Source organism: uncultured Aquitalea sp., assembly GCF_945957525.1.
GTDB lineage: Bacteria > Pseudomonadota > Gammaproteobacteria > Burkholderiales > Chromobacteriaceae > Aquitalea.
The window spans coordinates 1-112008 of record NZ_CAMFLA010000002.1; the positions used below are offsets into that span (position 1 = coordinate 1).

Here is a 112008-nt window from a genome sequence, read left to right on the forward strand (position 1 = left end):
CCTCCTATGCTCAAATCATAAGGCAGGAATGCCTACCGGAGCCGGGTCAGTCCAGTAGGCATATGTTCCGAGAACAGAGACAGTCACGAGAGGGGGATCCGGGCTGGACCGCGTTGGCCATGCTGTTGTTTGTCGTATCCCTGTTTGTGCCAGGACGCTTTGTCAGCAAGTGGCTTCAGTTGATGGCAGCGGTCTTGCTCGCCATTACCTGCCCATTGCTTGGTGTTCCGCTGTTGCTTTACTTCATCCTGTCGCGTTAAGGGGAGAGTTGCATGCCAGTTCCAATCGGCCCGCTCAAATTTGTCTGCCCGCGCTGCCACTGGCAGCGGACCATCCATATGGCTTCTGACGTGCTGATTCAGCCGGCTTGGGCCAAGCAGTGTCCGCAGTGCGGTTTCGCCCCGCTAAAAGCAGAGGCGGGTAGACGACTGCCCAGCGTACTTGGTCATATCGTTGAGCGTGTATTGCGTAAAGTCGTGTAGTCCGGGATTTGCATGAGTACACCACTAAACACCGGTATGCCGGGCTGCCCTACATCATTCGAACATGCCAAGCTGGTAAGTGTATTTGCCAGCAAGCCACTTTCAGAAATCCCCTTGATTGACCTGCGGAATGCCCTGCGTATTTACAAAGTCAGCTTCGCCGACGGTATGAGCAAGGTTGATGATGAAATGCCTGCGCTGGCTCTCCTGGCATTGCGTGAAATGCGGCGGCGGCTTTCTTACAGTTAATCGTGGTTTGAATGAAATTATGAATTTAAATGCAGGTCGAGATATCGAGATGTTTGTGTCGGCTAGATAAATAGAGTTGATGAGGCATAGTAAGAAGATAACTTCCATGTAAGAATGCTTAATATGCAATATATAGGCGTTTTAAGGAAGGTTGGAGTGGTTGAATAAGAAATGTAATTTAGTTGTACTCAAGTATTTTGGCTTTGATGCATTATTTTTGCTTTCATTTTCTGTACGGGTTGGAGAGTTAGGTCTAGTTTACAATGCTTCATCCGATTTTGGTAAATTAAAACACCCTGCGTAACAGCAGGGTGTCATATTGGCGGCTTGATCGATGTGTGCGATTGTTTGTTTGGTTTGGAATGTCAACTTTTTTCTGCATTTGCGGAAATTTTAATTTTTTTAGTAAGTGAGAGCTGTTTTAGCAATATCTTGAATTCCATTCAGCAAGTGATATTCTCTCAACTACTTCGCACCACACATTAACACCGTCATCGATAAGCCTACCAGACACAAAGACTTCCTGTTCGTTAAATTGCTTAATTCTTTCCTTGCCCTCGGAGGTGTTTTCGGCTAAGCAGACAATCAAACCTAGCGGACTTCCCAAGCGTACTAAGTCCACATGATTTTTGCGCTCGGTCTTCCCCAAGCTATCCTCCCATAATTCGCTATAAATATGAACATTTCTTTTCTCAAATTCATGTTGGAAAACGCGTAAAACCACAGCGTTGTTTGCATTGATAGCTCCCCACGACCATCTTGCATTCAGGAGTGGTGATTTCAGTTTTTTTGAAAATAAATCAGATAAAGAAATATTATTCATTGTTTTCCCTTTTTGTCCTATGTTGGTCTAAATTGGGTCGGGTTGGTAGGCGTTTGGAAAGATGATTATACATCAATGTGTATGTGCAGTATGTGTTGTCTTTTTCTTAAGTTTCCGGTAAATTTCCAAGTAAGAATCAAGTTGTAGTGGAGTAAAGTTGGTTTGGCTGTTGTATTGAATTTCTTGAAGTATTATTTCAACTAAATCCATGGGGTGGTGTTGGTGAATGGTAATGTTATAGTGACTTTCGTAGTTGACATTGTCATGAGTGGAGTTGAATGTTGTATGGGAAATATGGTTTACAGCAGGGTGCGGCTCGAAAATGGTGCGCCAATGTTATTATTTCAATATAAATTATAATCTCATACGTTGAGGTGAGTTGCTGTGTATTGTGGGTGATACTGTTTGCTGTGAAGCAATGAAAAATTACCATGAGATCATTGAGAGTGAAGTGTGGAAGGACTATACATGTAGGTTGAATTATCCTGTATCTCGTAAGCAGAGTTTAGCAAGATTCAATATCGGTCGTCTTGAAATGGCCTTAATGCAGCGATTTGGTATGGAAAAAACTGACTGGAGTGAGCGGATTAGCTACTACGCAGCCAAAACTTTCTAGATATTCGCGGTCAACTCGTCCACGGCCTAACTATCAACAGAAAATTCGACATCACACTAGAGTGGGATTAGTAACTCCTGCCAGAGTATGAGCTATAGAATAGTTTCTATACCACTTACTCAGATCCAGCTGCTAGGCAAGAGGTCTGAGATATAGATTATGTCTAAGGCAATTGATGTGATGCAGCAATGAAGCGCTGCCTACACGTGATTTCGTACTTTTCGCCGCTGCTTGCACGTTACAGATAATCGGAGTAACAGCTATAGCTATCAATCAGTCCTATTGGGTATGTATTTTCCGAAAGCCAATGTCATAAATATACTAATACTATGAATACAGAACTTTACCTCGAGCACCTTCTGCAACCTTTTGGTATCAATATGGCTCAACGAATTCGTCTTGTACGACATCAAGAGACTGGCATTGATATGCGTGTTATGAAACGCGATGGCTGGTTTGAGTACTATCAATCATATCAAGAACGAGATGTTTTTGCAGACTGTGATGTTCTTGTGTCTTTCTTCGCCGGGGCCGGTTCCCATAGTGTGTTGGAGGGCGTATATGTCGTGAATGGCGTCGAAGGCCCCGTACAGATAGTCCCCCCTGAAGACTATCCGTATCCGGAGCATGCAAGTAGTTCAAAATATCTTTATTGCCTAGAGCGTGACTCTCGATATGACGCCTTGTGTGACCGAGTCGTGATCGATTGGGGTAAAGGTACTCGTTCATGGGTACAGCATTTTCGACCGCTGACCAAACCCGTAATCGAAGTACTTCCTAGCGGTTATGTGTCAGAGTTTCCAGGCTACTTGGAGTGTGTCGTGTCATACGATGAATTGAAGATCATCGTTGAAAACCCCACAGCTAACCGTGAATGGCATCGTATGCTGTCAGCGACTTATGGTATTTACCTGATCCTAGATAAGGAGACTGGGATGCAGTATGTCGGCTCTGCCTACGGTATCAGAGGAATTATCGGGCGCTGGACGACATATGCGGAAACAAGGCATGGGGGCAACAAACTACTGATTGACCTGCTCAATCAACGGCCGAATGCATACCGTAAATGGCAGTTCTCAATCTTACAAACTTTGCCTATGTCGATGACCAAAAATGAAGTCATTGCTTGCGAGCAGCTGCACAAGCACAAGCTTGGAACTAGGGTGCATGGGCTGAATGATAACTAGAAATAAGTGAAGAATCAGCTTGAGACCTTGATAGACGAATAGCTTGAAGGGTTTGGTAAGGCAAAATTTTATGCTCGATAGCATAACCATTGCTACGCAAGCTACAACTACCATAGCGAAGGTGTCAGGGCTTAAAGCCCTGATACAGTTGCGGAGATTTGCCATTGAGGCTATGCCAGCTTCTGAGAGCAGAACACTTTACACAGCCGTTATTCAAATTACCAACCCGGTACCACTGTACGTGCTGACCACGGCTCGATAGGTCACAACGTACTTTTTTTAACTTCGTTACTAAGATAGCTAGCTGTGTTTACATGATATAAAAATATCTACTACAATATAAAAGTCACTTCTACACAAAGGACATCCTTCCAATGTGTAGATGTACAAAAAGTGCCAAGAGAATAAGGGGATTTTTTGATGAAATTCGGAATCCCCCCCTCTCCGCCAGATACCTACATTAAAGCCCTGATTATTCAGGGCTTTTTTGTTGCCTGTTTTTTTTCCCGTGCTCTCTCAGATGCTGGTCCGCTGTGTGTGTGGATGACAGGGCATTTCTCACCTGCCGCAGTCGGGTCCTCGGCTTGCGGTACCTGCTTTTCTCCTCGGTTTCTATGTTCTCCAGTTCTGGTTTTCAGCAGGTTTGATGCGTAAGCGAGCCTTGCGCAACTGTGTTTCCCCGCAGCCGGAGCTGGCAGATCGCATTGCCCAAAATGGGCATGTGATGATGCCGATGGCGTTTTTGCCGAATTTCCTTGTGATAAATTGATGACGAATAATAACAATGTTATTTGGTGGGCTTGAGTGTGTACGTATGAAGAGGAATTGCGGGGGTGAAATTGAGCAAGCTGAAAGCGTTGGAAGAGGAATTGAATAGCTACTTGTACGGGGTGGTGTCGGCATGGCACCAAGGAGTCATGCCGACAGAGAGTGAGGTGTGGTCCCATGTCGAGAGTGTGTTTTCCCGCGTGGATTCAGACAGGGATCGGCAACAGCTCCAGATGAATACGGTGGATTTGCTTGGAGAGGCGCTGACTTATATTCGTCTGGATGGATGACGATATTAAAAATTGATCGCTATTGGTGATGTGCTCTCTCTTCCTGTTTTCAATTGTACGCAAAGTTGATGTTTGATTTGTGGGGGTTAAATGGAGTCTGACTACTTTCTTATTACTGTTTGCGCCATTCTGCTGTTTGTGATTGTTTCCGCAACTGTCTATCTTGGCGTGGTGGTATGGCGGGATGGCAGTGAGCGTGCGCAGCAAAGCAAGGCCCGAGTCGGCAATATGGCTGGCCGAGAAAAATAATTGGCTAATGTGATGCGGGTTGCGTGTGATTGCATCGTGCAGGCTTCTGGATTTTATATTGCATGTTCATTGTTTGTTGGCGTCAATGGTGTTTTTATATGAAGTGTGTAAATGATAGAAGAAAAAATTTGTTGTGATATGTCTGCGTGCGTCCGCAGCCTGTCCGTGCCGGCACAGTGTATTCAGAACCTCAAGTCGCTGCCTGTTGCGGACCGCTTTGAGAAAATCATGTCTTGCATCGCTTTATTGCTGAGTGAAGTGCATGGAATGACCTTGCGTAATTGCGCCAATGTTTTTGCCAATGATCTGATAAAAGCATTGATTGTGCTGGAGGTTGGCAATCAGCCGCAGGAAAAACATCTTGTTTATCGGCACAGGGGGCCGCTCCCCCGGTTTTGCAATATTCACTCGCTGTCGCAGGCGATTGGCGTGCCGCGTGAGACTGTCCGCCGGAAAGTGATGCAGCTGGAGAGGGAGGACTGGATAGTTCGGCTGGAGGACGGCGGATTGGTGCTGGCGCCGGCAAGAGCGGCAACTTTCAAGGTGGAAAGTCTGATGAGACAAGTCAGCTTTATCGACATGACGATGGAGAAAATCAGGACCTTGCGGAGTCTGTTGCCGGTTGTGAGCAGTTTGACGGCCGGCCAAGCCTGATCCAATCGCCAGGCTGGAGCCCAAGACGCAGCGAAGCGATAATGACAGGCTGCATCATCACGGAGCGTGCCATGAGCCTTCGCATTACCCATTTCTCTGCCGATGTCGCGCCGACGGAAGATCGGCCCAGGCCTGATCGTTTGCTAAGCGGCAACCCGCGCCGACTTGCCTGGACGCATTACGAAACCGCCGACGAGGCGCTTTCTTGCGGTGTCTGGGCCTGCGAAACCGGTGCCTGGCGCATCAGGTTTGCCGAAGACAAACACGAGTTCTTCTGCGTGCTGGAAGGCGAGGTGCGTTTGCATGAAGAGGATGGCGCAACGGTGACGGTGTTGCCCGGAGAGGCGGCGGTGATTCCGGCCGGCTTTGTCGGCGTGTTTGAGGTGGTGAGGGCGGTGCGCAAATACTTTGTGGTGGCCCAAACACCGCAAGCGTGAACCGGCGGCTATTCGCGCAAGCAAAAATGGGAGTGCGCCGCACTCCCATTTTTTGTTGTCGTCGTTCAGGTTTTCAGCGGGTCATCCGCGTCGTCCATGGGTTCTACCGGCGGTGGGGTGAAGCCGTTGATGTCGCGCGCGCTCTTTTCCAGCAACAATACGATGGCGGTGTTGAGCGCGCCAAAAGCCCAGCTCACCAGCATGAACACTGAGTAGGCGCTGAGCTTGTCGTTGAACAGGTGGCTGCCGTGCAGGGTCAGCTCGGCAGGGTCGAAAATACTGAAAAACACAATGGTGGCCATCGCGGCAATGATGAAGGATGGCCAGAACAGCAGGATGCCTTTTCTCACGTCTGTCTCCCTTTAAAAGCGTGGTTGAAGTCGTTAGCAAACTGGTTTGCAGGGGCGGGAAAAACCACAGTCCGAGCCCGGCGGGGCTTCGGCTCATGTCCGGGTTTTGTCGCATGCTTCCTATAAAGACTATACCTCTGCCGCGGTGGTTCAAGCTGGCGAGGCGATGCGATTCGCATTGGCAGGGCGGTTTTGCGCCGCAGCAGCAGGCCGGATGGTGGTAAACTTGTCGGCGGACAAAGTTTTCATCAATACAGCCGTTGCGCGGCAGCGGACGGCTGATCTGCAAAGCAAATGGAGTTCTGCATGACCTCTTCGATCTTCGCCGCGGTGGAATTGGCCCCGCGCGACCCGATTCTTGGCCTCAACGAAGCTTTCAACGCCGATACTCGCGCTACCAAAGTGAATCTGGGCGTTGGCGTGTACTGTGACGACAACGGCAAGATTCCGTTGTTGGGCGCGGTGAAAGCCGCCGAGAAAGCCCGTCTGGAAGCCATGCCGCCGCGCGGCTACCAGCCGATCGAAGGCCCGTCTTCCTACGATGTGGCTGTGCAGAACCTGCTGTTCGGCGCCGACAGCGAGCTGCTGTCCGCCGGCAAGGTAGTAACGGCCCAGGCGTTGGGCGGCACCGGTGCGTTGAAAATCGGCGCGGATTTTCTCAAGCGTCTGAACCCGGCCGCCAAGGTTTACATCAGCAACCCGTCCTGGGAAAACCACCGCGCGCTGTTTGAATCCGCCGGTTTCGAGGTGGAAAACTATCCGTACTACGACGCAGCCACGCGCGGCGTGGATTTCGCCGGCATGAAGTCCTTCCTGCAAGGTCTGGATGCGGGTTCCGTGATTGTGCTGCATGCGTGCTGCCACAACCCGACCGGGGCCGACATGAGCGACGCGCAATGGGCTGAAGTGGTGGAAGTGTGCCGTGCGCAGGGGCTGGTACCTTTCCTCGACATGGCCTACCAGGGCTTTGCCGACGGCATCGATGCCGACGCCGTTGCTGTGCGCCTGTTCTCCGCATCCGGCCTGCAGTTCTTCGTTTCCAGCTCCTTCTCCAAGAGCTTCTCGCTCTATGGCGAACGCGTGGGCGCGCTGTCCATCGTCACCGCCAGCAAGGAAGAGGCTGGTCGCGTCCTGTCCCAGCTCAAGCGCGTGATCCGTACCAACTACTCCAACCCGCCGATCCACGGCGCCGCCATCGTGGCCGCAGTGCTGTCCAGCCCTGAGCTGCGCCAGCAGTGGGAAGACGAGCTGGCCGGCATGCGCGAGCGCATCCGCGCCATGCGCACCGGTCTGGTTGAAGCCATCAAGGCGCAAGGCGTGGAGCAGGATTTCTCCTTCGTCGCTAAGCAGCGCGGCATGTTCTCCTACACCGGCCTGACCGCCGCACAAGTGGAAGTGCTGCGCAGCGAGTTCGGCATCTATGCGGTGTCTACCGGTCGCATCTGTCTGGCCGCGCTCAACAGCAAGAATCTGAACTATGTTGCCGAAGCCATCGCCAAGGTGGTGAAGGCCTAAACGGCGCGACGCGCAAGACCTGCCTTCGGCCAACCTTGGGCCGTGTCGAAAAAGCCCCGCAAATGCGGGGCTTTTTGTTTGCTTGCGCTCTGTGATCAGGCTTGGGCTGTGGCGCCGGACAGGTGTTGCGAGAGGAAGTCGATAAACGCCCGCACGCGGGCAGACGGCTGACGGAGGCGGGGATAGAGCGCCCAGATATCGGCTGGCGCTCCTTGCCAGTCGGGCAGGATGCGCACCAGCTGTCCGGTTTGCAGGTAGGGAGTGATGTCCCAGCACGAACGCAGCATCACTCCGTGTCCGGCCAGTCCCCAGTTGACGGCGGTTTCACCGTCGTTGGTGGAGAGCGCGCCGCTTACCTTGACCATGGTTTGACGTTGACCGGAATACAGCTGCCAGTTGCCGAACACGTCTTCGTTTTCGCGGATGACGATGCACTGGTGCCGGGTCAGATCGGCGGGTTGTTCGATGAGAGGGTGACGCGCCAGGTAGTCAGGTGCGGCGCACAGCAGACGGATATTGTTCAGCAGATGGCGCGAAACGAGGCGGGTGTCGGGTGGTTCGCCAACGCGGATGCTGACATCAAACGCGCCGCTGGTGAGTGCGGGCAACCGGTCTGTCAGTTGCAGTTGTACTTCGGTTTGCGGGAAAGCGTGAATGAAGCCGGATATCAGTGGCGCGATGTGCCGGCGGCCAAAACCCAGCGTCGCATTCACTCGCAGCAGCCCGCGCGGTGCCAGGCTGCCGCCGCTTACGTCATTCTCCAGTTCCGCCAGATCATCCAGAATGCGCTGGCCGCGACCCAGATAACGCTCGCCTTCTTCAGTGAGCGCCAGCGTACGGGTAGTGCGATGCAGCAAGCGCACGCCCAGCCTTTGTTCCAGCGCGGCAAGGCGTCGGCTGATGGCCGGGGGCGTAACGCCCAGTGTGCGGGCGGCGGCGCTCAGGCTGCCGCATTGCACCAGTCGGGCAAAAAATGCCAGATCGGAAAGATCGCTCATTTGTGCGTTCAAGTAAATAATGGATTGTTTTGTGCTGAATTATAGCTGTCATATTGCAAGATAAAATGTGGTTTTGCTTTTGTGGACAGGACTGAACATGACCTTGAGCAGTGCGGCGCTGGCGCTGCCTTTGGGTGGTGCGTTGGGCTATGTGGGCGGCTTGCTGGGCATAGGCGGCGGCATTATCGCCATCCCGGTGCTGGTATTGTTGTTCGGCATGGATCAGCAGCTGGCGCAAGGCACGGCGCTGGTGATGATGGTGCCCAATGTCTTGCTGGGATTCTGGCGCTATCGACAGCGCAACCCCTTTCCCTTGCGCACGGCGGCGACCATTGGTTTGGCTTCGGTTTTTTCCACGTATCCGGCCGCGCGTTTGGCGGTAGCACTGGATGCCGCCACTTTGAAAGCCGTGTTTGCAGTCTTTCTCATCGGTCTGGCGGGGTATTTCATCCATCTGTCGCGCCGGAGAGGTGGCGAGGGCGCGCCGGCTGCGGCATGGCCCGAGCGCTACTTGCCGGCGGTAGGCGTGGTGGGTGGCCTGTTTGCCGGCTTTTTCAGTGTGGGGGCTGGCATCGTCGCCGCGCCTATTTTGGTGCGGGGCTTCGGCAAACGTCAGGCCGTAGCCCAAGGCCTGGCGCTGGCGCTGGTGGTGCCCGGGGCACTGGTTGCACTGGCTACCTATGGCCGGGCGGGGCATGTGGATTGGTCGCTGGGGCTGGTGCTGGCCCTTGGTGGCGTCGTCACCATTTCACGCGGGGTGGCGCTGGCGCATCGCTTGCCCGAGCGCAAGCTCAAGGCCTTGTTTGCCGGCATGCTGTTGCTGACGGCCGGGCTGATGCTGCGTTAGGTCATGTCGGCAAGCATCGCCGCGCAACGTGCGTCTTCTGCCTTGGGGCTGGCGTTTTCACAGGCCTGCCTGATTTCACGCCAGATGACGAGATGTGATGTTTGCCGAAGAGCGGAGTCTGGTCGGTGGTTGCCGGCCACCTCGCACTGGCCCGATGGCGCTCAGGGCTGTTTCTGCAGGCTGCGGAAGTAGGCCCACTCTTCTACAACCTTGCCGTCCGGCAAGTGGCAGTATCCGGCCTCGCCGTTGCTTTCTTTGCGGATTTCCAGCTTGCCGCCTTGCTGGATGCAGAATACCGACGCCGGGTTGGCCATGCCCACCATGGGCTGGACAGCTTCGGCTGCCTTGGGTTGCGCGCAAGCGCCAAGCAGCAAGGGCAGGCAGAGGGCGAGCGGGGTGAGCAGGCGATAGCCGGGCATGATGTGATCCTTAGTATTGGCGGGTCGTCAGCCAGCGGGCTTTGCGGCTGAATGGCGGCAAAGCCTGCTGTGACAGCAGGGTGCTTGGGCAAGGCGAGCAGTGCGTCGGGGTGGGCCGCTCAATCCGCCCGCCAAGCGCTGTCAACAGGGTAGACACTGCATTCTAGCGGCTTAGCGCCGCGCCTGGCAGCTCGCGCAGCCAGGCGCTTTGCGCTATCACCCATGACCAAATACGTCTGGGCCAAACGCCTCATAGTGAATGGCGTCTGCGGGAACGCCATGTGCCAGCAACCATTGGCGTTGCTCATGCATGAAAGGCAGCGGACCGCACAGGTAGAAATCGCCATCCAGCGGCAATGCGGGAATCGCCTCAAGCGCCATGCGCCCGGATCTGGCGTCCACGCTTTGATCCGGCTCTTCCAGCCAAAGCGCGAAGCGCGCGTTCGGCAAACGTTGCAGTGCGGTTGTCACTTCGTCGAGATGGGCGATATGCCTGGCGGCGCGATTGGCGTGTGCGAACACCAGCTGACGGGGGCTGGATGCCGCCGCCTGTTGTCGCAGCATGGACAGCACAGGGGTGATGCCAATGCCGGCGCTGATCAGTACAAGGGGGGCGCTGCCGACTCCCAGTACAAAATCACCGGCTGGGGGGCCAATGCGCAGGGTGTCCCCAGGCTTTACTGCGTCATGCAGCAGTGCAGATACTCGACCGGCCGGGCCTTGTCCGGGCTGCTCGCGTTTGACGCTGATGCGCAGTTCGTCTTCTTCGGGAAGGCCAGTCAGGCTGTACTGCCGGCGCTGAGTCAGGCCCAGAGCTGGCACCTCCAGCGCCACGCTCAGGTATTGGCCGGGCATAAATGGAATGCGCCGACCATCTTGCGGCCGCAAGCTGAGGGAAATCACATCGGCGGCCACGGCTTCCTTGTTCACCACCTCCGCCGTCAGCCAATCCTGGCCGGCTTCCCATGTCACATCCTGATAAATGCGCGCTTCCCGGGCGACCAGGTCGGTGGCCATCAGCCAGTAAGCTTCGTCCCAGGCCTCCAGAATCGCCGGCGTGGCCGCTTCGCCCAATACTTCGGCAATAGCCGCCATCAAATGACGGCCGACAATGGTGTACTGGTTGGGGGCAATCCCCAGGCTGACATGCTTGTGGGCGATCCGATTCATGATGGGGTTGAGCACTTCCGGTTGGTCCAGGTTAGCGGCATAGCCGTAAATGGAGCCAGCTAGTGCCTGCGCTTGTTCACCTGAGGACTGATTACCCATATTGAACAGGTTTTTCAGCTCAGGATGATGAAGGAACATGCGCTGGTAGAAGTGGCGGGTGATCTGCTCGCCGTACTCTTTGACAACCGGCAGTGTGGCCTGAATGAGGGGCAGGGCTTCTTGTGACAACATGGTTTGCTTTCTTTGGGGTGGGTGAGGGGCTGGGTGATGTGGCGACAGCCTGGATGGGTGTCTTGAAGCCTGCTTCTGCGGGGCGGGCGGCTGGTTCTGGTGTCTTAAAGATGAATGTTAAATGAATCTTATTGGGCGCAAAAAAAAACGCCGCTTAACCTGCTTGCCAGTTGCCCATGGCATTGTGTGCAGCCAGCCGCACCACATAACCAAGCTTGAACACGCCAGCGGAGATCGGCAGCGCCAGATGGCCGGCCACTTGTGCCGGAATGCTGAAATGATCGGCGTAGACATAGGCGAGGGCTGCAGAAGCCAGCATGCCGGCAATGGCGATCGTCATCATGGCGCGGCCCATGAACAAGGCTTTGCGTGGGGTTAGGGGGCTGGAAGACATGTCATGCTCCTTGTTGCAAGTGGATGGTCATCCGTCGTCATGCTTTTCATGGCGGCAAGCAGGATTCGCGACCAAGCTATAAGATGAATATAAAATGCATCTTTAAAAGAGTCAAGACGGATTCATCTTTTGAGCGGTGCTCAGTATACTGTCCCGATTCTTCCCGTAAACGGATAACAGCGCGTGCATATTACCCAACACACCGACTACGCTTTGCGCGTGCTGATCTTTCTTGGCGCGAATGAACACCGGCTGGTCACTATTCAGGAAATCGCGGAAAGCTTTGATGTTTCACGCAGCCACATGATGAAAGTAGTCAACCAGCTGATACGTCTGGGCTATGTGGAAGGCTTGCGCGGCAAGGGCGGCGGCTTGAGGCTGGCGCGCGCCGCAGGGGACATTGTTGTCGGAGCGGTAGTGCGGGACATGGAAAGCGACATGGAGCTGGTGGAGTGCTTTGGCGGTGAAAGCCGCTGTCTGTTGACGCGGAGCTGCCGTTTGCGCGGGGCGTTGTCCGATGCGTTGAATGCGTTTCTTGCCAGTCTGGATCGGGTCAGCCTGGCTGATCTGCTGTCAGCTGAAGAGCGGCGGGTGCTATTTGTGCCTTTGGCTGAGGTGGGTCGCAACACCGGCTGATCGAGCGCGGCAAGGCCTCTTCAGGGAGCCACTGCGCGGGTTGAGCCGTAGCGCTTGATGATCTGTTCGATAGTACCGTCACGTTTCATGCCGGCGACGGCCTCCGCAATTGCCTTGACTGTGCTTGCGGGCATGGCGGGCCCGCCGGCAATCCAGTCGCTGTCTTCATATACGACTTTGCCCACGACAGGGGATGCGCCAAAACGGGACGCATACACGGGAGCGAAAATTTCCGGAAGCACCAGCACCGAAGCGATACGGCCATACTTGAGCATGGCAGCCAAGTCTTCCATGGTGCCGGTTTCCAGTTCCTCTTCCTCCACGCCATTGCGTTCCAGCCACTCCACCACGCTGGAGCCGCGGCGGATGCCGATGCGGCCTGCGGCCTGGGCCGTCTTCAGATCCGCGATCGGACTGGCCCCATCCCGTCTGATAAAGCTGAATCCTACCGAATTGGTTTCTACTATCCACTTGAACAGCGGGGCGCGACTGGGGGTGCGGGAGAACAGCACCAGAACCGCATCTGTCCTGCTGCGCACCTCCTGCATGGCCCGCTTCCAGGGGAGAATGCGGGCTTTGGGCGTGTATCCGGCGCGACGTACCGCCTCCATGCCGATCTCCATCACCATGCCGGGGTTTTCGCTTTCAGTACTGCACATGGGAGGTAAATTATCGCATTCGACATAAATGACCGGGCTGGCCTGCACAAGTTGTTGGCTGGTCATGATGAGCAATGCCGGCAGGTATTTAAGATAGATCATTGTGGGATTTCTGATCTTTAAGGTGGACATTACCAACTTATAGACAGATGCGGGTGGTAATCAATACGCATTAAGCCGTAGTTTTTTCAATATTATCTTCATTTTAATTCAATGAAATCATGCGATATGTGTTGGGATGCCACCGCTCGGCACGCCGTTTGTGAGCGTTGGTGTTTGCCGGAACGCGCGGCGATTGGGCTTGTACCGCGCCTATTCATGGCCACTTGGCGCGCGATTCTTCGCCGCACATCTTGTTAAAGCTTACGCAAAAGACATTTCCCGCTGGCAAGTAGGAAAATAGCTACGCTTACTGTCAGTAAGCTCTCATTGTTGAGAGTGGGTATAAAAATCACAATTCGGTTGTCAATAGCGGAGAGTGATAATGCTACTAGGTAATTTCTTAAAAAATCAGCAGCTTATGCCTAATGCGGAGTCCGGCATTGTCGGGCCGTTGCCGGATGTGGTGCTGAGCGGCGATATCGACCTGGGTTTTGTCCAACCTTGGTATCAACCCAAGCTGGACCTCATCCACGGCGGCATGGCTGGTGTGGAGAGCCTGGCCCGCTATGAGCCGCCGCATGGCCCGTTTTCTCGCAATGGCGGTTTTGTAGAGAAAATTCGCCAAAGCGGTCGTCTGCACAGCATGGTGAAGAAGCTGTTGCGGCTGAATGCTCGAGACATGCTTTGGTGGCGCAAACAGGGCCTGGAAATGCCGGTGTCGGTGAATGCCGAATGGGTCATGGTGGAAACCGGTTGGCTGTTGGATCAACTGAATGAAGTGAGCAAGCAGTTTGACATTCCTCTCAGCTCTTTTCGCGTGGAGGTCACCGAGCACGAGTCCGTAGAAAGCATCGCCCGCGCCACGCGCGCGCTGTCTGATCTGCAAAGTCGCGGAGTCAAGATCGTGCTGGATGATTTCGGCGTGGACAATTCCTCCTTGTCCGTATTGTCGGCATTTCATTTCGACTGCATCAAGATTGACCGGAGGTTCATCCAGGGCATTCATGCCGATATGCGCAATGCGGCCATCGTTGCCGGCATCGTCAATATTGCCGGCAATCTCGGGATGAAAGTGGTGGCGGAAGGGGTAGAGAACATCTGCGATCTGCATGCCTTGGGCCGGATCGGCTGTCATTACGTGCAGGGGTTTCTCTACGGCAAACCGATGAAAGCTGCCGATGTGCTGGGTTTCTACCGCGAAGAGTCTGATATCCGCCGCAGTGCCGAGTCGGCCGACTATCAGGTTGAGTGATCCGCTTGCCACTATCGGCGCAGGGAAGGGTGGTTAGACATGAAATTTTTCGATGGCTATAAAAACCCGACAAATGGCGATGGCAAACTGTACGGGGCGGGTTTGTTGACCGGTGGCGAATCATGTAATGATGACCGCATCAATCTGCCTGTCGCTCTGGCTCTTATGGTGTGCTTCGGGTTCTCTGGCTTGCACCGTGCCTATGTCGGCGCAATGGCGGGTGCCATTCGCATGATGCTGGCTTTTTCGGCCTTTTGCGCCGTTGGTTCCTTGCTGGCCCTGTGGTATTTCGTAGTTGGCAATCCGGTTTATCACCCGGTAGGTATGGTGCTGTCTCTTCAGTTCTGCCTGCTCTTGGCATGTCTGGCCGGCATGTGGCTGGCTGACTTGCGGCGCTTGCTGCGCAATCTCGGCATGATGCCGGCTGCGCAGGTAAAACTACACAATGGAATTACATGAAAACTCGAGTCCTGATCATTGACGACCATCCTTCGCTGCGTCTTGCCCTCAAGGCTATTTTTGGCCAGGATCCTTCCATTGAAGTGGTCGGCGAGGCAGCGACGGCTGACGAGGGGCTGAAATTCCTCGCCAAAGACGTACCGGATGTGGTGATTCTGGACCTGATGCTGCCTGATCTGTCCGGTCTGGATGTCATCGCCAAGATCAAGCACAAGGAGCTGGACTGCAAGATATTGGTGTTTTCCGCCCAGTCCACGGAAATCTATCTGGAAAAGATTGTTGCCGCCGGGGCTAATGGTTTCATCAGCAAAAACTGTACGCCAGACGAGATCTTTTCTACCTTCAAGGCCGTCGTGGCCGGTTTCAACTGTTTTCCCAGCTTTGGCATCCAGCCGATCACCAGTTCGGCCAACCAGCAGCGCCCGCTGGACTTGCTGTCTCAGCGAGAACTGACCGTGCTGATTGCGCTGGCGCAGGGTTTGTCCAACAAGGATGTAGCCAATAAGCTGCACCTCAGCGAAAAAACAGTCAGTACCTACAAGTTCCGGATTCAGACCAAGCTTGGCGTCAATGGGGTGGTGGCGATGGCCAATTACGCCAGAGAAAACGGTTTGCTCTGAGATCATGAGCGTTCATGCGCGCTACCACTTCTTCCCAAGCCAGGCGCTGGGGTTTTTCTGCCTGCTGTTCAGCCTGTGCGTCTCCCTGGGCGCCCATGCGGGCGCTGCACTTTTGTCTGCCGACGAGCGCGCCTGGCTGGGTGCGCATCCCGTGGTGACGGTGGGGGTGGTCGCCGACGATACCCCGCCGTATGTCATCGCCGATAGAGGTGGCGATCTGTCCGGCATCACTATCGACTATCTGCAGGAAATGGGCCGCCTGCTGGGAGTCAGGCTGCCTCCCCGGGTTTATCCGGATCGCGCAAGCCTGCGTGCCGCGCTGGCGCAAGGAGAGGTGCAGGCGGCGGACCTTCCGCCGGATACTGGCGATTTTCGTTTTACACAATCGTTTGACGATTCCCGTTATGTGCAACTGGGGCGGATGAAGGATCGAGGTGCTTTCAGCTTGCGCAAGACACTGGCCTTCTCTACGGGCAGCCTGGATCCGGGGCAAGCTGCAAAGCTGTACCCGGACTGGGTGCTCAAACCCTACGCCACGCCTTTGCAGGCTTTGCAGGCAGTATCCTTTGGCGATGCCGATGCTGCGGTAGAGTTGCTGGTGACGGCCAATTATCTGATCTCGCATTTTCAGCTGCGCAATCTGGAAGTGACGAGGTTTGCCGAACCCGGCGCGGCTGCACGCAAGCTGGCCGTGTTGCCGGCTAACGGCATATTGCTGGGGGTGCTGAACAAGGCGATTCTCAGCGCGCGAGATGACGGTTTTGGCGAGGTGGCCTATAGCTGGAAGGCCATTATCGGACCGCCGTTCAATTTTCCCGCTAAACTGGATCTGACCGAGGAAGAGGAGAACTGGATTCGTCAGCATCCGGTGGTGCGATACAGCGAGCTGTACGACTTGACGCCTTTCATCTTCAAGTCGCCCGAAGGCGGCCCGGCCGGGATACTTCCCGACCTGCTGGAGGAGCTTTCAGAGAAGACGGGGTTGCGTTTTGAAGGAGTGCTGCGGCATAGCCGACAAGAGGTGATCGACGATCTGAAAAAGCGCTCGGCGGTGCTGATTCCCTATATCTACAATGTTCCCGGCGAGGCGGATCGTCTGATGCTGACAACGCCGTTCGCCAATACTTTGTGGGTGATCGTTTCCGACAAGCGCATACCCTACCGCAATGTGGAGTCGCTGCGCGGCCGGCGAATTGCAATGACCGCTGCGCCCTTGCGTATGTGCCAGACCCTGCGCGGCAAGGACTTCGCCACGCTGGTGGAAGTCAGCTCAGTATCCAAGGCTTTTGAGCTGCTTGCCGCGGGCAAGGTGGATGCAGCGGTAGCGGACAATACCATTGCCAATTATGAAATCGGGCAGAACTATCCCGACCAGCTGACTATTACCGGCGCGGCCCTAAGCCGGCCTATTCAGCTGGTGATGGGGGTCAGTAAGAACGAACTCGTACTTGCCGGCATCATGGATAAAGCCATCGGCAGCATACGGGCTGATCATTATGATCTGGTGCAGCAAAAATGGTTGATGCGCAGCCATCCGGAGTACCGCTTTTTCCGCTATCAGACGGAAATCATCGTCAGTCTGACGGTGCTGGGCTTACTGATCATGGTGTCTTTTGGTTGGAGCGTGCTGCTCAAGCGCCAGGTGCGGCTGCGTGAAGCATCCGAGGCGCGCTTGCGCGACGAGCTGGCATTTCAAAGCGCCTTTCTCAACAGTTCGCCGACACCCAGTTTCGTCAGCGATGCCGTGGGCAGCCTGATTTCCTATAATCCAGCTTTTCGCGCGTTCTTCCAGCTGCGCGACGAGGCGTCTTCAGTGTCAATGGCGGGTATTGATGCTCGTTTTGCCCCGTTTTTTCGCGAGATTACTGAGACGGTGCGGACAGTGGCGTCCAGTCGGCAGCTTTCCTTCAGCGAAGTGGCGGTGCCACTGGCGGAGGGGGGCGAGGTCAGCGTCTACCTGTGGGTGGGGCCGTTTTACAGTGCCCGCGGCGAGCTGGCCGGCGTTCTTGGCGGCTGGGTGGACATCTCTTACAAAACGCTGCTGGAAAAGGAACTGCGGGAGGCGCGCGATGTGGCGGAACAGGCCAACCGGGCCAAGTCGTTCTTTGTGTCCACCATCAGCCACGAAATCCGCACTCCGATCAATGTCATCATCGGCATGTTGGAATTGCAGCGGCTTAATCGGCAGTTGCCGGTATCCACGGTGGAGGAGCTTGGAGTGGCCAACGATTCGGCCCAGCATCTGCTGGTGCTGATCGATGACATTCTGGACCTGTCCAAGATCGAAGCGGAAAAGATGGAACTGCACCCGGAGCCGGTCCGCCTTGCCGACAAGCTGGGCAAGCTGGACCGGATGTTCCGTGCGATGGCCAAGCAGCAGGGCATTGCCTTTGAGGTGACGCTTGATGGCGTTTTGCCTGATGTCTGGGTCAGTGTTGATCCGGTACGGTTGCTACAAGTGCTTTCCAACCTGTTGTCCAATGCCATCAAGTTTACCCGGCAGGGGCGGGTGGAGTTGCTTTGCCGACTTGAGAATTCCGACAGCGGTGGCTGCCATCTACGCATGGCGGTGGCGGATACCGGCATTGGCATGTCGGCTGAAGATGTTGGCCGCCTGTTCACGCCGTTTGTGCAGGTGGGCGGCGGAGGGCATCGTCCCAAAGGCACCGGGCTGGGTCTGGTGATCTGCAAGCGGCTGGTAGAGCTGATGGGCGGCGATATCCGCGTGCGCAGTCGCCTTGGAGTCGGCACGACTGTGGAGGTGGCGCTGACTTTGCCGCGCGCGCCGGCGGTGGATCAGCCGCGCGACTTCTGCGTGCCGGCCGATGCGGTGTTTGATCTGGACATCCTTATCGTGGACGATCATCCGGCCAATCTGATTTTGCTGGAATCCCAGCTGGAGCGGCTGGGTTGCAGGGTGGCGAAAGCCGGCAGTGCCTCCGAAGCCATGCTGCTGTATGAGCGGGGCGTGTTTGCAGTGGTGATTACCGATTACTCGATGCCGGAAATCAGCGGGCCGGAGCTTGCTCGGATGATCCGGCAGCATGAGGGGGATGCGGGCAAACCTGCGGCCTTTATTGTCGGCTTCACTGCTTTCAAGCATGGCGAAGTGGAAGCGGCTTGCCGGGAGGCGGGCATGGATGCCTGCCTGAGCAAGCCGGTGGGTATTCACGATTGGGCAGCCTTGCTGGGGCGAAGCTTCCCGGCGGGCCGGCAACAAGGTTTGCCGAAGGTTGCGTCGCCAGTGGATCTGGCTCGCAACCCCGCCTTTATCGCATCCCTGAAAGAAGAAGACGCCAAAGACTGGCAGACGGTCACGCAGGCCATGGCCTCTCGCGACTGGCCCGCCCTGAAAGCCGCTTTGCACAAGATGAAAGGACCGTTCCGTTTGCTGGATGCCAGCGAAGTGGACGACCTCTTTCTGGAAGCCGAGGATCTGTGCGAGGAGTCCGAAGAGGAGTTTCTGCGTGAGGCGCTGTCGCGTTTGCGCCAGACGCTGGATGCTTTCTACGCCGAGCATTAAACCCCTGTCCCGTCGCCAACAACAAAGCCCCGCATTGCGGGGCTTTGTTGTTGATTGTGTGCCGCATCCGGGCCGCCGGAGGTTTAAACCGGCAAGTGGCGCAGAAGATCCTGCGGCTGGTCGATGCAAATATCTGCGCCCCAGGCTTGCGGGTGGTCTTGCTCGGAGATGTAGCCCCAATTGGCCAGCACGGTTTTCATGCCCACCGCACGGCCGGCCTGGATATCGCGTTCCGCATCGCCCACGTACAGGCAGTGGGCCGGATTAATGCCAATCTGGGCGGCGGCGTGCAGCATGGGCGCCGGGTCCGGTTTGGGGACGCCCACGGTGTCGCCGCTGACGGTGACGGATGGCTGTGTAGCGAAGGGCAGGTCAGGCACCAGTCTATCGGTAAAGCGCATGGGCTTGTTGGTGATGATGCCCCAGGTCAGGCCGCGCTCGGCAAGCCCTTGGAGCATCTCGTTGACGCCTTCGAACAGGATGGTCTCGTCGGCAAAACTGTGTTCATAGTGATCCAGAAAACGCAGACGATACTCTTCAAAGCGGGGGTGCTCACGGCTAATGCCGAACCCAAGACTGACCAGCCCGCGCGCGCCATGGCTGGCAATGGGGCGGATGGCGGAGTAGGGCTGCGGCGGCAGGCCTTCTTCGGCCAACAGGCGGTTGAGGGCGGCGCCCAAGTCGCGGGCGGTATCGGCAAGCGTGCCGTCGAGGTCGAAGAGTACGGCTTTGATCATGATGCTGTTTCGTGGCTGCGGGCAGAGCCTCAAGTGTATCGGAAGCCGGGGAGTTGGCGTGAAAAAGGCCGCGCGTCTGCAACGCGCGGCCGTCGGTCAGGGTGTTCAGCGAATGGTTTTGCCGAGGAACAGCTTGTAGGCCGGATTATCGGTTTCCTCCACCCAAGGGTAGCCCAGATTGTCGAGGAAACTGCGGAAGGCGTCGTTGTCCTGGGTCGGTACCTGAATGCCCACCAGCACGCGGCCATAGTCCGCGCCATGATTGCGATAGTGGAACAGGCTGATGTTCCAGTCGGTGCGCATGGCATCAAGGAAGCGCATCAGCGCGCCCGGACGCTCCGGGAATTCGAAACGCAGCACGCGTTCGTCTTTCAGTTGCGGCGCGTGTCCGCCTACCAGATGACGAATATGCAGCTTGGCCAGTTCGTTGTCGGTGAGGTCGATGCCGTCCAGTTCGTTGGCCTTGAGCTCGGTCAGCATGCGCTCTACGTCTTCCTTGCCGCGAATCTGCACCCCGACAAAGACATGCGCCGTGCCGGGGTCGGCGAAGCGGTAGTTGAACTCGGTGATGTTGCGGTTGCCGATCACGGCGCAGAAGCGCTTGAAGCTGCCTGGCTTTTCCGGAATGGTGACTGCGACGATGGCTTCGCGGCGTTCGCCCAGTTCCGAGCGTTCCGACACGTGACGCAGGCGGTCGAAGTTCATGTTGGCGCCGCAGTTGATGGCAACCAGGGTTTGCCCCTGACAGCCTTCGCGTTCGACATAAGCCTTGACCGCCGCCACTGCCAGCGCGCCGGCCGGCTCGACGATGGAGCGGGTGTCTTCAAAGATGTCCTTGATGGCGGCGCAGATGGCGTCCGAATCCACCAGCATGATTTCGTCCAGCAGCTCGCGGCACAGGCGGAAGGTTTCCTCGCCCACCAGTTTCACCGCCACGCCATCGGCAAACAGGCCCACATCCTTCAGTTCGACGCGCTCGCCCTTCTCGATGGACTGCTTCATGGCGTCGGAATCCACCGGTTGCACGCCAATGATTTTCACTTCCGGCTTCAGGCGCTTGATGAAGCTGGCCACGCCAGCCGCCAGGCCGCCGCCGCCGATGGCGACGAATACCGCGTCGATGGGGCCGGGGTGCTGACGCAGGATTTCCATGCCAATGGTGCCCTGGCCGGCAATCACGTCCGGATCGTCAAACGGCGGGATGTAGGTCTTGCCGGTTTCCGCCACCAGTTGCATGGCGTGCTGGTAGGCGTCGCTGAACGACTCACCATGCAACACCACTTTGCCCCCGCGGCTGGTCACGCCGTCGATCTTCACTTGCGGCGTGGTGACCGGCATGACGATGATGGCTTCGCAGCCGATGCGCTTGGCGGACAAGGCCACGCCCTGGGCGTGGTTGCCGGCGCTGGCGGTGATCACGCCGCGCGCCAGTTGCTCCGGCGTCAGTCGCGCCATCTTGTTGTACGCGCCGCGCAGTTTGAACGAGAACACCGGCTGCAGGTCTTCGCGTTTGAGCAGGATGGTGTTGCCGGTGCGGCGGCTCAGGTTGGCGGCGACTTCCAGCGGGGTTTCCACCGCCACGTCGTACACCCTGGAGGTGAGGATGCGCTCCAGATAATCGTCGTGCTTGTCTTGCATGATGATGCGCTTGTCCTTGGCGAGTTCTGTTTTTTTGAACTGCCAGAGTAACAGGAACTCGAAGAACTCGGGAAGCCGTCTTGACCTATTCCGTTTGCGGTGCAGCATGATGTCCGGGTTTTTGCTTTTCCAGGCCCGGTTTTTGCCCCTTTCGGCCAACCGTGCCGCGCTCAGCGTGTATAATCGGCGGCTATTGTTTGCGATCCATTCTCGACGCCCTACGTTGCAAGTCCAATGAAAACTCTGACCCGTATTCTCGTTGCCGCCGCTCTGGCGATGCCCGCCGTTTCCTTCTCCGCCGCTGCTTTCGTTCCGCCCGCGCCGGACATTGCCGGCAAGGCCTATTACCTTGTTGATTTCAATTCCGGCCAGGTGCTGGCCGCGCGCGATCCGGATTCCCGCGTCGAGCCGGCGTCCCTCACCAAGCTGATGACGGCCTATCTCACCTTCAAGGCCATCAAGGAAAAACGCCTGTCGCTGGACCAAACCCTCACCGTGTCCCAGCGCGGCTGGAAGACCGAAGGTTCTCGCATGTTCCTGGACCCGAAGGTGCCGGCCAAGGTCAGCGATCTCATCCGCGGCATGATCGTGCAGTCCGGCAATGACGCCTGCGTCACGCTGGCCGAAGCCATTGCCGGCAGCGAAGACGTTTTTGCGCAGGTAATGACCCAGCAAGCACAGAAGCTGGGCATGAAGAACACCCAGTTCCGCAACGCTACTGGCCTGCCGCATGCCGATCACTACACCACCGTGCATGATCTGGCCATCCTGTCGGCCGCGCTGATCCGCGACTTCCCGGAGTTCTACCCGATCTACTCCATCAAGTCGTTCAGCTACAACAACATTACCCAGCCCAACCGCAACCTGCTGCTGTACCGGGATCCCAACGTGGACGGCATGAAGACCGGCTATACCGATACTGCGGGCTACAACATGATCACCTCCAGCCACCGCGACGGCCGTCGCGTGATTTCGGTGGTGGTGGGTACCGCTAGTCCCGAAGCGCGCGCGGTGGAAAGCTCCAAGTTGTTGAATTACGGCTTGCAGTTTTTCGATACGCCCAAACTTTACACTGGCGGCAAGCCGGTTTCCGACGTGCCGGTCTACAAGGGCGCGACCAAATCCGTGCCGGTGGGTTTTGCGCAGGACGTGTACGCCACCGTCGTCAAGGGGCAGGCTGGCCAGCTCAAGGCCGACATGACCACGACCCAACCGCTGATCGCGCCGATCAAGGCGGGTCAGGTGGTCGGCAAGCTGGTGGTGAGCCAGGATGGCAAGCCGGTGGAAGAGCGCCCGGTAGTGGCGCTGCAGGCAGTGGAAGAAGGCGGCTTCTTCAGCCGCCTGTGGGACAGCATCAAGCTGATGCTGGGCTGGAAGTAAGCCGGCCCACGACAGTATCAACCAGGCGGACGGCCTGCAGCGTGCTGCAGGCCTTTTGCCGTTTTCGCAGTAGTGGACGCTATGTCTGAAAAAATTGAAATCATGGAGTTTCCCTGCCGCTTTCCGCTCAAGATCATGGGCGAGCGGCATGATGAATTCGTCGTCACCATCACAGAGGTGGTGCGCGGCCATGCGCCGGATCTGGCTGATCACGATGTGGTGCTGCGCGAGAGCAGCGCCGGTCGTTTCTATGCCTTGACCGTTACCGTGACGGCCACCTCGCGCGAGCAGCTCGACAACATCTATCTGTCCCTGACTGGCCATCCCATGGTCAAGATGGTGCTGTAAGCCGGGAGCCAGACCGTGCAGCGACTGATCAAGCGGCTTGGCCGTGTCGATTACGAACCCACCTGGCGCGCCATGCAGGCGCTGACGGACGCGCGCGGCGCGGGCACGCCGGACGAACTGTGGGTGGTGGAGCACCCGCCGGTGTACACGCAGGGGCTGGCCGGCAAGCCGGAGCATCTGCTTTGCATGAGCGACATTCCGGTGGTGCAGACCGACCGCGGCGGCCAGGTTACCTATCACGGCCCGGGTCAGCTGGTGGTGTACATCCTGATCGACTTCAAACGGCTTAATATCGGCGTGCGCGAACTGGTGCGCCGCATCGAACAATCGGTCATCGACATGTTGGCCGAACAAGGCATCACCGCCAACGGCGACGTCAACGCGCCGGGCGTATACGTAGACGGGGCGAAAATAGCCTCGCTGGGCTTGCGCATCAAGAACGGGGCGGTGTATCACGGTCTGTCGCTGAATGTCGACATGGACCTGACGCCGTTCTCCTGGATCAATCCTTGCGGCTACGAGGGCCTCAGGGTGACGCAGATGAAGGATTTGGGGGTGGCGAAGACGGTGGATGAGGCGGCGGACCTGCTGTTGCCCCACCTGGAGCGCCATCTGTCCGTGGAGAAGGAGACAGCATGAAGTTGGACAACGAGGCAGGCGTCAAGCACAAAGGCGCCGCCAAGACCGCGCGCATTCCCATCAAGGTGGTGCCGCTGGATGAAAAGCTGAAGAAACCGGAATGGATTCGCGCCAAACTGCCTACCGGCCAGCGTTTCCATGAGATCAAGCAAATCTTGCGCGATCAGAAGCTGCATACCGTGTGTGAGGAAGCCACCTGCCCGAACATCGGCGAGTGCTTCAGCAAAGGTACGGCCACCTTCATGATCATGGGTGATATCTGCACCCGTCGCTGCCCCTTCTGCGACGTTGGTCACGGCCGCCCCAATCCGCTGGACGAGAACGAGCCCCGTCATCTGGCGGAAAGCGTGTCCGCCATGCGCCTCAAGTATGTGGTGGTGACTTCCGTGGATCGCGACGACCTGCGCGATGGCGGCGCCCAGCATTTTGCCGACTGCATTGCCGCCGTGCGCGACATGTCGCCCAGCACCCAGATCGAGACGCTGGTGCCGGACTTCCGCGGTCGCCTCGAGCTGGCGGTGGACATCCTTACCCAGACGCCGCCGGACGTGATGAACCACAATCTGGAAACCGTGCCGCGTCTGTACAAGCAGGCTCGCCCCGGCGCAGATTACGCGCACTCGCTCCAGCTCTTGAAAGACTACAAGGCCAAGAATCCGGATGTGCGCACCAAATCGGGTCTGATGGTGGGCTTGGGCGAAACCGATGAAGAGATCCTCGAAGTGATGCGGGATCTGCGCGCCCATAACGTGGATATGCTCACCATCGGTCAGTACCTGCAACCGTCCAACGGTCATCTGCCGGTGCTGCGCTATGTGCACCCGGACACTTTCAAGATGTTCGAAGAAAAGGCCTACGAGATGGGCTTTGCGCACGCCGCGGTGGGCGCAATGGTGCGTTCCAGCTACCACGCTGACGTACAGGCGCACGAAGCGGGTGTCTGAGACGCGCTTCGGCCAACATGGCAGGGGTGCGACACCTCACCAAAAGCCAGCCCGCGGGCTGGCTTTTTCTTTGGCTGGCGGCTGAGAGCCGGGTCAGCGCGGCGCGGCTGGCGGCAGTTGCCAGAACAAGGGCTGGACAAAGGGCGACCATACCGGCGTGCGCACACCGATGGCGGACAACATGCGCCGCGTCCATTCATTGCAAGTGCTGAGCGGGGAGTAACGGCCGATGCCGGCGTAGAAGGCGTCGTTGCCATAGTAGTGCGCGCCGGCAATCTGCAGCGCGCGGCCATCCGCGCCGGTGGGGGTGGCGGCGCGGATCAGGCCGATCAGCTGGCGGTACTGCTGAACGCTGAGGGGGATCTTGCGCACGTCGGCGCTTTCATGCGGCGCGGGAAGGTGTTCGACGTGCAGCACGCTATTGTCCAGCGCCAGCGCGGAGAGGGCCTTGCCGGGAGTCAGGTCGGCCCATTCCTGTATTTGCAGAAAGAAAACCCGGCTGCCCCAACTGACCGAAACATGGGTGGCGTTTTTTACCCGTTCCTGCCGGGTGGCCTGAGCGGGCGGAAACAGCTGCCGCCAGTCCATATCCGCTGTCGCTGCGGGCATGATGATGGCGGAATGCACGCCGTTGTTTTCCAGATAGATATCCACCCCGCCTGAGGCGGGCTGCCAGTCGCCGTGGCGCGGCAGCAGACCCAGGAGGAGGGCGCTCAGCAAGTAGGGCAAGATGGCGGCCAGCGGCAGCAGGCAGGCCCGCAGCACAAGGTGGAACAGCTTGATTTTGTTTATTGTCATTGCGGTCGTGGGCGATGAGGCCAGCACCATAGCGTCAGTGCGGCGGCGCTGTAGGCCAGGAGATCAAGCGGGTCGAAATGGGTGCCGATGAGGATGCGGGCAAAACGAGAGTGCTGCAGCCCGAGCAAGGCCACCAGATTGAAATACTGCCCGATCTCCACCGCGCAGCAAAACAGCCAGGATAGTGCGATGAGGCGCGTGCGCTCCACCGGCAGCCCGCTGCGCAAAAACTGGTAAACGACCATCAACACCAGATAGTCGCCGACAAAAGGCCTGATCACCCGATCGTGGACAAACAAGGCGATGCAAACCTCCACCAGCACCAGGGCGATGCAGATCAACAAGGGCCGCAGCCGGAATCGCCATATCGCCATCAGCCGCCTCGCGCCTTGCCTTTGGCGGGCGGTTTGAGGAAGGCGCCGCGCACTTCAAAGCGGACGCGTTCCACGCTTTTGTTTTTCTCGCGTACTTCCAGCGTGTGTTTGCCGGGCCAGGGAAACCAGGGCAGCGCGGCACCGGCGCCAATCCGGCGCCCGTCCAGCCACCATTCCGGCCGCGCTACGCCGCGAGCGCGCAATATCATGCGCTGATTGGCGGGCGGGATGTCCGGGTCGATAGCGTAGATGCTGCCGTCTATCGGAGCGACGATGCCGGGCGGTTGCAGTTTGCCGCCATCGTCCGCCACGATCAGCGCGCGTTGGGTGCCGGTTAGAAACCACTCCTGCCGCGCCGCTTCCACATTGTTCTGGTAATGCACATCCTGCCGTATCACGCCGGGCGGCGCGGGTGGCGGCGCAGCCTGTTTGCCGTCGGCCTGTGCGCGGTCCAGCACGGCTTGCCATACGGGGGCCGCGCCATGCATGCCGGACACATCCCACATCGGCTCGCCGCTGGCGTTGCCTACCCAGACGGCCACGGTGAAGCGGCGGGAGAATCCAACCGCCCAGTTGTCGCGCATGTCCTTGCTGGTGCCGGTTTTCACGGCGCTCCAGTAGCGGGTGGATAGCGCGCTTTCCATGCCGAAGGTGCGAGCGCGAGCGGTACGGTCGGAGAGGATGTCCGCAATGATGAAGCTACTGGCGGCGTCCAGCTGCCGTTGTGGTTTGGCCTGCGCGTCGCCCTGTGTCCAGCGCGGGGGCGAGGCCATGCCCTGATTGGCCAGCGTGCGATAGGCATTGGCCAGATCCAGCAGACGGATGTCGGCCGCGCCCAGCGCCAGACTGAAGCCGTAGTAGTCGCCGTCTTGCTCCAGACTGGTCATGCCAAGTTGGTAAAGGCGGTCGCGCAGCGCGGTCGGACTGACCATTTCGATGGTCCGCACGGCCGGAATGTTGAGCGAGGAGGCCAGCGCGGTGCGTACCGATACCAGTCCCTTGAAATCTTTGGCGTAGTTTTGCGGCGCGTACAGGCCGCTGCCGGTTTGCAAGTCCAGCGGGCTGTCATTCAGCAGCGAGGCGGCGGTCAGATAGTGTTTTTCCAACGCCATCTGATAGAGGAAGGGTTTGAGGGTGGAGCCGGCTTGTCGCAGCGAGGTGACGCCGTCCACCTCGGCAGCCGAGGACAATTGCCGGCCGCTGGAACCTACCCAGGCCAGAATGTCGCCGCTGGCGTTGTCCAGCACCACCAGCGCGCCGTCCTGCACATTGCGTTGGGAGAGGGCGGCCAGCTGGCGGCGCAGCACGGAAACGGCAAAACGCTGCAAGCCGGCGTCCAGGGTGCTGCGGATGACGCCGCCCTGTTTGCGCGGCTGGCGTTGCAACAGTTTTTGCGCAAAGTGCGGGGCGTCCTGTTCCGCCAAGGGGTTGGCCGAACGGCTGCGCGAGAGCGCCAGGCGGGTATGGGCGGAGACGGTTTCGCAGCGCGGCGCGCGGCCCATGTCCTTGAGCAGGCGGCAGGCGCGGTCGCCTACCTTGTCGGGACTGGCGCCGGGCGCGCGGATCAGCGCCACGGCAATGGCCGACTCCTCCATGTCCAGCCCGGATGGCAGTTTGCCGAACAGGGTGGACGATAGCGCGGACAGCCCCACCAGTTCGCCGCGAAAGCCCACCAGGTTGAGGTAGGCCTCGAGGATCTCCGCTTTGCTCCAGTGGGTTTCCAGCCAAGCGGCAGACCATCCCTGGCCCAGCTTCTGCCACAGGCTGCGGCCATTGCGCCCGGCCTTGAGGTCGTCGTTGAGCAGGCCCGCCAATTGCATGGTCAGCGTGGAGGCGCCGCGGGTGCGGGTATTCCACACATTGGCCCAGGCGGCGGCCGCCACACCGGACCAGTCGATGCCGCTGTGTTGGTAAAAGCGTTTGTCTTCAGAGAACACCAGCGCCTGACGGAAGGCCGGCGAGGTGTCCGCCAGCGTCACCCAGTCCTGGCGGCGCACGGTCTTGTCCACGCGCACGCGTTGCAGCGCCACGCCGCGATGGTCTTGCACGAGCAGGTCTGAGCTGGTCCAGCCTGATTTGATGTCCTTGAAGCCCGGCTGGGCCTCCGCCTGCGCCAAACAGAGCAGGAGGCCGCCGGCGATAAACAGTTGCTGCGTTTTATTCACCCGCGGCAACCTTGAACACCGGGTTGGGCAGCATGCCGAACACATCCGGCGCGTACAGCCCTTCCACGCGGGTGGGCGGCAGGCGGAAACTGCCCGGATTGTTCAGGCGCAGGTTGTATTCCACCTTGAAGCGCCCGCGCGGGATGTAGCTGAAATAAGCACGGTAACCGGATTGCTTGCGCTCCACATAGTCCGGCGTTTCGCTGTCGCGGCTGACTACGTCATTGATGGCGGAGTCGCGTCCCAGGCCGCTGCCCAGGATGGTGCCGCCGCCCGGGATGGGGTCGTTCACCACCACCCATGTCATATCGCTCTGGGCTTCGATCTCCAGCGTCACTTTCACCACATCGCCGGGCTGGTACTGGCCCGAGGTTTTCTGGCTGACCGGGGAAAGGGTTTTCTTGATGCTGTAACCGGCGTAGCGCGGCGCTTTCAATACGATGGCCGCTTCCGCCTGTACGGTGGCCCAGGGCGAGCCGCTGCCGTCATGGCGCAATTGCAAGGTGCCCTTGCCGCCGCCCGGCCAGCTGAGGGCCATGGACTGATGATTGGCTTGCGGCCAGCGAGCGCTGTTTTGCGCTGCGCCGAGCGAGGCGCTGGTGGCACCGCTCACTGGCGTGGACTCGAACTGGCGGGAGAAGGCGGCTACCGCCAGGCTGCCCCACAAGTTGGCGGTGGTGGTGCCCCAATGGCCTTTTTGTTGGCGCGCCAACAGACCGGTGAGCAAGCGCGGCATGTCCGCCTGCCAGTCAGGCAGCTGGCGTACGGTCAGCAGCAGGCGGGCGGCGTTGACATCGCCGTTGCTCATCAGCCACCAAGCGTTGTCCTGGGCCTCACTGCTGAAGCCCATGCGCGTGCCCTGATAGGTGAGGCGGGCGCGCAGCAGGTTGCCGGCTTCGGCCAACCTTGTCGCCCGTTGCGGGATATCCGGCGCCCGATTCAGCAAGGACAACCAGTCCACCAGCATGGCGGTGCCCATCTTTTGCGGGTTGAGGTCCATCACGTCCAGCATGGCGGGGCGGAAGCGGCCATAGCGCGACAAGGCTTCCATGGCCGCCAGCCTGCGCTGGTCGGCATCTTGCCGCGACAGCGGCAGCTTGCGCGCGAGGCGGCCTTCCACAAAGGCGGACAGGCCATCCAGCATGCGCTGGCGCTGTGCTTCCGGGATGGTTTCGCCGGCTTCGCTGGCCACCGACAGCACGTAGGCGGTGAGGTTGTCGCTGCCCCAGTCGCGCACGCCTTCCGGCAGCGGGAAGTAGGCGGCCAGGCCGTCCTGATCAAGATACAAGGGCAGATCATTCATGATTTGCTGCCAGCGGGCGTGGTCGCTCAGACCCAGCGCCACCGAACTGCGTTGCTCCAGGCAGCTGTAGGGGTAGTCAAGGAACCACTGGCGTACGCCGGGCAGGCTGTTGCCTAGCTTGTCTTGCAGCGTCACGCGGATGGCGCCCTTGCCGGGCAAGGCGCCTGGCGGCAACGCTACCGGCATTTGCAGGGAGGGGGCCAGTCTCAGCAGGGTGGCTTGCTCCACGGTGATGGGAACGGCGGTTTCCACTTGCTGGACAAAGGCCAGTTTGTCAGCGCCCTTGCCGCCGGTTTCGCGGCTGGAGAACGTCCATTTGAGTTCGCGGACGCCTTCGGGGATGACTACCGGCCAAGTCACCAGCCGGGCGTCGCCGGCGGGCAGCTCCAGTTGACGGGCGGCCAGCGGCGGCATGCCCGGAGCGGACCCTCCCACCGTCAGCTTCATCGGGTGGTCGCTGCCGTTGCGGACGGTTACGCCGGCTTCCAACTGATCGCCTTCGCGCACCAGCGGGGGCAGCCCGGAGCTCAGTTGCAAGTCCTGCACCACATTGATGGTGTTGTCGCCGGTGCCGAACAGGTCTTGCCCCGCATCGGCCACCGCCACCAGGCGGAAGCGGGTGAGGGCGTCGTTGGTTTGCAAGTGGATGCGGGCAGACCCGTTGGCGTCCAGTTTCACTGCCGGTTGCCAGGCGAGGAGGGTGTCCAGCAACTCGCGGGTGGGCGCCTTGCCCCCGCCGCCGCCCGGTGGCAGCGATTTGCGGCCGTAATGGCGCTTGCCCACCACTTCAAGCTGGGCGGTGGCCATTTCCACGCCGTAGCTGTGGCGCTGGTACATGGCTTGCATCAGGTCCCAGCTGGTGTTGGGTTGCAGTTCCAGCAGGGCTTCGTCAACGGCGGCGAAGGCGACTTCGCTGCCTGCGGGCGCGGGTTTGCCGTTGGGCAGGGTAACGCGCACGGTAACGTCCACGCCTTCGCGAATGCCATAGGTCTTGCGCGCCGGCGTTACGTCCACCTTGAGGCGGCGGCCGCTGTCGCCCACCTGGATTTCAGCGATGCCGTATTTGAAGGCGGGGCGGGACAGATCTACCAATGCCGTGGGCGGGGTGTAGTCGCGGCCTTCGTTCCAGTAGGCGTCCCACCACTCGCCGGGGGTTTTCCAGCCCCAAGTGAAGAAGGAATACCAGGGGACGTCGCGCACGCGGCCGCGCACGGCCAGTACCGAGACGTAGACATTGGGCGTCCAGTCCTCGCCGACCTTGAGGTCGAACCAGGGCTGCTTGCCTTCCAGTTCGATGACGCGGGTTTCCATGATGCCTTCGCGCTCGATGCCGATCCAGGCAGTGGCCTTGCGGAAGGGCATGCGCACCTGGAAGCGTGCGGTTTCGCCCGGGGCGTAGCCGGGTTTTTCCGGCAGGATGTCGATGCGGTCGTTATTATCCACGTCGAACCACAGCTCGTCATGCTGGCTGACCCAGACTTCCTGCGAGCTTTGCACCGTATTGCCCTTGCCGTCGTCCGCTTCCGCTATCAGCTCCATTTGGCCGGCGTCCTTAAAGCTGACGTCGCACAGGAAGAAACCACGGGCATCGGTTTCGCCTGAGCACACCTTGCCCTTGTCCTGCGTCTCTTCGCTGTGTTCCCAGGCATAGAAACCGCCCACCAGACGCTTGCGGCTTGAGAGGTAGACGTGCTCGCGCAGGCGCAGCGTCACCTTGCGGCCAGCCAGCGGCTTGCCCGAGGTGTCGAGGGCCACCGTTTTTACTTGTAGATTACGGCCGGTGCTGATCCAGTCTTCGGTGCTAACGCCCAGCTGGATGGCGGCGGGCCACAGCGCTAGACGGCGGGTGAGTGTTTGCACTTCGCCGTTGGGGTCGCGGTAGGCGGCTTCGGTGACCAGATCATAGCGGCGGTCCAGCTTGGGTAGCGGCGCGCTCACGGCCTTGCTGTTGCCGTTGTCGTCCAGTCGCAGGCTGGCCTTGTTGAGCACGACTTTGCCGTCCAGGCCGGATTCGCTTTCCTCCCGCTCGCCGCGCGGGGGGGAGAAGTTGAAGTTTTCATAACCACGCGGGCGGTCATAATTGCTGGCGAGCATGGCGCTCAGCTCTACCGGCCAGCTCTTGGCGGGGCCGCCGTTGAGCCAGGACAGCGATACCTTGAGCGGGATTTCTTTGGCGGCAATGCCGGCGTCCTTGACGCTGCTGATGCGGCCGCTCATCACCGGCAGGCGGAATTCTTCCACGCGGAAGCTGCCGCTGTGCAACTGATAGCCGTCCAGTTCCGGGCTGGAGGGCTGGTCGGCATCGCCCGGCGCGCGCTTGCCCTTGCGCTCGAGAAACACGGTGTATTCGCCCAGCTTGGCGTCCTTGGGCAGCGTGAAGCTGCTCAAGGCATAGCGGCCGCCGCGCCAGTCCAGCGGCAGCACGATCTCGTCATGGCTGCCGTCGTGGATCAGTCGCGCCTGTTGCGGCAGTTGGCCTGCCTTGAGCAAGGACAGGCCTTTCATGCCCTGAGCGCGGATGAAGTGCTTCATCGAGACGGTTTCGCCGGCGCGGAACAAGGCGCGATCCATCACGGTATGCGCCAGCAAGGAGGAGCCGCCGTCGGAGCTGGTGGGGAAGGGGAAGCGCCAGGATTCGATGCCGCGATTCCAACTGGAGCGGACAAAAGACACATCATCATTGCCGTCCTTGTCCTTGGCGCGCGCCACGACAAACAGGCCGGACTGCTCATCGCCGCCGCAACTGGCGTCGGTCAGGCTGCCCTGTACGTTGGCCACGCCGTTGCGATTGGTCTTGCCTTTCCATAGCGGCGCGCCTTTGCAGTCGTAAATGGCAATGGCGGCATCCGCCACCGGCTTGGCCTTGTCCAGCGTGGTGACCCACACCGCGGCATTGTCCGGCGCGCGCTTCAGGTGCACCGCCATATTGGTGACCAGCGCGGCGGTGCGCACATACATTGGCCGGTTGGCGGCCAGCAGCGACTTGCCGAGCAGGCGGGAAGAGACCTCCACCACATACAGGCCCGGCTTGGGCAGCGGAATGCCCACTACTTCAAACGGCCATTTGCCTTGCTTGTCCGGCTGGGTGGGCAGCGAGAGCGGTTTGGCGGTCTTTTCTTTTTCCAGCAATGAGAGACGGCGGCTTTCAATGGTTTTCTTGCCGACGGTGATGCCCGACTCGTGATAGCGCATCACCTTGCCCAGCCAGCTCAGCATTTGCTGATCGTCGGTGACTCGCATGGCTTGTCCGCCCAGCTGGACGGCCTTGATGTTGAGCCCGGCTTCCACGCCGCGCAGCGTGATGGGCAGAGCGGCGTCAGGGCCGGATTCGATGATGCCGAAGGGGGCAGCGGCAAATTTCGCCAGTGGCGGAAAATCCGCCAGCCCAACTTGCAGCGGGAAACGATCGGCGTTGGCGGCGCTTCGGCCAACCTCGTCGCTAAAATCGCGCGGCAGGCTCAGCATGAGTTTGCCCAGCGGGGGGAAGGGCGGCGCAAAGGTGATGCTGTCCAGCGGTTCGCCCTTGCTGCGGCTGGGCGCTTGCGGCGCGCGCTCGCCGTCTTCGCCTTTCAGGCGCACGGCCAGCGCCAGTTTTTCCGGCACTGGCGAACTGAAATTCAAGGTAATGGGCTTGAAGGGAATGCAGGCGCCCTTGGCATTTTCGCGCTCGCAACTGAGGGTGGCGGTAAAGGGTGGACGCACGGTGAAGTTGGCGCGATCAGGCGCGGCGTTGCCTCTCAAATGCACCAGCGTGAGCTTGCTGCCCGGCGCCAGCCGTTGACCGCAGCGTACGGTGGCGATGGAAGCGGCTTCCTTTTCCAGGTTGAGATGCTTGAGTAAGGCGTTGCGATCCGCTGCGCCAAGCGGCTGGACCGGCAGCCGTTCCGGCACGGCGGACGACTGACAGTAAAGTGTGGAAGCCGGCTCGGCCCGGCCGTTGAATTGCAATACAAAGGCCTGATCCTCTTCAATCTGGCCGTCGTCCGGCCATTGCCTGGTTACCACGGCCGGACCGGTGAAGAAGCGGTAGCCTGCGCCAGCCACCGCGTTGCCCTGCCGGTCCTTCAGGCCGGGCCGCAGGCTGAAGCGGCAATCAGTATTGGCCTGCGGGGTTTCGCTGACATCCAGCACCCAGGTTTTGTCGTCCACCCAGTGGCCCTTGGCCTTCAACTGGCAGCTCCAGTTGAAGGGCGCGGGCGCGGCGCTGTTGCCGAAGGCGATCATGCTGGCGTCGAAGCTGGCGCGAATCTGTGTCACCTCCTTGACTTCGCCCTGCGGCGAGAAAGTGGTGACGCCGGCATGGGCGGCGGTGACGGCGGTCAGTACGGCGGCAATCAGGAATCGGGCGGCAAAGCGGGGCATGATGGTGTCCGATTGAAGAGGTGTCGCCATGATAGTCTTTTGTCATTACGGATGACAGCTATCGCGGTTGCTGTCCATGTGGATTGCAAACGCAAGAAACGCCCCGTTGCGGGGCGTTTGGTGGGGGCCAAGGTTGGCCGAAGGCCAGTCAGAGGCTGGGAGCCAGTACGGACCGGCCACGAGCGGCGGGGTCAGGGCAGGCGCAGGTCGATGAGATGGCGCAGCACTTTCTTGCAGGCGGCCAGCTCCTCTGTCGTCACACCTTCCAGGGCCTTGCGCTGCTGGTCGGCGGCGATGCACCACAGGGTTTCCGCCTCTGCGACGCCCGCTGGCGTCAGACGGTAGCCTTGCTCGCCCAGACACACTAGCCCTTTGCCGCGCAGGATGTCTTCCGCCTGCTCTATTTCCCGCGCCGGCATGGCCACTTCGCGCAGCAGAGCGGGCATGTCCAGATCGGCGTCGCTCTCCAGCACCATCAGCATGCGAGCTTCGCTGGTGCGCAGTCCGGTGGCCAGTTGGCGAGGCTGATAGTTGGCCTGGTAGCTGCGCACGGCCTGAGTCAGCAGATAATAGACGTTGTCGCTCAGTCGGCCCTGAAAGCGGCTGGCGGGCGGCGTGACCTCGTTGTTTTTCTGCAGGCGCGCATGCGGCAATACCATGGAGTAGGCGCCCTGATGGTAAACCAGCGGCGAGCGGCCCAGATCATCAAAGGCCACCACGCGGCCTATCATCACCCAGTGGTCGCCGGCATCCAGTTGCTGCCACTTCTCACATTCGAAGCGGGCGGCGCAATTCGTCAGCAGGGGCGCATCGCCGGCCCCGGTCTGGTGCGGCACGCCGGCGAATTTGTCGACGCCGGGGCGGGCAAACTGGTTGGACAATTCGATCTGGTCCGCCGCCAGGATATTGACGGCAAAGTGAGAGGCGGCGTCGAACACTTCGCGGCTGGAAGAGCGTTTGTCCAGGCTCCACAGCACAAGCGGCGGGTCCAGCGAAACGGAGTTGAAGCTATTGGCGGTAACGCCCGCGACGGCACCAGAAGGCGCGCGAGCAGTGACGATGGTGACGCCGGTGGCGAAATTGCCCAGCGCGCGGCGCAGCGAGCGGGCTTCAAAAGGGGCGGTCTGGCGGGTGGTCATGGCCTCTCCTTTACACCATGCTCGGGTCGGGCTCGAGGCCAAGCAGTTCGCGGCCGAGGATCTGGGCGCAGACATCGTAGTCGGTGTAGGCGTGCGCCCCGGTCATGTGCGCATCGCGGAACAGCCGCTGGAGTTCATTGCCTTCCATCCAGCTGGTGGCACCGGCGGCGCTGAACAGCCTGTCCACCGCTTCGATGCACATCTTCACCGCGTAAGCCTGGTTGGTGCGCCAGAACGCCAGCGTTTCCCGCGTGGGGTAGCGGTGCTGACGGCCGTGCTCGGCATGGTCTTGCCAGGTTTTCTCCAGCAAGGCGCGCGCAGCGGCCACTTGATGGGTGGATTCGGCCAGGCGCATCAGCGCCGGCGTGGCCGCGCCAACGCTGGCGCCGGTGTAGGCGCGCACGCGGTTGCGGGTTTTTTCCACAAAGGCGGTCAGCATGCGCTCGGCCACGCCAAGGCTGATCGCGGCGAAGCCGCTGGCGAAATAAGGCCGGTAGGGCGTGTGGAAAATGTCGCTGTCGGGGTAGAGATTGAAGCCGCTGGAACGACCTTCCATCATGTCTTTGGCGGCTTCTATGCGGTGATTGGGGATAAAGGCGTTTTCAATCACCAGCGTCTTGGAGCCGCTGCCTTTCATGCCCATGGCGAACCAGTTGTCGCGAATCTGGTAATCTGCGCGCGGAATCACGCCAAAGCTGTACACCAGTTCGCCTTCCGCATTCTTGCGTCGCATGCCGACAATGGCCCACTCGGCGTGGTCGCAACCGCTGCTCCAGCCCATTTCGCCGCTCAGGTACACACCGCCTTCGCCTTCCTCGATCTTGCTGAAGGGCGCGATGCTGCTGCTGGCGGTGGCGTCCGGGTTGCCGGCCCAGATTTCATCCTGCAGCTTTTGCGAGAACATCGCCAACTGATGGCTGTGGGTGCACAGCAAGCTGAAGGCCCAGGCGGTGCCGCCGCAAGCGCCGGCCAGTGCGGCTACGCAGTCGGCAAATTCCGGCAGGGAAATCTCCAGTCCGCCATAGCGCTTGGGCTGGAAGGCGCGGTGCATGCCGATGCCCTTGAGCAGGCCGATGTTTTCGTCCGGCACTTTGCGCTCTTGTTCGGCGCGGTCGGCGTTGGCGGCGATAGCGGGCAGGATGGCCCGGAGTTTTTCCAGCAGCGGGTTGTTTGTTGTCATGTCTCTCCACTCCTCTTGATTGATTGCTTTGTATCCGGACGCGCCCTGTGCGGCAGGGCAGGTTGGTTCGGGTATTTAATGAATAAGTTAAATAATGATGACGGCTTGCTGCGACAGAAAGCACGACCCAAGGCCTGTCACCGGGCCGCCTGAGCGGCGACGTTGAGAGGCTTGTCTGGGATTATGGGTGGACCATCTGATGTTGAAAATGCAAGTTAGGCAGTGAAACTGGTACTTTTCATGGCTTTGCATGCGCTGGTCGCACTCTTTCTTCAAGCGGAAAAAGAAAAACCGCCAGCGAGGCGGTTGGGTTTAGAGCGGCTAATAAAAATCAGTTTCACGACTGAGGCAAGGTGCGCCGATGCGGGCAGTACTTGAGTATGACCAGTCGGCGCATCGCCGCATCAGGAATTTAGTTGACCGCTCTTATTGCACCGGCCTGGCGAGTGGGCAGTTCAGGCTTGCCTCACCTGACCTTGCCGGTTGCGCAAGCGGACGGGCGATACGGCCTGAGCGGCTTCGTGATCCGGCCCCAGCGGGATATTGCTGCGATCGCGCAGCAAGAGCGTGGCGATAAAACCTATTGTGGTCATGCCGCCCAGATACAAGGTGACCGAGACCGTGCTTCCGGTGGCGGCAATCAGTGATTTGGCGATCATGGGCGCGAAGGCACCGCCCAGAATGGCGCCGATGGCGTAGGAAATGGAGACGCCGGAGAAGCGGATCGAGGCTGGAAACAGCTCGGCGTAGAAAGCGGATTGCGCACCGTAGGTGAGGCCGGTGCCGACCGACAGCAGGCACAAGGCCAGCAGTACATTGCCCAAGCTGCCGGTGTCTACCAGCGGGAAAAGCGCAAGCACGCCCAGTAACTGCACGACGAAGCCGGTGAGGTAGGTGTTGCGGCGGCCGATGCGATCCGACCAGCATCCCGCCAGCCAGGTAAAGGCCAGCCAGACGGCGGAGGCCGTCGTTACCACCAGCAGCACCGGAGTGCGTGGCAGATGCAGCGGACCGGTGGGGTCGGTGGTGTAGTTCTGGATGAAGCCGCCGGTGGTCATGTAACCCACCGCGCTGTTGCCGGCAAACATCAGCGCCGCCAGCAGCACCAGCAGCGCGCGTCGACGGAACAAGTCCAGCACGGGCGTGCGGCTGCCGGCCTTGCGCGCCTTGATCTCTTCAAATACCGGGCTTTCCTCCACCGAGCGGCGCACCCAGTGGCCGACAAACAGCAGCACGATGCTCAAGAGGAAGGGCACGCGCCAGCCCCAGTCGAGAAAAGCCTGCCCGGGGGCGATGACGCCGCTCATCAGCGCAAATACGCCGGAGGCCAGCAGCAGCCCGAGCGGCACGCCGATCTGCGGGAAGGCCCCGTAACGGCCGCGCTGTCCGGCCGGCGCGTGTTCCACCGCCATCAGCACCGCGCCGCCCCATTCGCCGCCTGCCGACAAGCCTTGCACAATGCGCAGCAATACCAGCGCCACCGGCGCGAGCAAGCCGGCCGAGTCGTAGGTGGGCAGCAGGCCGATCAAGGCGGTGGAGGCGCCCATCATGATGAGGGTGATGGCCAGAATGGCGCGGCGGCCGATGCGGTCGCCGAAGTGGCCGGCCAGAAACGCGCCCAGCGGGCGGAACAGGAAGCTGACGCCCACCGAGGCAAAGGCGATCAGCGTAGCCAACTGTGCGCCGGCCGGCGCGAAAAACAGCTTGTTGAATACCAGGCCGGCGGCGCTGGCGTAAATGAAAAAGTCGTACCACTCCACCGTGGTGCCGATAATGGTGGCGAAGGCCACCTTGCGCCCGTCACCGGGCCGGGTAGTGCGTTGTTGCATGTCGTTCTCCTCTATATGTGGTAAGCGTTGCCGACGGCATCCGTTTGTGCGCCGGATGCGTCCGCTGCTTCAAACGCCGGACGAGCGCCGGCCGGCCGCGCGAATTGTTGTTGTTGCGCTGCCTGTTTTCCTCCTGGCGGGTGCGTGGTCGTCGCAGTCCGCCGGAAGGGTATCAACCGGGCAGAACCGGCCCGGCCAAGCCAGCGAGTGGTGTCGCTGGTCTGCGCCGGGTGGAACTTGCCGCGTCGGATCAGTAGGGGGAGTTGGCCGAAGCCGCTGGCGGCGCGTCCCGGAACCGTCGGGCCAGCGCTTCCGCGCTGCGCGCCAGAAGCGTGGTGTCCACGCCGACGGCGACGAAGCGCGCGCCCAGCGCCAGATAGCGGCGGGCCTGCTGTTCATCGGCCATGAGAATGCCGGCGGCCTTGCCGTGCGCCTGGATGCGGCCGATGGCGTCCTCGATGGCGGCTTGCACTTCGGGGTGGCCGGCTTGGCCGATGAAGCCCATGTCGGCGGACAGGTCGGCCGGCCCGATGAAGACACCGTCCACGCCGTCGGTGGCGGCAATGGCATCCAGATTGGCCAGCCCTTGTCGCGTTTCTATCTGCACCAGCACACAGATTTCCCGCTCCGCCGCCAGCAGGTAGTCGGGGATGCGGTTCCAGCGCGAGGCGCGCGCCAGCGCGCTGCCCACGCCGCGAATGCCGCGCGGCGGGTAGCGGGTGGCGGCCACGGCCTGCGCCGCTTCTTCTGCGGTTTGCACCATGGGCAGCAGCAGGGTTTGCGCGCCAATGTCGAGAATCTGCTTGATGCGCACCGGGTCGTTCCACACCGGGCGCACCACCGGGTGGCTGGGGTAGGGGGCGACGGCTTGCAGTTGCGCCAGCATGTCGCCCAATTGGTTGGGCGCGTGCTCGCCGTCTATCAGCAGCCAGTCAAAGCCGGCACCGGCCAGCAGCTCCGTGCTGTACGGGCTGGCCAGGCCAAGCCAGAGGCCGATTTGGGGCTGGCCGGCAGCCAGCGCCGCCTTGAAGGCGTTGTGGGGCAGGTTCATGGCGGTCTCCTCAGACAAAGCGGCAGCTGACGGCGCCGAGCGGGCCGTAATCCACATGGAAGGTATCGCCCGGGCGCGCAGCCACGGGCCGGGTGAAAGAGCCGCCCAGAATCACTTGCCCAGGCTGCAGGCTCACATCAAACGGGGCCAGCTTGTTGGCAAGCCAGGCCACGCCATTGGCCGGGTGGTTCAGCACGGCGGCGGCCACGCCGGACTCCTCGATGACGCCGTTGCGGTACATCAGTGCCGACACCCAGCGCAAATCCACTTCGGACGGGCGCACCGGGCGGCCGCCCATCACCACGCCGGCGTTGGCGGCGTTGTCGGAAATGGTGTCGAACACCTTGCGCGGCCGGCCGCTGGCCGGGTCGATGGACTGGCTGCGGGCATCGATGATCTCCAGCGCCGGAATGACGAATTCGGCGGCGTTGTAAACATCGAACAAGGTGATGCCGGGGCCCTTGAGTTCCTTGCCCAGAATGAAGGCCAGCTCCACTTCCACGCGCGGCACGATGAAGCGACCGGCCGGAATGTCGCCGCCGTCGCTGAAGAACATGTCGTCCAGCAGGGTGCCGTAGTCCGGCTCGTCGATTTGCGAGGACATTTGCATGGCGCGCGAGGTCAGGCCGATCTTGTGGCCTTTCACCACCCGGCCTTCGGCCAACTTCATGTCCACCCAGCAGCGCTGGATGGCGTAGGCGTCCTCGATGGTGATGTCGGGGTGATCGAGGGAAATCTGGCGGATCTGCACCCGCTCGCGTTCGGCCTTGTGCAGGCGGCGGGCGGTGGATTCGATGATGTCCTGGCTCAGCATGGGGTTCTCCCTTGGGGTAAGGCTCAGGCGTTGAGGCCGCCGAAGCAGAGGTATTTGATTTCCATGAAGTCCTCCAGCCCGTAACGCGAACCTTCGCGCCCTAGGCCGGATTGCTTGATGCCGCCGAAGGGGGCCGACTCAGTGGAGATCAGCCCTTCATTGATGCCCACCATGCCGGCCTCGATGGCCTCCGCTACCCGCCAGACACGGCCGATGTCGCGGCTGTAGAAATAAGCGGCCAGGCCGAATTCGGTGGCGTTGGCCAGCCGGATGGCGTCGGCCTCGTCATGGAAACGGAAGAGCGGGGCCACCGGGCCGAAGGTTTCCTCGCGGGCCACCAGCATGTGTTCGGTGACGCCGGTCAGCACCGTGGGCTGGAAGAAGTTGCCGCCCAGCGCGTGCGGCGCGCCGCCGGCGAGTACCTGCGCGCCCTGGCGCACGGCGTCGTCGATGTGTTCCGCAACCTTGGCTACGGCGCGCGCGTTGATCAGCGGGCCTTGCTGCATCGGGCCGCTGTCGGCCGGGCCGACGGCCAGCCCGCGCACCGCTTCGGCCAACCTGGCGGCGAAGGCGTCGTAGATGCCGTCCTGCACCAGCAGGCGGTTGGCGCAGACGCAGGTCTGCCCGGTGTTGCGAAACTTGGAAGCCAGCGCGCCGGCTACGGCGGCATCCAGATCGGCGTCGTCAAACACGATGAAGGGCGCATTGCCGCCCAGCTCCAGCCCGAGTTTTTTCACGGTGTCCGCGCACTGGGCCATCAGCAGTTTGCCGATGCGGGTGGAACCGGTGAAAGACAGTTTGCGCACCGCCGGGTGGCGGGTGAGCTCGCCGCCGATGTCGGCTGCGCGCTCGCCTGTCACGATATTGAAAACCCCGGCCGGCAAGCCGGCGCGTTCCGCCAGCGCTGCCAGCGCCAGTGCGGACAAGGGGGTTTCCGCCGCCGGTTTCACCACCACCGTACAGCCGGCGGCCAGCGCCGGCCCGGCCTTGCGGGTGATCATGGCGTTGGGGAAGTTCCACGGCGTGATGGCCGCCACCACACCAACCGGTTGCTTGATGGTGAGCAGGCGTTTGTCGTCGAAAGGGCTGGGGATGACGTCGCCGTAGGCGCGTTTGGCCTCTTCGGCAAACCATTCGATGAAGCTGGCCCCGTAGGCGATTTCCCCCCGGCTCTCGGCTAGCGGCTTGCCTTGCTCGGCGCTGAGCAGGGCGGCAAGGTCGTCCTGATGGCTCAGGATCAGCTCGAACCAGCGGCGCAGCAGTTGCGAGCGGTTTTTTGCCGGCAGGGCCCGCCAGGCCGGCAGCGCCGCTTCGGCCGCTTCAATGGCGCGGCGAGTGTCGTCGGCGCCCAGCGAGGCCACTTCGGCCAACAGCGCGCCGGATGCGGGATTGTGCACGGCGAACGCCGCGCCGTCGGCGGCTGCGGTCCAGCGGCCATCGATATAAGCCTGCTGTTTCAGCAGGGTGGGGTCGGAAAGATGCATGCTGGCTTGCTCACAAAGTGGCGGAGGCGTGCGGCGACGCCTTCCTGGGTGAAGGGGACAGGCTTAGCGCCAGCCGGCTGCCCACGCAGCACACGGCCACTGCCAGACACATGGCGCGCGGGGTGCCGTCCTGACGCAGGGCCACCAGCGCGCTGGCCGCCATGCCGAAGCCGAACTGGCCGCTCACCGCCAGCGCCATGGCCGCGCCGACGCGCGTTTCATGCAGTTGCAGCAGCCTGGCCATGCAATTGGGGCCGATGGAGCCGGTCAGGCCTACGGTGAGTAGTAGCGGCAGTACGACTGCAGGCAGCGAGCCGCCGCTGAATCCCCATAGCGCGAGGCCGGCCAGCGCCGCCGTGCCGGTTTGCCAGCGCAGCAGACGGTCTGCGCCCACCTCCTGGCATAGCCGCCTGTTGAGCAGGGTGAGCAGCATCACCGAGGCGATGTTGAGGCCGAACAGCCAGCCATAACGCTGCGGCGAGACGCCGAAGTAATCGATGTAAACAAAGGGCGAGCCGGTGATGAAGGCGAACATGCCGCCAAAAATCAGCCCATTGGCCAGCAGGTAGGCTAGCGAACGCCGGTCGCTCAGCAAGAGACCGTAAGCGCCAAAGGCCACCAGCGCGCCGGTCTTGTCGCGGCGCTCGGCCGGCAGGCTTTCCGGCAGCAGCCGCCAGACCAGCGCCAGATTGGCTGCGCCAAACAGGGCCAGCGCAAGAAACAAGGCGCGCCAGCCGGCAGCAGCCAGTAGCCAGCCGCCAATCAGCGGGGCCAGCAGGGGCGCCAGCATGGTGACCAGATGCAGCAGCGATAGCACCGGGGCCGCGCAATCCAGAGGGTAAAGATCGCGCACCATGGCGCGGGCCATCACGCTTCCGGCGCCGCCGCCCAGGGCCTGCAAGAAACGCAGCAGGATCAGCTGGCTTGCGCTGTCCGCCAAGGCGCAGCCCAGGTTGCAGGCGATGTACAGCGCCATGCCGCCCAGCAGCAGCGGACGTCGGCCGAAGCGGTCGGACAGTGGGCCGTAGACCAGCATGCCCAGGCAGAATCCCGCGAGAAAGCCGCCGATGGTCAGCTGCGCCAGCGCGGCGGACACCCCAAGCGAGGCGGCGATGCGCGGCAGCGCCGGCAGGTACATGTCGATCGACAAGGGGCCGAAGGCCACCAGCGAACCGAGTAGGCCGATCAGCCAGGGGGCGGGCGCGGAGCGGGACAGGGCAGTCATGACGGGGCCGGCTCAGTCTTTGCGAAAGCGCTGGTGGACGTTGTTGTGCTTGTAGCTCAACACTGGGTCCAGCTCGCTCAGCTCGAAAGTGAGGGCCAGGTAGCGGGTGTCGAACAAGGGTTGGAAGTGCGCCTTGATGATGGCGAACAGCCCTTGCGCCGTGCGCTCCCGTTCTTCAAAGCTGCGGCCGTGGCCAATCTTGAGCGACATGTGCACGAAGGCGTAATCCGCGCCGGCATCTGCCATGCGCCAGGTGTCCAGCCAGACGGCGCGGCTGCGGATGCCGGCCAGCGGGTAAAGGCCGGTGCCGACCAGAAATTCGTGCGCTTTGGCAAACAGGCCGGGCAGGTCGGCCTCGGCGCGGATGTTGTCCGTGCATTCGACGATGAAGTGCGGCATGGGCGGTCTCCTTGCGGCATGCGGCGCTTGCTGGGCAGGCACCGGGTGTAACGATGGAAGGCGTTGTCGCGGCGCGCGCGTTTCCCGCACGGCCGGCGGCCGGGCATAAAGCAAGCGGAAAAGAGGCGGGCGCGACGGGCAGCGGCAGGACCGCTGCCCGCGAGGATTTATACCGGCAGCACCACGTTGATCTGGCCGGTGCCGGAACTGCCGAAGTAGGGCGTGATCACTTCGGCCTGGCCCCGGTATTCATCCCAGCCCAGCGCGCCCAGCAGCATGGCGGTGTCGTGCATGAAGCCCTCGCCGTGGCACTTGTCGGCGTACTCCGGCAACATGGCGCAGAAGGTTTTCCAGTCGCCGCGACGCCACATGTCGATTACTTCGTGGTCCATGGTTTCCAGGAAGGGGCTCCACACCTTGTGCAGGTATTGCTCGGCCACGCCGTTCTGGGCGAAGCGATGCGACAGCGAGCCGCTGGCGAAGAAAGCCACCGTGCCGTCGTACTGCTCTTCCACTGCGCGGCGGAAGGCCGCGCCCAGGGTGGCGCTGTCTTGCAGGTTGTGCACGGTGCACAGGGCGGACACCGACACCACATTGAAATGGCGATCGGGGTTCATGTAACGCATCGGCACCAGCGTGCCGTACTCCAGCGCCAGGGTGGTGGTGGCGTGCGCGCGGGTGTGCACGCCCGCGGCGGTGGCCGCTTCGGCCAACAGGCTGCCCAGCGCCGGATTGCCGTCGTATTGGTAGGGCAGGTTCTTGATGAAGTGTGGCAGCTCGTTGCTGGTGTACACGCCCTCGAAATGCGGCGCGGAGTTGATGTGGTAGCCGGAATTCACCAGCCAGTGGGTGTCGAACACCACGATGGTGTCCACGCCCAGTTCGCGACAGCGGCGGCCGATTTCCTTGTGGCCGTCGATGGCGGCTTGCCGGCAACCCTGATGCTGGCCCGGCAACTCCGACAAATACATCGACGGTACGTGGGTGATCTTGGCCGCGAGGGCGAGTTTGCCCATTGTTGTCTCCTCTATCTTCTGTCAGGGCAGCGGACTGCCCCGGGTGGCGGCGGGTGGTTCTTTGCGGGAGGCCTTACAGGCCCCAGCGCGGTATGTGGTGACTGCCCATTGAGATGCAGACGTTCTTGATCTCGGTAAACACCTCAAAACTGTAAGCGCCGCCTTCCCGTCCGGTGCCGGAAGCCTTCACGCCGCCAAAGGGCTGGCGCAGGTCGCGCACGTTCTGACTGTTGATGAATACCATGCCGGCTTCGATGCCGCGCGCCAGACGGTGCGCCTTGCCGATGTCCTGGGTCCAGATATAGGAGGCCAGGCCGTATTCCACATCATTGGCCAGTCTGAGGGCTTCCGCCTCGTCCTTGAACTTGAGCAGGCATACCACCGGGCCGAAGATTTCTTCCTGTGCGATTCGCATGCGGTTGTCCACATCGGCAAACACGGTGGGGCGAATGAACTGGCCTTTTTGCAAGTGCGCGGGCAGGCCTTCCGGGCGTTCCAGGCCGCCGGCCAGCAGCCTCGCGCCTTCTTCCAGGCCGATGCGGATATAACCGGTCACCTTGTCGTAGTGCGCGCCGGTAATCATGGAGCCCACCTGGGTGGCCGGGTCTTGCGGATCACCCACGATGAGGCGCTGGGCGCGGCGGGCAAACTCGGCGACAAACTGGTCGTAGACCGATTCCTGCACAAAGATGCGGCTGCCGGCGGTGCAGCGTTCGCCGTTGAGGGAGAAGATGGTGAAGAGGGCGGCGTCTAGGGCGCGGTCCAGGTCGGCGTCGTCGAAAATCAGCACTGGCGATTTGCCGCCCAGCTCCATCGAGTACTTCTTGATGCCGGCGCTTTGCATGATCCTGCGGCCGGTGGCGGTGCCGCCGGTGAAGGACACCGCGCGCACGTCCGGGTGGCGCACCAGCGCGTCGCCGGCGGTGGCGCCATATCCCTGCACCACGTTGAACACGCCTTCGGGAATGCCGGCTTCCTGCGCCAGACGGCCCAGCTCATTGGCGGTCAGCGGCGACAGCTCGGACATCTTCAAGACGGCGGTGTTGCCCAGCGCAAGGCAGGGTGCGGTTTTCCAGGTGGCGGTCATGAAAGGCACGTTCCATGGCGACACCAGGCCGCACACGCCTACCGGCTGGTACAGCGTGTAGTTGAGCATGCTGTCGTCCACCGGATAGCTGTGGCCGTCCATGCGGGTACACACCTCGGCGAAGAAATCGAAGTTGTGCGAGGCGCGCGGAATCAGCACATTGCGCGTCTGGTGGATGGGCAGGCCGGTGTCCAGCGTTTCCAGCTCGGCCAGTCGCGGCACATTCTTGTCGATCAGTTCGCCCAGCCGGCGCATCAGGCGGGCCCGTTCCTTGGCCGGGGTGGCCGCCCACTTGGGAAAGGCGGCCTTGGCGGCGGCCACTGCGGCGTTGATTTCTTCCGCGCCGCCGCTGGCCACTTCGCCCAGCGCTTCGCCGGTGGCCGGGTTGTAATTGGTGAAGGTGTCGCGGCTTTCCACTTCTCGGCCGTTGATCCAGTGTTTGATCATGATGTTTTTCCTGTTGGTGGCCCGCGCGGACAAGGCGGGGCGGTGAGGTGTTGTCCGTTTCAGTTGCGGTGCGCGCAACGGGCTTCGTAATCGGCTTCGCTGACGATGTGGTTGACCAGTCGGCCCACGCCTTCCACTTCCACAACCACCTCGTCGCCCGGCACGACATCGGCCAGACCTTCCGGGGTGCCGGTAGCGATCATGTCGCCGGGAGACAGCGTCATGAAGCTGCTGAGGTACTCGATGAGGAAGGGGATGTCGAACACCATGTCGCGGGTGTTGCCCTCCTGCTTCAGCTCACCGTTGACCCAGGTGCGCAGCGCCAGGCGTGACGGATCGGGCACGTCGGCCTTGTCGACCCACCACGGGCCGATGGGGGTCAGCGTGTCGCGGTTTTTCACGCGCAGGTTGGGGCGGTAGTAGTTTTCCAGGTAGTCGCGCACGGCGTAGTCGTTGCAGACGCTGTAGCCGGCCACATGGTCCATGGCCTGTTCGCGCGACACCTTGCGCGCTGTCTTGCCGATGATGACCACCAGTTCGCACTCGTAGTGCATGTAGGCCACGTTGGCCGGCCTGACCGATACCTGGTGGTGCCCGGTGAGGGTGGACGGCGATTTCAGGAACACCAAGGGCTCGGTGGGCGCCTTGAAGGCCAGCTCGGCGGCGTGATCGGCGTAGTTGAGCCCCAGCGCAAACACCGTGCCTTGCGCCGGCGGCAGCCAGACAGCCTGCTGTTCGCTCAGAGTGACGCCGTCCGGCAGGCGTACCGCGTTGTTTTCCAGTACTTGCGCCTCGACGGCCTGGCCCTGATACAGGATGCGGGCGTGCTTCATTGCAGACTCCCTTCGGCAATGACGGGGTTTTCCAGGCGGCCGACACCGTCGATGACAACGCTGACCACGTCGCCGGGGGTGAGATCCACCGTGCGCAGCGGCGTGCCGGCAATCAGCATGTCGCCTGCTTCCAGCGTCATGAATTCGGAGACGTCGGCGATCAGTTGCGCCACGCCGCGCGCCAGATCGGCGCAGCGATTGGTTTCTTTCAGTTGGCCATTGACGTAGGTGCGCGCTTCCAGCGTTTGCGGATCGATGCCGTCGGCGGGCACGATCAGCGGGCCGGCCGGGCAGAAGCCGTCGCGGCATTTGGCTTTCACCGCAGGGCGGTAGAAGCTGGTTTCCGGCAGGCTGACTTCATTCACCACCGTGTAGCCCGCCACATGGGCCAGCGCATTTTCGGCCAATACCTTGCGGGCGCGCTTGCCGATCACCACGCCCAGCGCGCCGCCGGCCTGGATGCGCTCCGCATCGGCTGGGAAGGGAATAGGCTCAAGGTGGCCGATGCCGGTGTTGCTGGTTTTGATGAACAGTACCGGGGCTTGCGGCGGGGCCTTGTAGGGCGCGTCTTCAAAGGCGGCGGCCATGGCATCCAGCAAACTGCGGTGATTGAGCGCGACGCCGTAGACAGTGCCGGTTTGCGGCGGCAGCCAGCGGGCGTCGTCCGCCAGCGGCGCGTCGTCGTCCAGGCGCAGCGTGCCGTCGGCCTGACGGAGGACGGTGCGTACCTGTTGGTGCTGGATGATGCGGCCTCTGGCCATGTGTACTCCTCCTTGCGTTGCCTGACCCGCCGGTGGCGGCGATGTCGCAATCATTTAGTTAACATGTTAAATTTATACGGCGAGGCGGAATGGCTTGTCAACACCGATGCGGCCAAGAGTCGCCAACAAAACCTTGCCAAGTACTGAATCAAGCCGCGTCGACGCAGGCAGTGCACGCAGGACGGCAAGGCGGCGCAAGACAGGGGCGGGGTTTTGTCAGCATGTTCAATCGCAGGGTGCGGTTTTCACTATGCCGTGGGCGTGCATGTACTTTCATCAGGGAAGCCGGTACTTTTCATGGCTGCGCGGACGGCGCGGCAATAGAGGGAAAAAAGACAATGAGCAAATTGAGCCATGTGCGGCGCTCCATCCACAGCGAGGCCGCCGCGTTGGCGGTGGCGCAAGCCGTGGCGCACGGCAGGACGCTGGGCGTGGCGGTGTGCGCCGCCGTGGTGGACGCGTCCGGCGTGCTGACGGCGCTGTTGCGCGCCGAGGACAGCCCGCTGCATGCGGTGGGCATTGCGCAGGATAAAGCCTACACGGCGGTGAGTTTTGGCCTTGCCTCCGGCGACTGGCAGCAAAGGTTGGCCGAACGCGGAGAGATGCTGCGGCTGGGTTTGTCGGCGCAGCCGCGCTTTGCTGGTTTCGGTGGTGGGCTGCCGGTGCTGGAAGAGGGGGTCCGCATCGGCGCGATCGGCGTATCGGGCGGCAGCGAAGCGCAAGACATCTCCTGCGCCCAGGCGGCGCTGGATTGTCTGGCGGAGCGGAGTTAGCCCATGGCGCGCGACCGGCAGCCGATTCCCAATATCGACATCGGCAAGGTGTACGACAGCCGTTACGAGGCGCAGGAGGTGTCGTGGGAGCGCTTCGGCAAGCTGGCCGAATTCTTTGGCCGCAACATGCCGGTGCACCGCCATCACAGTTTTTTCCAGCTGCACTATCTATCCAGCGGACAGATACGCCTGTATCTGGAAGAGCAGCAATACATTGCCGACGCGCCCTTGTTTTTCCTGACGCCGCCCACCGTGCCGCATGCCTTCATCACCGAGGAGGACGCCGAAGGCCATGTGTTGACGGTGAGGCAGGAGCTGGTGCGCCGCTTGCTGCATGGGCAGGGCGCGGCCCGGTTGATGACGCCGTTTTGCGTTGAGCTTGGCTTGTTGCCCGCAGAGCGGCGCCGCGAGGCGGCGCGGCTGCCGCAACTGCTGGAACTGATGGCGGAGGAGTACGCGGGCGAGGGCGAGGGCCGCGCGGCGGCGCTGGAAGGCCTGACCCAGTTGTTGTTGGTGAGCGTATCGCGGCTGTCGGCGCATGCCGGCGGCAAGCAGCACTTCCGGCGGGAGGATCTGCACATCTACCACCGTTTCAACGCACTGGTGGAAGAGCATTACCCCAAGCACTGGCCGCTGTGGCGCTATGCGGAGCTGATCGGCGTGACCGAGTCGCGCCTGAACGATATCTGCCGCAGGCTGGCCGATCTGCCGTCAAAGCGGCTGATTCACGACCGTTTGTTGCAAGAGGCGAAGCGGCTGCTGATTTTCTCCGCCTCGTCCATCAATGAAATCGCCTACCACTTGGGTTTCAAGGACCCGGCGTATTTTTCCCGCTTTTTCCTGCGCCAGGTTGGGCAAACCCCCAGCGATTATCGCGTGGCCAACCGACTGGCGGATCCCCCATAGTGGGGATCGGCATCGACTGGCGGAAACGGCATTATCAACGGGTCGATGCTCGTCGACGCTTTGTCATCCTTGCGGCCCGCCTTGTGCGGGCCTTTTTCGTTTTGCCGAATCCGGATAGGGCAAAAACGCCACAAACGGGATACTGGCCCCGCCGGCGACGTCCCCGGCCCGCGCTGCGGGCGACGCCAGCGTCTTCTCCATGTGGGTGAGCGTTGTCGCGTGGGCTTCCGGTCCGGATTGCGCGTCCGGTGCGCGCGGTCCGCCACGCGGCCAGGTCTCTCCCGGCGCAGGCGACTGCGTCAGGCTATCTCCCTCGGGCGTCCTTGCGGCGCCCTTTTTTTGGGCCGTACCCGGTTGTTTGGCTGTATCCCTCATTTGCAGGATGGCGTTGTTGAAATTCCTGACACAGACTGCTGCAAGGCCGTAAAGAGCCATAACAAAAGAGGGCGCTCGACGCCCAAGGCACACATCAGAGGAGACAGGCCATGAAGGAAACCGCTGCGGCTTCACGGCTGGCTGCGCTAAGCGCGCTGTTGCTGGAAATTTACCGATTGGCCCGCGAGGAATCGCTGGAGCGCTTTCATCAGACCGCGCTGGAATGCCTGCGCCCGCTGCTCCCTTTCGACAAGGCTTGGTGGGGACGGGCCGCACAGGCCGAGGACGGCCCGCACGAGCACAGTTCCTTTTTGTTTGGCTTGCCGGACGACTATGTGGCCGACTGGTCGTCGATTCGCCATGAGGACCGCACCGTGCCGCTGGTGCACGCCGAGCCGGGCACGGCGGTGGTGGTGGACATGCAAGGCGGAGACGCTACCGCCGGCATGCGCTGGCTGGGCCAGCGTCACGATATCGGTGAGCTGCTTTGCGTGATCAACACCGACGGCGTGACCCAGCTCAGCGACCATCTCGCCCTGTACCGCCGTCCCGGCGCGCCGCCATTCACCGGCGATGAACGCCAGTGGTTGTCCTGTCTGATGCCGCATCTGGCGTCGGCGGTGTCGCTCAACCAGATCCGCACCCTGCAAGCGTTGCGGCTGACGCTGGAAGGCCCGGAGCAGCGTTTGGCGCTGGCGGTGTGCGACGGGGTGGGTGTGCTGCAAAGCACCGAACCGGCCTTTGTCGAGCTGTTGCTGGCCGAGTGGCCCGATTGGGCCGGGCCATCGCTGCCGGCCATGGTGAAACCCACTGGCTATGACGGCGACCGGCTGCGCATCGATGCGCGGCAGGTCAACGATCTCTTCCTGCTCACCGCGCGCTACCGCTGCGCGATGGAGCAGCTTACCGGCCGTGAAAACGCGGTGGCCAGGCTGTTTGGCCAGGGGCGCACCTACAAGGAAATCGCGCGGGAGCTGGGTATGTCGCCGCATACCGTGCGCCACCACCTGCGGGCCATCTATACCAAGCTCGGCATTAGCGGCAAGGCGGGCATCGCCCATTTGCTGCATCAGTTGCCGCCTGCTTCCTAGCCGTTCCGGCTGGTTTCCATCTTTCCCGATCCTGAGGCAGGGCTGACGCCGTTCAGCCCCGACGGGCGCTGCTGCGCCCGTCGGGGGGAAGTGTTGTCCATTGCAACACCATCAACAAGAGGAGCAATGCCATGTTGTCATTCACCAAGGTTGGCCGAAGCGCCGCCGCGCTGGCTGCGCTGGCCAGTCTGCCGGCGGCTGCGGCCGACACCAACGCGCGGGATTTCTTCTCCGCGCCGCCGGGCACCCAGCTGGGCGTGCTGTATCTGCCGGTTACCACCGCCAACAGCTTTCATTCGCAGCGGGGCGATGTCGGCGACGCTTCGCTCGACGTGACCGCGCTGGCCTACCGCTATGTCTGGTTCACCGATCTGTGCGGCACGCTGTGCACGCCGCAGTTCATCGTGCCGGCGGCGCGCATCGACGCGCGCTTGCCGGGTAGTCGCGGCAACGACGCGCTGACCGGGGTGGGCGATCCGCAGGTGGGCGGCACGCTGTTTTTCGTCAACCACCCAGAGCAGCGCGAATACGGCGGCCTGCTCAGCCTGCTGACCCTGCCTTTGGGACGCTATGACCCGCAACACGCCGACGTGTCGCCCGGGGCCAATCGCTGGGGCGCCACCTTCCTGCTCAATTACACGCGCGGCCTGGGCAAGAACTGGGTGGCCGAGGCTTCGCTGGAGGCACAGCTGTATGGCGACAACAAGGACTATCACGGCGCGGTGCTGAGCCAGAAGCCGCTTTATCGTCTGCAGGCCTTTCTCTCCTACGACTTCACGCCGGACACCTACGGTGCCTTGCGGCTGTACCACGCTCGCGGCGGCGCGATGACGCTGGGCGGCAGTCAGCTGGCCGACACCCGGCTGTCCTACACCCAGCTGGGGTTTGAAGCCGGCCACTGGCTGGACAAACAGAACCAGCTGATGGTGAGCGCCGCGCGGGATGTGGCAGCGGAAAACACCTTCCGCACCAGTCAGCTGATGCTGCGCCTGGTGCACGTTTATTGATGGCAAGACCCGTTGCAACGGGCGAAAACGCTGTTCGACAAAGGAGAAATGTCATGTCGCAAACCTTGAGTACCGCTTCCGTCGCCGCGCGGCCTGCCGCGCAAGCGGCCTCTGCCGGCCGGCTGGCGGCCATTGTGGTGTTCGCCGCCATCGTGCCGGCCGTCTTGCTGATGGCGCCGGCGGTGGCGTCGCAGCTGGCCGTGCAACTGCGGCTGGGCCCGGTCAGCATCGGCAACCTGTTTTCCGCCGAGCTGGGGGCCATGAGCCTGGCCACCTTGCCGGCCTGGTACTGGCTGCCCAGGCTGGATTGGCGCCGCGCCGCCCTGGGCTGGGCGGGCTTGTTCGTGCTGGCCAATTTGTTGTCGGTGTGGGCCGACGCCTACAGCTCGCTGTTTGCCCTGCGCATTGTCAGCGCGCTGGCGGGCGGCTCGCTGATGATCTTGTGCATGTCCTCGGCCGCCGCTTCGGCCAACCCTGACCGGGTTTACGGCCTGTGGGTGATGGGGCAGCTGGTGTTGGGCGCGGTGGGGCTGGCGGTTTTGCCCAGACTGTTCGCCCTGTACGGCATCGGCGCTTGCTATGCCGGGCTGGCCTTGCTGATGGCGCTGGCCACGCCGCTGGCGCGACATTTGCCGGCGGGCGCGCCGGATGCAGAAACCACGGCTGTCCGGCCGGATGCCGGTGGCGGACGCGGATTGGCGGTGCTGGGCATTGCGGCGGTGCTGACCTTCTATCTCAGCCTTAGCGGCGTCTGGACGTTTGCCGATGGTCTTGCCCGGCAAGCCGGGCTCTCCGCTCAAGCCAGCGGCGACGTGCTGGCGCTGGCCACCCTGTTTGGCGTGCTGGGCGCGTTGCTGGCGTCTCTGCTGGGCAAACGCTGTTGGCGGCGACCGGCGCTGGTGCTGGGCTATCTGGCCATGCTGGCGTCCATTGCTCTGTGGTTGGGCGCGCCGGGGCTGATGCGCTTTGCCGTGGCGGCGTTCGGTTTCAAGTTCGCCTGGACTTTCGTACTGCCCTTCATCCTGGCCAGTCTGGCCGCCATCGACAGCTCGGGCCGGCTGATGAGCACCACCAATCTGGTGCTTGGCGGCGGCCTGGCGTTGGGACCGATGCTGGCCGGCCACATCCTGGCCAGCGGCCCGGCCGGTTTCCAGGCGCTGCTGACGCTGGCATTGGCGGTGGGCGGGGTGTCTCTGGGCCTGATTCTGGCTGCGCAGGGTCGCCGGTCTGTCTGATTTTTCATCCGGCCGCCTGAGTGCGGCCGTTTTCGGAGCAACACGATGAACCGTCGTACCGCGTTTTTCTTTGATGAACTGTGTTTCTGGCACAGCGCCGGCATGCACGCCCTGACCTTGCCGGTAGGTGGCTGGGTGCAACCTCCGGCCGCCGCCGGCCATGCCGAATCGCCGGAAACCAAACGCCGGCTGAAAAGCTTGCTGGATGTGTCCGGCCTGAGCCGGCAGCTGAGCTTGCGCAGCGCGCCGCCGGCGAGTGAAGAGGATTTGTTGCGAGTGCACCCGGCGGCCTATCTGGCGCGTTTCAGGGCACTAAGCGATGCTGGCGGCGGCGAGCTGGGCGATCACGCGCCCATCGGGCCGGGCAGTTACGACATTGCCCGGTTGTCCGCCGGCCTGGCGCTGTCCGCCGTGGATGCCGTGCTGAGCGGCGAAGCGGACCGGGCCTATGCGCTGTCGCGGCCGCCTGGTCACCATTGCCTGCCGGATCAGGCAATGGGCTTCTGTTTTCTCGCCAACATCCCGGTGGCCATCGAGGCGGCGAAAGCCCGTCACGGGCTGGCGCGCGTTGCCGTGATCGACTGGGACGTCCATCACGGCAACGGCACCCAGGCCATCTATTACCAGCGGCCTGACGTGCTGACCATCTCCCTGCATCAGGATGGCTGCTTTCCGCCCGGCTACAGCGGCGTGGAGGACCGGGGCGAAGGTGAGGGGGCCGGGGCCAACCTCAATGTGCCGCTGTTGCCGGGCGGCGGCGACGACGCCTACCTCTATGCGATGGACCGCATTGTGCTGCCGGCGCTGGAGCGCTTCCGGCCGGAGCTGATCGTGGTGGCCTGCGGCTACGACGCCAATGCCGTGGACCCGCTGGCGCGCATGCAGGCGCATAGCGACACCTTCCGCCACATGACGCAAAGGCTGTGCGATGCCGCCGACCGTCTGGCCGGCGGGCGGCTGGTGATGGTGCATGAAGGAGGGTATGCCGAAGCCTATGTGCCGTTTTGCGGCCTGGCCGCGCTGGAAGCGCTGTCCGGCCTGACAACACCGGTGGAAGATCCATTGCTGGATTTCATCCGGCTGCAGCAGCCGAGCGCGCCCTTGCGCGAATTGCAGCGCCGTTTGCTGGATGAGATGGCCGTCTTGTACGGTTTGTAAGACCCGGCTCACCGATGGGTGTTGGCGAAGGGCAAGGCAGTCGGGTCTGGCATGTCCGCCGGCCTAAGGCCTTGCCTTTTGATCGCCAGCGTCATCTGGTGAGCTTCATCGCGGGCCAAGTGGAGGGTGGGCGGACTCCCTCCGCCTTTTGCTGCCTGCTTGCGGTACAGGCGTTCGGGGCCGGCGACCGCTAATCAAACCCCGTGGAGGTCCTGTGCCCAGGCGCGCCGGCGTCGGCAGTGCACGAAGTACGACAAGGAGGCGCAGCGCAGCATCAGGGACGCGGGTTTACAGCGCCAGCGCGTGCGCGCGGGTTTCCGACGGCAGCTCGTCGAACAGGCGGCGATAATCGCGTGAGAAGTGCCCCATGTGATAGAAGCCCCAATGGCCGGCAGCCTCGCGCACCGAATTGCTTTCCGGGCGGGAGAGCAGCATGCGCCGCACGCTGTTCAGCCGGATGGAGCGCAGATAGTCCACCGGCGTGGTGCCGGCAATAAGCTGGAAGCTGTTTTGCAAGGTGCGCCGGCTAATGCGCAACTTCTGGCACAGGTCCAGTACGGTGACCGGTTCGTCCGGACTGTGCTGCACGATCAGCTGGCTGCGGCGGACGATGTCGCTGTGCGTGGCGTGGGTGAGATTGGGTCGCTCGTCCGGGGCAATATCGTTGAGCAGGTCCAGCAACAGACTGATGAACTGATGCTGAATCAGCTTCTTGCTGCCGGCAAAGCCCATCAAGTCGGCATTGTCCAGCGCCTGCTCGAAGGTGGACAGTAGCAGGGCGCGCGCCGCCATCAACTGACTTTCGCTGACCTGCAGTACCGGCAGGCGTTGCCGGCTGCGGTGCAAGCGCTGCCACAGTTGCGGCGCCAGCGCTTCCAGATCCTGATTGCGAATGGATATCTGCAGCGAATCCACCTGCGGCGGCACATGGAAGACAAACTCCTCGCCGCCGCGCAGCGCCATCACCGTATTGTTGCCCACCTGACAGCCTTGCAGCGACAGCGCGTCCGGCAGGTTCAGCGGCACGGCGAAATGGATCATCTCGGCCGGCGCCTGCCCCTGCTGCACCACTCGTTGGTTGATGGTTTCGCGAAAGATGTCCAGTTGGTCGGTATTGAGCCGTTGCAGCGAGCTGTGAAAGCGGCCGGCGCTGATCTGGTCGTATACCTGATTCCAGTGCGCTAGCGACGCCGCGTGCTGATGGGCGTCCGTGAAGTGCTGTTGCTGGGCCTGCATGGATGGGCTCCGTGATGCATGTGTTGCAAGATCCGCTGCCGTCATCGCGGTTGCCGCGAATAACGGTGGTTGGCGGCCTGTTGGCGTTGTCCCGGCTCTCTGTTTGAGGGCTCGCTGTCTTGGAGTTGCCGTCGTGGCGGCAATCTGTTCTCACTAGTATCACTTGCCGGCGCGGGCGCGTCACGGCTTTCCCGCTGCTGCATTCATGAAATTACTTAATATATTATCTATCTGCTTGTCGGACAGTGTGCAAGCCTTGTCGCATCTGGCCGTCCGGCAAGCGCGGGCTTGTAGCCGGCATGCGACAGAAGCGGGTTTTTCACCGTATTTCACGCTTGCGCGGATTTGCCGATTTGGGATAAGCGCCTTGCCGCCCTGCGGGTACATTGATGCAAAACAAGGTTGCCGCACGGCTTTGCTGTTACGCGGCGACCGCACTCAATGACGCAACAAGGAGAAAGAGGATGGATCAGAACCTGGTGCCGGTGTTGGCCGAAGTCAGCGCCTTCCTGCAAAAGGAGCATGGCCTCCTGATTGACGGCAAAACCGTGCAGGCCGGCAAGGGCGGCCGGCTGGAAGTGCGCAACCCCGCCACGGGGCAGGTGATTGCCAGCGTGGCCGACGGCGACGAGCGGGATGTGGGCGCCGTGGTGCAAAGCGCCCATCGCGCTTTTGTTTCCGGCGCGTGGTCCGGTCTGCGCCCGGCCGATCGCGAGCGCATCTTGCTGCGGCTGGCCGACGTGCTGGAAGCGCATGCGGAAGAACTGGCACAACTGGAAACCCTGAATCAGGGCAAGTCGATTCATATTTCCCGCGCCATCGAAGTGGGCGCGGCCATCGAATACGTGCGCTATATGGCGGGCTGGGCCACCAAGATCACCGGCGAAACCATGGACGTGTCCATCCCGGTGCCGGCCGGCACGCGTTATACCGCTTTTACCCGCCGCGAGCCGGTGGGAGTGGTGGCCGGCATCGTGCCGTGGAATTTCCCGCTGATGATTGCCATCTGGAAGCTGATTCCGGCGCTGGCAGCCGGCTGCGCCATCGTGCTCAAGCCCTCCACGGAAACCCCGCTGACCGCCCTGCGGCTGGGTGAGCTGGCATTGGAGGCGGGGATTCCTCCCGGCGTGGTCAATGTGCTGACCGGTCGCGGCAGTCGCGCTGGTCAGGCGCTGGCCAGCCATCCGCTGGTAAGCAAAGTGACCTTCACCGGCTCCACCGAGGTGGGCAAGACGGTCGGCCACGCCGCGCTGGACAACATGACCCGCTTCTCGCTGGAGCTGGGCGGCAAGAACCCGATGCTGGTGTTCGGCGACGTGGACGTGGACAAGGCCGTGCAGGGTGCGCTGATGGGCGGTTTCCTCAATCAGGGACAAGTTTGCGCCGCCGCCTCGCGCATCTATATCCATCGCAGTCGTTTCGATCAAGTGGTGGAGGGCCTCGCCGCCGCCGCCGACAGCATGAGCATCGGCGCCGGCATGGATCTCAACGCCCAGATCAATCCGCTGGTATCCGCCCGGCAGCAACAGGCGGTGTGCCGCTATCTGGACATCGCCCGCGCCGAAGGGGCGCAGGTGCTGGCGGGAGGCGGGGCGGCCGATCTGCCCGGTTATTTCGTCAAACCCACCGTGCTGACCAATGTGGATCACGGCAAGACCGTGGTGCGCGAGGAAATCTTCGGCCCGGTGCTGGTGGCCATGCCGTTTGACAGCGTGGACGAAGTGGTGGGCCTCGCCAACGACACGCCTTACGGGTTGGCGGCCAGCGTGTGGAGCAACGACCTGTCGCTGGTGATGAACGTGGTGCCGCGCATCCAGGCCGGCACGGTGTGGGTGAACAGCCATATCCCGCTGGACCCCAACATGCCCTTCGGCGGGCACAAGCAGTCGGGCGTAGGCAGGGAGTTCGGCCGCGCCGCCGTAGAAAACTTCACCGAACTGAAATCGGTCTGCATCGCGCATTGAGCGCGCCGTCCGTCCTCAAGGAGTCACAAGATGTCTTACGATAACGCCCGTTTTTGGCACCCCATGCTGCACCCCAACGAGATGCAGCGCCGCGAACCCATCCGTATTGTGCGCGGCGACGGCTGCCATGTGTTCGACGACAGCGGCCGCAAGCTAGTGGACGGCGTGGCCGGTCTGTGGAACGTCAACGTGGGCCACAACCGCCCGGAAGTCAAACAGGCCATCGTCAAGCAGTTGGACGAACTGGAATATTTCCAGCTGTTCGACGGCATCAGCCATCCGCGCGCCGAGGAACTGTCCGCCGACATCATCGACATGCTCAAACCGGAAGGTATGGCCCGCGTCGCCTTCAGTAGCGGCGGCTCGGATGCGGTGGAAACCGCACTCAAACTGGCGCGCCAGTACTGGCGTGTGAAAGGCCAGCCGGACCGCACCAAGTTCATTTCCCTCAAGCAGGGCTATCACGGCACGCACTTCGGCGGCGCGTCGGTCAACGGCAACACGGTATTCCGCCGCAACTACGAACCCTTGCTGCCGGGCTGTTACCACGTGGAAACGCCGTGGACCTACCGCAACCCGTTCACCGAAGACCCGGAAGAGCTGGCGCGCATCTGCGCCCAGATGCTGGAACGCGAGATTCAATTCCAGAGCCCGGACACCGTCGCCGCTTTCATTGCCGAGCCCATCCAGGGCGCAGGCGGTGTGATTGTGCCGCCGGCCAGCTACTGGCCGCTGATTCGAGCGGTGTGCGACAAATACGGCGTGTTGCTGATCGCCGATGAAATCGTCACGGGTTTTGGCCGTTCCGGTTCGATGTTCGGCAGCCGCTTGTGGGGGGTGAAGCCTGACATCATGTGCCTGGCCAAGGGCATCTCTTCCGGCTATGTGCCACTGGGCGCCACGGTGGTGAACCAGCGCGTGGCCGACGCCTTTGCGGCCAATGGCGATTTTGGCGGCGCCATCATGCACGGCTACACCTACGCCGGCCACCCGGTGGCCTGCGCCGCCGCCATCGCCAACCTCAAAATCGTGCGCGATGAAAACCTGCCGGCCAATGCCGCGGCGCAAGGCGAATACCTGCTGTCGCGCCTGAAGCCTTTCGCGGAACGTTACGCCTCCGTAGGCGAGGTGCGCGGCAAGGGCCTGATGGTGGCGCTGGATCTGGTGGTGGACAAAGCCACGCGCGAACCGGTGGATCCGATGGGCGGCTACGCCAACAAGGTGGCGGACATCGCCCGCGAGCATGGCGTGCTGGTGCGCCCGGTGGGCACCAAGATCATCCTGTCGCCGCCGCTGGTGATCCGCCAAGCAGAAATCGACGTCATCGTCGATGCGCTGGCCGCCGGCTTCGACGGCGCCTGACGCGGCTGTCGCCCGGCCTCATGCGGGGCCGGGCATGATCGCCGGATGCGACATTCTTGCAAGGAGGCGGGTATGAGCCTTGAAGTGGAACACTACGCCCGTCGCGGCATGGCGGCGCTGGGCACCTTGGCCCCGGCAAGCGCCTGCGCTTTCTACCTGGTGGATGCCCAGTGCCGGCCGTACCGCTATTTGCTGGACCGCATGCCGGGCAGGGTGCATGAAACCTATCTGGCGCATTACCAGCAGCACGATCCGCTGCATCCCTCGCGTTTCGATCACTCGGTGGCGGTCGTGCCGATGGCGGAGGCCATGTCGCGGGCTGCCTTGAGTCAATCGCGCTACGGCGGTTTCATGCGTCTGAGCGGCATGTGCGACGTGGTGGAGCTGTTTGTGCGGCGTGCCGGGCGGGTGGTGGCGGGATTCTCGCTCATCCGTGGGCAGGAGCAGGGCTGTTTCGACGCCGAAGACATTCGTGCGCTGACTGCCGCGCAAACTTTGCTGGAACTGGCGGTGGACAGTCGTCTGCCGCTCGCGGATGCGGACGCCCCGCCGGGTCTGACCGCGCGCGAACGTGAAGTGGCGCTGCTGTTGAAAGACGGCGCCAGCAACAAGACGATCGCCCGTTTGCTGGGATTGGAGCTGCCGACGGTGAAAACCCATCTGCAGCATCTTTACCGCAAATGCGGCGTGAGAAACCGCACCGAACTGGCCAGCCGGCTGTTTCTCGGCGCGGCGCACACCATGCCCGGCTGAAGGCCGTTCGGCAAACCTCTTCCCCCGTTGTAATGCCCCGCCTCGCACCCCCGTCGCGTGCGCGGACGGGTGCGGGAGGTCTGCGAGGTTTTGCCGACCGCTCTACACTGGGCGATAACCCGTCCGCACCCGATACAACACACATTACAGGGCTGCGGGACAAAGCAGGAACGACAAAGGAGTCACGAGCAATGACAATCCAAGAGAAACTGACCCGCTACCTTGACCAAGGGGTGGTGGGGTTCCCCGTCGCGCTGGCCAGTTCGGTGGGCGTGGTGATGGCCAGTCCGGTCATCCTCACCGTCACCAGCGGTTTCGGCATGGCGGGCAGCACCTTCGCGCTGGCCATGCTGATTGCCTGGATCATGATGCAGGCGCAGGCCACCACCTTTTCCGAGGCGGCTTCCATGCTGCCCACGTCCGGTGCGGTGTACGACTACATCTCCGGCGGCATGGGGCGCTTCTTTGCCATTACCGGCACCATCTCAGCTTATTTGCTGGTGCATGTGTTTGCCGGAACCGCCGAAACCATTCTCTCCGGCATCATGGCGCTGGTGAATTTCGAGCACCTCAACACCATGATGGAGAGCAGCGGCAGCTCCTGGCTGGTGGGGGTGGGGCTGGTGATCCTGTTTGGCGTGCTCAACGCGCTGGGCATCACCATTTTCGGCAAGGCCGAGATCATCCTGACCTTCGTGATGTGGGCCACCCTGACCGTGTTCGGCGTGATCGGCCTGATCAAGGCACCCGCGGTGAAGCTGGACGGCTGGTTTGGCAGCCCGCTGGATCTGTCCGACCCGTCCGGCGTACTCAGCCTGATCGGCATGGCCATGTTCATGTTTGTCGGTTTCGAGCTGGTGACGCCGCTGGCGCCAGAGCTGCGCAAGGCTGGCCGCAATATCCCGCTGGCCGCCCGGCTGGGCCTGACCGGCGTGGCAGTGACCATGTTTCTGTACGGCGCCGCCATGGTGCATCAGGTGGCCAATGTGCCGATGGACCCGAAAAATCCCGCCGGGCCGCATCTGCTGGATACGCCCATGGCCATCCCCGCTTTTGCCGATCAGGTGATGGGGCCGTTTGGCAAGATCTGGTTGGGTATCGGCCTGCTGTTCGCCGGCGCGGCCACCATCAATACGCTGATTGCCGCCTTGCCGCGCATTCTTTACGGCATGGCGCTGGACGGCGCGCTGCCGCGCTGCTTCACCTATCTGCATCCGCGCTTCAAAACACCGCTGTTCGGCATTTTGGTGGCAGTGGTGGTGCCCTGTGCTCACGCTTGGTATATCCATGGCGATCTCGACCGCATCATGCCGCTGGTGTTGGCGGCGGTGTGCGCCTGGGGGGTGGCCTACCTCTTGGTGAACATCTCCATTGTGCTGCTGCGTTTACGCCGGCCCGACTTCCCGCGCGCCTACCGCTCGCCCTGGTTCCCGCTGCCGCAGATCGTCGCCAGCGTGGGCATCCTGATCGCCATCTGGTTCATTACGCCGCCGGGCATGCATAGCCGCGATATCTACGTGCCGTTTGGCGTGATGCTGGGTTTTACCGCGCTGTATGCCTTGGTGTGGACCGTGTTTGTGCAGAAAGTGCATCCCTTCCGGCCAGTGGCGCTGGAAGCCATCCTGGAGGAGGAGTTCGGCAAGGCCGGCGGTCACGATTCGCTGATCAATGAGGAGATGAAGCGTGCGGCCTCGCTGGGTTGAGCGACTGGCACGCGCCGCGCCGCGCGGCTATCGCCCCGGCGCCACCTTGCGGCGGCTGCGACTGGAGCTGCGCGGCGTGGCTTGCGAGGAGGTGAGCGGCACCCGCCTGGATTGCCGCACCGATGATGGCCTGGCTTTTACGGTCTGCGAGCGAACGGAGGCGGTATTTCTCGCCCACACCGTTTGCTGCGAGTTCCGTCTGCCGCTGCCGCTGGCTTGCGCTGGCGAAGGTCGCATCGTAATCCGTCACCGGGGCATGCTGCGGCGGGAGGGGCTGATTTGTCAGGCGCAAGGCGCAGACATGGGCGAGTTGGCGGCGCTGGCGCGGCGATTGCAGCAAGACCATGCCTTGCAGGAGGCTTTGCTGCCGCTGGATTTTCGTTGCTGCGAGCTGCGCGTGGAAGACGGGTGCTGGCAACTGTGCATCGAGCACTTTGCCGCCAGCGAAGTGGTGACCAGCCTGCCGCCGATGCGCCGTTATTTGCGACTGCTCGACGAGCAGCGACTGGCCTTGCTGGCAGCTTTTCGGGCTTGCGGCAGGCTGGCGGCATAGAAACAACTGGCAGGAGGGAGCAAAGTCCCGACATGCCGGGGTTTTGGGTGTTTGACGCTCCCGCGCGCTTTCTGGTCAGAGCGTGGGGCTCTTGGCCGGGCAAGGCGGTGGTGGGAGTGAGTGAGAGGGCTGAGATGTTGCCTGAGCCAGTCTAAATACCAGGCTTTGCCGAGGCCTGCTCCACCTCACCCAAGGGCTTTGGCATCAACAAAAAGGCGCGGAATACCGCGCCTTTTTGTTGTGTGGGCCGAGCCCTCAGTCTTCGGCTTCGCTGCCGACAGGCGTGGCTTGTGGCGCCGGCAGCCGCTCCAGCTCCATCAGCAGGGTCAACAGCTGTTCCAGCTTGGCTTCGCCGAAGTGACGTTCGATCTGCTCATAGCAGGCGGCGGATTGCGGCGCGATTTCTTGCGTCAGACTGCGGCCCTCGGCCGATAGCGAGACGATCAACCGTCGACTGTCGGTTTTGTCCTTGCGCCGGTGAACCAAGCCGGCCTTTTCCATACGCACCAGAATGCCTGTCAGGCTGGGCGGCAGGATGCAGGCCAGATCGGCCACCATGCCGGCCTCCATCTCTCCGCGATCAGCCAGGAGGCGCAGGATGCGCCACTGTTGCTCGGTGAGTCCTCGGCTGTTGAGCAGGGGGCGGAAGTAGGCCATGACGGCTTCGCGTGCGCGCAGCAGGTGTTGCGGCAGTCGATGTTGATGCGGATTGGAGCGGTCCATGCGAGAAGGGAATAAACGGGAATGCTGAACATCTTAACAGTTATAAGGCTGGCAACAAAATTCTCCCGGGATCTTGTCTTTGAATAGCGGACAAGCCTTGCGGGCCTGGCCGGGTCAAGGCCTCAGCCAGGCCCGGGCGGATGACGCCTTATGCGTTGAGCCCGGCTGATTCAGGCCTTGCCGCGGCCTCATCCCTCTGGTGGATGCAGGTGCCGCGCGAGCTTGCCTAGACTGGCTTTTTCACGAAAAGAGGAGGCATGACATGAGCTTGCGCGATAAAACCATCATCGTCACCGGCGCCGGCACCGGTATCGGTGCGGCCTGCGTGGAAAGGTTTACCGAAGAGGGCGCGCGGCTGGTGCTGATAGGCCGTCGCGCCGCGCCCTTGCAGGCGCTGGCGTCCCGCTGCGATGGCCTTGCACTGGCCGGCGATGCCGCCAGCAGCGCGGACTGGGCGGATTTCATGCCGCACATCATGGCGCGGTTTGGCGGCGTGGACGGTCTGGTGGCCTGTGCCGGTGGGCTAGGCGAGGGCGCTGCGGAAGTGGTGGACGACGTTTCGTGGCATCAAGCCTTGCAGGCCAACCTGGGTACGGCGTTTGCCAGTGCGCGGGCGTGTCTGCCGGCGTTGCGGGAAAGCGGAGGCGCTATGGTGCTGTTGGCTTCCATCGCGGCGTTGGCGGCGGGGCCGGAGGTGTGCGCCTACGTCACTGGCAAACATGCGTTGCTGGGTTTGATGCGTTCACTGGCGGTGGACTACGGGCCGCAGGGGGTGCGGGTGAATGCGGTTTGCCCGGGTTGGGTGCGCACGCCGATGGCGGATGCGGAAATGGCGCCGTTGATGACGCGTCATGGCGACAGTCTGGAGGCGGCATATCGCAGGGTAACGGCGGATGTGCCGCTGCGTCGGCCGGCCGAGGCGCATGAAATCGCGGCGATCTGCCGTTTTCTCTTGTCGACCGAGTCCTCCATCATCCATGGGGCCGCTATCGTGGCCGATGGGGGCTCCAGCATTGTCGATGTGCCAACGCTGGCGTTCAGCCATTTGTGAGGTCGCCCAATCCGGCGCGGCAAAACAACAAGGCCCTTGCCAAGCAAGGGCCTTGTTGTTGTCGGGGCTTAGAGCGGCTGACAGATGCCTTGATGTTGCGTTGCGCCGTCCTGCCGGCCGCGAGCACGGCCAGCGTCGGCGCGCCTTGGTTCAGGGCCTCTGCGAGGTGTTGTTAGCGGCTCTTAGTCCAGCGTGGTTTCCGGCAGCGTGGCGCCGCCGTCCACGATCAGCGTCTGGCCGGTGATGTAGCCGGCCGAGTCCGAAGCGAGAAACACCATGGCCGAGGCGATGTCGGCGGGCTCGCCCAGCCGGCCCAGCGGCACGGCTCGCCCGATGGCGGCGTTCAGCGCCTCATCGCCCAGATTACCCATGGCCGGTGTGCGGATCATGCCGGGCTCCACGCCGTTGACGGTAATGCCTTGCGAAGCCAGCTCCAGCGCCGCGGCGCGGATGAAGCCGTTGACGCCGGCCTTGGACGCCGCGTAATGGCTGAGCCCGGGGTAGGCCACGCGCGGTCCGGTCACCGAGGAGGTGGCCAGAATCCGCCCGCCCGGACGGGGCAGCAAGGGCCGTGCCGCCTGCGTCAGCCAGAACAATGCGGCCAGATTGACGTCCAGCGTGCGGCGCAGGGTGGCTTCATCTAACTCTTCCAGCGGCCTTAGCGGGAAATAGCCGGCGTTGTGCACCAGGATGTCCAGTCGACCGCCCAGTTGCGCCGCTTGCGCCGGCAGCGCCAGGCATTGCTCTCGACTGGCCAGATCCGCCGGCAGCGCCAGCGCGCGCGCGCCTGCCGCCCGCAGGGCTTCGGCGGCGGCTTCCGCCTTGTCGGCTTGCAGGTCGGCAATCGCCACCTGCGCGCCGTGGGCGGCGAAAGCGCGGCAGATGCCCAAGCCTATGCCTTGCGCGCCGCCGGTGACCAGCACCGTGCGGCCGCTGAAGTCGGCGCGCAGCCCGCAGTCGCGCAATAAACCGGCGCGGCTCATGTCAGTTGGTGCCGGGTGAGGTTGAGCACTTGCGCGCTGGCGCCTACCGCAAAATTAGACAGCGCGCCGAAATCACCACCTTGATAGCCGACGATTTTGCCGTCGGTCTTGCCTTGCGCAAGATCGATCAGCACCACGCCCAGCGTGGGGATGATTTTCTCTCGCCAGACAAACAGGTACAGGGCTTCGGCCAACTTGATGTAGTGGCATCGATCCACGTCGGCCAGGCCTTGCTCTACGCCCTGCAGGCATTGCCAGGCATAAAAATTGTTGTTGAGGTAAACATGTTCGTAGCACTCGGTGCGGCTGTAGCGATACTGATTGCGCATGCCCACCAATTCGGTGGTGGCATGGTGCAAGGCGTCGTCTTGCGCCGGCGGGCGGCCAACCACGCCGTGGACGAAGTCGGCTTGCACGGCGGTCAGCTCCATGCCGCGCGCCACGCGGGTAAACGGGTCGATGCGGGTGTCAGCCTCGTCCGGCATGCGGCCGTCGACAAGGGTGAACAGCCCGCGCGCCGCATCCAGCACCACAGATACCGAGGCGCCAACCGGCGCGGGCGGCAGGAAATCGATCAGATAGATGCCCTCCCGCAAACTGGTGACGCGGCTGTCGGCCTCCAGCGGCGCCGAACCCGGCGCGGTCCAGCAGAGCTAGTCATTGCTCAGCAGTTGCAGCCGATAGCATTCGCCGCCTTCGGCAAACAGCTCAAAGGCGCGGCCGGTCAGCTCGTGACGGGCAGGCAAGGTGTTGTTGTCCGGGGCGAAGCCATCAGCCAGCGCGCCTACCTGAATGAAAACAGGTTGTTGGGTCATGTGCGGGTCTCCTTGTGTGCGAAAGCGCGTCCGCCGCTGCAAGGCGGGCAGGGCAACAAGCGCTGCCAGCACTGTATGCGTCGCCGCCGGGCCGGCCCATCGTCCGGAGGGATGAGGCCGGTTTGCCGGATTGCGACCCGTGTTTGCGGCGGCGCGGCGTGGGCGTTGCCAAGTCATCGGATGATTCATACAATGCCGCCGCTCATGGCGTAGTGCGCCCGCCGCTTGCGGCGAGCGAGTCAGAATGGAATATCCCGACGCCGCCTCGGTGCAGGCGCGCATCCCGACGGACCTCGGTCCCCGCTGTCGCCCGAGCCGCCCGGTCTTGCCGGTGCGGTCGCTTCCCCACAAGTCATCCTGAATGAGAAAAAAATGAAAACCACCATGTCATGCCTGACGGGCCTTGCGCTGTCCGTCGCTGCTGTTTGCGTCCAGGCCAAGGACTTCGCTCCGGCAGTTATCTATGATCAGGCCGGCAAGTTCGACAAGAGCTTCAACGAGGCCGCCTTCAATGGCGCAGAGCGTTTCCGCAAGGAAACCGGCCTTGCCTATCGCGAAGGGCAGGTCAGCAACGACGCGCAAAAAGAGCAGATGCTGCGCAATATGGCGCGCAAGGGCGCGGACATTGTGGTGGCCGTGGGTTTCGCCTATACCCAGCCGGTGGAAACCGTGGCCAAAGAATTCCCCAAGGTGAAGTTCACCCTGATCGATGCCGTGGCCAAGGGCACCAATGTGCAGAGCATCGCCTTCAAGGAGCAGGAAGGCTCCTTCCTGGTAGGCATGCTGGCGGCCATGAAGAGCAAGAGCGGCAAGGTGGGTTACATCGGCGGCATGGACGTGCCGCTGATTCGCGCCTTTGGTTGCGGCTATGCGCAGGGCGCGCGTTACGCCAGACCCAAGGCCGAACTGATGCAGAACATGATCGGTACTACTCACGCCGCCTTCAACGACCCCTCGCGCGGCGCGGAACTAGCCAAAAGTCAGCTTGACCGTGGCGCAGACGTCATTTTTGCTGCAGCGGCGCTCTCCAATATGGGCGTGATCCAGTCGGTGAAAACGGGCAAGGCGCTGTATGTGGGCGTGGACAGCAATCAGAATTACCTCGCCCCGGGCGTGGTGCTGACCTCCATGGTCAAGCGGGTGGACAACGCGGTGTACCAGACGCTGATGGACGCGAAAAAAGGCAGCTGGAAGCCGGAAGTAAAACTGATGGGCCTGAAGGAGGGCGGCGTGGATTGGGCGCTGGATCAGTACAATCGCCCGCTGGTAACGCCGCAAATGGAAAAGACCGTGCAGCAGGCGCGTCAGGACATCATCAGCGGCAAGATCAAGGTGGTGGACTACCGCGTGGCCAACAGCTGCCCGGTAAAGTGATGCCGTTGAGGCTCGCCGCTTGACGCCATCCGGCGGCCAGGGTTGGCCGAAGGCAGTCGGAACCCGCAAGAAAGCCATCCCTCGGGATGGCTTTTTTTATGCGCGGTAGAGGGGGATGCGGCTCAGATGTCGCCGCCGGTCTCCAGCACGAAACGCGCCTTGTCGTCGCGGCCCAGCGTTTTCACCAGCCAGGGCATGACCTCGCGCAGCGTGGCGGGCAGGGTCCAGGGCGCATTCAGGATGAACATGCCGCTGCCGTACATGCCAAAGCCGTCGGCGGCCGGCGCCTCTACGTGCAACTCGGCGCGCACCCAGTTTTTGGCATCCAGCTTCTGCAAGGCCTTGGGCAGCTCTTTCATCTCCGCGCGCTGCAGGCAGGGGTACCACACCGCATACACGCCGGTGGCGAAACGCTTCAGGCTTTCTTTCAGCGCGGTGACCACGTGCTGATAGTCGCGCTTGTCTTCATAGGGCGGGTCGATCAGCACCAGGCCGCGGCGCGGCGGCGGCGGCAGGATCGCCTTGATGCCCTCGAAACCATTGGCTTGCTGTATCTGCACCCGGCGGCCCTGGCCGGCGAAAGTCTGGTCAAGCAGAGCGAAGTCGGTGGGATGCAGTTCGAACAGGCGCAGCTTGTCGCGCTCAGGCATCACGTCGGCGGCGCACCAGGGGGAGCCGGGGTAGTAACGCAGCTTGCCGTCGGGGTTGATCTTGCGCACCACTTCCACATAGGCGGCCACCGCCGGTGGCAGGTCGTCGCGATCCCACAGTCGGGCGATGCCGGTTTCGAACTCGGCATTGCGCGTGGCGTAGCCCTCTTGCAGGGAATAACCGCCGGCGCCGGCGTGGGTGTCGATATACCAGTAAGGCTTTTCTTTCTGCCCCAGATAATTGAGCAGTTCGATCTCGATCAGGTGTTTGAGCACGTCGGCGTGGTTGCCGGCGTGAAAGGCGTGGCGGTAGCTCAGCATGGTGTGGTCTTGATGGGCAATGGCGAATTGTAGCGCAGAAACAGCCGCTCCCCGCTCCGCGCGCGTCTGGCGGCGGGGCTGGGCCAGGCTTGGAACCGCTGGGAAACCTCGCAGACCCCCTGAGCCAAGACGCGCCAGCGCAGGCAGTACATGGCGTGCGACGAGGGGGTGCAGCGCAGGATCAGGGCTTTGTTGGTGGGTCCTGGTCGGCAGCCCCATCGGCTGGAGACAGCCAGCCTTCGGCCAACGTTGCTTCCCAAGCGAAACGGCGCACGATGCCGGCAAAGTCGCCGTCCAGCGGCGCGCGCAGGGTGAGGCGTTCGCCGCTGTAAGGATGGGTGAACGCGGTTTCCACGCAAGCCAGCAGCATGCGCCGGCTGTCCAGATGCTCGGCAAAGTAGCGATTGTGCACGCCCTTGCCGTAGGTGGCATCGCCGATGATGGGGTGGGCGATGTGCTTGAGATGCCGGCGCAACTGGTGGCGGCGGCCGGTAAGCGGGCTCAGCGCCATCAGCGCGTAACGACTGGCGGGGTAGCGGTCCACCATGACCGGCAACTCCACGTTCGCCAGCGTGCGGTAGTCGGTCACGGCCGACTGCGCTTCGGCGCCGGCTCTGTCGCCTCGCCATTCGCGGTCGTCGCGTTGGCGGGTGAGCGCGTGGTCGATGCGACCTGCCGCCGGCGGATGGCCGCGAACCACCGCCAGGTAGGTCTTGTCGATTTTCTGTTGCTCGAATAGGGCACCCATTTCGCGGGCCGCATCCTTGTCCAGCGCAAAAAGCAAGATGCCCGACGTGCCCTTGTCCAGCCGGTGGGCGGCGTAAACGTGTTGCCCGATCTGGTCGCGCAGCATTTGCACGGCGAAGCGGGTTTCGTGGCGGTCGATTTCGGAGCGGTGCACCAAAAGCCCTGCGGGCTTGTGGATGGCGATCAGCCGCTCGTCGCGGTAAAGAATGGGCAGCATGGACGGGGTTTGCAGGGCAGGGGCGGCGATTGTAGGCCTATCGGCCTGGCTTGGGTAGCGGCAAGGTGTGGCGTGAATGCCGCAACGTGGCTGAATCGCTACAGCTTTATATGAAGAAATCCGACCGGTTTGTCGGAGATCAGCAAGTAAGGGACCAGGAGTGGAGATACTTGGCCGCGCTGTCTTCTGCTGCATAAGCAGATTGTCATATCCTGTTGCGTGACGTGCTATAACGCCATGGCTGTGCCGGTAAACCCCTCTTCCTGTTGCAAAAAACGCCTTGGCTTGTCAAGCGAGGTATGGCTTTGCGACAAGGTATTTCAAAGTGGAGAGGAAATGGTTTACAGCATTTTTTCACGTCATTACAATTCGCCGCGCTCACCATGAACGGCGTCCCGACAACGACGACGACCGACGGTTCCGCTGAGGGTGCCGGAACCGATGGCCGGGCCAGTTTCAGGGCGTACCGGCGCATGCCATCCGCGGCCGGCGCGCCCAGCCGGAAGACAGGGGCTTCCTGCCCGCGAGCGGGCTACCGTCCGTTTGCGCGGATTAACCAACAAAACCAAGAGTTGATATAGAGATGAACATCCAATTGAAACGCGTAAGCGTCGCTGTGGCTATGTCCATGCTGGCCGGCGCGGCCATCGCCAAGGACTTCACCCCTGCCGTGGTCTACGACCAGGCCGGCAAATACGACAAGAGCTTCAACGAAGCCGCCTTCAACGGCGCAGAGCGCTTCAAGAAGGAATTCAAGATCAGCTATCGCGAAGGCACCATCGCTTCCGAAGCCCAGAAAGAACAGCTGCTGCGCAACCTGGCGCGCAAGGATGCCGATCTGGTGGTGTCCGTAGGCTTCTCCTTCACCCAGGCCGTGGAAACCGTGGCCAAGGAATTCCCCAAGGTGAAGTTCACCATCATCGACTCCGTGGCCAAGGGCCCGAACGTACAGAGCATCGTGTTCAAGGAACAGGAAGGCTCCTTCCTGGTGGGCATGGCCGCCGCCATGGCGTCCAAGTCGGGCAAGGTGGGCTTTATCGGCGGCATGGATGTGCCGCTGATCCGCGCTTTCGGCTGCGGTTACGTGCAGGGCGTGAAGTACGTGAACAAGAAGGATGAAGTCATCCAGAACATGACCGGCACCACCCCGCAGGCCTTCAACGACCCGGCGCGCGGCACCGAACTGGCCAAGAGCCAGTTTGATCGCGGCGTCGACGTGGTGTTCGCCGCCGCCGGCGGCACGGGTCTTGGCGTGTTGCAAGCCGCCAAGACTGCCGGCAAGTATTCCGTGGGCGTGGACAGCAACCAGAACCACTTGTATCCGGGCTCTGTGCTGACCTCCATGGTCAAGCGCGTGGACAATGCCGTGTACGACGCCTTCAAGTCCGCCAAGGACGGCAGCTGGAAGCCTGAAGTGAAGGTGATGGGCCTGAAGGAAGGCGGCGTGGATTGGGCGCTGGACGCCAACAACCGCAAGCTGGTCTCCGCCGACATGGAGAAAAAGATCAATGCCGCCAAGAAGGACATCATCGGCGGCAAGATCAAGGTCGTGGACTACCGCGCCGGCAACAGCTGCCCGGTGCAATAAATCCGAGGCATGACGCGTCCCTGAGTCCGCTTCGGGGAACAACAGGCACGATGGCGCTGGCTATCGTGCCTGTTTGATTCTATGGGCGGCGGGGATTCTTGAAACCGGGGAAACATTACGCATGACCGAGTTCGCCATCGAGCTGATTGGCATCAGCAAACGTTTCGGCACGGTGCTGGCCAACAGCGATGTGTCGATGAAGATCGCCAGGGGCTCCATCCACGGCATCATCGGTGAGAACGGCGCGGGCAAATCCACCCTGATGAGCATTCTGTACGGCTATTACCAGGCCGACAGCGGCGACATCAAGGTCAACGGGCAGGACGTCCGCATCCGCAACAGCCAGGAAGCCATCAATCTGGGCATCGGCATGGTGCATCAGCATTTTATGCTGGTGGACACCTTTACCGTGCTGGAAAACATCGTACTGGGCGCCGAAGGCGGCCTGGTGCTGCAGCAGGGCATGGAACAGGCGCGCGAGCACCTGAAACAGCTCAACCGCGACTACTCACTGGAAGTGGACCCGGACGCCGTGGTGGGCGATCTGGGTGTGGGCTTGCAGCAGCGCGTGGAAATCCTCAAGGCGCTGTACCGCGGCGCCGACGTGCTGATTCTGGACGAACCCACTGCCGTGCTCACGCCGCAGGAAGCCGACCATCTGTTCCGCATCCTGCGCGCGCTCAAGGAGCAGGGCAAGACGGTGATCCTTATCACCCACAAGCTGCGTGAGGTGATGGACATTACCGACGGTGTCACCGTGATGCGCGCCGGCACGGTGGTAGGCAATGTAGTGACCGCCGACGTGGACAAGGAAAAGCTGGCCGACCTGATGGTGGGCCGCAAGGTCACGCTGAAAGTGGACAAGGCCGCCGCCAAACCCGGCGCTGCGGTGCTGGACGTGCGCGGCCTGGGGCTGACCGACGAACGCGGCGTGAAGCTGCTGGACAAGCTGGACTTCCAGGTGCGCGCCGGCGAAATCGTCGGCATCGCCGGCGTGTCGGGCAACGGTCAGTCTGAATTGCTGGAAGTGCTGGCCGGCATGCTGGAGCCTACCGAGGGCGAGATCCGTTACAAGGGCGAAGATCTGGCGAAAACGCGCTCAGGTTTGCCGAAGGCCGCCGCCTGGCGCCGCAAGGGCATTGCCCATGTGCCGGAAGACCGTTCGCGCGAGGGCTTGGTAAAGGCGTTCTCCACCTTCGAAAACGCCATTCTGGGTTACCAGGGCGACAAGAGCCTGAGCCGCCGCGGTTTGTTTTCGCGCAAGGCGCTGCTGGCGCGCACGCGCGAGTTCATCAGCCAGTTCGACATCCGGCCGGGCAACCCGCTGCTGCGCGTGGGCCTGCTGTCCGGCGGCAACCAGCAGAAGGTGGTGCTGGCGCGCGAAATCCACGCCAATCCGGACTTGCTGCTGATTGGCCAGCCGACGCGCGGCGTTGATATCGGCGCGATCGAATTCATTCACAAACGCCTGGTGCAATTGCGCGACCAAGGCAAAGCCATTCTGCTGGTGTCGGTAGAGCTGGACGAAATTCTGGCGCTGTCCGACCGCATCCTGGTGATGGCGGGTGGTCAGATCACGGGCGAAGTATCGGCGGAAGAAGCCGATACCGTCTCGCTGGGTCTGTTGATGGGGGGGCACAAGCATTGAAATTCGGACAACCGTCCACGTTGCCGCGCTGGGCGCAACTTACCGTACTGCCGGCGCTTAACCTGATGGCCGCGCTGCTGGTGACCGGTCTGGTGACCTGGTTTATCGGCGAAGACCCGTGGGAATGTCTCAAATTGCTGGTGCACGGCGCATTCGGCTACGGCGAAGGCATAGGCTACACGCTGTTCTACACCACAGGCTTCATCTTCACCGGCCTTGCGGTAGCCACGGCCTTTCATGCCGGGCTGTTCAACATCGGCGGCGAAGGGCAGGCGTATCTGGCCGGCCTCGGCGTCACGCTGGTGGTGCTGGCGTTCGATCACACCTTGCCGCCGATAGTGCTGGTGCCGCTGTGCATCCTCGCCGCCATGGGCTTTGGCGCTGCCTGGGCTTTCATCCCGGGCTGGCTGCAGGCGCGTCGCGGCAGCCACATCGTGGTCACCACCATCATGTTCAACTTCATCGCCTATTCGCTGATGTTGTACCTGATTGGTCATCATCTGATCGAAGCCGGTTCGCAAAACCCCACCACGCGCGAGTTTGGCCAGAACGCCTGGATTCCGGCGCTGCACCAAGTGGCCGCCGGTATGGGCGTCACCCTGCCCAGCACGCCGCTCAACCTCACTTTCGTGATGGCGCTGCTGGCTTGCGCTTTGTTCTACCTCATCGTGTGGCATAGCCGCTGGGGCTTCCAGCTGCGCACGGTCGGCGTGAATGAAAGCGCCGCCCGCTATGCCGGCATGGATGTAGGTAAAACCATCATCATCGCCATGTGCGTGTCCGGCGCCTTGTCCGGCTTTGCCGCCATCAACGAATTGCTGGGCTCCACGCACCGCATGAACGTTGCCTTCACCAACGGCGTGGGTTTTGTCGGCATCGCCGTGGCGCTGATGGGGCGCAACCATCCGGTGGGCATCATCCTGTCGGCCTTGCTGTTCGGCGCGCTGACGCAGGGCGGTCTGGAGCTGTCGTTTGAGAAGCCGGTCATCACCCGCGAGATGATCATCTTCATCCAGGGCCTGATCATCCTCTTCTGCGGCGCGCTGGAAAACCTTTTCGAGCCCTTCATCGCCGGCCTGTTCAAGCGCAAGGACGACAAGTAAATGGAACAGTTATTCAGTCTGCTTGATTCCACCATTCGTGTGGCCACGCCGCTGATTCTGGCGGCCATGGCCGGCATGTTCTCCGAACGCTCAGGCGTGGTGGACATCGGTCTGGAAGGCAAGATGCTGATTGCCGCCTTTGCCTCGGCGGCGGCGGCCTTCACCACCGGTTCGCCGTGGATCGGCATGCTGGCCGGCATCATGGCCTCGGTGAGCATGGCCATGGTGCATGCCTTCGTATCGGTAACTTATAACGGCAACCAGCTCATTTCCGGCATGGCCATCAACACCATTGCCTCCGGCATCACGCCAGTGCTGGGGCTGGCCTGGTTCCAGCAGGGCGGCAACTCGCCGCAACTGCCGGACGAAGCGCGCTTCCATGAAATCACGCTGCCGTTTGCCGATGCGCTGCGCGATGTGCCGGTGCTGGGGCAGGTGTACAGCAAGCTTATTTCCGGTCACAGCATTCTGGTGTACCTCACTGTGCTGATCATTCCGCTGGTGAGCTGGGTGGTGTACAAGAGCCGCTTCGGCCTGCGCCTGCGCGCAGTCGGCGAGAACCCGCACGCGGCGGATACCGCCGGCGTATCGGTGGCGCGCGTGCGCTACATCAGCCTGTTCTGGGGGGGCGTGCTGTGCGGTATGGCTGGTACCTTCCTGTCGGTGTACCAAACCGGTTCCTTCATCAAGGAAATGACCGCCGGCAAGGGCTTCCTTGCGCTGGCGGCGCTGATCTTCGGCAAATGGCGTCCGGTGCCGGCAGTGATTGGCTGCCTGTTGTTCGCTTTTGCCGACGCTGTGCAGATTCGTCTGGAAGGCGTGGCCATCCCCGGCATTGGCCAGATTCCCTCGCAAGCCATCAGCGTGATTCCTTACGTGCTGACAGTGCTGCTGCTGGCTGGTTTTGTCGGCCGCGCGGTGGCGCCCAAGGCCATTGGCGTGCCTTTCGTCAAATCGCGCTGAGCGGCATGGCGTTCATGCAGCATCAAGGCCGGCCATGCCGGCCTTTTTCTTGCGCCCGGGCTGGCTGTCCTTTCTGCTTGCGCTACACTGTGGAACACGGCCATGCATGGAAGACGGCGGGCTGGGCGGGGGACTCACAATAACAAAAGAGGAGTTGCGGGCATGCTGCTTGCCATGCTGTCGCTGGTGACAATGGGCATTGTCATTTCATTGCTGGCCTACTACCTGGGAGATCGATTCGCACGGTTTCCGGGCGGCGAATGGGATGGCGGCCATGGAGAATTCACCACGAGCGGAAGACTGTCTTCGGCCGACTCTTGGGCCAATCGCGCCTGGCCGGCGATCCGCGACCGCGTGCAGTTTCCACCGCTTTATCTGCCGGCCCAGCAAGTGGCCAGCCGGCTCAATCCGGGCAAAGTGTATCTGGTGGACCCGGCCAATCTGTCCTGCACCTGCAATTACTTTCTCATACGCGGCGCGCGCGCGGCCATCGGCAGCAAGGAGCGGTTGTGCCGCCATTTGCGCAATGTGTACGCCAGCCAGGGCAATCCCAGCGCGCTGATCCGCATGGTGCTGCTGGATGACGCGCACTACGGCGAAACCGATCAGCTATGGTCTGGCGAAGTGGACGGCATCCCGGTCGTGATTGCCTGGCGCGAGGGCGATCCCTGGGTGGCGGTCTACACCCGCGCCAGCATTACCAATGGCGAGCCGGACTTTCAGCGTTATGTTTTCCATCTGGACAACGCCGCCTGGGGCGAAGGCCGCATTCCGCGCGCCAATGCGCAATCCATCCGCCAGATGCTGGCAGACTGGTTTGCCGACCCGCATCTGGCGGCCTGAGTCGCAGGACCCTTCGGCCAACCTTCATCCAGCTTCAACCTTGATGTGCTAGAACGGAAGCATCCCCGCTCTGACAGGATGCCGGTTTGACGCTGATCACCCGACTGTTCGCCCTATTGCTGGCTTGTTCTGTCGCCATGCCTTTGTTGGCTCGCGCGGACGGGCCGCCATTGCCGCTCACCATCTATACCGATGAATGGCCGCCGCTGAGCTATGTCGACAACGACGAAGCCAAGGGCATGGCGGTGGAGTTGGTCAACCTCTTGCAACAGCGCCTGCAGACCAGCTGGCCGGTCCAGCTGATGCCATGGGCGCGGGCTTACAGTTACCTGCTGACCCGCTCCAACGTGATGCTGTTTGTCATGGGGCGCAATCCGGAGCGGGAGCGCCTGATGACGCTGGTGGGACCGGTGGCCACCTCCACCATCATGCTTTATACCCGCAAAGGCGAAGCCCAGCGCTTGCGCTCGCGCGGGGCGGGCTTGTCCGAGCTGCCGCTGAGCGGTTTTCGCAGCAGCATTTTCGTGGCGGTGGCTCGCAAGCATGGTTTCGTCAATATTCTGGAAAGCGCTGATTCCGCGCAGTCGGTGCGGCAGTTGATGTCGCATCGCGTGGACCTCTGGTCGGAGGGCGACAGCGTGGTGGACAGCGTGCTGCAAAAGATGGGTCTGCCGGCCGGCAGCGTGGAGCCGGTCATGCCGCTGGAACAAGTGGATCTCTATCTGGCGTTTTCCAGAGGCACGCCGCGCAGCGTGGTGATTGCCTGGGAGAAAGCCTTGCGCGCAGCCAAGCAGGATGGCAGCTACGCGGCGTTGTACCGGCGCTGGTTGCCCAGTGCGCCCATGCCGATGACTGTAGAACGGGCGGGCCTGGAACCGGTTTCTGATTGAAACACTGGTTAACATTATTTCAAGCCGCCCACGCTGGCGTCATTTCGCGTTAACGCGCACAATTCGGCCATGATCGACGCCCCTCGCGGGCCAAGGAGTCCATAGTCATGAAAAAAATCGTTAGCTCCCTCGTGATCGTCGCATTCGGCGCCGCCAGCCTTAGCGGTTGCGCCAACATGAACGACACCCAGAAAACCACCGGTACCGGCGCCGCTATCGGCGCGGGCGTCGGCGCGGTGCTGGGCGCCATCACCGCTGGCGGCCATACCGGTCGCAGCGCCGCCACTGGCGCCGCCATCGGCGCAGCCTTGGGCGCAGGCGGCGGCTACCTGTGGTCGCAGCACATGCAAAAGCAGAAGGAAGCCATGGAGCAAGCCTCCAAGGGCACCGGCGTCAGTGTGAGCCAGACCAACGACAATCAGTTGAAACTGAATATCCCGAGCGACGTGTCCTTCGACACTGGTCGTTACGACATCAAGCCCAATCTGCGCCCGGTGCTGGAACGCTTCGCCACCACGCTGCAGCAGAACCCGGTCACCACCGTGCGCATCATCGGTCATACCGACAACACCGGCACCGACGCCATCAACGACCCGCTGTCGGTGAATCGCGCCAAGGCCACGCGCGACTATCTGGTGGCGCGCGGCATCAGCATGAACCGCATCGCCATTGATGGTCGCGGTTCGCATGAGCCCATTGCCGACAACAGCACCGCTTCCGGTCGCGCCGCCAACCGTCGCGTGGAGATCTTTGTGGGTGAATCGGCGCAGTAAGCGCGCCTTCCTGCTTGATGAAAACCCTGCCCGTCGGGCAGGGTTTTTTCTTGCGTGCCGCCGGCCTGCGGCAGACTTGATAAGCAAATGCCTTTTTCTTGGTTCTGTCTTGCCGGATGCGGCTTTACAGTGGCCTCATCCATAGAAGAGGGCGAGCGACATGAAAGCCATGATCATAGGCGGCGACAAAGTGGACACCACTCGTCGCGCTTTGCTGGAATCCGGTTTCGCCGACATCGTTCACTGGACGGGCCGGAAAACCAACGACCTGCGCCGTCAGGTGCCGGGCGATATCGACCACATCGTCATCATGCTGGACTACTGCAATCACAATCTCGCCAAGCGCATGCGCGATGTGGCGCGCGAGCAGCGCATCGGTCTGTCCTATGTTGGCCGAAGGCAGCAGGCGGACCGCGCCGGCAGCGGCGCCGTGCTGAAGGGGGCGCTGGGCGTGCTGTCCGCGCATTGAGCACAGGTTCGCAGCAACCATCGTCCTGGGCTGAAGGGGCGATCAGCATTCCCGGCAGCAGATGAATAGGCAAAAGCCAGATCCGGCCACGGTCGATCTGGCTTTTTACGTTTGCTCCAACCTTGCCCGGCCGCGCTGGGCCTGGAAGGTTGAACGGGCCAGTCCGAGGGCCGGCCCGTGGTTTTACAACGTGGCGATGGAAACTTCGGTGGATTTGACGAAGGCAATCACTTCCGAGCCCACTTTCAGGCCCAGTTCTTTTACCGAACGGGTAGTGATGACCGAGGTGACAATGCCGGAGGCGGTTTGCACGTCTACTTCAGACAGTACTGGGCCTTCGATGATCTCCTTGATCTCGCCCTTGAATTGATTGCGCACATTGATGGATTTGATGCTCATGGTGTTCTCCTGATGGGTTACAGCGCCCAGTGCAGACGGGCGAATTCGATATCGCGTTCTGGCGCGGGGGCAGGGGTTTCGCCGGCGAGCGGGCCTTGCAGCACGCGTTGCAGCAGGTAGTGTTCCAGCCGGACAAAATCGGGGTGAGAGCTGTTGCGTTGGCGGGGGAGATCCACCGGCAGATCTACCGCCACCTTGCCGTTTTCCAGCAGGATCACCCGGTCGGCCAGTGTGACGGCCTCGCTGACATCGTGGGTCACCAGCACGGCGGTGCCGCCGTGCGATAGCCATAGCGACTCGATCAGCGCCTGCATTTCCAGCCGCGTCAGCGCGTCCAGCGCGCCCAGCGGTTCGTCCAGCAACAGCAATTGCGGCTGATGCACCAGGGCGCGCGCCAGCGCGACGCGCTGGCGCTGACCGCCGGACAGGCGGCTGGGCCATTCGTGGGCGCGCTCTTCCAGCCCCACCTCGCGCAAGGCGTCCAGCGCCTGTGCGATGGAATCGGCCGGCAAGCCCAGCGCCACGTTCTGCAGTACGGTTTTCCAGGGTAGCAGTCGCGAATCCTGGAACATCAGCCGGGTGCGCGCTGCGCCAGGCGCATGCAACTGGCCGCCATCGGCCCGGTCCAGCCCGGCCAGCAGTCGCAGCAGTGTGCTTTTGCCGCAGCCGGAGCGGCCGACGATGGCGACGAACTGGCCTTGCGGAATATGCAGGTTGATGGCTTGCAGCACCTGACGTTGGCCGAAGCGGCGGTCGACGTTGCTCAGACGGATATCCTTGTCCAGCGGACGGTCATCGGGTTTCATGGTGGTTTTCCGGTTACAAGGCGGTTTGCAAGGCGGGGTGCCAGGCCAGCAGCCGGCGCTCCAGCAGCCGCACGCTGATGTCCACGCCCTTGCCCAGCAAGGCGTACAGCAGGATGGACAGCACAACGATGTCGGTTTGCAGGAATTCGCGGGCATTGGAGGCTAGGTAGCCGATGCCGCTGTTGGCGGCCAGTGTTTCCGCCACGATAAGGATGATCCAGGCAATGCCCAGCGCGTAACGGACGCCCACCATGATGCTGGGCAGCGCACCCGGCAGAATCACATGGCGAAACAGCGGCCAGCCGCGCAGGCCGTAGCTGCGCGCCATCTCCACCAGGCCCGGGTCCAGCGTGCGGATGCCGTGCCAGGTATTGAGATACACAGGAAACAGGGTGCCAAAGGCCACCAGAAACAGCTTGGCGGTTTCGTCAATGCCAAACCACAGGATCACCAGCGGCAGGATGGCCAGCGGGGGGATATTGCGCAGCATCTGCAAGGTGGTGTCCAGCAGAGTTTCGCCCAGTCGCGACAGGCCGCTGATCAGTCCCAGCGCCAGACCCAGACTGGCGCCGATGGCGAAGCCGATACCGGCGCGGACAAAGCTCACCCACAAATGTCGGGCCAGTTCGCCGCTGGCGGCAAGCGTCCAGCCGGCTTCCAGAACATGCCAGGGCGAAGGCAGTACCCGGCTGTTGAGCCATCCTTCAGCGGCTGCCAGCTGCCAGGCCAGCACGATGACGGCCGGTGCGAGCCAGGGCAGCAGCTGGCGTTTCAGGGAGGCGATGCGGAATGCGCTCATGCGGTTCTCCTCAGGCAGCGGCGGCCGGGCTGGGCGCATGCTGATTGGCCATGATTTCGCCAAACGGGCTGTGAAAACCCGCGCTTGCGGCGGCCTTGCCTTTGCCCGGCAAGTGCGGGAACAACAACTCCGCCACGCGGTAGGCTTCGTCTAGGTGTGGATAGCCGGAAAACACGAAGGTATCGATGCCCAGCTCGGCATATTCCTGCATGCGTCTGGCGACGGTGGGGCCGTCTCCCACCAGCGCCGTACCCGCCCCGCCGCGCACCAAGCCAATGCCGGCCCACAAATTGGGCGAGATTTCCAGCTTGTCGCGTTGGCCGCCATGCAAGGCCGCCATGCGGCGCTGGCCTTCCGAGTCGGCGCGGGACAGGGTTTGCTGGGCGCGTGCGATGGTGTCGTCGTCCAGCTTGCTGATCAGCGCGTTGGCCGCAGCCCAGGCCGCTTCGTTGGTTTCACGCACGATCACATGCAGGCGGATGCCGAAGCGCACCGTGCGGCCATGACGGGCGGCGCGCTCGCGAACATCGGCAATCTTGCGCGCCACTTCGGCTGGCGGCTCGCCCCAGCTGAGGTACACCTCTACATGCTCGGCGGCCAGATCATGCGCGGCGTTGGAGGAGCCGCCGAAGTAGAGCGGCGGCCAAGGCTTGCTCACCGGCGGGAACAACAGCTGCGCGTCTTTCACCTGGATGTGCTTGCCGTCCAGATCCACTTTTTCGCCAGCCATCACCCCTTTCCATATGGTAAGAAATTCAGCCGCAGCCTCGTAGCGTTCATCGTGCTGGAGCCAGCTGCCGTCGCCGGCCAGTTCCACCGGATCGCCGCCGGCTACCACGTTGACCAGCAAGCGGCCATTGGAGTGACGATCAAAACTGGCCGCCATGCGGGCCGCCACCGTGGGCGACATGATGCCGGGCCGCACCGCCACCAGAAACTTCAGCTGGCGGGTGAGCGGGACCAGGCTGGCGGCCGTCACCCACGGGTCTTCGCAAGATCGGCCGGTGGGAATCAGCGCGCCGTCGAAACCCAGGCTGTCGGCAGCGCGGGCGATTTGGGCGAGGTAATCGTGGTCCACCGTGCGCGCGCCCTCGGCGCTGCCCAGATAGCGGCCGTCGCCGTGGGTGGGGAAAAACCAGAAAACTTGCATGGTGTGTGTCCTTGTTGTCCTGGCGGCGGTCAGCGCGCGCCGGCCGGTTTCCAGGCGATGTCTTTCACCTGGATGGCCTTGGGGATCAAGCCGAGCCCATAGAAGGCATCGGCCACTTTTTGCTGTTCGGCCAGCACCTGCGGCTTGAGGTAGCTGACGCTGTAGTCCGGATGGCGACTGAGCACGCCTTCAAAGGTGGACGCATCCAAGCCGGAATAGCCCGCCAGCGTTGCGGCAATCTGTTTGGTGTCGCCGGAGAGCTGTTTGTTGTTTTCTGTCAGGGCTTTGAAGACGGTGTCGATGACTTGCGGATTGGCTTCGGCAAACTTGCGCGAGGCCAGATAGAAGGTATTGTTGCTGCTCAGGCCCTTGCCGGTGGTCAGTACGCGGACATGGCCGGCGTGCTGAGCGGCGGCGTAGTAGGGGTCCCAGATGGTCCAGGCGTCGACATTGCCGCGCTCAAAGGCGGCGCGCGCTTCCGACGGCGACAGGTACACCGGGGTGATGTCCTTGTAAGCGATGCCGGCTTTGGCCAGCGCGCTGACGGTGAGGAAGTGTGCGCTGGAGCCCTTGGTGAAGGCAATGCACTTGCCCTTGAGATCGGCCAGCTTGCGGATGGGCGAGTTCTCCGCCACCAGGATGGCGGAGGATTCCGGCTTGGCCGGCTCTTGCCCGATATAGACGATATCGGCGCCTGCGGCTTGGGCGAATACCGGCGGCGAATCGCCGGTCATGCCGATGCTGAGGCTGCCGGCATTGATGGCTTCCAGAATCGGCGGACCGGCCTGGAATTCATACCATTTCACGCTGACGCCCAGTGGCTGCAGCTTTTTTTCCAGCGTGCCTTGCGCTTTCAGCGACAACAGATTGATGGCGCTTTTCTGATAGCCGATATTGAGGTCCACCGCCAGCGCCGAGGCGGAGACGCCCAGCGCCAGCCAGCCGGCGGTAAGCAGAGTTGTCAGTCGTTTCATGCGGGGTTTCCTTGCAGGTTTACAGGCTGATGCGGCTGATAACGTGACGGGTGTCAGCATCGCGGCGCGCGCGCGGCGGGGTAAGCGGCAGCTGTTCGATGAAGTCCTGAGCCGCCTGAGTCAGGCGCAGGTCCAGTTCTTCGGCCAACAGCGCCTCGCCGCCATCGCCTTTGCCGATTTGCGAATCGATGGCAAACACACCCTGATGAATGTCGCTGGCCTTGAGCGCCGCCAGCACCGGTTTGATGGCGTAGTCCACGGCCAGTAGGTGGCCGGGAGACCCGCCGCTGGCCAGCGGCAGCACGGGCTTGCCGGCGAAGCCGCCTTCGGGGATCAGATCCAACATCACTTTCAGTGCGCCGGCATAGGCGGCCTTGTAGACCGGGCTGGCAATGATGATGCCGTCTGCGGCTTTCACCTTCTGCTGGAAATCTTGTACGGTAGGATGGGCAAAGTCGGCGTAGATCAGCGCATCCGGCGGGAAATCGTAAATCGTCACCAGTCGGGTTTCGATGTCTTGCTCTTGCAGCAGGCCGCTTACCTTATCGATCAGCTTCGCAGTCCTTGACTGACGGCTGGGGCTGCCGGAGATGGCCAGTACTTTCATGATGGTTCAGCTCGGTGGGTGAGAGCGCATACCGTACCAGCAGCCCCCTTGGCGGCAGAACCAAGTATTTCTGCTAATCAAATTCGCAAATGGAATGGAAACTGCCACGGGCGGGGCGGTGCGTCAGCTCCCCGCCGCTTAATGCCGACGTTGTACGGCGGAGCGGCGGCGGTTACCATGATCGGCCTTGCGCCTTCTGCGCATGGTTTTTAATCTTGCAAGCCTAGCTCTGACGTACGCCATGATGAAACCCGACATGCCAACTCTGCTGCTATCGCTGATGGTGACCAGCGGCGTGCTGGCGATCGCGGTGCTGGCGGTGGCGCTGAGAACCCGCACCCATCGCGGCTTGCTGACCTGGGGTATCGGCCTGCTGTTCAACGCACTGTCCTACCCGGCCTTTGGCCTGCGTACCGTCGGCTTGCTGAAAATCTCCATTCTTTCGGCCAACGTGCTTACTGCGCTGACAATGTCGCTGCACGCTATCGCCATCTCCAGCTTTCAACGACACCGGGCCAATCCGCCGCGGTTTTCCCTCATGTACGGCCTGGCGGTAGCCAATGCCTTGTTGGCCTGGTGGTTCATGGACAATGACTACTGGCGCAACCTCTCGGTGTCGGCGACGCAAAGCGGCCTCGCCTTGTTCCTGTTGTGCCAGAGCTTTGCGCCCGGTCTGCGGGAGCCGCGCGTCACCGGGCGCTGGGTGGTAATCACAGGTTGCATCATTCTGGTGACGGTCTTTGCCGTCAGAACCGGCATGATGTTGGGCAACGGCAATTGGGTTCCCTATTTCAGTGTGCCGATGAACGTGCAGATCATCTCCTATCTGGCGGTGTTGACCGTGCTGCTGCTCAATACCATGGGTTTCGTGCTGATGCAGATGGAACACGCGCTTTCACAGCAACAGGCGCTGGCCACGCACGACGCCCTGACCGGCGTGTTCAACCGGGCCGCCTTGATGGATGCCCTCAAGCTGGCTGGGGCGCGAGCGCGAAGAGAGCAAAAGCCGCTCGCCATCCTGATGATCGACCTGGATCGCTTCAAGGATGTGAACGACAATCATGGCCACCTGACTGGCGACCGGGTATTGCGCGACGTTGCCGGCCGCATTGCCGATCGCCTGCGCGGCTCCGACATCCTGGCGCGCTACGGCGGAGAGGAGTTCATTGCAGTGCTGCCGGATACCGATGGCGAGGGCGCGCTGGCGGTGGCCAATGACATCCTGCGAGAAGTGCGGGAAAGACCGGTGCGGGTGGAGCAGCAGACCATCCCGGTGACGGTGAGCCTTGGCGTCAGCGCGATTACGCCTGGTGCAGGCGAAGCGGAACTGGATTTTGAAGAGCTGATCGCCCGTAGCGACAGCGCCATGTATGCGGCCAAGCGCGGCGGACGCAATCGCATTGTGTTGGTTTGAGTTGCGCATGGACGGCAACGCGTCTAAGGGCCTGCGCCGGCAGCCATCAAACGCCCTGACTGCAGGGCGTTTTGTTTTTCCAGGTGAAATCCAGGTTGGAGCTGGCATAAAGACATGAGCTTTGATCTTGTCGCTACAGCTGGCGATGTTGGGCGGTTTACCATGAGTTGTTCGGTAATTTCCCTTTAGAGATTAGAGAAAAGGAGGGTGGCAATGAGACCTTTCCTGAAACCCATCTGCATCGTGGCCAGCATGTTGCTGTTAGGGTCCGCGTCCCCTGGTCCGGCGGTTTCCCATCAGTTACAAACGAACATCGGGCCGGAAGCCGCCAGGCAGCCCCATGTCCTGAAGCAACTCAAAAGGCTGACCCCGGCGCGGGTGCGATGAGCCTGGCGGAGTTCTGGCTGGCCGAAAGGTGGGTTGCGGCTTGTTTCCACCAGCGGCTACCTCCTGTGTGGTCTACCTTGAGGAGGCATAACCGTTTCATTCCTTCGTTTGTTCTCTCCAAGTCGAGCCCTTGAACCCGTCCATGGTGGGATGGGTTCTTTTTTCCTGTGGTCTTCCGGTCGTAACCTGCTACGTGGCCCTCACCCCAAGCTAGTGACAGTCATTCTGCTGGCGTCGCAGGCTTATCAATGTTGTCAGTGATCGGTGTTGGTCAGCACTTAATCTCCTCCGCCGTATTGCTGCCCATGTCTAGTAAGGGCGCGCTTCAGACGAGGAGGGGCGGTGGGTGGTTACGGACGAGCGCGCATCAAGCGTCGACGTCCCTTGCTTGGCGCATGGCAAATCAGCCTGGCGGCAAAAACAGGGCTTCAGGCAGATAGAATGGAGGGTGTGGAGATGGGCAAAGATGCCTCCAACAACCACGAGGCAGGTCAGTGTTGCGAAAATTATTGACAAATCAAGGACATGTGGTGATAATGGCTCTTCCTCTTCAGGGTGGCTCAGCTGCAAGCTACCTGCCTCGCCTTGGTTGCTGTCGTGTCGTACAGCATTTTTCGATCTGGTCTACAAAGTCATCAAAGATTCCAATGTGCGTTTGAGCATTTTGGGTGCTGTCTTTTCCCGTATGACTGCCTTGTCAAATGAAGATATGATCAAGCTGGAGGGTGTTGTTGTCGGAATGCTGCCGGAATCCCGCTTCGCGTTCGGCTTGATAACAATACCGAGGCACTGGCTTATGGCTCTGGCAAGATGAAGCCGCGCCGTGTTCGTGTGACTGAGAGGGTCTTGTTGCTGAAATGTTGCCATATGATTTTGCCACGGGGCGGGTCAATTTATGGTATTCAACAGCCAAACAAATACAACCTACGGCAAAATGTAGTAGGCATTAATAGCTGCGCATGATAAGCGGGCTGTAAGGAAAATAATTGAAAGTAAGTGAGTTGAAAATGGGTGATAAAATCACTCAGTGTATAGAGAATTCTATAATTGCATTTGAAGTAATGGCGGTTAAGCAAATTGGTCGTCGTTTCGTGGTTACCTTTAATTCTGCTTTTGGCACTGAAACCGCAAGTTATCAAGGTGATGCCTGTATCCCTACGGCGTAAAGCAAAAACCTGCCTTGTGGCAGGTTTTTACTAACAAATCATATCCAATAAAAAAGCCCCGTTTGGGGCTTTTTTATTGCCAGCGAATTGCTTAGAGCGGCTGGATGGCGGTTGCCGCCGGGCCTTTTTGGCCCATTGCCTTGGTGAAGCTAACTTTCTGACCTTCGTGAAGGGACTTGAAGCCGTCAACACGAATTTCGGAGAAGTGGGCGAAAAGGTCGTCGCCGCCATTGTCCGGAGTGATAAAGCCAAAACCCTTGGCGTCATTGAAAAATTTAACGGTACCAGTTTCCATGATGGACTCCATGAATTGATTAACGGCAATGTGAATGCCAAACAGCATGATAGTCAAGGAATAGATATGGAAACAAAGCAGACCAACAGGGTGGGCAACGAGGCATCAATAGATATGGCACTTGAAAATCTTGCTACACCTTTATACAGGGTTATTCCCATCGAGTCAATTTTTTGATTTTGAGCAATATTGTCTTAGCCCGCCTGGCGGGGTTACGCTGTGGGTGAACTGCTCAGGGGATGAGGGATGGATGGCCCCTCCGTTCACCTCGTTCATGCCTTCAAAGATCAGCTTGTACTCCTTGCCAGTCTGGGTCAGTGCCTCGATGGTAGCTCAGCGCCAATGCTGGCGCTCCGTTCAGTCCAGCAAGATGTTGGCCGGTGACAGGTCGCGCAGATCCATCTCGATTCCCATGTCGCCGACACGAGTCACCCGGCTAGCGATGCCGCCGCCAGGATTGCGCTAGTCTCCGACGTGAGAAGTCCAGAGTGGCGCCTGGCTCATAGACTCACTGGTCCAGCACCATGGAAATAAATTTGCTGCCCTAGTATCTACAGAATAGCCCAACCAGAACGCCTACATCGAATATTTTAACGGGCGCAATCCCCACCTGACCATCTCGATGACTCTGGAAACGAGATCAAACCAGTTCTTACCTAGATCAATTTTGATGAAGTATATGGCAGCAGTGTTTTTATATACATATAAAATTGATAGTAAACATCTGTCACGCTATAACGGAAGAGTCGAAAGTTATCTAATCAGAGCTCGATATCTTGGTTGATTTGCTCAGCCGAAGGAGTAGGATTGATCAGAATCGCAAAAATAATTTTCTGCATTGTTGTAATCAGCTTGTCTCGATCATAAATGAAACCATTGAATACCACGCCACGGATGCAGCCGGCAATTGAAGTTACTAGAACTAAGACCTCTTCACGACTGACTCGCTTCATCCTGTATTCATTTGCATCAATATAACGATCGACGACATCAAAAATACCCTCAGCTAAGGCAATGCGTCCATCGACCAATCTAGGGTCCTGATCCATCGCCCAACCGATGGGGGCAAGAATGCGCCGCCATTTTTCCTCGGGCAAATATTCGCTCAGCAGTCGAGCAATAAACTCATTAATGAGGGCATCTGCTGACACCAAGCAGGGGTCGGCGCTTTTTAAATAACTAACCAATCGCTCCACTGTGGCGTCATGATAATGCACTATCATGGAATTTATTATTGAGTCTTTGTTTGAAAAGTATTGATAAATAGTCCCGGTGGAGAATCCGGAAGTTTCGGCTAGCTTATTGGTATTGAATCCTTCAAGACCGAATTTATCCAATACCCTCTCAACCGCTTGGTAAATAATTTTAATTGTACGAGACGACCGCTCTTGTTTTGGTCTCTTTCTCACAGCACCTCCAATCAACTAGCATAAAAAATTATCCCTGCATGATTATTTATAGGCCGCATAGCGTTTTTAAGAGAAATTTAAGTTCGTAAAGAATCAATATACCTTAACAATCCCACCACTACCCACTCAATATCCAGCAGCAATGCCGATATTTTTTGATAATTTTTCATTTCCAGTTCAAAAATAAAATTGCTAAATGAACCTGCGGAATCAACAGCAAACTTAAAATCACCGGACGGATTCGGCTCTACAATCAGGCTATTGAATTTTCCTAGTACTTCTGTTACTTCGTAAATAGAGCAATTTATCACCAAGGCAGCCTTTCCTCCTTCATTCAGGCTGTCAGTCTTGGTAATATGCAACTCGCGCTCTGTCGATGTTAGCAGCTCGCACAAATCGATCAGACTCAAATCATTACGCCTGTAGTCGTTTATTGAAAACAAAATTTTCCTTAATTGGAATGCATAAGCCCCCAGAGTGCTGCAAGTAGAAAAATTTAACACAGACAAAGACATGATATCTCCTGCAATAAAATTACTGCCTCACCGCATAGGCAGCAGAATCTACAGTCTCTTTAAGATTTCTGGTATGCATTTCATGATTAAATTTCGCTCAAATGGAAATATAATCAAAGTGCCATTGCTGGAGTCAAAAAGATTGATGGCACCATGCATTACATCGACAGCTTTTTGCATGTTCTTTCTGGCAAGGCCGAACCGAAAAACACTCAGTGCATGTGAAAAGACACTCTGCAAAACTCTGATTTCCTCAATATCATCAAAAGCATTTTCTGATAGCAAGATTCTGTTCAAATGGCCTGACATTTCAGATGAAGGCATCAACTCGCTGCTATTCATCACTTTTTCACCAATGCTAGATTATTCATAAACAACCAGATAATACAAAGCATCCAGCGCAAGAAAATCTTCTTCTTCCAGCCTGACAATGATAGCTACTCTATTGATAGCTGAATGTAAGCGTGCTGACGCCACGCACAATGCCAGCTGTAGCATCTCCACGGGAGTAATATCGAACCATGAGTGGAATATTGCTCAAATTGGCAGAGGAGCCGAGCAAAAACTGATTGGCATTTCCATTGGCAGAGGAGTCTGGTCCATAAGTGATAGGTTTTCCATTATATAAAATTTGCAAACCTACATTGGTTGCAGTAGAGGAGGGTGCCAGTGACAAAACATCACTAGTATTCGCCGGATTCGATGCATCTGTAAAAGTCACATAAACATTAGTGCCTGCATTGCAGCTTAACGGAATACTCCCACTAGTTGTTCCTGCCGTTGCCCCAGCACTTATCAGATCTCTAGTGCCGACATCCGGCAAGGAAATAGTTACAGCCTTATTGGCAACAGCGCATGAAGTTAAACCATTTACAATGGTTCCACTTACCAAGGTCTCATTAACAGATATTGTGGGCGCGCAGCTAGATGAAAAGCTATAGTCAACATTCGGCATGCTGGTTAAGGAGCCCGATCCAACTGTCCCTACCACAATGAGATCGGCATCCACCCAAAATTGAGCACTACCCGACCCGCTAGCCGCCAATGTAAAATCGTAGCCACTAACTGGATCAGCTTCATAACCTCCTCCAATCATGGTCGTCGACTTATACATAATGCCCACGCCCGGAATATTGGTTTGATAAACATCTTTATAGCCAGGCACCAGTGTACCGTTTACTGTCGATGTTTTTCTTACCGAACATCCAGCCATCGAGTTATAGCGAAACGACCCTACCAGATACGTGGACGCTACGACGCTTCCCAGCTTTTTGTTAGCCGGGATATCTAGCGATGCACCAAAATTGAGTGGATTAATTCCAATCAATGACATCGTTCCCGCACAGACAGGAGGAATGCCAACCAAAACAAACAATATAAAAATCACTTTATGCACATCACCCTCCCACCTCAAAGTAAACTACTGTCAAATCAGTTCGCATATTCAGTAATGCATTGCGTATGAATATTTGACAGCCGGTTTTTATCCACTTTATCCGGCAACTGATAACTAAAGCTGCATTGCTGATCCTTGCCCGCGCCCCAGCTGGCGGTCAGCGTTTTACCTTCCATGCCGCGCAGGAAGGCCCGTCCGCCCTGTCCAATCATGGTCACGCTATCCTGGTCGGCAGTACTGATGTTTGCTCCCATGGGCAACAGACGACCGTCAGGTTGACGCAGCGTCACGACCACTGGCTTGCCCTGCTCGGTCGCAAACTTCATCAGCACGATGGCCCCCGCTCGCGGCGCATCCACTTGCATGGTGGCCTGCAAGGCCACATCCTGCGGCATGTCTTTAGGGTCCAGCATGATTTCGTTGCGACGATAGGGCATCAGGCTGGGCACTACGGCATAGCCGTCCTTGTTGACGCGCACCCCGTTGCTATTGCCCACCACAGCCCCCTCAGCTCCAGGCGCTTCGATCACGGCAATCGACTCTCCCAGCGATTGGGCGGCGGTAATGCCGCCGGGGTGGAATACCAGCGCACCATTGATGCCGGCATTCAACTGCGAACGCCCGCCATTGCTGCTCGCCCCCGCGCTGACGGTGGCGCCTGAAGAAGCATATTGCAGGCTGCCACCGCCACTGCTGCTGGTATTGCCATTGCTGCTCTGGTTGGTATTGGCATAAGCGTTGTAGCTGAGGTTGTGCAGCTCGCCGGTAGTGCCACTCAGATTGAGCTGGGTATTGCTGCTGTGATCACTACTGCTGGTATGGCTTGCACTGAGCGTCGGCGCGTAAGGTTCGCGTCCCAGGGGTAGCGTCAGGCTCAGGTTGTACTGATTGACATTACGTCCTTGAGCATCATGCATGCGGCTTGCGGACAGGCTGTAGCTCATCCACTTCAAGCTATTGCCGTAACCAATCTGATAGGTAAGATCTCGTCCGCCCTGATTCCAGTAATCCTGCGTGCTGCCACTCAGGAACAGCTGGCCCCAGCCCTCACGCAGCGGCTGATTGACATTGATCTGGAAGCGGTTTTTGGTGCGATAGACCACACCATTCTGGTTGATCAGGTTGACGTAGTCGCGAAACTCCAGATAACCCGAGGTGGAATAGCGATATGCAGCCACCGTAAAATTCGTGCGGGTCATTTCCAGTAGCTTGCTATACGTCACCCGGTAACTCTGCCCGCTCATTTCCCCACTACCATCTGGAGTGTAGGGTAGATCACTGGCCCAAGACTGGGTGACATCCAGTGCCAGCGCCCCCAGCCCGGTGTTGACACCAATACCGAACAGGCCAGTCTGATAATGCTCGGCCGCCAGCGCCCCGCCATACAGTGTTAGGTTATTGCCTAGGCCACGCTGATAGGAGGCCTGCACAAAATCTGGCAGTTTCTGTAAGCTGCTATCGCGCCATTGCCCTGCTGTAAATGAATAGCGTGATTGACCAGGCCGCAACAGCTGCGGCACAGCGGCATAAGGCACTACAAACTTGCGGACACGCCCGTCCGCCTCAGTAATTGTGACTTCCAGATCACCAGAAAAACCGGTGCTGTAAAGGTCGTCAATACTGAACTCGCCCGGCGATACAACATTTTCATAGATCAGATTGCCGTTCTGGCGGATGGATACCTTGGCATTACTTTCCGCCACTCCCCGCACCACCGGGGCATAGCCTTGCATGGAGTCCGGCAGCATGCGGTCATCGGAATTCAGCTGCAGGCCACGGTATGGCACACTGCTGAACAGCTCCCCCGGTGTGAGGTAATCACCGATAGTCAGCACCGATTTCCAGTCAGTGATATCACGCTGGGCATACACCGCGGTGGTCTGAAATTCGTTCTGGCTCGTACTATTGCTACTTTCTGCACGAGAAAATGAGCCGTTATAGCGCAAGCGCCAAAGTCCGATATTGAGGCCGGCATTGGCTGCAGCAAAATACTGCGTGGCTGTGCCGGCCACGCCGTTGTCGTAACGGTAGGCGTTGGCATTGTAGTTAAGGAAGCCGGCGAAGGGTGCCCCGGCATCCCAGTATTGCGGATCGACATAACCGCGCACTTGAGCACGCAAGTACTTTTGCGGAATGCTGACATCCAGCCGTAAATCGGCACTGTTGAATGTGGCATAGGCCGCCGGCACCATACTGGCAATATCAAGGCACTGCGGGGACGGCATGCCCTCTACCAGGTTGGTATCCCTGAGCTTGCTGAAATCCACGCCCATTTCATCCAGCATGGCTCGGGAAAAGCAAGGCCGCACCTTCTGCTCAGCCATGTCCTGCATTGTTACTTCCCGGCTGCCAATCCAGTTGTTGTTGACGAAAACATCAACACGGTAGCGACCGGGCAATGTAGCACCGGCACGGTTAAAGCGCGACAGATCAACCGCTTGCCTCCCGCCCTGATCAATAAAGACGGGGTTGAATTGCACATCATTCAATGCCAGCTTGCCTGCCGCCTCCACTTCGGCCTGTGCGGCATGACTGGCGAATGCACTACATAGCAGCAGGCTTAAACGTGTAGCAATCCAGCGCCCAGCAGGCGCTTGCATCTGCTTCTGTTTCTGTTTCATGGCGAAACCAATCCCGTAGTGACACTGGGTGCAGCCCGAGCGGCGCCACCTTCCAGCCCGACCAGTCCCTGATGCACAACAACGGCACCATAGTCATTGATACTTTCGTAACGCAGCTTCAACTCGCCAGCAGGGTGGCTCTTCAGGTCTTTGAAAACGAAATCGTAGCTACCGCCCGGCGGCACCATCCCGCTATCGGACTCCAGCTCGCGCCCCGTCACAGGTAGAAGCACGCGGTTTACCGTCACGTGATAAGGCGAGGCATTAACGGCATGTAACAGATAACCTTTGCCAGCCGCTTGTGGACGAATACTCCAGGACAGCCTCTCTGCAGCCTCTTCCGGCGTGCCGGGCAAGCCTGCGGGGCGATAGAACAGCTTGAGACGCGAACGAAACGCCACCTGCATATAGTTGCGCGGCTCGCTGCCCGCCTTGGGCATGGGGGGGATATCCAAGACATTAAGCCAAAATATGGACTCTTTATCTTTAGGCTGATCCTGTCCGACAAAGGCAATACGTAATGACTGCCCTTTATCCGGATCAATACGGGAAATCGGCGGCAAAATAATAAAGGGTGTATCAGCTGAGCTTGGGCTGGATTTGTCATTGCCACGGTCAGCCCAAGCTTGAACCAAGGCAGGCTCCTTGCCAGGATTATTCACCTTGATGGTTATCTCGCGATCCTGTTCGCGATAAATGACACGAGTGCCTGACAGCACCACGCCAGCCGATACTGTATCAACAGTAAGAAGGCCAATAGTCCCAAACAAGACAATTGCCCCGTATATTGTCTGATTTCTCATTTCCAAGCCTGCTTTTGTAAGGTTGTCTGGCTGACCACACCGAATGGCATGGTCAGCACCAAGCAGCTTGTTAATTACGGATATGCAATCGTGTATTGAACGCTGGTGGCCACCGTGCCGGCCGTTGCGGCACCGCCTGCGGCAATGTATTGAGCGTAATAGCTCATGGTGGCCTTGCCGCCGCTCACGGCCACTACTTGCGAATTGGCATTGTTGTTCAGGTTAATGGCCTTCATGGTGTCGCTCAGCAGCTGCACCTCGACATTGGTGGCCGAGCCACTTGCAGTGCTGTTCAACAGATTGCCGGTAGCCGTATTAATAGTCGGGCCGGCTTCAAAGTTGGTTTGCGCCTTGGCTACACCTGCAGGGCAGCCAGTGAGACTGATAGAAAACGGGGTAGCACCTGCAGTGGCACCTGCAGTAGCTAGCGTGGTAGTACCTACAGTCGGCAAGGTGACCGATATATTCTTGCCGGCAGTTCCGGCCGGTGTACAGGTATTTGCCGTTACATTGCCGGCGATATTAATAGTGCCATCGCTTGCCAAGGCGGTTGCCGAATAAAGAGATACCCCGGCCAGTAGGCCAAGTGCAATTTTTTTCATGCTTTAGACTCCGAGATTAATGCCACCAATGGCATTGGTAGGCATGTATTTAATAAATAACAGACGCATCAACAGAAATATAAAAACCTGTCGTTGAGGCTATGGAAGTCGCCTACTTAATTACGTTTATGGTCATGTGTCACATTGGTGACCAATAAGAAATTAAGGGGCATAAATCGAGTTAAAATTACCCCGATCTATTGCTGTTAATTATATAGATGCGGAGGCTGATTAAATACTCGCGTTATTTAGTTAAAGTCAAAACAAGTGACACAAAACCCATACTTCGAACGGTGTTATTTGAAACAGGTCGTCAGTCGGCCTGTAAGCAAAAAATTACTAGCCAATCCCACTTTTTTTATTAAAAAAATTGTTAAATGTTATAAGCAAGGATGGCGAAATGACATCCGCTTCAAAGTCATGCTGCTGGCTACCATGTATTTATTTTTTTTTCAACTCGCAAATAATTGGCCTGCCTAGGCACCTGAATGGCCAGTTGACGCCTGCCTGAAAGTCGTGCGCTCAAGGGCTAAGATGCCAAGCCGACGTACTCGCCATGTCTCAATGCATGGTTGAGGCAGTAGCAGTTCAATATCGGAACGGGGCGTTGTATCAATAGAAACCCCTGACGAGCAGGAGTGTACGGAGGGGTGACGAACACCATGTGTTTGATGGCACAGCCAGAGAAGCTTGCCGCTCGGGAATGCAGAGAACAGTGTTGGGTGCCAGCAAGTACAAGAAAGTTGGCAATGACAAGCTTGCTGGAGCGAGGTACTAAGAGCGGCTAACAATAATGGCCAGAACAAGTTGGTGCCAAGCCTTGTCAGACGGGCATGAGATGTCAACTTGTCACCCAGGAAACTGGGGCGTGTACTGAATTTTGTGTAAACGGACATTTGGCAGGAAACTGCCACCTAGTCTGGAGACACAATGAGCTCGAAGAAACACGACGTACCTGACACACTACTGGACAGCTTGCTGGCCAATTACCAGAAGCCCGGAGACCTCATCGGTGAGAACGGCCTACTCAAGCAGCTGACCAAGCTGCTGGTCGAGAAAGCACTGGATGCCGAGATGGCCGCACACCTTGGTCATAGCAAACACGAGCCGGTGCTCAATCCGGCCGGCAACACCCGGAACGGTAAGAGCCGCAAGACCCTCAAGGGCGAGTTCGGCGAACTGCCTATCGAGGTACCACGTGACCGCCAGGGCACCTTCGAGCCACAACTCATCCCCAAGCACCAGACCCGCTGGACCGGCTTCGACGACAAAGTCATCTCGCTTTACGCCCGAGGGATGGCTGTTCGAGAAATCCAGGCCCATCTGGAAGAGATGTATGGCACAGAGGTCTCCCCCAGCCTGATTTCCTCCATCACAGATGCTGTCAGCGAGGAGGTCAAAGCCTGGCAGGCTCGCCCTCTCGACTCGGTCTATCCGATCATCTACCTTGACTGCATCCACGTGAAAGTACGTGAGGGGGCTGTACGTGTGAAGGCCGTCTATCTCGCCATCGGTATTACCCTAGCTGGAGAGAAGGAGGTTCTGGGGATGTGGCTGGCTCAGACGGCAGGGGCCAAGTTCTGGCTACAGGTCGTGACCGAGCTGCGTAACCGGGGCGTACAGGACATCTTTATCGCCTGCGTCGATGGCCTGATGGGTTTCCCGGAGGCTATCGAGGCGGTCTTCCCGAAAGCAGCCGTGCAGTTGTGCATCGTGCACATGGTACGGCACAGCCTGAACTACGTGTCGTGGAAGCGGCGTGCTGAAGTAGCCGCCGACCTGAAGCGAATCTACCAATCTGCGACCCTCGACGAAGCTGAGCAGCGGCTAGGTGAGTTTGAGGCCAAATGGGATGAGGAGTATTTGCCGATTGGTCAGTCCTGGCGGCGCAACTGGGCTCGGTTGACGCCGTTCTTCGACTACCCGCCGGAGATCAGGAAAGTGATCTACACCACCAATGCCATCGAGTCGGTGAATATGAGCCTGCGAAAGCTGACGAAGAATCGGGGCTCGTTCCCGAGTGATGAGGCGTTGCTGAAACTGTTCTACCTGGCGCTGAGGAACATCAGCCAGAAGTGGACCATGCCGATTCGGGATTGGAAGGCAGCGCTGACTCGCTTTACCATTCAGTTCGAGGAGCGCATTCCATAGGCGTAACCCAAACCCCGTTTACACAAAAATTCGGGCAGGCCTCAGAGGCTGAGGAAATCGTGACAGCCGCTGCTTCTCATGCCACTTCATCTCGTGGTGAGGGCCGTCCCCGTTTGGATGATCGGGCGGCTCTGACAGCTCTTAGTATTCGTCAGGGCTGCGTATGTAGCGAACGCAGCCCTGCTTGGCGCATTAAGACGAAACGCCCCGCTCATTGGCTATCTGTTGAATTGCTGTTACGACTGAGTCAGCACCTGACCGGATCTGGAAGATTACTTCTCCAACCTTGCTAACGTGTTCAACACTTGCCCTCGCCTTGGTAGAGATATCAGCCATGCTATCGACCGCCAAAGCGGTGCTTGCTTGGATATTGCTAACCATTCCTGAAATCTGGCTGGTTGACGCCGTAGTACGCTCGGCCAGCTTCCTTACCTCATCAGCCACCACCGCAAAGCCTCGACCGGTTTCACCTGCTCGAGCCGCTTCAATTGCTGCATTCAGTGCCAGCAGGTTTGTCTGGTCTGCGATGTCCTTGATGGTCTGAACAATACTCCCAATCTGCTGAGAATCAGCACCTAGGCGTGTAACATTCTCCCCGGCTTGGCCAATGTCGCTCTCCATGGCCTCGATCTCACCCACCGCGGTCTGAACACTGGCGACACCTTCATCTGCCCAGTGTCGGGTTTGCTGGGAGGTGTTAAATGCAAAGACTGCGCTGTCTTGTTCTTGCTTGTGCCGCTTCACCGAAGTAGTGATATCGGTAGAAAACTTCACTACTGATATCACCTTACCTTGCTCATCAAGTACGGGGTTGTAGGTTGCTTCCAGCCAACGTTCGGAGCCGTCGCGAGCAATGCGCAGGATCTGTCCAGAAAAAAACTGCCCGTCTCTCAGGTTGCTCCAAAGCCGACTGTACTCATCACTGTTTACAAAGGAGGGCGGGCACAGTTGTCGATGATGATGGCCGATCAGATCTCCTGCGGAGTAGCCCATGGTATTCAGGAAGTTTTGATTGACGGCGGTAATCGTGCCATCTGGAGTGAACTCAATAACTGCCATCGAGCGGTCAATGGCATTTAGCATTGCCTGACTTTTCAGGCTTGCAAGGACTTTTTCGGTAATGTTGCTGGCAAATTTGATGAAGCCAGTTACTTTGCCGTCTTTATCTTTGATCGGGTTGTAGGTGGCCTCAAGCCATACAGGATTGCCATCCTTCTTGATGCGTTTGATCTGGCCTGAAAACTGCTGACCATTGCGTAAGCTGCTCCAGAACTGCTCATACTCACGGGATGCCGTGTATGACTTCTCGCAAAAGGTTCTGTGGTGCAAGCCTTTTATGTCGGCCAACGATTCATAACCCATAACGCTGACGAAGTTGGGATTGGCTTCTACCACATTTCCGGTCATATCAAACCGTACAATGGCAGTGGATCGACTAACAGCATCGAGAATGGCCTGAAGCTCATGATTTTCATGGCTGAGGTGGGTGATGGTCTCGTGCAACTTTCGATTGAACATGCGGAGATCTCCCCGAGGAGGTGAAAATCAAGTAAAAACTATTGAGTCATGTCTACTTATAGCCTCTCGGTTAGTTCTTCGGCAAGGGTTTCATTGAATCACCCCTCCTTTTCTAGCAGTCTGTTGAAAAACTCATCAGTCGGGCGCATTCCTGCATCTACTTGCTTATGACGCCGCTTCTGCCTGTTCCCAAGAGCTACTTTTCCGGCCAATTCAAGCTGAAATCTGTCATCGAATGGGCTTTGGCTGCGGATTTCGCGTTATTTGTGTTCTTACGCAAGCTCCGGACGCAATCTCGCCAATGTTCGCAGCCGTGGTAGGTTGTATGGTTTGGTACTGGTGCTGGTGCGGGACGTTATCTTGTTTCTGCATGTGTACGGCAAGCGGGCGTGGGTCAGCACGGCCTTGGGGGGCAGTGCTATGCCGGCAAGCGTCAGGCACCCATCTGGCTTTGCGTGTAATTCTCCAGACCAATGAGGTCGATCAGTTTGAGCTGCTTTTCCAGGAAGTAAGCGTGATCCATTTCGGTGTCGTCCAGCTGGGTAACCAGCATGTCGCGGGTCACGTAATCCTTGGCGGCTTCGCATTGCGCGATGCCCTTTTTCAGTGCGGCGGACACTTTGTATTCCACGGCGAGGTCGGCCTGCAGCATGGCTGGCACGCTATTGCCGATGTTCAGCGCCTCGCGGGTGGCCATGTCCGGCGTGCCTTGCAGGAAGAGGATGCGCTGCATGATGGCCTTGGCGTGCTGGCGTTCGTGCTCGGCTTCGTGCAGGGCATGTTCCGCCAGCTTGCCCAGCCCCAGGTCGTGGTACATCTCACCGTGAAGCCAATATTGGTCGATGGCGGTCAGTTCGCCCATTAGCAGTTGGTTGAGCAGCGTGATGATGTTGTTGTCGCCTTGCATGGGGATGTCCTGTTTTTTGATAAAGGGTATTCGGCAGAATCGCAGCTTGCCGGCGACAAATCAAGACGAGAACGCCCCGCTGGACGGGGCGTCGGATTTCTTCTTCGACCAGGTTTGCCGAAGGCGGCTTATTCCCAGCGGATCAGCGCGTACAGCTTCTTGCCGCGCTTGAGCAGGGTGTATTCGCCAAACAGGCGGTCGGCGTCGCCGAAACGGTATTCCAGGCTGTCGGCCTTGACGCCGTTGATGCTGACCGCGCCGCTCTGGATGAAGGTGCGTGCCTCGCTCTTGGATTTGGCCAGACCGCCGGCGGCCAGTGCGTCGATCAGATTATCGGCGTCGCGCGGCAGAGCGAGAGAAGGCAGGCCGTCTTGCGCCAGTTGGGCGAAGTCGTCGGCGGTGAGGCTGGTCAGGTCATTGCTGAACAGGCTGGCGGTGATGCGTTGGGCAGCTTCCAGCGCTGTTTTGCCATGCACCAGCTCGGTCACCTGTTCGGCGAGGATGCGCTGGCCTTCCGGCTTGCCTTCACGGGTTTTGTCGGCCTCTTCGATGGCGGCGATCTCGGCCACGGACAGGAAGGAGAAGTAGCGCAGGAATTTGTAGACGTCGGCGTCGGCGGTACCCAGCCAGAACTGGTAAAAGGCGTAAGGCGAGGTCTTTTTGGCGTCCAGCCAGATAGTGCCGGACTCGGTCTTGCCGAATTTGGTGCCGTCGGCCTTGGTGACCAGCGGCATGGTCAGGCCGAAGACTTGCTGCTGGTTCAGGCGGCGGGTGAGGTCGGTGCCGGCGGTGATGTTGCCCCACTGGTCGGAACCGCCGATCTGCAGCTTGCAGCCCAGGCGCTTATTCAGTTCGGCGAAGTCGTAGCCTTGCAGCAGGCTGTAGGAGAACTCGGTGTAGGAAATGCCCTGGTCGTCGCGGTTGATGCGCTGCTGCACGGCTTCTTTCTTGATCATGGCGTTGACGGAGAAATGTTTGCCGATGTCGCGCAGGAATTCCAGTGCGCCCATGCTGCCGAACCAGTCGTAGTTGTTGGCCATGACTGCGGCGTTCTCGCCTTCAAAGGTGAGGAAGGGAGCCACCTGGGCGCGAATCTTGTCCACCCAGCCGGCGATGACGTCGGGCGTGTTGAGCTTGCGTTCGGTGGCCTTGAAGCTGGGATCGCCAATCATGCCGGTGGCGCCGCCCACCAGAGCGACGGGTTGGTGGCCGGCTTGCTGGAAGCGACGCAGCATGAGGATGGGCACCAGACTGCCGATGTGCAGACTGTCGGCAGTGGGATCGAAGCCGCAATACAGGGTGATCTGTTCCCGTGCCATTAGCTCGGACAGGGCCGCTGCGTCAGTGGTTTGCGCGATCAGCCCGCGTGCTTCCAGATCTTCCATCAGTGATGCTTGCTTCATTACCCTCTCCGACACATTCATGAATGGGACTGCCGTTTCGCGCCAAGAAGTTTGTCTTCGCGCCGTCGCGACAGCAGTCGCCGCAAAAGCGTCAATACTACCGCAAAACCCTCTTTCTGCCGACTCTTAGGCTGTGGCGCTTTACGCTTGTTAACCGCTTGGCCATTGTCTGAGCGGGGCGATCTGGTCCAAACTGACGGTTTCATCTGAATATCGCCAATGCCAGCCCATTCGCGTGTTGCCCTTAGCGGCGTGCGCGCTCGGTTTTGCATGGCGCCTTGTTGGCGAAGTGATTCATCTTGTATGCGAGGTTGGCCGAATGGCGAGCAAGATCAAGGTTTGGGATTTGCCCACGCGTTTGTTTCATTGGAGCCTGGCGGCGCTGTTCGGCGGCATGTGGTTTACCGGTGAGCAGGGTGGGGACTGGCTGCATTATCACGTGCTATGCGGCGAGGCGATCGGCGGGCTGCTGCTTTTTCGCCTGGTGTGGGGTGTGGCAGGCAGCGACACCGCGCGTTTCAGTCAGTTCATCAAGGGGCCAGCGGCCATTCGTCGCTATCTGAAGGGCGAAATGACCGAGGCGGAGCAGCCGGGTCACAATCCGCTGGGCGGCCTCATGGTGCTGGCCTTGTTGCTGGCTCTGTTGGCGCAGGTGGTGAGCGGCCTGTTTGCTACCGATGTCGATAGTTATCTGTTTGACGGCCCGCTGGCCAAGCTGGTTGCCAGCGGCGCGTCGGAATCCATCACCGCCTTGCATAAGGGCTTCTTCAATGTGCTGTTGGCGTTGGTGGGTTTGCACGTGGCCGCCATCCTGGCTTACCGCTTCATCAAGGGCAAAAATCTGGTCAAGCCGATGATTACCGGCCGCAAGCAGGTGGAGGGCGAAGCGACTGCGCTGCGTTTTCGCCCGGCCTGGCTGGGCCTGGCGACACTGATAGTGACGGGCGGAGGGGTAATGTTGTTGCTGTCGCGTTTGTAAATTGCGAACGCACCATGAAAAAGCCGGCGAATGCCGGCTTTTTCAATGGGGTGCTGCTTGTTGGGGCGCTTGTTTAGCGTTCCGGGCCGCGGAAGCTGTCGTGACAGGCTTTGCAGCTTTGGGCTACCACGCCGTAACTCTTCTTGATGGCCGCCAGGTCGCCACTGCGGGCGGTGCTGGAGAGGTCGTTGACCGACTTCAGGAAGTTGTCCTTGGCGCTCTGGAACTTGGCCGGCTGGCTCCAGATTTCCGGTTTGGCGCGGCTCTTGCCGTCGATGCTGCCTTGCGGGAAGTGATTGAACGGCTCGGCGGACAGTTGCTTCAGTGTGTCGGCCTGTTTAATGAAGGCGTCTTTATTGTAGGGGTCTCGGTCGCGTACAACCATGCCCATCGGTTCGAAGGCGCGCAGGATTTTCTTGAAGCTCTGGGTGCGGACTTCGGTCGGGCTGTCGGCCATGGCGGCAGGGATGGCAAGGGCGGTCAGCAGTAGGGCGGCGAGGATTTTTTTCATAGTGGCGATATTGTGTGCGGCGTTGGCGAAGAAGGCTCCCCGGTGAGTGGGGAGCCAGTCTGTTTCAGCAAGGGGCTAGTTTATCAGTCCTTGCGGAAGGCGTCGTGACAGGCCTTGCAGGTTTTTTGCACTGCGCCGAACTGCGCCTTGATGGCGGAGAGGTCGCCGGTTGCAGCCACTTGTTTCAGTTTGGCGGTTTCGGCTTTGTGAGTGTCTACGGCTTTTTGCCAATCGGCGGGCTTGCTCCAGATTTCCGGCTTGGCGTCGGTTTCTTTGGCGGTTTTGCCGGCGGCGGTGCCTGGCGTGAAGTATTGCCAAGGTTGCTGGGCCAGCTCATCCAGGTGCGAGGCCAGCCTGGCGAACTCATCCTTGTTGTAAGCCACGTCGCCCTTGGCCATTTTGCCCATGGCGCCGACGTCTTTCTTGTACTGCTTGAATACATTCTGGCGGGCGGAGACGGGCTCGGCGGCGAAAGTCTGGCCGGCGGCCAGGACCAGCAGAGCGAAGAGCAGGATTTTCTTCATGAGGGGCTCCTTACAAGTGAGGGATGGATCAGTAAAAAATCGTATCACGCGAGCATGAACCCTTGAGACGGTTTATCCCTCGGAAAAATCCCTTAAGTGTTAAGGGTTGTTGTGTGTGATGTTATACAGTAACATTTGAGACGAATTATCAATGGAGCGAACCCGCATGGAGCGAGACGTCTACCTGCAGTCGGCCGAAGCGCATTGTGAGCGGCTGGGTTGCAAGCTCACGGCGCTGCGCCGGCGCGTGCTGGAGCTGGTGCTGGAGTACGACGGCGTGGTGAAGGCTTACCAGGTGCTGGCCGATCTGCAAAAAGAGCGCGGTGTGGCCGCGCCGCCTACCGTGTACCGCGCGCTGGATTTTTTGGTGGAGCAGGGCTTGCTGCACCGGGTGGACGCGCTGAACGGATTTGTCGTCTGCAATCATTTCGAGTGCAGCCATGAGAGTCTGATTCTGGTGTGCGAGGACTGTGGCCGCGTGGAAGAACTGGACGCAGGGCAGGGCCTGGCCGCCGTTCGCGACGCCGCCGGCGCGGTCGCTTTCAACATCAAGCCGCAGAATCTGGTTCTGGCCGGCACTTGCAGAGCATGTCACGCATGAAAAAAACCATCGTCAACCTGTTTACCGGTTTTCTGGGCGTGGGCAAGACCACGGCCCTGCGCCACTTGATCGCCAATCGCCCGGTCAATGAGAAATGGGCGGTCATCGTCAATGAGTTTGGCGAGGTGGGCATAGACGGCGCGGCCCTGATGAACGACGAACTGCCGGTGGCGGAAATCGCCGGTGGCTGTCTGTGCTGCGTGGCCGGCCCGCAAATGACCGCTACCGTGGCCACCCTGTTGCGCCGCGAGCGGCCGGACCGTCTGTTGATCGAGGCCAGCGGCCTTGCGCATGCCGCCGGCGTTATCGATGAGCTTCGCACGCCGCCGCTGGGCGATGCTTTGGAAGTGGGCGCGGTGCTGACGCTGGTGGACCCGCGCCAGTTTGTCAACCCGGATTATCTGCGTCAGCCATTGTACCGCGATCAGGTGGCCATTGCCGATGTGCTAGTGGCCAACAAGGTGGACATGGCCGATATGGAGACGCTGCAGGCCTTCCGCGAACAGGCGGGCAAGCTGTTTCCGCCCAAGTCGAGAGTGGCGGAAGTGCTGAATGGCCAACTGCAGGCGGACTGGCTGAATGACGCAGTCACCCTCAAGCCGCGCTACCGCCCGGCCGTGCCGGTGGATGCCGCCAGTCAGTGGGATTCACAAGGCTGGACCTTCCCGCCGGAGCAATCCTTCAGCGGTGAGGCCTTAACGCAGTTTTTTGATGGTTTGCCGAAGGCGGTGCCGGGGTTGGTGCGAGCCAAGGGCGTGTTTCGCGTGCTGGATACCTGGGTGTGGCTCAACTGGGCTGAGGGTCAGTGGGGTGCCAATCAGGTGTCCTGGCGGCGTGACAGCCGTTTCGAGCTGATTGCCGGCGCTTTTGACGCCGAAGCCATCGAGCGCGAACTTCAGGCCTGCTTCGAGTAAGGAACGGACATGTCGCAACATCAGCATCAACACGGCCATGACGATCATGGCCATCATCATCACGAAGCGCATCAGCATCTGACATCGTCCAATTTCCGCATGCCTTTCAGCTTGCTGGCGATGTCGGTGGCGGAGCGCTTGTTGCTGTCGGCCGCCGGGCTGGGGGTGCTGTGGCTGGCCGTGCTTTGGGCACTGCGGGAGGCAGCATGAGGCTGGCGCTGGATAACGTCACGGTGTCCTATCAGCGGCATCCGGCGGTGCATCATGTCAGCGGCGGTTTTGCCATGGGCGAGGCTACCGCCATCTTCGGCCCCAACGGCGCCGGCAAGAGCACCTTGCTCAAAGCCATGGTGGGCGCGCTCAAGCCGGATCAGGGGAAGGTGACGATGGAGGGCATGAGCCGCAAGGATATCGCCTATCTGCCGCAGCAGTCGGAAATCGACCGCAGTTTGCCGGTAACCGTGCTGGAACTGGTAGCCACCGGTTTGTGGCACCAGAGCGGGCCCTTCGGCAAGCTTGGCCGGCCGGGCATGGGCCGCGCGCTGGATGCGCTGGAGCAGGTGGGGCTGGCGGATTTTGCGCCGCGCACCATCGCCGCCTTGTCCAGCGGGCAATTCCAGCGGGTGTTGTTCGCCCGCATCCTGTTGCAGGACGCGCGAGTAATCCTGCTGGACGAGCCCTTCAACGCGATGGACGCCAAGACAACGCACGATTTGTTGCAGCTGGTGAAGCGCTGGCAGCAAGAGGGGCGCACCGTTATCGCCGTGCTGCACGATGAAGAGCAGGTGCGGCAGTACTTTCCGCACACCTTGTTGTTGGCGCGCGAGGTGGTTGCCTGGGGCGATACCCGCAACGTGCTGACGGTCGACAAGCTGCGCCGCGCGGTGGAAACGGCGGCCCACTGGCAAGCGCGCGCGCCCATTTGTCAGACCGAAGGAGTCGAGGCGTGATGCAACATTTGTACGAACTGCTGGTGTCGCCCTTTGTCGACTTCGCCTTCATGCGCCGTGCGCTGGTGGGCTGCCTCGCGCTGGCGCTGGGCTCGGGGCCCATCGGACTGTTTCTGGTGATGCGCCGCATGAGCCTGATGGGCGACGCCATGAGCCATGCCGTACTGCCCGGTGCGGCGGTGGGCTTCATGCTGGCTGGCCTCAGTCTGCCGGCCATGAGTCTGGGCGGTTTCTTTGCCGGCGTGCTGGTGGCAGCGCTGTCGGGTCTGGCCACCCGCTATGCCGGGGTGAAGGAAGATGCCAGTTTTGCCGGCTTCTATCTGCTGTCGCTGTCCATTGGTGTGCTGCTGGTGTCCCGCAGCGGCAACAACGTGGACCTGATGCATATCCTGTTTGGCTCGGTGCTGGCGGTGGATGATGCCGCGCTGTTGCTGGTAGCCATTGTCGCCACCATTACGCTGGTGGCCTTGTCGGTGATCTATCGCCCCTTGCTGCTGGAAAGCCTGGACCCGGTATTCCTGCGTTCGGTAGGTGCGCGCGGCGGCATCTGGCACATGGCATTCCTGATGCTGGTGGTGCTGAATCTGGTGGCGGGTTTTCAGGCCTTGGGCACATTGATGGCTGTAGGCCTGATGATGCTGCCGGCCATTACCGCGCGGCTTTGGTCGGACAGCGTTGAGGGCATGCTGGCGGTGGCGGTAGGCGTGGCTTTTGCCAGTGGGCTTGGCGGCTTGCTGTTGTCTTATCACTTCGAACTCCCATCCGGGCCGGCCATCATCCTGCTGGCCGGGCTGGTGTACATCGTTTCCCTGCTGTTTGCGCCGGTAGGCGGTGCTTTGCCGCGCTACATCCGCGCGCGCCATCTCGAATCCTGAAAGGACTCTCATGAACAAGATTGCCTTGGGCCTGATGCTGGCCAGTTTGACCCTGCCCGCTTGGGCGGCGAAGTTGCCCGTTGTTGCCAGTTTCACTGTGGTGGCTGATCTCACCCGGCAGATCGGCGGGGATCGGGTGGATGTCTCCACGCTGGTGGGCCCGGATGGCGATGCGCATGTATTCCAACCCAGTCCGGCGGATGTGAAGCGCGTTGCCGGCGCCAAAGTGTTTGTGGTGAATGGCCTTGGCATGGAAGGCTGGATGACGCGTTTGACCAAGGCGTCCAGCTTCAAGGGTGTGCTGGTGGAAGCTGGCAAGGGCGTGAAAACCATCAAGGCGTCGGCCGAAGAGGGTGAGGGGCACGGCCATGACACCATGGACCCCCACGCCTGGCATGATCCGCAGCGCGTGCAGGTGTATATCCGCAATATTGCCGACGGCCTGATCAAGGCCGACCCCGCCGGCAAGGCGGAGTACGACAAGCGTGCGGCAGACTTCTCTGCGCGAGTGAAGCAGTTGGATGATTGGGCGGCCCAGCGCTTTGCCGCCGTGCCGTCCGCGCGCCGCAAGATGCTGACCACGCATGACGCCTTCGGCTATCTGGGCAATCGTTACGGCATTCGCCTGCTGGCCATTCAGGGCGTCAGCACCGAGGCGGAGGCCTCGGCCAAGGGCGTGGCCCAGTTGGTGCGGCAAGTGCGCAAGGAGCAGGTGGACGCCGTATTCATGGAAAACATGAGCGACAAGCGTCTGCTGGAGCAGTTGTCGAAAGAGGCGGGCGTGAAGGTGGGCGGCAAGCTGTATGCCGATGCGCTGTCGCCGGCCAAGGGTCCGGCCGCCACCTGGCAGGACATGTTCCGTTATAACGTGGACACGATTCTGAAGTCGGTAAAGTAAGCCCGGTGGCTGAGCGTTGCGCCCCTCGCTCAGCAAGGGCAAGGGCGCTCGGCTAGCCCAGCGCCAGTGTCGCCAGCCGGTAAACTCCCATGCCGGCCACGGCCAGCCCCGCGATCAGCCGGACTGGCCGTTTTTGCATCCAGAGGCGCAAGGTGTCGGCGAAAACGCCCATCAGCAGCAGATTGGGCAATGTGCCCAAACCAAAGGCCAGCATCATCAGCGCACCTTGGGGGGCGGAGCCGGTAGCCAGAGCCGACAGGGATGCACTGTAGACCAGACCGCAGGGCAGCCAGCCCCATAGCGCGCCGGCCAGCAGCGCGGCTGGCCAGTGGCGGATGGGGAGCAGTCGGGCGGTAAGTGGCTGGATGCGGCGCCACACTGGGCGGCCCAGCGATTCCATGTTGGTGATGGCGCGGGAGAGCCCCGCCAGGTACAGGCCCATGGCGATCAGCATCAGGTTGGCCAGCACCAGGAGCGCAGTTTGCGCCGGGTTTGCCGCCAGCAGGGTCAGCCCGGCCCCGGCGAGGCCGGCCAGCAGCGCGCCGATCAGCACATAACTGCCGATGCGGCCGGCATTGTAGGCCAGCATGATGGTCCAGCGACGCTGATGAGGAGGAAGGTTGAGCGTCAGCGCGGCGACAATGCCGCCGCACATGCCCATGCAATGGCCGCCGCCGAGCAGGCCGGCAAGGAAAACCACCCAGAAGCTGGTTTCGATCATTGGCGTGTCTGTTGTGTAAATCCCTATTCTAACAGAGGGTGCCACAGGACAGATTGCCTCATTTTTCAGCGAAAATTGACAAGGTAATGTCGTGAAAGAGCCAAATTCTGTTTGGCATTTCGTTTGCTGTGCATCTAGAAAAAATATAGGCAAGTTCCGATCGTTCTATCTGGTAAAACAGATTGATACCTCGGAAAATGCACAATCGTTTCGGCAACAACGGGGACGGCCAAGCATAGGCCGCGTTGCCGGAATTTCAAAAGTGTAACGACCAAGATGGAAAACTGGGGAAACAGTGAGGAAACCAATGGCCAAGTATTTGACGCTAGAACGCCTGGGCCAGTCAGCAATCATTACCATCAACAACCCTCCTGCCAATCTGTGGAATCCCGACAGCCTGCGTGAGTTGGCAGTCATCGTCCGGGGTTTGCATGACGACGCGACTGTGCGTTCCGTGGTGATAACCGGCGCTGGCGAGGCCTTTTTTTCGGCAGGCGCTGATCTGAAGCTGTTCACAACTGGCGACCGCGAAACTGCGGCGGCCTTTCTGGATGCCTTCCACGATGCTTTTGCCGCGATTCGCGCTTATCCGGGCGTAACCGTGGCCGCCATTAACGGCTATGCGTTGGGCGGCGGTCTGGAGTGCGCGCTGATGTGCGACTACATGGTGGCGGAGCGAGGAGCGCGGCTGGGTTTGCCCGAGGGCAAGGTAGGCTTGATTCCCAGTGCTGGCGGCACCAAGACCCTGGCCGACAAGGTAGGGCGCGCATGGGCCAAGCGCATCGTGCTAGGTGGCGAGATTGTAACGGCGGAGAAGGCTTTCGAGATTGGCCTGGTCGAAGAGATTGTCGATTCCGGGTTTGCCAAGATAGTCGCCGTCAGCCTGGCCAACAAGGTGAGCGCGCAGGGGCCGGAGGCCGTGAGCGCTGCGCATGCCTTGATCGATGGCAGCGCTGAGCGAACGCTGGAAGCGCATCTGCAACTAGAGCGCGAAGCGGCGCTGGCCCTGATTGGCGGCGATGAGCAGAAAGAGGGCGTGGCGGCTTTTCTCGGCAAACGCGCGCCAAAGTGGGCGGATGAAGACTGAACAAAAAGGCCAGACCAACGGGGTAATAAAAAAAGGGATGCCGGATGGCATCCCTTTGTTTTTGCCGTGATCCGGATTATTGCTGGATCTTGGCCTGGGCTTTCAGGTCGCCCACGAATTTTTCCACTCGCGCGCCCATCAGGCGTTGCGCCAGTTGCGGCTTGGCCTCATCCAGCGACGGTACATTGCGCTGGGTGCGGATGCCGTCCAGCTTGATCACGTGCCAGCCGTACTCGGTTTTTACCGGGGTGGCGGTAACCTGACCCTTGCTCAGCTTGGCGAGGGCTTCGGCAAACGGGGCAACGAAGGTGCCCGGCTCTTGCCAGTCCAGATCGCCGCCGTTCTGCTTGCTGCCCGGATCAAGAGACTTTTCCTTGGCCAGGGTTTCAAAAGCCTTGCCCTTGCGCAGGGATTCGATGATGGCCTTGGCTTCAGCCTCGGTTTTCACCAGGATGTGGCGGGCGTGGTACTGCTTGGTTTCCGGTACGGAAGCTACCAGCTTGTCGTATTCGGCCTTGATCTGGTCGTCGGTAACCGGATTGGCTTTCTGGAAGTCCTTGATCACGCGATTGGCCAGCGCCATCGCTTGCATGTTTTCCATTTCGGCCTTGAAGTCCGGGGTCTTGTCCAGGCCCTTCTTCACGGCTTCCTGACGCAACACTTCGGCGGTGATCAGCTGATCCTTCACCATGTCGGCCATTTTCGGGTCGGCAGTCTGGCCTTGGCCTTGGTCCTGCATCATTTTCACCACGGCGTCGATGCGCGCCTGGGAAATTTCAGCGCCATTCACGGACGGACCGGCGGCGAAGGAGGAGGTGCTCAGGGCAACCAGCAGGGCGCTGGCCAGCAGGGTCTTGCGCATGTTTGATTCCTGTTCGTTCGTGTTGTCGGGTGTTGCTTACTGGATCTTGGCTTTGGCGCGCAGATCTTCCACGGCCTTGTTCACATACTCTTCCTGCAGTTGACGCAGGATTTGCGGCTTGACTTCGGACAGCGGCGGCAGTTGGGCGTCGCGGATCTCCATCACCTTGAACACGTGCCAGCCCATGCGGGTTTGCATCGGCTTGGTGGTGTATTGGTTCTTGCCCAGCGGCTTCAGCACTTCGGCCAGCGGTTGTTCCATGCGGGAGAGGTTGCCCCAGCCCATGTCGCCGCCGGTTTGCTTGGCGGATGGGTCGAGCGAGCGGGTCTTGGCCAGTTCTTCAAACTTGCCACCCTTCTTCAGCGCATCGATCACTTTTTGCGCCTCGACTTCGCTGCCTACGACGATCTGGGCGGCGTGAACGTCCTTGGTGCCGGCGAATTTGCCCTGGGTTTCCTTGTAGCGCGCGTCTACCTGCGCGTCGGAAATGTTGCTTTCCTTGATCAGGTCGGCAAACAGCGCTTCGCGCAGCATGTCCTGGCGCACTTCGTCCATGCGCTTGGTGAATGCGGGTTGCTTGTCCAGGCTGCGGCGCTGGGCTTCCTGCAGTACCAGTTCGCGGCTGACCAGCGTGTCTTTCACTTGCTGGCGAAGGGCGGGGGAGTCCTGGACGTTGCCGCCGCTGTTCTGGATTACGACGTTGACTGCGGCGTCGAGGTCGGCCTTGTCGATGGCTTTGCCGTTGACCACGGCGACGGATTCGGCCATGACCGGGAGGCTGATGGCGGAGGCCAGCAGCAGGGCTGCGATGCGAGAGTGCTTCATGTTATCCCCTGGTTATTTCTGCAATTCAGATTTCTTCGGGTGTCAGCGCGCGGATGGCCAGCGCGTGAACCCGGGTCTTCATCAACTCGCCCAGCGTGTCGTACACCAGGCGATGGCGCGCCACGCGCGAAAGCCCGGCAAAACGGCCGCTGACGATGGTGAGCGTATAGTGTCCGCCGCCGGAGCGGGCGCCGGCATGGCCTGCATGCTCTGCGCTGTCGTCATCGAGCTGGATGTGTTCGGGCGCCAGTGCGGTCAGAGCCTGCTCAAGCAGCGCTACGGTGTCGCTCATGCGGGAAAAACCTTGCGGAAAGGCTTGACGTCCACTTCGGCGTAGACGCCAGCGGATACATAGGGATCGGCGGCAGCCCAGGCTTGCGCGGCTTCGAGGGATTCAAACTCAGCCACGATCAGGCTGCCGGTGAATCCGGCCGGGCCGGGGTCGATGCTGTCGATGGCCGGGCAGGGACCGGCCAGCACCAGGCGGCCGGCTTCCTGCAGGGCTTGCAGACGGGCGAGGTGTTCCGGGCGCGCGGCAAGACGATTGGCCAGAGAGCCGGGGTGGTCCTTGCCATTGATGATGTACAGCATGTTTATTTCTTTTCCTCAATGTATTTGGAAAGGAACAGGCTTTGGCCGACGACGAACAGCACCATCAGTCCTAGGCCGCCGAACAGCTTGAAGTTCACCCAGATGTCGCGGTCGAAGTGGAAAGCGACAAACAGGTTGAGCGCGCCCATGCCGGCGAAAAATGCTATCCACGACAGAGTCAGCCTGCGCCATACCGGCGCAGGCAGTTCCAATTGCTGACCCATGAGCAGCTTGAGACCGTTGCGTCCGGCCAGCTCGCTGACCAGCAGGGCACCGCCCATCAGCCAGTACATCACAGTGGGCTTCCAGATGATGAAGCGATCGTCGTGAAAGATCAGTGTGGCCGCGCCCAGCAACAGGCAGATGCCCAGGCTGATCCACTGCATGGTGTCGATCTTGCGATGACGGATCCAGGTCCAGGCAAACAGGATGACGGTGGCGGCGATCAGAACCTTGGTGGCAAGGAAGATGTCGTGGTTGAGCCAGTATGCTGCAAAGAACAGCACAATGGGCAGGAAGTCTGTTAACAATTTCATGCGGCAGATTATGGGGGCAGCCTGCCGGCAATACAAGCCGCCGGCAGGAGAGAAATCAGGCTCAGGCCTTGCCTTGTTTGACGATGCTCATGGCGGTGGCCACCAGCGAACTGACGTCGGCGGCATTGGCCGGCAGCAGAATGGTGTTGCCTTCCTTCGCCAGTTGGCCGAAGGCCGCCACATATTGTTCCGCCACCTTCAGGTTGACGGCTTCGAGACCACCGTCCTGCTTCACGGCCCCCGCCACGCGGGCGATGGCGTCGGCGGTGGCGTCGGCCACCAGTCGCAGGGCTTCGGCTTCGCCCTGCGCCTTGTTGATGGCGGCCTGGCGCGAGCCTTCGGAGTTATTGATGGTGGCCTGCATTTCCCCCTGGGATTTCTGGATGGCCGCCTCGCGCGCGCCGGTTGCCAGGTTGATCTGCTCCATCTTAAGACCTTCGGACTGGGCGATGCGGGCGCGTTTTTCCCGTTCGGCGGTGATCTGCGCCTGCATGGCGTGCAGGATGTCTTGTGGCGGCACCAGATCCTTGATTTCGTAGCGCAGCACTTTCACGCCCCAATTGATGGCGGCTTCGTCCAGCGCGGCCACCACCGTCTGGTTGATTTCATCGCGCTCTTCGAAGGTTTTGTCCAGCTCCATCTTGCCGATGACCGAGCGCAAGGTGGTTTGGGCCAGCTGGGTGATGGCAATAATGTAGTCGCTGGTGCCGTAGGAGGCGCGCTGGGGGTCGGTAATCTGGAAGTAGAGGATGCCGTCCACTTTCAGTTGGGTGTTGTCGCGCGTGATGCAGATCTGGCTGGGCACATCCAGCGGGATTTCCTTCAGGCTGTGGCGATAGGCCAAGCGGTCGACAAAGGGGATGATGATGTTCAGGCCGGGCGTCAGGGTGGCGTGATAACGGCCAAGACGCTCAATGATGAAGGCGTGCTGTTGCGGTACCACCTTGACCGATTTGATGATGAAGACAAGGACGGCAAGAAAGAGAATAAGGGCGAATTCCATGGTCTAGCGTCTCTCCGGAGGCTGGGTGCTGAGAATGAAAAGGTTGCCGTCGCGGCGGATGATCCAGCCCTGTTCGGCGTCGGGCGCATCATGGCCGAAGCGTGCGTCCCATTCCGTGCCGCGATAGTGGACGCGCAACAGGCCGGTAGCGTCGCGTCGCAGAACGCGCACGCTTTGTCCGATATCCGGGTCGTCAAGTTCCGCAGAGGGGGATGGGAGCCGTCGTCGTTTCCACCAGGACACAAGGCAAACACCCGCCGCGCCAGCGATGCTGGCGGCAATGAATTGAGGGATGTCGCTCAGCCCGATCAGCGCGGCGAGGCCGCCAATGGATAAAGCCAGCGCTACCACCAGCAAATAGAATGTGCCGGTCATGAACTCGGCGATCAATGCGAACAGCGCGCCGACAAACCATGTGACGAGGGTCAAGTGGGTAATCCTGTCATGACAACCGGAATATTGTGCGGTAGTCGGCCGCGCGCGGCAAGGAAGGCCGGTGCCGGCGCTGGTTTTAGGTGTGGTCGATATCGGGCAGATAGTGCGACAGGCGGGCGGACGCTTCCGGGGCGAGCCAGAATTTGTCCAGCACCAGCCAGAGGGTTTCTGCAATCAGCGTTGCCGAGACGAGAAAGAGCGTCATGATTGTCGCTCCTGTGGTGGGTGATGATTTCAGACTAGACCGCGCAGCGGCTTTTGTCCTGTGTGGCGCGAGGCAAAAGGTTTACCATGCAGGCCGGTATATAAGAATTGTGTGACAGCTTGCATGTATCAATTGGCAGCGCCCTGCAAGGCGGAAATCGATATCAAGAAAAGCCGCTTTCTCGCCTATCTCTACCCGGTGGAAAACCGCCAGCAGGCCATGGCGCATTTGCAGGCCCTGCGCGAGCGCTACCCCGACGCCCGGCACTACTGTAGCGTTTTGCTCACGCAGGGGGATAGTATGCTGGACGACGACGGAGAGCCCTCCGGCACAGCAGCCAGGCCGATGTACAACGTACTGTCGCACAAGTCGCTGGTGAATGTGTTGGCCGTGGTCGTGCGGTATTTTGGCGGCGTGAAGCTGGGTGCCGGCGGGCTGGTGCGGGCCTATACCCAAGCAGTGAACGAGGCGCTGACGCAAGCCGTTTTGCAGCCGGTGGTGCTGATGGCGGTGATCGAGGCGCGGACGGGGTTTGCCGAAGAGTCCCGTCTGAGAAGGCATTGCGCCGACGCGGATGTCGTTGTGCTGGGCGCGCGGTACGGCGAGGATGTGGTGCTCACCCTGCAGTTGCCGGCGGATGCGATTGATAGCGCCACAAGCCGCTTGCGCGACCTGATGGCGGGTGATGTATATTTCATGACGGATGCAACTGTCGGGGGCGGCTGAAGATCAGCGCTTCGCTGGCTGCGGCGTTCAATACCGACTATCAAGAATGCAACTCCGGGACGTGCGACGCTTTGACGTCTGCTTTCCGGCTACAACGGGCAAACAGGGGAGAGGTTTATGTCGCAGCAGCAATTTCGACTGGTGACGCGCAGCGATTTCGACGGACTGGTGTGCGCGGTCCTGCTCAACGAGTTGGGCCTGGTGAACGACATCAAATTCGTGCATCCCAAGGATATGCAGGACGGCAAGGTGGAGATCAGTGATCGCGACATTACCACCAATCTGCCTTATGTGCCGGGCGTGCATCTGGCGTTTGATCACCATCTGTCCGAAACCCTGCGCAACAAGCAGCAGGACAATCACATCATCGACCCCGCTGCGCCGTCGGCGGCGCGGGTGGTGTACGACTATTACGGCGGCAAGAAAACCTTCCCCAGAATCAGCGATGAAATGATGGCCGCGGTGGACAAGGCCGATTCTGCGCAGTTTTCCCGCGAGGAAATCCTGAATCCGGAAGGCTGGGTGCTGCTTAACTACTTGATGGATGCCCGCACTGGGCTTGGGCGATTCAAGAACTTCACTGTCAGCAACTATCAGTTGATGATGGACCTGATTCGGTACTGCCGGGATCACAGCATTGATGAAATCCTGGCCCTGCCGGACGTGAAAGAGCGGGTGGATCTGTATTCGGAATACCAGGTGCAGGCCAAAGAGCAGATTGAGCGCTGCGCCAAGGTGTATGGCAATCTGGTGCTGCTCAATCTGCTGCGCGAGGAAACCATCTACCCGGCCAACCGCTTCTTGATTTATGCCCTGTTTCCGGAGTGCAATATCTCCATCCACATGATGTGGGGGCTAAACCGGCAAAATATTGTCTTTGCCTGCGGCAAATCCATTATCGATCGCTCCTCGCGCACCAATGTCGGCGCACTGATGCTGCAGTACGGCGGGGGTGGTCACGAGGCGGCCGGTACCTGTCAGGTCAATCTCGATCAGTACGAAGACATTCGCGACGAATTGATTTCCCGTATCCGCGCGCAAGGCTGAGCCTGTCCTGCCTGACAAAAGGTTGGCCGAAGCAATCGCTTCGGCCAACCTTTTTGTTTTGCGCAAGCGGCTTGCTTGTGGCTTCTCCGGCAGCCTGCGCCAGTCCGGTGAAGGTTCAGCCGCGCAACTGTTTCAGCAGCGGCAAGGCTTCGTGCAGATCGCGACAGACCGCCAGGGTGCCGGCGCTGTCTTCGCTGGTGGGAGTGAGGATGTCCGGCACCATGATGACGCGCATGCCG

At 60.4% G+C, this 112008-nt stretch carries 111 protein-coding genes and 1 pseudogene (1 of these 112 only partly in view); 51 read left to right on the plus strand and 61 right to left on the minus strand.

Features of this window, described 5'->3' with window-relative positions:
- Positions 1-260 (plus strand): hypothetical protein (locus Q0P52_RS01755; protein WP_293813637.1); only part of this gene is annotated, 260 nt, incomplete at its 5' end.
- Positions 261-494: 234 nt separating this feature from the next.
- Complete coding sequence (locus tag Q0P52_RS01760) at positions 495-731, plus strand: hypothetical protein (protein ID WP_293813638.1); 237 nt, start codon at positions 495-497, stop codon at positions 729-731.
- Positions 732-1152: 421 nt separating this feature from the next.
- Here Q0P52_RS01760 and Q0P52_RS01765 read toward each other — a convergent pair whose 3' ends face one another.
- On the minus strand, positions 1153-1554 hold the full coding sequence (locus Q0P52_RS01765; RefSeq protein ID WP_293813639.1) for a hypothetical protein: 402 nt from the start codon (positions 1552-1554) through the stop codon (positions 1153-1155).
- Positions 1555-2499: 945 nt separating this feature from the next.
- Between Q0P52_RS01765 and Q0P52_RS01770 the strand changes: the two genes are divergently transcribed.
- The 4 genes from Q0P52_RS01770 to Q0P52_RS01785 all read left to right on the plus strand — a co-directional run bounded on the left by Q0P52_RS01770 (position 2500) and on the right by Q0P52_RS01785 (position 5755).
- Positions 2500-3357, plus strand: coding sequence for a GIY-YIG nuclease family protein (locus Q0P52_RS01770; RefSeq protein WP_293813640.1), 858 nt, complete (start codon positions 2500-2502; stop codon positions 3355-3357).
- Positions 3358-4190: 833 nt separating this feature from the next.
- Entirely contained in the window at positions 4191-4415 is a 225-nt protein-coding gene (locus Q0P52_RS01775; RefSeq protein WP_293813641.1) for a hypothetical protein, read from the plus strand.
- 360 nt (positions 4416-4775) lie between these two features.
- A complete protein-coding gene (locus tag Q0P52_RS01780; protein WP_293813642.1) occupies positions 4776-5318 on the plus strand; it encodes a hypothetical protein in 543 nt (180 codons plus the stop codon).
- Positions 5319-5389: 71 nt separating this feature from the next.
- Positions 5390-5755: a cupin domain-containing protein gene (locus Q0P52_RS01785; protein ID WP_293813643.1), complete on the plus strand. Its 366-nt coding sequence runs from the start codon at positions 5390-5392 to the stop codon at positions 5753-5755.
- Between the two features lie 65 nt (positions 5756-5820).
- On the opposite strand, the gene Q0P52_RS01790 is transcribed toward Q0P52_RS01785, so the two are convergent.
- Positions 5821-6105, minus strand: a complete 285-nt coding sequence (locus tag Q0P52_RS01790; protein ID WP_293813644.1) for a hypothetical protein — start codon at positions 6103-6105, stop codon at positions 5821-5823.
- Positions 6106-6411: 306 nt separating this feature from the next.
- On the opposite strand from Q0P52_RS01790, the gene Q0P52_RS01795 reads away from it, so the two are divergent.
- On the plus strand, positions 6412-7620 hold the full coding sequence (locus Q0P52_RS01795; RefSeq protein WP_293813645.1) for an amino acid aminotransferase: 1209 nt from the start codon (positions 6412-6414) through the stop codon (positions 7618-7620).
- A 95-nt stretch (positions 7621-7715) separates the two neighbouring features.
- Here the strand turns inward: Q0P52_RS01795 and Q0P52_RS01800 are convergent, their stop codons facing one another.
- Positions 7716-8618, minus strand: coding sequence for a LysR family transcriptional regulator (locus tag Q0P52_RS01800; RefSeq protein WP_293813646.1), 903 nt, complete (start codon positions 8616-8618; stop codon positions 7716-7718).
- 97 nt (positions 8619-8715) lie between these two features.
- Between Q0P52_RS01800 and Q0P52_RS01805 the strand changes: the two genes are divergently transcribed.
- The gene (locus Q0P52_RS01805; protein WP_293764616.1) at positions 8716-9465 is read left to right on the plus strand and encodes a sulfite exporter TauE/SafE family protein; all 750 of its coding nucleotides are present in this window, start codon (positions 8716-8718) and stop codon (positions 9463-9465) included.
- Positions 9466-9626: 161 nt separating this feature from the next.
- Here Q0P52_RS01805 and Q0P52_RS01810 read toward each other — a convergent pair whose 3' ends face one another.
- The 3 genes from Q0P52_RS01810 to Q0P52_RS01820 all read right to left on the minus strand — a co-directional run bounded on the left by Q0P52_RS01810 (position 9627) and on the right by Q0P52_RS01820 (position 11679).
- Complete coding sequence (locus tag Q0P52_RS01810) at positions 9627-9884, minus strand: DUF333 domain-containing protein (RefSeq protein ID WP_293764618.1); 258 nt, start codon at positions 9882-9884, stop codon at positions 9627-9629.
- Between the two features lie 216 nt (positions 9885-10100).
- Positions 10101-11285 carry a globin domain-containing protein gene (locus tag Q0P52_RS01815; RefSeq protein ID WP_293764620.1) on the minus strand — a complete coding sequence of 395 codons (1185 nt, stop codon included), beginning with the start codon at positions 11283-11285 and terminating at the stop codon, positions 10101-10103.
- Positions 11286-11439: 154 nt separating this feature from the next.
- Positions 11440-11679, minus strand: a complete 240-nt coding sequence (locus tag Q0P52_RS01820; protein WP_293764622.1) for a hypothetical protein — start codon at positions 11677-11679, stop codon at positions 11440-11442.
- A gap of 183 nt (positions 11680-11862) precedes the next feature.
- On the opposite strand from Q0P52_RS01820, the gene Q0P52_RS01825 reads away from it, so the two are divergent.
- Positions 11863-12315, plus strand: coding sequence for an Rrf2 family transcriptional regulator (locus Q0P52_RS01825; protein WP_293764624.1), 453 nt, complete (start codon positions 11863-11865; stop codon positions 12313-12315).
- Between the two features lie 20 nt (positions 12316-12335).
- On the opposite strand, the gene Q0P52_RS01830 is transcribed toward Q0P52_RS01825, so the two are convergent.
- Entirely contained in the window at positions 12336-13106 is a 771-nt protein-coding gene (locus Q0P52_RS01830; RefSeq protein ID WP_293764626.1) for a transporter substrate-binding domain-containing protein, read from the minus strand.
- A gap of 388 nt (positions 13107-13494) precedes the next feature.
- Here Q0P52_RS01830 and Q0P52_RS01835 point away from each other — a divergent pair, with 388 nt between their 5' ends.
- Genes Q0P52_RS01835 through Q0P52_RS01850 form a run of 4 tightly spaced genes read left to right on the plus strand, consistent with a single transcriptional unit; the run spans position 13495 to position 18930 of the window.
- A complete protein-coding gene (locus tag Q0P52_RS01835; RefSeq protein WP_293764628.1) occupies positions 13495-14328 on the plus strand; it encodes an EAL domain-containing protein in 834 nt (277 codons plus the stop codon).
- A 39-nt stretch (positions 14329-14367) separates the two neighbouring features.
- Positions 14368-14787 (plus strand): hypothetical protein, encoded by a 420-nt coding sequence (locus Q0P52_RS01840; protein ID WP_293764630.1) that lies wholly within the window; start codon positions 14368-14370, stop codon positions 14785-14787.
- A complete protein-coding gene (locus tag Q0P52_RS01845) occupies positions 14784-15407 on the plus strand; it encodes a response regulator transcription factor (RefSeq protein ID WP_293764632.1) in 624 nt (207 codons plus the stop codon). The genes Q0P52_RS01840 and Q0P52_RS01845 overlap by 4 nt, the downstream gene beginning before the upstream one ends.
- Before the next feature lie 4 nt (positions 15408-15411).
- Positions 15412-18930 carry a transporter substrate-binding domain-containing protein gene (locus Q0P52_RS01850; RefSeq protein ID WP_293764634.1) on the plus strand — a complete coding sequence of 1173 codons (3519 nt, stop codon included), beginning with the start codon at positions 15412-15414 and terminating at the stop codon, positions 18928-18930.
- An 83-nt stretch (positions 18931-19013) separates the two neighbouring features.
- Here Q0P52_RS01850 and Q0P52_RS01855 read toward each other — a convergent pair whose 3' ends face one another.
- Together Q0P52_RS01855 and ilvA are read right to left on the minus strand one after the other, a co-directional pair.
- Complete coding sequence (locus Q0P52_RS01855) at positions 19014-19667, minus strand: HAD-IA family hydrolase (protein ID WP_293764636.1); 654 nt, start codon at positions 19665-19667, stop codon at positions 19014-19016.
- 105 nt (positions 19668-19772) lie between these two features.
- Positions 19773-21305 (minus strand): threonine ammonia-lyase, biosynthetic, encoded by a 1533-nt coding sequence (gene ilvA, locus Q0P52_RS01860; RefSeq protein WP_293764638.1) that lies wholly within the window; start codon positions 21303-21305, stop codon positions 19773-19775.
- A 234-nt stretch (positions 21306-21539) separates the two neighbouring features.
- Between ilvA and Q0P52_RS01865 the strand changes: the two genes are divergently transcribed.
- The 4 genes from Q0P52_RS01865 (at position 21540) to lipA (ending at position 24616) form a co-directional block, all read left to right on the plus strand.
- A complete protein-coding gene (locus Q0P52_RS01865; protein ID WP_293764640.1) occupies positions 21540-22685 on the plus strand; it encodes a D-alanyl-D-alanine carboxypeptidase family protein in 1146 nt (381 codons plus the stop codon).
- Positions 22686-22766: 81 nt separating this feature from the next.
- A complete protein-coding gene (locus Q0P52_RS01870; RefSeq protein ID WP_293813647.1) occupies positions 22767-23033 on the plus strand; it encodes a DUF493 domain-containing protein in 267 nt (88 codons plus the stop codon).
- 15 nt (positions 23034-23048) lie between these two features.
- Positions 23049-23672, plus strand: a complete 624-nt coding sequence (gene lipB, locus Q0P52_RS01875) for a lipoyl(octanoyl) transferase LipB (RefSeq protein WP_293764644.1) — start codon at positions 23049-23051, stop codon at positions 23670-23672.
- A complete protein-coding gene (gene lipA / locus Q0P52_RS01880; protein ID WP_293764647.1) occupies positions 23669-24616 on the plus strand; it encodes a lipoyl synthase in 948 nt (315 codons plus the stop codon). Before lipB ends, lipA begins: the two co-directional genes overlap by 4 nt.
- Positions 24617-24709: 93 nt before the next feature.
- Here lipA and Q0P52_RS01885 read toward each other — a convergent pair whose 3' ends face one another.
- The 16 genes from Q0P52_RS01885 to Q0P52_RS01960 all read right to left on the minus strand — a co-directional run bounded on the left by Q0P52_RS01885 (position 24710) and on the right by Q0P52_RS01960 (position 46883).
- Positions 24710-25414 (minus strand): TIGR02117 family protein, encoded by a 705-nt coding sequence (locus Q0P52_RS01885; protein ID WP_293764650.1) that lies wholly within the window; start codon positions 25412-25414, stop codon positions 24710-24712.
- Positions 25411-25788: a DUF2809 domain-containing protein gene (locus Q0P52_RS01890; protein WP_293764653.1), complete on the minus strand. Its 378-nt coding sequence runs from the start codon at positions 25786-25788 to the stop codon at positions 25411-25413. Before Q0P52_RS01890 ends, Q0P52_RS01885 begins: the two co-directional genes overlap by 4 nt.
- Complete coding sequence (gene pbpC / locus Q0P52_RS01895; RefSeq protein WP_293764656.1) at positions 25788-27953, minus strand: penicillin-binding protein 1C; 2166 nt, start codon at positions 27951-27953, stop codon at positions 25788-25790. The genes Q0P52_RS01890 and pbpC overlap by 1 nt, the downstream gene beginning before the upstream one ends.
- Positions 27946-33648 carry an MG2 domain-containing protein gene (locus tag Q0P52_RS01900; protein ID WP_293764658.1) on the minus strand — a complete coding sequence of 1901 codons (5703 nt, stop codon included), beginning with the start codon at positions 33646-33648 and terminating at the stop codon, positions 27946-27948. Before Q0P52_RS01900 ends, pbpC begins: the two co-directional genes overlap by 8 nt.
- Positions 33649-33809: 161 nt before the next feature.
- Positions 33810-34757, minus strand: coding sequence for a p-hydroxyphenylacetate 3-hydroxylase reductase component (locus Q0P52_RS01905; RefSeq protein ID WP_293764660.1), 948 nt, complete (start codon positions 34755-34757; stop codon positions 33810-33812).
- A 10-nt stretch (positions 34758-34767) separates the two neighbouring features.
- On the minus strand, positions 34768-35937 hold the full coding sequence (locus Q0P52_RS01910; RefSeq protein ID WP_293764663.1) for a p-hydroxyphenylacetate 3-hydroxylase oxygenase component: 1170 nt from the start codon (positions 35935-35937) through the stop codon (positions 34768-34770).
- 455 nt (positions 35938-36392) lie between these two features.
- A complete protein-coding gene (locus tag Q0P52_RS01915) occupies positions 36393-37766 on the minus strand; it encodes an MFS transporter (protein ID WP_293764665.1) in 1374 nt (457 codons plus the stop codon).
- A 250-nt stretch (positions 37767-38016) separates the two neighbouring features.
- The gene (gene hpaI, locus Q0P52_RS01920; protein ID WP_293764668.1) at positions 38017-38817 is read right to left on the minus strand and encodes a 4-hydroxy-2-oxoheptanedioate aldolase; all 801 of its coding nucleotides are present in this window, start codon (positions 38815-38817) and stop codon (positions 38017-38019) included.
- A gap of 10 nt (positions 38818-38827) precedes the next feature.
- On the minus strand, positions 38828-39631 hold the full coding sequence (gene hpaH / locus Q0P52_RS01925; protein ID WP_293764670.1) for a 2-oxo-hept-4-ene-1,7-dioate hydratase: 804 nt from the start codon (positions 39629-39631) through the stop codon (positions 38828-38830).
- A 23-nt stretch (positions 39632-39654) separates the two neighbouring features.
- Positions 39655-41115: an NAD-dependent succinate-semialdehyde dehydrogenase gene (locus tag Q0P52_RS01930; protein ID WP_293764673.1), complete on the minus strand. Its 1461-nt coding sequence runs from the start codon at positions 41113-41115 to the stop codon at positions 39655-39657.
- 10 nt (positions 41116-41125) lie between these two features.
- A complete protein-coding gene (locus Q0P52_RS01935; protein WP_293764676.1) occupies positions 41126-42340 on the minus strand; it encodes a Bcr/CflA family multidrug efflux MFS transporter in 1215 nt (404 codons plus the stop codon).
- A gap of 12 nt (positions 42341-42352) precedes the next feature.
- The gene (locus tag Q0P52_RS01940) at positions 42353-42739 is read right to left on the minus strand and encodes a 5-carboxymethyl-2-hydroxymuconate delta-isomerase (RefSeq protein ID WP_293764679.1); all 387 of its coding nucleotides are present in this window, start codon (positions 42737-42739) and stop codon (positions 42353-42355) included.
- 167 nt (positions 42740-42906) lie between these two features.
- Positions 42907-43755 (minus strand): 3,4-dihydroxyphenylacetate 2,3-dioxygenase, encoded by an 849-nt coding sequence (gene hpaD / locus Q0P52_RS01945; protein ID WP_293764681.1) that lies wholly within the window; start codon positions 43753-43755, stop codon positions 42907-42909.
- A 73-nt stretch (positions 43756-43828) separates the two neighbouring features.
- Complete coding sequence (gene hpaE, locus Q0P52_RS01950; RefSeq protein ID WP_293764682.1) at positions 43829-45289, minus strand: 5-carboxymethyl-2-hydroxymuconate semialdehyde dehydrogenase; 1461 nt, start codon at positions 45287-45289, stop codon at positions 43829-43831.
- 59 nt (positions 45290-45348) lie between these two features.
- The gene (locus Q0P52_RS01955; RefSeq protein WP_293764684.1) at positions 45349-46122 is read right to left on the minus strand and encodes a fumarylacetoacetate hydrolase family protein; all 774 of its coding nucleotides are present in this window, start codon (positions 46120-46122) and stop codon (positions 45349-45351) included.
- Complete coding sequence (locus Q0P52_RS01960) at positions 46119-46883, minus strand: fumarylacetoacetate hydrolase family protein (RefSeq protein WP_293764687.1); 765 nt, start codon at positions 46881-46883, stop codon at positions 46119-46121. Before Q0P52_RS01960 ends, Q0P52_RS01955 begins: the two co-directional genes overlap by 4 nt.
- Positions 46884-47221: 338 nt before the next feature.
- On the opposite strand from Q0P52_RS01960, the gene Q0P52_RS01965 reads away from it, so the two are divergent.
- The 6 genes from Q0P52_RS01965 to Q0P52_RS01990 all read left to right on the plus strand — a co-directional run bounded on the left by Q0P52_RS01965 (position 47222) and on the right by Q0P52_RS01990 (position 53428).
- Entirely contained in the window at positions 47222-47656 is a 435-nt protein-coding gene (locus tag Q0P52_RS01965) for a heme-binding protein (protein ID WP_293764690.1), read from the plus strand.
- 3 nt (positions 47657-47659) lie between these two features.
- The gene (gene hpaA / locus Q0P52_RS01970) at positions 47660-48562 is read left to right on the plus strand and encodes a 4-hydroxyphenylacetate catabolism regulatory protein HpaA (RefSeq protein ID WP_293764692.1); all 903 of its coding nucleotides are present in this window, start codon (positions 47660-47662) and stop codon (positions 48560-48562) included.
- Positions 48563-49047: 485 nt separating this feature from the next.
- Positions 49048-50028: a helix-turn-helix transcriptional regulator gene (locus Q0P52_RS01975; RefSeq protein WP_293764694.1), complete on the plus strand. Its 981-nt coding sequence runs from the start codon at positions 49048-49050 to the stop codon at positions 50026-50028.
- Positions 50029-50159: 131 nt separating this feature from the next.
- Positions 50160-51035 (plus strand): transporter, encoded by an 876-nt coding sequence (locus Q0P52_RS01980; RefSeq protein ID WP_293764696.1) that lies wholly within the window; start codon positions 50160-50162, stop codon positions 51033-51035.
- 53 nt (positions 51036-51088) lie between these two features.
- On the plus strand, positions 51089-52270 hold the full coding sequence (locus Q0P52_RS01985) for an MFS transporter (RefSeq protein ID WP_293764699.1): 1182 nt from the start codon (positions 51089-51091) through the stop codon (positions 52268-52270).
- A 45-nt stretch (positions 52271-52315) separates the two neighbouring features.
- On the plus strand, positions 52316-53428 hold the full coding sequence (locus tag Q0P52_RS01990; protein WP_293764702.1) for a class II histone deacetylase: 1113 nt from the start codon (positions 52316-52318) through the stop codon (positions 53426-53428).
- A 288-nt stretch (positions 53429-53716) separates the two neighbouring features.
- Here Q0P52_RS01990 and Q0P52_RS01995 read toward each other — a convergent pair whose 3' ends face one another.
- On the minus strand, positions 53717-54664 hold the full coding sequence (locus Q0P52_RS01995; protein ID WP_293764705.1) for a helix-turn-helix domain-containing protein: 948 nt from the start codon (positions 54662-54664) through the stop codon (positions 53717-53719).
- Between the two features lie 464 nt (positions 54665-55128).
- Between Q0P52_RS01995 and Q0P52_RS02000 the strand changes: the two genes are divergently transcribed.
- The 5 genes from Q0P52_RS02000 (at position 55129) to Q0P52_RS02020 (ending at position 60999) form a co-directional block, all read left to right on the plus strand.
- A complete protein-coding gene (locus Q0P52_RS02000; protein WP_293764707.1) occupies positions 55129-56628 on the plus strand; it encodes an aldehyde dehydrogenase family protein in 1500 nt (499 codons plus the stop codon).
- A 30-nt stretch (positions 56629-56658) separates the two neighbouring features.
- Positions 56659-57990, plus strand: a complete 1332-nt coding sequence (locus tag Q0P52_RS02005) for an aspartate aminotransferase family protein (RefSeq protein WP_293764710.1) — start codon at positions 56659-56661, stop codon at positions 57988-57990.
- A 72-nt stretch (positions 57991-58062) separates the two neighbouring features.
- Complete coding sequence (locus tag Q0P52_RS02010; RefSeq protein WP_293764712.1) at positions 58063-58743, plus strand: LuxR C-terminal-related transcriptional regulator; 681 nt, start codon at positions 58063-58065, stop codon at positions 58741-58743.
- Positions 58744-58934: 191 nt separating this feature from the next.
- Complete coding sequence (locus Q0P52_RS02015) at positions 58935-60446, plus strand: APC family permease (RefSeq protein WP_293764714.1); 1512 nt, start codon at positions 58935-58937, stop codon at positions 60444-60446.
- Complete coding sequence (locus tag Q0P52_RS02020) at positions 60427-60999, plus strand: DUF3156 family protein (protein ID WP_293764717.1); 573 nt, start codon at positions 60427-60429, stop codon at positions 60997-60999. The genes Q0P52_RS02015 and Q0P52_RS02020 overlap by 20 nt, the downstream gene beginning before the upstream one ends.
- A gap of 255 nt (positions 61000-61254) precedes the next feature.
- Here Q0P52_RS02020 and hpaR read toward each other — a convergent pair whose 3' ends face one another.
- Positions 61255-61722 carry a homoprotocatechuate degradation operon regulator HpaR gene (gene hpaR / locus Q0P52_RS02025; protein WP_293764719.1) on the minus strand — a complete coding sequence of 156 codons (468 nt, stop codon included), beginning with the start codon at positions 61720-61722 and terminating at the stop codon, positions 61255-61257.
- 262 nt (positions 61723-61984) lie between these two features.
- On the opposite strand from hpaR, the gene Q0P52_RS02030 reads away from it, so the two are divergent.
- Positions 61985-62773, plus strand: a complete 789-nt coding sequence (locus tag Q0P52_RS02030) for an SDR family oxidoreductase (RefSeq protein ID WP_293764722.1) — start codon at positions 61985-61987, stop codon at positions 62771-62773.
- Between the two features lie 182 nt (positions 62774-62955).
- On the opposite strand, the gene Q0P52_RS02035 is transcribed toward Q0P52_RS02030, so the two are convergent.
- The 3 genes and pseudogenes from Q0P52_RS02035 to Q0P52_RS19320 form a co-directional block, all read right to left on the minus strand.
- The gene (locus tag Q0P52_RS02035) at positions 62956-63756 is read right to left on the minus strand and encodes an SDR family oxidoreductase (protein WP_293764723.1); all 801 of its coding nucleotides are present in this window, start codon (positions 63754-63756) and stop codon (positions 62956-62958) included.
- Complete coding sequence (locus tag Q0P52_RS02040) at positions 63753-64241, minus strand: MoaF C-terminal domain-containing protein (RefSeq protein ID WP_366061713.1); 489 nt, start codon at positions 64239-64241, stop codon at positions 63753-63755. Before Q0P52_RS02040 ends, Q0P52_RS02035 begins: the two co-directional genes overlap by 4 nt.
- A 3-nt stretch (positions 64242-64244) precedes the next feature.
- A pseudogene (locus Q0P52_RS19320) lies at positions 64245-64853 on the minus strand (MoaF N-terminal domain-containing protein); the annotation flags it as partial.
- Positions 64854-64943: 90 nt separating this feature from the next.
- Between Q0P52_RS19320 and Q0P52_RS02050 the strand changes: the two are divergent.
- Positions 64944-65945: a BMP family ABC transporter substrate-binding protein gene (locus Q0P52_RS02050; RefSeq protein WP_293764725.1), complete on the plus strand. Its 1002-nt coding sequence runs from the start codon at positions 64944-64946 to the stop codon at positions 65943-65945.
- A 122-nt stretch (positions 65946-66067) separates the two neighbouring features.
- On the opposite strand, the gene rlmJ is transcribed toward Q0P52_RS02050, so the two are convergent.
- Positions 66068-66916, minus strand: coding sequence for a 23S rRNA (adenine(2030)-N(6))-methyltransferase RlmJ (gene rlmJ / locus Q0P52_RS02055; protein WP_293764728.1), 849 nt, complete (start codon positions 66914-66916; stop codon positions 66068-66070).
- A gap of 181 nt (positions 66917-67097) precedes the next feature.
- The gene (locus Q0P52_RS02060; RefSeq protein ID WP_293764731.1) at positions 67098-67880 is read right to left on the minus strand and encodes a tRNA pseudouridine(65) synthase TruC; all 783 of its coding nucleotides are present in this window, start codon (positions 67878-67880) and stop codon (positions 67098-67100) included.
- Positions 67881-68463: 583 nt separating this feature from the next.
- On the opposite strand from Q0P52_RS02060, the gene Q0P52_RS02065 reads away from it, so the two are divergent.
- From Q0P52_RS02065 to Q0P52_RS02100, 8 genes are all read left to right on the plus strand, one after another.
- On the plus strand, positions 68464-69468 hold the full coding sequence (locus Q0P52_RS02065) for a BMP family ABC transporter substrate-binding protein (protein ID WP_293764734.1): 1005 nt from the start codon (positions 68464-68466) through the stop codon (positions 69466-69468).
- Positions 69469-69589: 121 nt separating this feature from the next.
- On the plus strand, positions 69590-71116 hold the full coding sequence (locus Q0P52_RS02070; RefSeq protein ID WP_293764736.1) for an ABC transporter ATP-binding protein: 1527 nt from the start codon (positions 69590-69592) through the stop codon (positions 71114-71116).
- Complete coding sequence (locus Q0P52_RS02075) at positions 71113-72219, plus strand: ABC transporter permease (protein WP_293764739.1); 1107 nt, start codon at positions 71113-71115, stop codon at positions 72217-72219. The genes Q0P52_RS02070 and Q0P52_RS02075 overlap by 4 nt, the downstream gene beginning before the upstream one ends.
- On the plus strand, positions 72220-73182 hold the full coding sequence (locus Q0P52_RS02080) for an ABC transporter permease (protein WP_293764741.1): 963 nt from the start codon (positions 72220-72222) through the stop codon (positions 73180-73182). It begins immediately after the preceding gene.
- A gap of 162 nt (positions 73183-73344) precedes the next feature.
- The gene (locus Q0P52_RS02085) at positions 73345-74025 is read left to right on the plus strand and encodes a hypothetical protein (protein WP_293764743.1); all 681 of its coding nucleotides are present in this window, start codon (positions 73345-73347) and stop codon (positions 74023-74025) included.
- Between the two features lie 86 nt (positions 74026-74111).
- Positions 74112-74915 carry a transporter substrate-binding domain-containing protein gene (locus tag Q0P52_RS02090; RefSeq protein WP_293764744.1) on the plus strand — a complete coding sequence of 268 codons (804 nt, stop codon included), beginning with the start codon at positions 74112-74114 and terminating at the stop codon, positions 74913-74915.
- A gap of 107 nt (positions 74916-75022) precedes the next feature.
- A complete protein-coding gene (locus Q0P52_RS02095; RefSeq protein WP_293764746.1) occupies positions 75023-75688 on the plus strand; it encodes an OmpA family protein in 666 nt (221 codons plus the stop codon).
- Between the two features lie 160 nt (positions 75689-75848).
- The gene (locus Q0P52_RS02100; RefSeq protein WP_293764748.1) at positions 75849-76157 is read left to right on the plus strand and encodes a DUF2325 domain-containing protein; all 309 of its coding nucleotides are present in this window, start codon (positions 75849-75851) and stop codon (positions 76155-76157) included.
- 183 nt (positions 76158-76340) lie between these two features.
- Here Q0P52_RS02100 and Q0P52_RS02105 read toward each other — a convergent pair whose 3' ends face one another.
- Genes Q0P52_RS02105 through ssuE form a run of 6 tightly spaced genes read right to left on the minus strand, consistent with a single transcriptional unit; the run spans position 76341 to position 80892 of the window.
- Positions 76341-76556, minus strand: a complete 216-nt coding sequence (locus Q0P52_RS02105) for a TOBE domain-containing protein (RefSeq protein WP_293764749.1) — start codon at positions 76554-76556, stop codon at positions 76341-76343.
- A 17-nt stretch (positions 76557-76573) separates the two neighbouring features.
- On the minus strand, positions 76574-77362 hold the full coding sequence (locus Q0P52_RS02110) for an ATP-binding cassette domain-containing protein (protein WP_293764751.1): 789 nt from the start codon (positions 77360-77362) through the stop codon (positions 76574-76576).
- A 13-nt stretch (positions 77363-77375) separates the two neighbouring features.
- Positions 77376-78161 carry an aliphatic sulfonate ABC transporter permease SsuC gene (gene ssuC / locus Q0P52_RS02115; protein ID WP_293764753.1) on the minus strand — a complete coding sequence of 262 codons (786 nt, stop codon included), beginning with the start codon at positions 78159-78161 and terminating at the stop codon, positions 77376-77378.
- A 10-nt stretch (positions 78162-78171) separates the two neighbouring features.
- Positions 78172-79311, minus strand: coding sequence for an FMNH2-dependent alkanesulfonate monooxygenase (gene ssuD / locus Q0P52_RS02120; protein ID WP_293764754.1), 1140 nt, complete (start codon positions 79309-79311; stop codon positions 78172-78174).
- Between the two features lie 29 nt (positions 79312-79340).
- Complete coding sequence (locus tag Q0P52_RS02125; protein WP_293764756.1) at positions 79341-80285, minus strand: aliphatic sulfonate ABC transporter substrate-binding protein; 945 nt, start codon at positions 80283-80285, stop codon at positions 79341-79343.
- A 19-nt stretch (positions 80286-80304) separates the two neighbouring features.
- Positions 80305-80892: an NADPH-dependent FMN reductase gene (gene ssuE / locus Q0P52_RS02130; protein WP_293764758.1), complete on the minus strand. Its 588-nt coding sequence runs from the start codon at positions 80890-80892 to the stop codon at positions 80305-80307.
- Positions 80893-81148: 256 nt separating this feature from the next.
- Here ssuE and Q0P52_RS02135 point away from each other — a divergent pair, with 256 nt between their 5' ends.
- Both Q0P52_RS02135 and Q0P52_RS02140 read left to right on the plus strand, forming a co-directional pair.
- Entirely contained in the window at positions 81149-82306 is a 1158-nt protein-coding gene (locus Q0P52_RS02135; RefSeq protein ID WP_293764760.1) for a GGDEF domain-containing protein, read from the plus strand.
- Positions 82307-83679: 1373 nt separating this feature from the next.
- On the plus strand, positions 83680-83859 hold the full coding sequence (locus Q0P52_RS02140) for a hypothetical protein (RefSeq protein ID WP_293764762.1): 180 nt from the start codon (positions 83680-83682) through the stop codon (positions 83857-83859).
- A 91-nt stretch (positions 83860-83950) separates the two neighbouring features.
- Here the strand turns inward: Q0P52_RS02140 and Q0P52_RS02145 are convergent, their stop codons facing one another.
- The 8 genes from Q0P52_RS02145 to Q0P52_RS02180 form a co-directional block, all read right to left on the minus strand.
- Complete coding sequence (locus tag Q0P52_RS02145) at positions 83951-84154, minus strand: cold-shock protein (RefSeq protein WP_293764779.1); 204 nt, start codon at positions 84152-84154, stop codon at positions 83951-83953.
- 761 nt (positions 84155-84915) lie between these two features.
- Positions 84916-85563: a TetR/AcrR family transcriptional regulator gene (locus Q0P52_RS02150; protein ID WP_293813648.1), complete on the minus strand. Its 648-nt coding sequence runs from the start codon at positions 85561-85563 to the stop codon at positions 84916-84918.
- A gap of 77 nt (positions 85564-85640) precedes the next feature.
- Entirely contained in the window at positions 85641-86078 is a 438-nt protein-coding gene (locus Q0P52_RS02155; RefSeq protein ID WP_293764766.1) for a hypothetical protein, read from the minus strand.
- Positions 86079-86126: 48 nt separating this feature from the next.
- The gene (locus Q0P52_RS02160) at positions 86127-86420 is read right to left on the minus strand and encodes a hypothetical protein (RefSeq protein WP_293764768.1); all 294 of its coding nucleotides are present in this window, start codon (positions 86418-86420) and stop codon (positions 86127-86129) included.
- A 100-nt stretch (positions 86421-86520) separates the two neighbouring features.
- Complete coding sequence (locus Q0P52_RS02165) at positions 86521-87474, minus strand: fimbrial protein (protein ID WP_293764770.1); 954 nt, start codon at positions 87472-87474, stop codon at positions 86521-86523.
- A 35-nt stretch (positions 87475-87509) separates the two neighbouring features.
- Positions 87510-90095: a fimbria/pilus outer membrane usher protein gene (locus tag Q0P52_RS02170; RefSeq protein WP_293764772.1), complete on the minus strand. Its 2586-nt coding sequence runs from the start codon at positions 90093-90095 to the stop codon at positions 87510-87512.
- On the minus strand, positions 90092-90898 hold the full coding sequence (locus Q0P52_RS02175) for a fimbria/pilus periplasmic chaperone (RefSeq protein ID WP_293764773.1): 807 nt from the start codon (positions 90896-90898) through the stop codon (positions 90092-90094). The genes Q0P52_RS02170 and Q0P52_RS02175 overlap by 4 nt, the downstream gene beginning before the upstream one ends.
- 74 nt (positions 90899-90972) lie before the next feature.
- Positions 90973-91500 carry a fimbrial protein gene (locus Q0P52_RS02180; RefSeq protein ID WP_293764775.1) on the minus strand — a complete coding sequence of 176 codons (528 nt, stop codon included), beginning with the start codon at positions 91498-91500 and terminating at the stop codon, positions 90973-90975.
- Positions 91501-92430: 930 nt separating this feature from the next.
- On the opposite strand from Q0P52_RS02180, the gene Q0P52_RS02185 reads away from it, so the two are divergent.
- The gene (locus tag Q0P52_RS02185; RefSeq protein ID WP_293813649.1) at positions 92431-93651 is read left to right on the plus strand and encodes an IS256 family transposase; all 1221 of its coding nucleotides are present in this window, start codon (positions 92431-92433) and stop codon (positions 93649-93651) included.
- Between the two features lie 192 nt (positions 93652-93843).
- Here the strand turns inward: Q0P52_RS02185 and Q0P52_RS02190 are convergent, their stop codons facing one another.
- From Q0P52_RS02190 to tyrS, 3 genes are all read right to left on the minus strand, one after another.
- A complete protein-coding gene (locus Q0P52_RS02190) occupies positions 93844-95169 on the minus strand; it encodes a PAS domain-containing methyl-accepting chemotaxis protein (RefSeq protein ID WP_293765547.1) in 1326 nt (441 codons plus the stop codon).
- 433 nt (positions 95170-95602) lie between these two features.
- The gene (bfr, locus tag Q0P52_RS02195; protein ID WP_293765546.1) at positions 95603-96076 is read right to left on the minus strand and encodes a bacterioferritin; all 474 of its coding nucleotides are present in this window, start codon (positions 96074-96076) and stop codon (positions 95603-95605) included.
- A 128-nt stretch (positions 96077-96204) separates the two neighbouring features.
- Positions 96205-97479: a tyrosine--tRNA ligase gene (gene tyrS, locus Q0P52_RS02200; RefSeq protein ID WP_293765545.1), complete on the minus strand. Its 1275-nt coding sequence runs from the start codon at positions 97477-97479 to the stop codon at positions 96205-96207.
- 319 nt (positions 97480-97798) lie between these two features.
- On the opposite strand from tyrS, the gene Q0P52_RS02205 reads away from it, so the two are divergent.
- Positions 97799-98458, plus strand: a complete 660-nt coding sequence (locus Q0P52_RS02205; protein WP_293765544.1) for a cytochrome b/b6 domain-containing protein — start codon at positions 97799-97801, stop codon at positions 98456-98458.
- A gap of 73 nt (positions 98459-98531) precedes the next feature.
- Here the strand turns inward: Q0P52_RS02205 and Q0P52_RS02210 are convergent, their stop codons facing one another.
- The gene (locus Q0P52_RS02210; protein ID WP_293765543.1) at positions 98532-98969 is read right to left on the minus strand and encodes a cytochrome c; all 438 of its coding nucleotides are present in this window, start codon (positions 98967-98969) and stop codon (positions 98532-98534) included.
- Positions 98970-99052: 83 nt separating this feature from the next.
- Positions 99053-99493: a cytochrome c gene (locus tag Q0P52_RS02215; RefSeq protein ID WP_293765542.1), complete on the minus strand. Its 441-nt coding sequence runs from the start codon at positions 99491-99493 to the stop codon at positions 99053-99055.
- Between the two features lie 151 nt (positions 99494-99644).
- Between Q0P52_RS02215 and Q0P52_RS02220 the strand changes: the two genes are divergently transcribed.
- The 6 genes from Q0P52_RS02220 to Q0P52_RS02245 are packed head-to-tail and all read left to right on the plus strand — an operon-like array spanning position 99645 to position 103731.
- The gene (locus tag Q0P52_RS02220) at positions 99645-100094 is read left to right on the plus strand and encodes a Fur family transcriptional regulator (protein ID WP_293765541.1); all 450 of its coding nucleotides are present in this window, start codon (positions 99645-99647) and stop codon (positions 100092-100094) included.
- Positions 100082-101008 carry a GTP-binding protein gene (locus Q0P52_RS02225; RefSeq protein ID WP_293765540.1) on the plus strand — a complete coding sequence of 309 codons (927 nt, stop codon included), beginning with the start codon at positions 100082-100084 and terminating at the stop codon, positions 101006-101008. Before Q0P52_RS02220 ends, Q0P52_RS02225 begins: the two co-directional genes overlap by 13 nt.
- A gap of 9 nt (positions 101009-101017) precedes the next feature.
- Positions 101018-101218: a hypothetical protein gene (locus Q0P52_RS02230; RefSeq protein ID WP_293765539.1), complete on the plus strand. Its 201-nt coding sequence runs from the start codon at positions 101018-101020 to the stop codon at positions 101216-101218.
- Complete coding sequence (locus Q0P52_RS02235) at positions 101215-101958, plus strand: ABC transporter ATP-binding protein (protein ID WP_293765538.1); 744 nt, start codon at positions 101215-101217, stop codon at positions 101956-101958. Before Q0P52_RS02230 ends, Q0P52_RS02235 begins: the two co-directional genes overlap by 4 nt.
- On the plus strand, positions 101958-102833 hold the full coding sequence (locus tag Q0P52_RS02240) for a metal ABC transporter permease (RefSeq protein ID WP_293765549.1): 876 nt from the start codon (positions 101958-101960) through the stop codon (positions 102831-102833). The genes Q0P52_RS02235 and Q0P52_RS02240 overlap by 1 nt, the downstream gene beginning before the upstream one ends.
- A 10-nt stretch (positions 102834-102843) precedes the next feature.
- Positions 102844-103731, plus strand: a complete 888-nt coding sequence (locus Q0P52_RS02245) for a metal ABC transporter substrate-binding protein (RefSeq protein WP_293765537.1) — start codon at positions 102844-102846, stop codon at positions 103729-103731.
- 52 nt (positions 103732-103783) lie between these two features.
- Here Q0P52_RS02245 and Q0P52_RS02250 read toward each other — a convergent pair whose 3' ends face one another.
- Entirely contained in the window at positions 103784-104452 is a 669-nt protein-coding gene (locus Q0P52_RS02250) for a sulfite exporter TauE/SafE family protein (RefSeq protein ID WP_293765536.1), read from the minus strand.
- A 307-nt stretch (positions 104453-104759) separates the two neighbouring features.
- On the opposite strand from Q0P52_RS02250, the gene Q0P52_RS02255 reads away from it, so the two are divergent.
- The gene (locus Q0P52_RS02255; RefSeq protein WP_293765535.1) at positions 104760-105539 is read left to right on the plus strand and encodes an enoyl-CoA hydratase; all 780 of its coding nucleotides are present in this window, start codon (positions 104760-104762) and stop codon (positions 105537-105539) included.
- A gap of 76 nt (positions 105540-105615) precedes the next feature.
- On the opposite strand, the gene Q0P52_RS02260 is transcribed toward Q0P52_RS02255, so the two are convergent.
- The 8 genes from Q0P52_RS02260 to Q0P52_RS02295 form a co-directional block, all read right to left on the minus strand.
- Positions 105616-106401, minus strand: a complete 786-nt coding sequence (locus tag Q0P52_RS02260; RefSeq protein ID WP_293765534.1) for a peptidylprolyl isomerase — start codon at positions 106399-106401, stop codon at positions 105616-105618.
- A 36-nt stretch (positions 106402-106437) separates the two neighbouring features.
- A complete protein-coding gene (locus Q0P52_RS02265; RefSeq protein WP_293765533.1) occupies positions 106438-107226 on the minus strand; it encodes a peptidylprolyl isomerase in 789 nt (262 codons plus the stop codon).
- A 25-nt stretch (positions 107227-107251) separates the two neighbouring features.
- Positions 107252-107518, minus strand: a complete 267-nt coding sequence (locus tag Q0P52_RS02270) for a BolA family protein (protein ID WP_293765532.1) — start codon at positions 107516-107518, stop codon at positions 107252-107254.
- The gene (locus Q0P52_RS02275) at positions 107515-107817 is read right to left on the minus strand and encodes a YciI family protein (RefSeq protein ID WP_293765531.1); all 303 of its coding nucleotides are present in this window, start codon (positions 107815-107817) and stop codon (positions 107515-107517) included. The genes Q0P52_RS02270 and Q0P52_RS02275 overlap by 4 nt, the downstream gene beginning before the upstream one ends.
- A 2-nt stretch (positions 107818-107819) precedes the next feature.
- Positions 107820-108353 (minus strand): septation protein A, encoded by a 534-nt coding sequence (locus Q0P52_RS02280; RefSeq protein WP_293765530.1) that lies wholly within the window; start codon positions 108351-108353, stop codon positions 107820-107822.
- Positions 108354-108414: 61 nt separating this feature from the next.
- Positions 108415-109356 (minus strand): stomatin-like protein, encoded by a 942-nt coding sequence (locus Q0P52_RS02285; RefSeq protein ID WP_293765529.1) that lies wholly within the window; start codon positions 109354-109356, stop codon positions 108415-108417.
- Between the two features lie 3 nt (positions 109357-109359).
- Positions 109360-109785 (minus strand): NfeD family protein, encoded by a 426-nt coding sequence (locus tag Q0P52_RS02290; protein ID WP_293765528.1) that lies wholly within the window; start codon positions 109783-109785, stop codon positions 109360-109362.
- Positions 109786-109867: 82 nt separating this feature from the next.
- Complete coding sequence (locus Q0P52_RS02295; RefSeq protein WP_293765527.1) at positions 109868-109996, minus strand: hypothetical protein; 129 nt, start codon at positions 109994-109996, stop codon at positions 109868-109870.
- Positions 109997-110119: 123 nt separating this feature from the next.
- Between Q0P52_RS02295 and Q0P52_RS02300 the strand changes: the two genes are divergently transcribed.
- Both Q0P52_RS02300 and Q0P52_RS02305 read left to right on the plus strand, forming a co-directional pair.
- Positions 110120-110722 (plus strand): YigZ family protein, encoded by a 603-nt coding sequence (locus tag Q0P52_RS02300; RefSeq protein ID WP_293765526.1) that lies wholly within the window; start codon positions 110120-110122, stop codon positions 110720-110722.
- Positions 110723-110839: 117 nt separating this feature from the next.
- Positions 110840-111769 carry an exopolyphosphatase gene (locus Q0P52_RS02305; RefSeq protein ID WP_293765525.1) on the plus strand — a complete coding sequence of 310 codons (930 nt, stop codon included), beginning with the start codon at positions 110840-110842 and terminating at the stop codon, positions 111767-111769.
- A 115-nt stretch (positions 111770-111884) separates the two neighbouring features.
- On the opposite strand, the gene Q0P52_RS02310 is transcribed toward Q0P52_RS02305, so the two are convergent.
- Positions 111885-112008: the 3' portion of an HAD family phosphatase gene (locus Q0P52_RS02310; protein ID WP_293765524.1), read on the minus strand. 542 nt of this gene lie beyond the right edge of the window; 124 of the gene's 666 nt are visible here — the last part of the coding sequence; its start codon lies off the right edge, out of view; it ends in the stop codon at positions 111885-111887.

Bases quoted from the DNA above. Each gene is read 5' to 3' on its own strand.
- Q0P52_RS01845 (WP_293764632.1), top strand. From the start codon at position 14,784: ATGAAAACTCGAGTCCTGATCATTGACGACCATCCTTCGCTGCGTCTT.
- Q0P52_RS01805 (WP_293764616.1), top strand. From the start codon at position 8,716: ATGACCTTGAGCAGTGCGGCGCTGGCGCTGCCTTTGGGTGGTGCGTTG.
- Q0P52_RS02080 (WP_293764741.1), top strand. From the start codon at position 72,220: ATGGAACAGTTATTCAGTCTGCTTGATTCCACCATTCGTGTGGCCACG.
- Q0P52_RS01935 (WP_293764676.1), bottom strand. From the start codon at position 42,340: ATGACTGCCCTGTCCCGCTCCGCGCCCGCCCCCTGGCTGATCGGCCTA.
- Q0P52_RS02000 (WP_293764707.1), top strand. From the start codon at position 55,129: ATGGATCAGAACCTGGTGCCGGTGTTGGCCGAAGTCAGCGCCTTCCTG.
- rlmJ (WP_293764728.1), bottom strand. From the start codon at position 66,916: ATGCTGAGCTACCGCCACGCCTTTCACGCCGGCAACCACGCCGACGTG.
- Q0P52_RS02240 (WP_293765549.1), top strand. From the start codon at position 101,958: ATGCAACATTTGTACGAACTGCTGGTGTCGCCCTTTGTCGACTTCGCC.
- Q0P52_RS01780 (WP_293813642.1), top strand. From the start codon at position 4,776: ATGATAGAAGAAAAAATTTGTTGTGATATGTCTGCGTGCGTCCGCAGC.
- Q0P52_RS02180 (WP_293764775.1), bottom strand. From the start codon at position 91,500: ATGAAAAAAATTGCACTTGGCCTACTGGCCGGGGTATCTCTTTATTCG.
- Q0P52_RS02250 (WP_293765536.1), bottom strand. From the start codon at position 104,452: ATGATCGAAACCAGCTTCTGGGTGGTTTTCCTTGCCGGCCTGCTCGGC.
- Q0P52_RS01840 (WP_293764630.1), top strand. From the start codon at position 14,368: ATGAAATTTTTCGATGGCTATAAAAACCCGACAAATGGCGATGGCAAA.
- Q0P52_RS01955 (WP_293764684.1), bottom strand. From the start codon at position 46,122: ATGAAGCACGCCCGCATCCTGTATCAGGGCCAGGCCGTCGAGGCGCAA.
- Q0P52_RS02065 (WP_293764734.1), top strand. From the start codon at position 68,464: ATGAACATCCAATTGAAACGCGTAAGCGTCGCTGTGGCTATGTCCATG.
- Q0P52_RS02295 (WP_293765527.1), bottom strand. From the start codon at position 109,996: ATGACGCTCTTTCTCGTCTCGGCAACGCTGATTGCAGAAACCCTCTGG.
- Q0P52_RS02210 (WP_293765543.1), bottom strand. From the start codon at position 98,969: ATGAAAAAAATCCTCGCCGCCCTACTGCTGACCGCCCTTGCCATCCCT.
- Q0P52_RS02265 (WP_293765533.1), bottom strand. From the start codon at position 107,226: ATGAAGCACTCTCGCATCGCAGCCCTGCTGCTGGCCTCCGCCATCAGC.
- Q0P52_RS01795 (WP_293813645.1), top strand. From the start codon at position 6,412: ATGACCTCTTCGATCTTCGCCGCGGTGGAATTGGCCCCGCGCGACCCG.
- Q0P52_RS01980 (WP_293764696.1), top strand. From the start codon at position 50,160: ATGTTGTCATTCACCAAGGTTGGCCGAAGCGCCGCCGCGCTGGCTGCG.
- Q0P52_RS01855 (WP_293764636.1), bottom strand. From the start codon at position 19,667: ATGATCAAAGCCGTACTCTTCGACCTCGACGGCACGCTTGCCGATACC.
- hpaI (WP_293764668.1), bottom strand. From the start codon at position 38,817: ATGAACCTGCCCCACAACGCCTTCAAGGCGGCGCTGGCTGCCGGCCAG.
- bfr (WP_293765546.1), bottom strand. From the start codon at position 96,076: ATGCAAGGCGACAACAACATCATCACGCTGCTCAACCAACTGCTAATG.
- hpaH (WP_293764670.1), bottom strand. From the start codon at position 39,631: ATGCTGAGCCAGGACATCATCGAATCCACCGCCCGCCGCCTGCACAAG.
- tyrS (WP_293765545.1), bottom strand. From the start codon at position 97,479: ATGAAGCAAGCATCACTGATGGAAGATCTGGAAGCACGCGGGCTGATC.
- Q0P52_RS01900 (WP_293764658.1), bottom strand. From the start codon at position 33,648: ATGGCGACACCTCTTCAATCGGACACCATCATGCCCCGCTTTGCCGCC.
- Q0P52_RS01990 (WP_293764702.1), top strand. From the start codon at position 52,316: ATGAACCGTCGTACCGCGTTTTTCTTTGATGAACTGTGTTTCTGGCAC.
- Q0P52_RS02010 (WP_293764712.1), top strand. From the start codon at position 58,063: ATGAGCCTTGAAGTGGAACACTACGCCCGTCGCGGCATGGCGGCGCTG.
- Q0P52_RS01850 (WP_293764634.1), top strand. From the start codon at position 15,412: ATGAGCGTTCATGCGCGCTACCACTTCTTCCCAAGCCAGGCGCTGGGG.
- Q0P52_RS01930 (WP_293764673.1), bottom strand. From the start codon at position 41,115: ATGCATCTTTCCGACCCCACCCTGCTGAAACAGCAGGCTTATATCGAT.
- Q0P52_RS02190 (WP_293765547.1), bottom strand. From the start codon at position 95,169: ATGTTCAATCGAAAGTTGCACGAGACCATCACCCACCTCAGCCATGAA.
- Q0P52_RS02275 (WP_293765531.1), bottom strand. From the start codon at position 107,817: ATGCTGTACATCATCAATGGCAAGGACCACCCCGGCTCTCTGGCCAAT.
- Q0P52_RS02235 (WP_293765538.1), top strand. From the start codon at position 101,215: ATGAGGCTGGCGCTGGATAACGTCACGGTGTCCTATCAGCGGCATCCG.
- Q0P52_RS02175 (WP_293764773.1), bottom strand. From the start codon at position 90,898: ATGAGAAATCAGACAATATACGGGGCAATTGTCTTGTTTGGGACTATT.
- Q0P52_RS02100 (WP_293764748.1), top strand. From the start codon at position 75,849: ATGAAAGCCATGATCATAGGCGGCGACAAAGTGGACACCACTCGTCGC.
- Q0P52_RS01885 (WP_293764650.1), bottom strand. From the start codon at position 25,414: ATGACAATAAACAAAATCAAGCTGTTCCACCTTGTGCTGCGGGCCTGC.
- Q0P52_RS01870 (WP_293813647.1), top strand. From the start codon at position 22,767: ATGTCTGAAAAAATTGAAATCATGGAGTTTCCCTGCCGCTTTCCGCTC.
- Q0P52_RS01810 (WP_293764618.1), bottom strand. From the start codon at position 9,884: ATGCCCGGCTATCGCCTGCTCACCCCGCTCGCCCTCTGCCTGCCCTTG.
- Q0P52_RS01865 (WP_293764640.1), top strand. From the start codon at position 21,540: ATGAAAACTCTGACCCGTATTCTCGTTGCCGCCGCTCTGGCGATGCCC.
- ssuE (WP_293764758.1), bottom strand. From the start codon at position 80,892: ATGAAAGTACTGGCCATCTCCGGCAGCCCCAGCCGTCAGTCAAGGACT.
- Q0P52_RS02220 (WP_293765541.1), top strand. From the start codon at position 99,645: ATGGAGCGAACCCGCATGGAGCGAGACGTCTACCTGCAGTCGGCCGAA.
- Q0P52_RS02170 (WP_293764772.1), bottom strand. From the start codon at position 90,095: ATGAAACAGAAACAGAAGCAGATGCAAGCGCCTGCTGGGCGCTGGATT.
- Q0P52_RS02105 (WP_293764749.1), bottom strand. From the start codon at position 76,556: ATGAGCATCAAATCCATCAATGTGCGCAATCAATTCAAGGGCGAGATC.
- Q0P52_RS02015 (WP_293764714.1), top strand. From the start codon at position 58,935: ATGACAATCCAAGAGAAACTGACCCGCTACCTTGACCAAGGGGTGGTG.
- Q0P52_RS02040 (WP_366061713.1), bottom strand. From the start codon at position 64,241: ATGCCGGACGAGGCTGACACCCGCATCGACCCGTTTACCCGCGTGGCG.
- Q0P52_RS01785 (WP_293813643.1), top strand. From the start codon at position 5,390: ATGAGCCTTCGCATTACCCATTTCTCTGCCGATGTCGCGCCGACGGAA.
- Q0P52_RS01835 (WP_293764628.1), top strand. From the start codon at position 13,495: ATGCCTAATGCGGAGTCCGGCATTGTCGGGCCGTTGCCGGATGTGGTG.
- Q0P52_RS02305 (WP_293765525.1), top strand. From the start codon at position 110,840: ATGTCGCAGCAGCAATTTCGACTGGTGACGCGCAGCGATTTCGACGGA.
- Q0P52_RS01940 (WP_293764679.1), bottom strand. From the start codon at position 42,739: ATGCCGCACTTCATCGTCGAATGCACGGACAACATCCGCGCCGAGGCC.
- Q0P52_RS01815 (WP_293764620.1), bottom strand. From the start codon at position 11,285: ATGTTGTCACAAGAAGCCCTGCCCCTCATTCAGGCCACACTGCCGGTT.
- Q0P52_RS02060 (WP_293764731.1), bottom strand. From the start codon at position 67,880: ATGCTGCCCATTCTTTACCGCGACGAGCGGCTGATCGCCATCCACAAG.
- Q0P52_RS01905 (WP_293764660.1), bottom strand. From the start codon at position 34,757: ATGACCACCCGCCAGACCGCCCCTTTTGAAGCCCGCTCGCTGCGCCGC.
- Q0P52_RS02125 (WP_293764756.1), bottom strand. From the start codon at position 80,285: ATGAAACGACTGACAACTCTGCTTACCGCCGGCTGGCTGGCGCTGGGC.
- Q0P52_RS02230 (WP_293765539.1), top strand. From the start codon at position 101,018: ATGTCGCAACATCAGCATCAACACGGCCATGACGATCATGGCCATCAT.
- Q0P52_RS02035 (WP_293764723.1), bottom strand. From the start codon at position 63,756: ATGAGCCGCGCCGGTTTATTGCGCGACTGCGGGCTGCGCGCCGACTTC.
- ssuD (WP_293764754.1), bottom strand. From the start codon at position 79,311: ATGCAAGTTTTCTGGTTTTTCCCCACCCACGGCGACGGCCGCTATCTG.
- Q0P52_RS02095 (WP_293764746.1), top strand. From the start codon at position 75,023: ATGAAAAAAATCGTTAGCTCCCTCGTGATCGTCGCATTCGGCGCCGCC.
- Q0P52_RS02005 (WP_293764710.1), top strand. From the start codon at position 56,659: ATGTCTTACGATAACGCCCGTTTTTGGCACCCCATGCTGCACCCCAAC.
- Q0P52_RS01995 (WP_293764705.1), bottom strand. From the start codon at position 54,664: ATGCAGGCCCAGCAACAGCACTTCACGGACGCCCATCAGCACGCGGCG.
- hpaR (WP_293764719.1), bottom strand. From the start codon at position 61,722: ATGGACCGCTCCAATCCGCATCAACATCGACTGCCGCAACACCTGCTG.
- Q0P52_RS01960 (WP_293764687.1), bottom strand. From the start codon at position 46,883: ATGGCCAGAGGCCGCATCATCCAGCACCAACAGGTACGCACCGTCCTC.
- Q0P52_RS01770 (WP_293813640.1), top strand. From the start codon at position 2,500: ATGAATACAGAACTTTACCTCGAGCACCTTCTGCAACCTTTTGGTATC.
- Q0P52_RS01830 (WP_293764626.1), bottom strand. From the start codon at position 13,106: ATGTCCACCTTAAAGATCAGAAATCCCACAATGATCTATCTTAAATAC.
- Q0P52_RS01965 (WP_293764690.1), top strand. From the start codon at position 47,222: ATGAGCAAATTGAGCCATGTGCGGCGCTCCATCCACAGCGAGGCCGCC.
- Q0P52_RS02185 (WP_293813649.1), top strand. From the start codon at position 92,431: ATGAGCTCGAAGAAACACGACGTACCTGACACACTACTGGACAGCTTG.
- Q0P52_RS01975 (WP_293764694.1), top strand. From the start codon at position 49,048: ATGAAGGAAACCGCTGCGGCTTCACGGCTGGCTGCGCTAAGCGCGCTG.
- Q0P52_RS02155 (WP_293764766.1), bottom strand. From the start codon at position 86,078: ATGTCTTTGTCTGTGTTAAATTTTTCTACTTGCAGCACTCTGGGGGCT.
- ssuC (WP_293764753.1), bottom strand. From the start codon at position 78,161: ATGAGCGCATTCCGCATCGCCTCCCTGAAACGCCAGCTGCTGCCCTGG.
- Q0P52_RS01760 (WP_293813638.1), top strand. From the start codon at position 495: ATGAGTACACCACTAAACACCGGTATGCCGGGCTGCCCTACATCATTC.
- Q0P52_RS02260 (WP_293765534.1), bottom strand. From the start codon at position 106,401: ATGCGCAAGACCCTGCTGGCCAGCGCCCTGCTGGTTGCCCTGAGCACC.
- Q0P52_RS01765 (WP_293813639.1), bottom strand. From the start codon at position 1,554: ATGAATAATATTTCTTTATCTGATTTATTTTCAAAAAAACTGAAATCA.
- hpaE (WP_293764682.1), bottom strand. From the start codon at position 45,289: ATGATCAAACACTGGATCAACGGCCGAGAAGTGGAAAGCCGCGACACC.
- Q0P52_RS02280 (WP_293765530.1), bottom strand. From the start codon at position 108,353: ATGAAATTGTTAACAGACTTCCTGCCCATTGTGCTGTTCTTTGCAGCA.
- Q0P52_RS02285 (WP_293765529.1), bottom strand. From the start codon at position 109,356: ATGGAATTCGCCCTTATTCTCTTTCTTGCCGTCCTTGTCTTCATCATC.
- Q0P52_RS01890 (WP_293764653.1), bottom strand. From the start codon at position 25,788: ATGGCGATATGGCGATTCCGGCTGCGGCCCTTGTTGATCTGCATCGCC.
- Q0P52_RS02245 (WP_293765537.1), top strand. From the start codon at position 102,844: ATGAACAAGATTGCCTTGGGCCTGATGCTGGCCAGTTTGACCCTGCCC.
- Q0P52_RS01985 (WP_293764699.1), top strand. From the start codon at position 51,089: ATGTCGCAAACCTTGAGTACCGCTTCCGTCGCCGCGCGGCCTGCCGCG.
- Q0P52_RS02110 (WP_293764751.1), bottom strand. From the start codon at position 77,362: ATGAAACCCGATGACCGTCCGCTGGACAAGGATATCCGTCTGAGCAAC.
- hpaA (WP_293764692.1), top strand. From the start codon at position 47,660: ATGGCGCGCGACCGGCAGCCGATTCCCAATATCGACATCGGCAAGGTG.
- Q0P52_RS02225 (WP_293765540.1), top strand. From the start codon at position 100,082: ATGTCACGCATGAAAAAAACCATCGTCAACCTGTTTACCGGTTTTCTG.
- Q0P52_RS02160 (WP_293764768.1), bottom strand. From the start codon at position 86,420: ATGAATAGCAGCGAGTTGATGCCTTCATCTGAAATGTCAGGCCATTTG.
- Q0P52_RS01915 (WP_293764665.1), bottom strand. From the start codon at position 37,766: ATGCAACAACGCACTACCCGGCCCGGTGACGGGCGCAAGGTGGCCTTC.
- hpaD (WP_293764681.1), bottom strand. From the start codon at position 43,755: ATGGGCAAACTCGCCCTCGCGGCCAAGATCACCCACGTACCGTCGATG.
- Q0P52_RS02070 (WP_293764736.1), top strand. From the start codon at position 69,590: ATGACCGAGTTCGCCATCGAGCTGATTGGCATCAGCAAACGTTTCGGC.
- Q0P52_RS01820 (WP_293764622.1), bottom strand. From the start codon at position 11,679: ATGTCTTCCAGCCCCCTAACCCCACGCAAAGCCTTGTTCATGGGCCGC.
- Q0P52_RS02255 (WP_293765535.1), top strand. From the start codon at position 104,760: ATGGCCAAGTATTTGACGCTAGAACGCCTGGGCCAGTCAGCAATCATT.
- Q0P52_RS02300 (WP_293765526.1), top strand. From the start codon at position 110,120: ATGTATCAATTGGCAGCGCCCTGCAAGGCGGAAATCGATATCAAGAAA.
- Q0P52_RS01800 (WP_293813646.1), bottom strand. From the start codon at position 8,618: ATGAGCGATCTTTCCGATCTGGCATTTTTTGCCCGACTGGTGCAATGC.
- Q0P52_RS01910 (WP_293764663.1), bottom strand. From the start codon at position 35,937: ATGACAACAAACAACCCGCTGCTGGAAAAACTCCGGGCCATCCTGCCC.
- lipA (WP_293764647.1), top strand. From the start codon at position 23,669: ATGAAGTTGGACAACGAGGCAGGCGTCAAGCACAAAGGCGCCGCCAAG.
- Q0P52_RS02030 (WP_293764722.1), top strand. From the start codon at position 61,985: ATGAGCTTGCGCGATAAAACCATCATCGTCACCGGCGCCGGCACCGGT.
- Q0P52_RS02215 (WP_293765542.1), bottom strand. From the start codon at position 99,493: ATGAAGAAAATCCTGCTCTTCGCTCTGCTGGTCCTGGCCGCCGGCCAG.
- Q0P52_RS02085 (WP_293764743.1), top strand. From the start codon at position 73,345: ATGCTGCTTGCCATGCTGTCGCTGGTGACAATGGGCATTGTCATTTCA.
- Q0P52_RS02050 (WP_293764725.1), top strand. From the start codon at position 64,944: ATGAAAACCACCATGTCATGCCTGACGGGCCTTGCGCTGTCCGTCGCT.
- Q0P52_RS02145 (WP_293764779.1), bottom strand. From the start codon at position 84,154: ATGGAAACTGGTACCGTTAAATTTTTCAATGACGCCAAGGGTTTTGGC.
- Q0P52_RS02135 (WP_293764760.1), top strand. From the start codon at position 81,149: ATGCCAACTCTGCTGCTATCGCTGATGGTGACCAGCGGCGTGCTGGCG.
- ilvA (WP_293764638.1), bottom strand. From the start codon at position 21,305: ATGCAAGACAAGCACGACGATTATCTGGAGCGCATCCTCACCTCCAGG.
- Q0P52_RS02270 (WP_293765532.1), bottom strand. From the start codon at position 107,518: ATGAGCGACACCGTAGCGCTGCTTGAGCAGGCTCTGACCGCACTGGCG.
- Q0P52_RS02205 (WP_293765544.1), top strand. From the start codon at position 97,799: ATGGCGAGCAAGATCAAGGTTTGGGATTTGCCCACGCGTTTGTTTCAT.